This is a genomic window from Cytobacillus sp. Hz8 (genome assembly GCF_042263505.1).
Classification (GTDB): domain Bacteria; phylum Bacillota; class Bacilli; order Bacillales; family Cytobacillaceae; genus Bacillus_BE.
On the sequence record NZ_JBHKFI010000002.1, the window covers coordinates 1 to 115,343 of the forward strand.

123 protein-coding genes, 1 other RNA gene and 1 riboswitch (1 of these 125 running past the window's edge) are annotated in these 115,343 nt (G+C 36.7%); of the genes, 99 read left to right on the forward strand and 25 right to left on the reverse strand.

The window, feature by feature from the left end; genetic code table 11:
- The 25 genes from ACE38V_RS02965 to ACE38V_RS03085 form a co-directional block, all read left to right on the forward strand.
- The coding region (locus ACE38V_RS02965) for a transposase (protein WP_375839668.1) at positions 1 to 514 on the forward strand (514 nt) is incomplete at its 5' end.
- A gap of 813 nt (positions 515 to 1,327) precedes the next feature.
- Entirely contained in the window at positions 1,328 to 2,698 is a 1,371-nt protein-coding gene (locus ACE38V_RS02970; protein WP_375839669.1) for an NfeD family protein, read from the forward strand.
- Positions 2,695 to 3,681: a flotillin-like protein FloA gene (gene floA, locus ACE38V_RS02975; protein WP_375839670.1), complete on the forward strand. Its 987-nt coding sequence runs from the start codon at positions 2,695 to 2,697 to the stop codon at positions 3,679 to 3,681. Before ACE38V_RS02970 ends, floA begins: the two co-directional genes overlap by 4 nt.
- A gap of 45 nt (positions 3,682 to 3,726) precedes the next feature.
- A complete protein-coding gene (locus tag ACE38V_RS02980; protein ID WP_375839671.1) occupies positions 3,727 to 4,248 on the forward strand; it encodes a hypothetical protein in 522 nt (173 codons plus the stop codon).
- 86 nt (positions 4,249 to 4,334) lie between these two features.
- Positions 4,335 to 4,619 (forward strand): sporulation protein YqfC, encoded by a 285-nt coding sequence (yqfC, locus tag ACE38V_RS02985; RefSeq protein WP_375839672.1) that lies wholly within the window; start codon positions 4,335 to 4,337, stop codon positions 4,617 to 4,619.
- Positions 4,620 to 4,662: 43 nt separating this feature from the next.
- The gene (yqfD, locus tag ACE38V_RS02990; RefSeq protein ID WP_375839673.1) at positions 4,663 to 5,856 is read left to right on the forward strand and encodes a sporulation protein YqfD; all 1,194 of its coding nucleotides are present in this window, start codon (positions 4,663 to 4,665) and stop codon (positions 5,854 to 5,856) included.
- A complete protein-coding gene (locus ACE38V_RS02995) occupies positions 5,853 to 6,815 on the forward strand; it encodes a PhoH family protein (protein ID WP_375839674.1) in 963 nt (320 codons plus the stop codon). Before yqfD ends, ACE38V_RS02995 begins: the two co-directional genes overlap by 4 nt.
- A 240-nt stretch (positions 6,816 to 7,055) precedes the next feature.
- A complete protein-coding gene (locus ACE38V_RS03000) occupies positions 7,056 to 9,221 on the forward strand; it encodes an HD family phosphohydrolase (RefSeq protein WP_375839675.1) in 2,166 nt (721 codons plus the stop codon).
- On the forward strand, positions 9,218 to 9,688 hold the full coding sequence (gene ybeY, locus ACE38V_RS03005) for an rRNA maturation RNase YbeY (protein WP_375839676.1): 471 nt from the start codon (positions 9,218 to 9,220) through the stop codon (positions 9,686 to 9,688). The genes ACE38V_RS03000 and ybeY overlap by 4 nt, the downstream gene beginning before the upstream one ends.
- A complete protein-coding gene (locus tag ACE38V_RS03010) occupies positions 9,666 to 10,049 on the forward strand; it encodes a diacylglycerol kinase family protein (RefSeq protein WP_375839677.1) in 384 nt (127 codons plus the stop codon). The genes ybeY and ACE38V_RS03010 overlap by 23 nt, the downstream gene beginning before the upstream one ends.
- 286 nt (positions 10,050 to 10,335) lie before the next feature.
- Positions 10,336 to 10,734 (forward strand): cytidine deaminase, encoded by a 399-nt coding sequence (locus ACE38V_RS03015; protein ID WP_375839678.1) that lies wholly within the window; start codon positions 10,336 to 10,338, stop codon positions 10,732 to 10,734.
- Entirely contained in the window at positions 10,727 to 11,650 is a 924-nt protein-coding gene (era, locus tag ACE38V_RS03020) for a GTPase Era (RefSeq protein WP_375839679.1), read from the forward strand. Before ACE38V_RS03015 ends, era begins: the two co-directional genes overlap by 8 nt.
- A gap of 153 nt (positions 11,651 to 11,803) precedes the next feature.
- Positions 11,804 to 11,947: a YqzL family protein gene (locus tag ACE38V_RS03025; protein ID WP_375839680.1), complete on the forward strand. Its 144-nt coding sequence runs from the start codon at positions 11,804 to 11,806 to the stop codon at positions 11,945 to 11,947.
- Positions 11,948 to 11,978: 31 nt separating this feature from the next.
- Entirely contained in the window at positions 11,979 to 12,728 is a 750-nt protein-coding gene (gene recO, locus ACE38V_RS03030; protein WP_375839681.1) for a DNA repair protein RecO, read from the forward strand.
- A gap of 362 nt (positions 12,729 to 13,090) precedes the next feature.
- Complete coding sequence (gene glyQ / locus ACE38V_RS03035) at positions 13,091 to 13,981, forward strand: glycine--tRNA ligase subunit alpha (protein WP_375839682.1); 891 nt, start codon at positions 13,091 to 13,093, stop codon at positions 13,979 to 13,981.
- Entirely contained in the window at positions 13,974 to 16,046 is a 2,073-nt protein-coding gene (gene glyS, locus ACE38V_RS03040) for a glycine--tRNA ligase subunit beta (RefSeq protein WP_375839683.1), read from the forward strand. Before glyQ ends, glyS begins: the two co-directional genes overlap by 8 nt.
- A gap of 395 nt (positions 16,047 to 16,441) precedes the next feature.
- The gene (ccpN, locus tag ACE38V_RS03045; RefSeq protein ID WP_375839684.1) at positions 16,442 to 17,089 is read left to right on the forward strand and encodes a transcriptional regulator CcpN; all 648 of its coding nucleotides are present in this window, start codon (positions 16,442 to 16,444) and stop codon (positions 17,087 to 17,089) included.
- A 24-nt stretch (positions 17,090 to 17,113) separates the two neighbouring features.
- A complete protein-coding gene (locus ACE38V_RS03050) occupies positions 17,114 to 17,926 on the forward strand; it encodes a pyruvate, water dikinase regulatory protein (RefSeq protein WP_375839685.1) in 813 nt (270 codons plus the stop codon).
- Positions 17,927 to 18,250: 324 nt separating this feature from the next.
- Positions 18,251 to 18,730, forward strand: coding sequence for a YaiI/YqxD family protein (locus tag ACE38V_RS03055; RefSeq protein ID WP_375839686.1), 480 nt, complete (start codon positions 18,251 to 18,253; stop codon positions 18,728 to 18,730).
- A 40-nt stretch (positions 18,731 to 18,770) separates the two neighbouring features.
- Entirely contained in the window at positions 18,771 to 20,588 is a 1,818-nt protein-coding gene (gene dnaG, locus ACE38V_RS03060; RefSeq protein WP_375839687.1) for a DNA primase, read from the forward strand.
- A 42-nt stretch (positions 20,589 to 20,630) separates the two neighbouring features.
- A complete protein-coding gene (rpoD, locus tag ACE38V_RS03065; protein ID WP_375839688.1) occupies positions 20,631 to 21,758 on the forward strand; it encodes an RNA polymerase sigma factor RpoD in 1,128 nt (375 codons plus the stop codon).
- A gap of 162 nt (positions 21,759 to 21,920) precedes the next feature.
- Positions 21,921 to 22,448 carry a hypothetical protein gene (locus tag ACE38V_RS03070; RefSeq protein ID WP_375839689.1) on the forward strand — a complete coding sequence of 176 codons (528 nt, stop codon included), beginning with the start codon at positions 21,921 to 21,923 and terminating at the stop codon, positions 22,446 to 22,448.
- Between the two features lie 220 nt (positions 22,449 to 22,668).
- Positions 22,669 to 23,031, forward strand: coding sequence for a cytochrome c550 (gene cccA / locus ACE38V_RS03075; protein WP_375839690.1), 363 nt, complete (start codon positions 22,669 to 22,671; stop codon positions 23,029 to 23,031).
- Between the two features lie 152 nt (positions 23,032 to 23,183).
- Positions 23,184 to 23,915 carry a tRNA (adenine(22)-N(1))-methyltransferase gene (locus ACE38V_RS03080; protein WP_375839691.1) on the forward strand — a complete coding sequence of 244 codons (732 nt, stop codon included), beginning with the start codon at positions 23,184 to 23,186 and terminating at the stop codon, positions 23,913 to 23,915.
- The gene (locus ACE38V_RS03085) at positions 23,893 to 25,008 is read left to right on the forward strand and encodes a Nif3-like dinuclear metal center hexameric protein (protein ID WP_375839692.1); all 1,116 of its coding nucleotides are present in this window, start codon (positions 23,893 to 23,895) and stop codon (positions 25,006 to 25,008) included. Before ACE38V_RS03080 ends, ACE38V_RS03085 begins: the two co-directional genes overlap by 23 nt.
- 38 nt (positions 25,009 to 25,046) lie before the next feature.
- On the opposite strand, the gene ACE38V_RS03090 is transcribed toward ACE38V_RS03085, so the two are convergent.
- On the reverse strand, positions 25,047 to 25,991 hold the full coding sequence (locus ACE38V_RS03090; protein WP_375839693.1) for a 4-hydroxy-3-methylbut-2-enyl diphosphate reductase: 945 nt from the start codon (positions 25,989 to 25,991) through the stop codon (positions 25,047 to 25,049).
- Positions 25,992 to 26,168: 177 nt separating this feature from the next.
- Complete coding sequence (vrrA, locus tag ACE38V_RS03095) at positions 26,169 to 26,816, reverse strand: VrrA/YqfQ family protein (protein WP_375839694.1); 648 nt, start codon at positions 26,814 to 26,816, stop codon at positions 26,169 to 26,171.
- A gap of 204 nt (positions 26,817 to 27,020) precedes the next feature.
- Between vrrA and ACE38V_RS03100 the strand changes: the two genes are divergently transcribed.
- Both ACE38V_RS03100 and ACE38V_RS03105 read left to right on the forward strand, forming a co-directional pair.
- The gene (locus tag ACE38V_RS03100) at positions 27,021 to 28,322 is read left to right on the forward strand and encodes a DEAD/DEAH box helicase (RefSeq protein ID WP_375839695.1); all 1,302 of its coding nucleotides are present in this window, start codon (positions 27,021 to 27,023) and stop codon (positions 28,320 to 28,322) included.
- Positions 28,323 to 28,342: 20 nt separating this feature from the next.
- Positions 28,343 to 29,236, forward strand: a complete 894-nt coding sequence (locus tag ACE38V_RS03105; RefSeq protein WP_375839696.1) for a deoxyribonuclease IV — start codon at positions 28,343 to 28,345, stop codon at positions 29,234 to 29,236.
- Positions 29,237 to 29,611: 375 nt separating this feature from the next.
- On the opposite strand, the gene ACE38V_RS03110 is transcribed toward ACE38V_RS03105, so the two are convergent.
- Positions 29,612 to 29,872, reverse strand: coding sequence for a DUF2624 domain-containing protein (locus ACE38V_RS03110; protein WP_375839697.1), 261 nt, complete (start codon positions 29,870 to 29,872; stop codon positions 29,612 to 29,614).
- 220 nt (positions 29,873 to 30,092) lie between these two features.
- Between ACE38V_RS03110 and ACE38V_RS03115 the strand changes: the two genes are divergently transcribed.
- The 3 genes from ACE38V_RS03115 to zur are packed head-to-tail and all read left to right on the forward strand — an operon-like array spanning position 30,093 to position 32,194.
- Positions 30,093 to 30,887, forward strand: a complete 795-nt coding sequence (locus ACE38V_RS03115) for a metal ABC transporter ATP-binding protein (RefSeq protein ID WP_375839698.1) — start codon at positions 30,093 to 30,095, stop codon at positions 30,885 to 30,887.
- On the forward strand, positions 30,884 to 31,729 hold the full coding sequence (locus tag ACE38V_RS03120; protein WP_375839699.1) for a metal ABC transporter permease: 846 nt from the start codon (positions 30,884 to 30,886) through the stop codon (positions 31,727 to 31,729). The genes ACE38V_RS03115 and ACE38V_RS03120 overlap by 4 nt, the downstream gene beginning before the upstream one ends.
- Before the next feature lie 12 nt (positions 31,730 to 31,741).
- Positions 31,742 to 32,194, forward strand: a complete 453-nt coding sequence (gene zur / locus ACE38V_RS03125) for a zinc uptake transcriptional repressor Zur (RefSeq protein WP_375839700.1) — start codon at positions 31,742 to 31,744, stop codon at positions 32,192 to 32,194.
- A 20-nt stretch (positions 32,195 to 32,214) separates the two neighbouring features.
- Here the strand turns inward: zur and ACE38V_RS03130 are convergent, their stop codons facing one another.
- On the reverse strand, positions 32,215 to 32,784 hold the full coding sequence (locus ACE38V_RS03130; RefSeq protein ID WP_375839701.1) for a hypothetical protein: 570 nt from the start codon (positions 32,782 to 32,784) through the stop codon (positions 32,215 to 32,217).
- Positions 32,785 to 32,975: 191 nt separating this feature from the next.
- On the opposite strand from ACE38V_RS03130, the gene ACE38V_RS03135 reads away from it, so the two are divergent.
- Positions 32,976 to 33,425 (forward strand): DUF4190 domain-containing protein, encoded by a 450-nt coding sequence (locus ACE38V_RS03135; RefSeq protein ID WP_375839702.1) that lies wholly within the window; start codon positions 32,976 to 32,978, stop codon positions 33,423 to 33,425.
- A gap of 65 nt (positions 33,426 to 33,490) precedes the next feature.
- Here the strand turns inward: ACE38V_RS03135 and ispG are convergent, their stop codons facing one another.
- Both ispG and ACE38V_RS03145 read right to left on the reverse strand, forming a co-directional pair.
- Positions 33,491 to 34,588 carry a flavodoxin-dependent (E)-4-hydroxy-3-methylbut-2-enyl-diphosphate synthase gene (gene ispG / locus ACE38V_RS03140; RefSeq protein ID WP_375840121.1) on the reverse strand — a complete coding sequence of 366 codons (1,098 nt, stop codon included), beginning with the start codon at positions 34,586 to 34,588 and terminating at the stop codon, positions 33,491 to 33,493.
- A gap of 116 nt (positions 34,589 to 34,704) precedes the next feature.
- Positions 34,705 to 35,043, reverse strand: coding sequence for a hypothetical protein (locus ACE38V_RS03145; RefSeq protein WP_375839703.1), 339 nt, complete (start codon positions 35,041 to 35,043; stop codon positions 34,705 to 34,707).
- Between the two features lie 188 nt (positions 35,044 to 35,231).
- On the opposite strand from ACE38V_RS03145, the gene ACE38V_RS03150 reads away from it, so the two are divergent.
- Complete coding sequence (locus ACE38V_RS03150; RefSeq protein WP_375839704.1) at positions 35,232 to 36,950, forward strand: methyl-accepting chemotaxis protein; 1,719 nt, start codon at positions 35,232 to 35,234, stop codon at positions 36,948 to 36,950.
- A 51-nt stretch (positions 36,951 to 37,001) separates the two neighbouring features.
- Here the strand turns inward: ACE38V_RS03150 and ACE38V_RS03155 are convergent, their stop codons facing one another.
- Positions 37,002 to 37,775, reverse strand: a complete 774-nt coding sequence (locus ACE38V_RS03155) for a DUF1189 domain-containing protein (RefSeq protein ID WP_375839705.1) — start codon at positions 37,773 to 37,775, stop codon at positions 37,002 to 37,004.
- A 321-nt stretch (positions 37,776 to 38,096) separates the two neighbouring features.
- Between ACE38V_RS03155 and ACE38V_RS03160 the strand changes: the two genes are divergently transcribed.
- From ACE38V_RS03160 to phoU, 8 genes are all read left to right on the forward strand, one after another.
- The gene (locus tag ACE38V_RS03160) at positions 38,097 to 38,705 is read left to right on the forward strand and encodes a superoxide dismutase (protein ID WP_375839706.1); all 609 of its coding nucleotides are present in this window, start codon (positions 38,097 to 38,099) and stop codon (positions 38,703 to 38,705) included.
- Between the two features lie 121 nt (positions 38,706 to 38,826).
- Entirely contained in the window at positions 38,827 to 40,044 is a 1,218-nt protein-coding gene (locus ACE38V_RS03165) for an MFS transporter (protein WP_375839707.1), read from the forward strand.
- A 69-nt stretch (positions 40,045 to 40,113) separates the two neighbouring features.
- Positions 40,114 to 42,204 carry a penicillin-binding transpeptidase domain-containing protein gene (locus ACE38V_RS03170; RefSeq protein ID WP_375839708.1) on the forward strand — a complete coding sequence of 697 codons (2,091 nt, stop codon included), beginning with the start codon at positions 40,114 to 40,116 and terminating at the stop codon, positions 42,202 to 42,204.
- 204 nt (positions 42,205 to 42,408) lie between these two features.
- Positions 42,409 to 43,374, forward strand: a complete 966-nt coding sequence (locus ACE38V_RS03175) for a PstS family phosphate ABC transporter substrate-binding protein (RefSeq protein WP_375839709.1) — start codon at positions 42,409 to 42,411, stop codon at positions 43,372 to 43,374.
- 112 nt (positions 43,375 to 43,486) lie between these two features.
- Positions 43,487 to 44,392, forward strand: a complete 906-nt coding sequence (gene pstC / locus ACE38V_RS03180) for a phosphate ABC transporter permease subunit PstC (RefSeq protein WP_375840122.1) — start codon at positions 43,487 to 43,489, stop codon at positions 44,390 to 44,392.
- Entirely contained in the window at positions 44,392 to 45,270 is an 879-nt protein-coding gene (gene pstA, locus ACE38V_RS03185; RefSeq protein WP_375839710.1) for a phosphate ABC transporter permease PstA, read from the forward strand. The genes pstC and pstA overlap by 1 nt, the downstream gene beginning before the upstream one ends.
- 33 nt (positions 45,271 to 45,303) lie before the next feature.
- Complete coding sequence (pstB, locus tag ACE38V_RS03190) at positions 45,304 to 46,116, forward strand: phosphate ABC transporter ATP-binding protein PstB (RefSeq protein ID WP_375840123.1); 813 nt, start codon at positions 45,304 to 45,306, stop codon at positions 46,114 to 46,116.
- 52 nt (positions 46,117 to 46,168) lie between these two features.
- Positions 46,169 to 46,828, forward strand: coding sequence for a phosphate signaling complex protein PhoU (gene phoU / locus ACE38V_RS03195; protein WP_375839711.1), 660 nt, complete (start codon positions 46,169 to 46,171; stop codon positions 46,826 to 46,828).
- A gap of 26 nt (positions 46,829 to 46,854) precedes the next feature.
- Here the strand turns inward: phoU and ACE38V_RS03200 are convergent, their stop codons facing one another.
- Positions 46,855 to 47,328, reverse strand: coding sequence for an aminodeoxychorismate lyase (locus ACE38V_RS03200; RefSeq protein WP_375839712.1), 474 nt, complete (start codon positions 47,326 to 47,328; stop codon positions 46,855 to 46,857).
- A complete protein-coding gene (locus tag ACE38V_RS03205) occupies positions 47,321 to 47,710 on the reverse strand; it encodes a hypothetical protein (protein ID WP_375839713.1) in 390 nt (129 codons plus the stop codon). Before ACE38V_RS03205 ends, ACE38V_RS03200 begins: the two co-directional genes overlap by 8 nt.
- Positions 47,711 to 48,150: 440 nt before the next feature.
- Between ACE38V_RS03205 and ACE38V_RS03210 the strand changes: the two genes are divergently transcribed.
- The 12 genes from ACE38V_RS03210 to ACE38V_RS03265 all read left to right on the forward strand — a co-directional run bounded on the left by ACE38V_RS03210 (position 48,151) and on the right by ACE38V_RS03265 (position 59,115).
- Positions 48,151 to 48,759 (forward strand): hypothetical protein, encoded by a 609-nt coding sequence (locus tag ACE38V_RS03210; RefSeq protein ID WP_375839714.1) that lies wholly within the window; start codon positions 48,151 to 48,153, stop codon positions 48,757 to 48,759.
- 76 nt (positions 48,760 to 48,835) lie between these two features.
- Positions 48,836 to 48,985 (forward strand): 50S ribosomal protein L33, encoded by a 150-nt coding sequence (rpmG, locus tag ACE38V_RS03215; RefSeq protein ID WP_375839715.1) that lies wholly within the window; start codon positions 48,836 to 48,838, stop codon positions 48,983 to 48,985.
- A 69-nt stretch (positions 48,986 to 49,054) separates the two neighbouring features.
- A complete protein-coding gene (locus ACE38V_RS03220) occupies positions 49,055 to 49,618 on the forward strand; it encodes a 5-formyltetrahydrofolate cyclo-ligase (RefSeq protein WP_375839716.1) in 564 nt (187 codons plus the stop codon).
- On the forward strand, positions 49,615 to 50,400 hold the full coding sequence (locus ACE38V_RS03225; RefSeq protein ID WP_375839717.1) for a DUF92 domain-containing protein: 786 nt from the start codon (positions 49,615 to 49,617) through the stop codon (positions 50,398 to 50,400). The genes ACE38V_RS03220 and ACE38V_RS03225 overlap by 4 nt, the downstream gene beginning before the upstream one ends.
- Positions 50,401 to 50,481: 81 nt before the next feature.
- On the forward strand, positions 50,482 to 51,429 hold the full coding sequence (locus ACE38V_RS03230; protein ID WP_375839718.1) for an L-lactate dehydrogenase: 948 nt from the start codon (positions 50,482 to 50,484) through the stop codon (positions 51,427 to 51,429).
- A gap of 88 nt (positions 51,430 to 51,517) precedes the next feature.
- The gene (locus tag ACE38V_RS03235; RefSeq protein ID WP_375839719.1) at positions 51,518 to 51,706 is read left to right on the forward strand and encodes a hypothetical protein; all 189 of its coding nucleotides are present in this window, start codon (positions 51,518 to 51,520) and stop codon (positions 51,704 to 51,706) included.
- Between the two features lie 263 nt (positions 51,707 to 51,969).
- Positions 51,970 to 53,502 carry a rhomboid family intramembrane serine protease gene (locus tag ACE38V_RS03240; protein WP_375839720.1) on the forward strand — a complete coding sequence of 511 codons (1,533 nt, stop codon included), beginning with the start codon at positions 51,970 to 51,972 and terminating at the stop codon, positions 53,500 to 53,502.
- A 119-nt stretch (positions 53,503 to 53,621) separates the two neighbouring features.
- Positions 53,622 to 55,082, forward strand: coding sequence for a spore germination protein (locus tag ACE38V_RS03245; protein WP_375839721.1), 1,461 nt, complete (start codon positions 53,622 to 53,624; stop codon positions 55,080 to 55,082).
- A 157-nt stretch (positions 55,083 to 55,239) separates the two neighbouring features.
- Positions 55,240 to 55,449 carry a YqgQ family protein gene (locus ACE38V_RS03250; protein ID WP_375839722.1) on the forward strand — a complete coding sequence of 70 codons (210 nt, stop codon included), beginning with the start codon at positions 55,240 to 55,242 and terminating at the stop codon, positions 55,447 to 55,449.
- A 33-nt stretch (positions 55,450 to 55,482) separates the two neighbouring features.
- Positions 55,483 to 56,457, forward strand: a complete 975-nt coding sequence (locus ACE38V_RS03255; protein ID WP_375839723.1) for an ROK family glucokinase — start codon at positions 55,483 to 55,485, stop codon at positions 56,455 to 56,457.
- Positions 56,458 to 56,644: 187 nt separating this feature from the next.
- Positions 56,645 to 57,832 carry a M14 family metallopeptidase gene (locus ACE38V_RS03260; RefSeq protein ID WP_375839724.1) on the forward strand — a complete coding sequence of 396 codons (1,188 nt, stop codon included), beginning with the start codon at positions 56,645 to 56,647 and terminating at the stop codon, positions 57,830 to 57,832.
- 98 nt (positions 57,833 to 57,930) lie between these two features.
- Positions 57,931 to 59,115 (forward strand): YqgU-like beta propeller domain-containing protein, encoded by a 1,185-nt coding sequence (locus ACE38V_RS03265; RefSeq protein WP_375839725.1) that lies wholly within the window; start codon positions 57,931 to 57,933, stop codon positions 59,113 to 59,115.
- A gap of 59 nt (positions 59,116 to 59,174) precedes the next feature.
- Here the strand turns inward: ACE38V_RS03265 and ACE38V_RS03270 are convergent, their stop codons facing one another.
- Entirely contained in the window at positions 59,175 to 59,348 is a 174-nt protein-coding gene (locus ACE38V_RS03270; RefSeq protein WP_375839726.1) for a DUF2759 domain-containing protein, read from the reverse strand.
- A gap of 305 nt (positions 59,349 to 59,653) precedes the next feature.
- Between ACE38V_RS03270 and ACE38V_RS03275 the strand changes: the two genes are divergently transcribed.
- Complete coding sequence (locus ACE38V_RS03275) at positions 59,654 to 60,289, forward strand: MBL fold metallo-hydrolase (RefSeq protein WP_375839727.1); 636 nt, start codon at positions 59,654 to 59,656, stop codon at positions 60,287 to 60,289.
- Between the two features lie 151 nt (positions 60,290 to 60,440).
- Positions 60,441 to 61,511 (forward strand): class I SAM-dependent methyltransferase, encoded by a 1,071-nt coding sequence (locus ACE38V_RS03280; protein ID WP_375839728.1) that lies wholly within the window; start codon positions 60,441 to 60,443, stop codon positions 61,509 to 61,511.
- A 36-nt stretch (positions 61,512 to 61,547) separates the two neighbouring features.
- Here the strand turns inward: ACE38V_RS03280 and ACE38V_RS03285 are convergent, their stop codons facing one another.
- Together ACE38V_RS03285 and ACE38V_RS03290 are read right to left on the reverse strand one after the other, a co-directional pair.
- A complete protein-coding gene (locus ACE38V_RS03285; protein ID WP_375839729.1) occupies positions 61,548 to 61,793 on the reverse strand; it encodes a DUF2626 domain-containing protein in 246 nt (81 codons plus the stop codon).
- Between the two features lie 84 nt (positions 61,794 to 61,877).
- The gene (locus ACE38V_RS03290; protein WP_375839730.1) at positions 61,878 to 62,579 is read right to left on the reverse strand and encodes a helix-turn-helix transcriptional regulator; all 702 of its coding nucleotides are present in this window, start codon (positions 62,577 to 62,579) and stop codon (positions 61,878 to 61,880) included.
- A 278-nt stretch (positions 62,580 to 62,857) separates the two neighbouring features.
- Between ACE38V_RS03290 and comGA the strand changes: the two genes are divergently transcribed.
- The 8 genes from comGA to ACE38V_RS03330 all read left to right on the forward strand — a co-directional run bounded on the left by comGA (position 62,858) and on the right by ACE38V_RS03330 (position 67,613).
- Positions 62,858 to 63,928 carry a competence type IV pilus ATPase ComGA gene (gene comGA, locus ACE38V_RS03295; RefSeq protein ID WP_375840124.1) on the forward strand — a complete coding sequence of 357 codons (1,071 nt, stop codon included), beginning with the start codon at positions 62,858 to 62,860 and terminating at the stop codon, positions 63,926 to 63,928.
- Entirely contained in the window at positions 63,870 to 64,943 is a 1,074-nt protein-coding gene (gene comGB / locus ACE38V_RS03300; RefSeq protein ID WP_375839731.1) for a competence type IV pilus assembly protein ComGB, read from the forward strand. The genes comGA and comGB overlap by 59 nt, the downstream gene beginning before the upstream one ends.
- Before the next feature lie 64 nt (positions 64,944 to 65,007).
- Positions 65,008 to 65,322 carry a competence type IV pilus major pilin ComGC gene (gene comGC, locus ACE38V_RS03305; RefSeq protein WP_375839732.1) on the forward strand — a complete coding sequence of 105 codons (315 nt, stop codon included), beginning with the start codon at positions 65,008 to 65,010 and terminating at the stop codon, positions 65,320 to 65,322.
- A gap of 1 nt (position 65,323) precedes the next feature.
- On the forward strand, positions 65,324 to 65,764 hold the full coding sequence (gene comGD / locus ACE38V_RS03310; RefSeq protein WP_375839733.1) for a competence type IV pilus minor pilin ComGD: 441 nt from the start codon (positions 65,324 to 65,326) through the stop codon (positions 65,762 to 65,764).
- A 326-nt stretch (positions 65,765 to 66,090) separates the two neighbouring features.
- A complete protein-coding gene (comGF, locus tag ACE38V_RS03315; protein ID WP_375840125.1) occupies positions 66,091 to 66,501 on the forward strand; it encodes a competence type IV pilus minor pilin ComGF in 411 nt (136 codons plus the stop codon).
- Complete coding sequence (gene comGG / locus ACE38V_RS03320; protein ID WP_375839734.1) at positions 66,498 to 66,881, forward strand: competence type IV pilus minor pilin ComGG; 384 nt, start codon at positions 66,498 to 66,500, stop codon at positions 66,879 to 66,881. Before comGF ends, comGG begins: the two co-directional genes overlap by 4 nt.
- Positions 66,882 to 66,895: 14 nt before the next feature.
- Positions 66,896 to 67,393, forward strand: a complete 498-nt coding sequence (locus ACE38V_RS03325; RefSeq protein WP_375839735.1) for a shikimate kinase — start codon at positions 66,896 to 66,898, stop codon at positions 67,391 to 67,393.
- Positions 67,394 to 67,424: 31 nt separating this feature from the next.
- Positions 67,425 to 67,613, forward strand: a complete 189-nt coding sequence (locus ACE38V_RS03330; protein ID WP_375840126.1) for a YqzE family protein — start codon at positions 67,425 to 67,427, stop codon at positions 67,611 to 67,613.
- Between the two features lie 83 nt (positions 67,614 to 67,696).
- Here ACE38V_RS03330 and ACE38V_RS03335 read toward each other — a convergent pair whose 3' ends face one another.
- Together ACE38V_RS03335 and ACE38V_RS03340 are read right to left on the reverse strand one after the other, a co-directional pair.
- Positions 67,697 to 68,503, reverse strand: coding sequence for a YqhG family protein (locus tag ACE38V_RS03335; protein ID WP_375839736.1), 807 nt, complete (start codon positions 68,501 to 68,503; stop codon positions 67,697 to 67,699).
- Positions 68,472 to 70,169, reverse strand: a complete 1,698-nt coding sequence (locus ACE38V_RS03340; RefSeq protein WP_375839737.1) for a DEAD/DEAH box helicase — start codon at positions 70,167 to 70,169, stop codon at positions 68,472 to 68,474. Before ACE38V_RS03340 ends, ACE38V_RS03335 begins: the two co-directional genes overlap by 32 nt.
- Before the next feature lie 240 nt (positions 70,170 to 70,409).
- A riboswitch (glycine riboswitch) is annotated at positions 70,410 to 70,499 on the forward strand.
- A 153-nt stretch (positions 70,500 to 70,652) separates the two neighbouring features.
- On the opposite strand from ACE38V_RS03340, the gene gcvT reads away from it, so the two are divergent.
- From gcvT to gcvPB, 3 genes are read left to right on the forward strand one after another with little or no spacing between them, the layout of a single operon-like run.
- A complete protein-coding gene (gene gcvT, locus ACE38V_RS03345; RefSeq protein ID WP_375839738.1) occupies positions 70,653 to 71,753 on the forward strand; it encodes a glycine cleavage system aminomethyltransferase GcvT in 1,101 nt (366 codons plus the stop codon).
- 26 nt (positions 71,754 to 71,779) lie between these two features.
- Positions 71,780 to 73,126, forward strand: coding sequence for an aminomethyl-transferring glycine dehydrogenase subunit GcvPA (gene gcvPA / locus ACE38V_RS03350; RefSeq protein ID WP_375839739.1), 1,347 nt, complete (start codon positions 71,780 to 71,782; stop codon positions 73,124 to 73,126).
- A complete protein-coding gene (gene gcvPB / locus ACE38V_RS03355) occupies positions 73,119 to 74,576 on the forward strand; it encodes an aminomethyl-transferring glycine dehydrogenase subunit GcvPB (protein WP_375839740.1) in 1,458 nt (485 codons plus the stop codon). Before gcvPA ends, gcvPB begins: the two co-directional genes overlap by 8 nt.
- A 52-nt stretch (positions 74,577 to 74,628) precedes the next feature.
- Here the strand turns inward: gcvPB and ACE38V_RS03360 are convergent, their stop codons facing one another.
- Positions 74,629 to 75,012 (reverse strand): rhodanese-like domain-containing protein, encoded by a 384-nt coding sequence (locus ACE38V_RS03360; RefSeq protein WP_375839741.1) that lies wholly within the window; start codon positions 75,010 to 75,012, stop codon positions 74,629 to 74,631.
- Between the two features lie 180 nt (positions 75,013 to 75,192).
- Here ACE38V_RS03360 and ACE38V_RS03365 point away from each other — a divergent pair, with 180 nt between their 5' ends.
- Both ACE38V_RS03365 and ACE38V_RS03370 read left to right on the forward strand, forming a co-directional pair.
- Complete coding sequence (locus ACE38V_RS03365; RefSeq protein ID WP_375839742.1) at positions 75,193 to 76,029, forward strand: lipoate--protein ligase family protein; 837 nt, start codon at positions 75,193 to 75,195, stop codon at positions 76,027 to 76,029.
- 345 nt (positions 76,030 to 76,374) lie between these two features.
- Positions 76,375 to 78,933 carry a vitamin B12-dependent ribonucleotide reductase gene (locus tag ACE38V_RS03370; RefSeq protein ID WP_375839743.1) on the forward strand — a complete coding sequence of 853 codons (2,559 nt, stop codon included), beginning with the start codon at positions 76,375 to 76,377 and terminating at the stop codon, positions 78,931 to 78,933.
- Between the two features lie 249 nt (positions 78,934 to 79,182).
- Here the strand turns inward: ACE38V_RS03370 and ACE38V_RS03375 are convergent, their stop codons facing one another.
- From ACE38V_RS03375 to ACE38V_RS03390, 4 genes are all read right to left on the reverse strand, one after another.
- Entirely contained in the window at positions 79,183 to 79,542 is a 360-nt protein-coding gene (locus tag ACE38V_RS03375; protein ID WP_375839744.1) for an MmcQ/YjbR family DNA-binding protein, read from the reverse strand.
- A gap of 76 nt (positions 79,543 to 79,618) precedes the next feature.
- The gene (locus tag ACE38V_RS03380) at positions 79,619 to 79,819 is read right to left on the reverse strand and encodes a helix-hairpin-helix domain-containing protein (protein ID WP_375840127.1); all 201 of its coding nucleotides are present in this window, start codon (positions 79,817 to 79,819) and stop codon (positions 79,619 to 79,621) included.
- A gap of 66 nt (positions 79,820 to 79,885) precedes the next feature.
- Positions 79,886 to 80,269 carry a VOC family protein gene (locus ACE38V_RS03385; RefSeq protein ID WP_375839745.1) on the reverse strand — a complete coding sequence of 128 codons (384 nt, stop codon included), beginning with the start codon at positions 80,267 to 80,269 and terminating at the stop codon, positions 79,886 to 79,888.
- A 149-nt stretch (positions 80,270 to 80,418) separates the two neighbouring features.
- Positions 80,419 to 80,748, reverse strand: coding sequence for a hypothetical protein (locus tag ACE38V_RS03390; RefSeq protein WP_375839746.1), 330 nt, complete (start codon positions 80,746 to 80,748; stop codon positions 80,419 to 80,421).
- Between the two features lie 111 nt (positions 80,749 to 80,859).
- Between ACE38V_RS03390 and ACE38V_RS03395 the strand changes: the two genes are divergently transcribed.
- Together ACE38V_RS03395 and ACE38V_RS03400 are read left to right on the forward strand one after the other, a co-directional pair.
- Positions 80,860 to 81,174, forward strand: a complete 315-nt coding sequence (locus tag ACE38V_RS03395; RefSeq protein ID WP_375839747.1) for a hypothetical protein — start codon at positions 80,860 to 80,862, stop codon at positions 81,172 to 81,174.
- A gap of 349 nt (positions 81,175 to 81,523) precedes the next feature.
- Complete coding sequence (locus tag ACE38V_RS03400; RefSeq protein ID WP_375839748.1) at positions 81,524 to 82,408, forward strand: patatin-like phospholipase family protein; 885 nt, start codon at positions 81,524 to 81,526, stop codon at positions 82,406 to 82,408.
- Positions 82,409 to 82,460: 52 nt separating this feature from the next.
- Here ACE38V_RS03400 and ACE38V_RS03405 read toward each other — a convergent pair whose 3' ends face one another.
- Positions 82,461 to 82,853 carry an SA1362 family protein gene (locus ACE38V_RS03405; RefSeq protein WP_375839749.1) on the reverse strand — a complete coding sequence of 131 codons (393 nt, stop codon included), beginning with the start codon at positions 82,851 to 82,853 and terminating at the stop codon, positions 82,461 to 82,463.
- A gap of 56 nt (positions 82,854 to 82,909) precedes the next feature.
- Positions 82,910 to 83,857 (reverse strand): DUF1385 domain-containing protein, encoded by a 948-nt coding sequence (locus tag ACE38V_RS03410; RefSeq protein ID WP_375839750.1) that lies wholly within the window; start codon positions 83,855 to 83,857, stop codon positions 82,910 to 82,912.
- A gap of 291 nt (positions 83,858 to 84,148) precedes the next feature.
- Between ACE38V_RS03410 and ACE38V_RS03415 the strand changes: the two genes are divergently transcribed.
- The 3 genes from ACE38V_RS03415 to efp all read left to right on the forward strand — a co-directional run bounded on the left by ACE38V_RS03415 (position 84,149) and on the right by efp (position 86,415).
- Positions 84,149 to 84,658, forward strand: a complete 510-nt coding sequence (locus tag ACE38V_RS03415) for a YqhR family membrane protein (protein WP_375839751.1) — start codon at positions 84,149 to 84,151, stop codon at positions 84,656 to 84,658.
- Between the two features lie 116 nt (positions 84,659 to 84,774).
- Complete coding sequence (locus ACE38V_RS03420; RefSeq protein ID WP_375839752.1) at positions 84,775 to 85,836, forward strand: M24 family metallopeptidase; 1,062 nt, start codon at positions 84,775 to 84,777, stop codon at positions 85,834 to 85,836.
- 21 nt (positions 85,837 to 85,857) lie between these two features.
- Positions 85,858 to 86,415, forward strand: a complete 558-nt coding sequence (gene efp / locus ACE38V_RS03425; RefSeq protein WP_375839753.1) for an elongation factor P — start codon at positions 85,858 to 85,860, stop codon at positions 86,413 to 86,415.
- 94 nt (positions 86,416 to 86,509) lie between these two features.
- Here efp and ACE38V_RS03430 read toward each other — a convergent pair whose 3' ends face one another.
- Entirely contained in the window at positions 86,510 to 86,659 is a 150-nt protein-coding gene (locus ACE38V_RS03430; protein WP_375839754.1) for a hypothetical protein, read from the reverse strand.
- A 162-nt stretch (positions 86,660 to 86,821) separates the two neighbouring features.
- Here ACE38V_RS03430 and ssrS point away from each other — a divergent pair.
- Positions 86,822 to 87,006, forward strand: a non-coding RNA gene (gene ssrS, locus ACE38V_RS03435) — 6S RNA.
- A gap of 46 nt (positions 87,007 to 87,052) precedes the next feature.
- On the opposite strand, the gene ACE38V_RS03440 is transcribed toward ssrS, so the two are convergent.
- Together ACE38V_RS03440 and ACE38V_RS03445 are read right to left on the reverse strand one after the other, a co-directional pair.
- Positions 87,053 to 87,730, reverse strand: a complete 678-nt coding sequence (locus tag ACE38V_RS03440) for an SIMPL domain-containing protein (protein ID WP_375839755.1) — start codon at positions 87,728 to 87,730, stop codon at positions 87,053 to 87,055.
- 72 nt (positions 87,731 to 87,802) lie between these two features.
- Entirely contained in the window at positions 87,803 to 89,179 is a 1,377-nt protein-coding gene (locus tag ACE38V_RS03445; RefSeq protein ID WP_375839756.1) for an alkaline phosphatase, read from the reverse strand.
- Positions 89,180 to 89,374: 195 nt separating this feature from the next.
- Here ACE38V_RS03445 and spoIIIAA point away from each other — a divergent pair, with 195 nt between their 5' ends.
- The 23 genes from spoIIIAA to ACE38V_RS03560 all read left to right on the forward strand — a co-directional run bounded on the left by spoIIIAA (position 89,375) and on the right by ACE38V_RS03560 (position 110,898).
- The gene (spoIIIAA, locus tag ACE38V_RS03450) at positions 89,375 to 90,298 is read left to right on the forward strand and encodes a stage III sporulation protein AA (protein WP_375839757.1); all 924 of its coding nucleotides are present in this window, start codon (positions 89,375 to 89,377) and stop codon (positions 90,296 to 90,298) included.
- On the forward strand, positions 90,299 to 90,814 hold the full coding sequence (gene spoIIIAB, locus ACE38V_RS03455) for a stage III sporulation protein SpoIIIAB (protein ID WP_375839758.1): 516 nt from the start codon (positions 90,299 to 90,301) through the stop codon (positions 90,812 to 90,814).
- Between the two features lie 18 nt (positions 90,815 to 90,832).
- On the forward strand, positions 90,833 to 91,039 hold the full coding sequence (spoIIIAC, locus tag ACE38V_RS03460) for a stage III sporulation protein AC (RefSeq protein WP_375839759.1): 207 nt from the start codon (positions 90,833 to 90,835) through the stop codon (positions 91,037 to 91,039).
- Between the two features lie 15 nt (positions 91,040 to 91,054).
- Positions 91,055 to 91,444 (forward strand): stage III sporulation protein AD, encoded by a 390-nt coding sequence (gene spoIIIAD, locus ACE38V_RS03465; protein WP_375840128.1) that lies wholly within the window; start codon positions 91,055 to 91,057, stop codon positions 91,442 to 91,444.
- A gap of 29 nt (positions 91,445 to 91,473) precedes the next feature.
- A complete protein-coding gene (spoIIIAE, locus tag ACE38V_RS03470) occupies positions 91,474 to 92,676 on the forward strand; it encodes a stage III sporulation protein AE (RefSeq protein ID WP_375839760.1) in 1,203 nt (400 codons plus the stop codon).
- 14 nt (positions 92,677 to 92,690) lie between these two features.
- Complete coding sequence (gene spoIIIAF, locus ACE38V_RS03475; RefSeq protein ID WP_375839761.1) at positions 92,691 to 93,296, forward strand: stage III sporulation protein AF; 606 nt, start codon at positions 92,691 to 92,693, stop codon at positions 93,294 to 93,296.
- Positions 93,297 to 93,944 carry a stage III sporulation protein AG gene (spoIIIAG, locus tag ACE38V_RS03480; RefSeq protein WP_375839762.1) on the forward strand — a complete coding sequence of 216 codons (648 nt, stop codon included), beginning with the start codon at positions 93,297 to 93,299 and terminating at the stop codon, positions 93,942 to 93,944.
- 13 nt (positions 93,945 to 93,957) lie between these two features.
- Positions 93,958 to 94,530 carry a SpoIIIAH-like family protein gene (locus ACE38V_RS03485; protein ID WP_375839763.1) on the forward strand — a complete coding sequence of 191 codons (573 nt, stop codon included), beginning with the start codon at positions 93,958 to 93,960 and terminating at the stop codon, positions 94,528 to 94,530.
- Positions 94,531 to 94,799: 269 nt separating this feature from the next.
- The gene (accB, locus tag ACE38V_RS03490) at positions 94,800 to 95,297 is read left to right on the forward strand and encodes an acetyl-CoA carboxylase biotin carboxyl carrier protein (protein ID WP_375839764.1); all 498 of its coding nucleotides are present in this window, start codon (positions 94,800 to 94,802) and stop codon (positions 95,295 to 95,297) included.
- A gap of 15 nt (positions 95,298 to 95,312) precedes the next feature.
- The gene (gene accC / locus ACE38V_RS03495) at positions 95,313 to 96,665 is read left to right on the forward strand and encodes an acetyl-CoA carboxylase biotin carboxylase subunit (protein WP_375839765.1); all 1,353 of its coding nucleotides are present in this window, start codon (positions 95,313 to 95,315) and stop codon (positions 96,663 to 96,665) included.
- A 22-nt stretch (positions 96,666 to 96,687) separates the two neighbouring features.
- Entirely contained in the window at positions 96,688 to 97,095 is a 408-nt protein-coding gene (locus tag ACE38V_RS03500) for an Asp23/Gls24 family envelope stress response protein (protein WP_375839766.1), read from the forward strand.
- Between the two features lie 237 nt (positions 97,096 to 97,332).
- Complete coding sequence (gene nusB, locus ACE38V_RS03505; protein WP_375839767.1) at positions 97,333 to 97,716, forward strand: transcription antitermination factor NusB; 384 nt, start codon at positions 97,333 to 97,335, stop codon at positions 97,714 to 97,716.
- A 100-nt stretch (positions 97,717 to 97,816) separates the two neighbouring features.
- A complete protein-coding gene (gene xseA / locus ACE38V_RS03510) occupies positions 97,817 to 99,175 on the forward strand; it encodes an exodeoxyribonuclease VII large subunit (RefSeq protein WP_375839768.1) in 1,359 nt (452 codons plus the stop codon).
- Positions 99,165 to 99,398, forward strand: a complete 234-nt coding sequence (locus ACE38V_RS03515; protein ID WP_375839769.1) for an exodeoxyribonuclease VII small subunit — start codon at positions 99,165 to 99,167, stop codon at positions 99,396 to 99,398. Before xseA ends, ACE38V_RS03515 begins: the two co-directional genes overlap by 11 nt.
- 1 nt (position 99,399) lies before the next feature.
- Entirely contained in the window at positions 99,400 to 100,293 is an 894-nt protein-coding gene (locus tag ACE38V_RS03520; RefSeq protein WP_375839770.1) for a polyprenyl synthetase family protein, read from the forward strand.
- A gap of 208 nt (positions 100,294 to 100,501) precedes the next feature.
- On the forward strand, positions 100,502 to 102,394 hold the full coding sequence (gene dxs / locus ACE38V_RS03525) for a 1-deoxy-D-xylulose-5-phosphate synthase (protein WP_375839771.1): 1,893 nt from the start codon (positions 100,502 to 100,504) through the stop codon (positions 102,392 to 102,394).
- Positions 102,395 to 102,397: 3 nt separating this feature from the next.
- Entirely contained in the window at positions 102,398 to 103,249 is an 852-nt protein-coding gene (locus ACE38V_RS03530; RefSeq protein ID WP_375839772.1) for a TlyA family RNA methyltransferase, read from the forward strand.
- Positions 103,250 to 103,651: 402 nt separating this feature from the next.
- On the forward strand, positions 103,652 to 104,101 hold the full coding sequence (gene ahrC, locus ACE38V_RS03535; RefSeq protein ID WP_375839773.1) for a transcriptional regulator AhrC/ArgR: 450 nt from the start codon (positions 103,652 to 103,654) through the stop codon (positions 104,099 to 104,101).
- A gap of 17 nt (positions 104,102 to 104,118) precedes the next feature.
- Complete coding sequence (recN, locus tag ACE38V_RS03540) at positions 104,119 to 105,807, forward strand: DNA repair protein RecN (protein WP_375839774.1); 1,689 nt, start codon at positions 104,119 to 104,121, stop codon at positions 105,805 to 105,807.
- Between the two features lie 122 nt (positions 105,808 to 105,929).
- A complete protein-coding gene (spoIVB, locus tag ACE38V_RS03545; RefSeq protein WP_375839775.1) occupies positions 105,930 to 107,219 on the forward strand; it encodes a SpoIVB peptidase in 1,290 nt (429 codons plus the stop codon).
- 291 nt (positions 107,220 to 107,510) lie between these two features.
- Positions 107,511 to 108,305, forward strand: a complete 795-nt coding sequence (gene spo0A / locus ACE38V_RS03550; RefSeq protein WP_375839776.1) for a sporulation transcription factor Spo0A — start codon at positions 107,511 to 107,513, stop codon at positions 108,303 to 108,305.
- A 254-nt stretch (positions 108,306 to 108,559) separates the two neighbouring features.
- A complete protein-coding gene (locus ACE38V_RS03555; protein ID WP_375839777.1) occupies positions 108,560 to 110,134 on the forward strand; it encodes a flagellar assembly protein A in 1,575 nt (524 codons plus the stop codon).
- Between the two features lie 29 nt (positions 110,135 to 110,163).
- A complete protein-coding gene (locus ACE38V_RS03560) occupies positions 110,164 to 110,898 on the forward strand; it encodes a glycerophosphodiester phosphodiesterase (RefSeq protein ID WP_375839778.1) in 735 nt (244 codons plus the stop codon).
- A 298-nt stretch (positions 110,899 to 111,196) separates the two neighbouring features.
- Here ACE38V_RS03560 and ACE38V_RS03565 read toward each other — a convergent pair whose 3' ends face one another.
- Positions 111,197 to 111,472 carry a DUF2627 domain-containing protein gene (locus ACE38V_RS03565; RefSeq protein ID WP_375839779.1) on the reverse strand — a complete coding sequence of 92 codons (276 nt, stop codon included), beginning with the start codon at positions 111,470 to 111,472 and terminating at the stop codon, positions 111,197 to 111,199.
- Positions 111,473 to 111,622: 150 nt separating this feature from the next.
- On the opposite strand from ACE38V_RS03565, the gene ACE38V_RS03570 reads away from it, so the two are divergent.
- From ACE38V_RS03570 to bcd, 3 genes are all read left to right on the forward strand, one after another.
- The gene (locus ACE38V_RS03570; RefSeq protein WP_375839780.1) at positions 111,623 to 113,350 is read left to right on the forward strand and encodes a sigma 54-interacting transcriptional regulator; all 1,728 of its coding nucleotides are present in this window, start codon (positions 111,623 to 111,625) and stop codon (positions 113,348 to 113,350) included.
- Positions 113,351 to 113,484: 134 nt separating this feature from the next.
- Entirely contained in the window at positions 113,485 to 114,384 is a 900-nt protein-coding gene (yqiS, locus tag ACE38V_RS03575; protein ID WP_375839781.1) for a phosphate butyryltransferase, read from the forward strand.
- A gap of 37 nt (positions 114,385 to 114,421) precedes the next feature.
- Positions 114,422 to 115,343, forward strand: partial view of a branched-chain amino acid dehydrogenase gene (gene bcd / locus ACE38V_RS03580; RefSeq protein ID WP_375839782.1) — the 5' portion only. 173 nt of this gene lie beyond the right edge of the window; the window shows 922 of its 1,095 coding nt (coding positions 1-922); the start codon lies at positions 114,422 to 114,424; its stop codon lies off the right edge, out of view.

Below are 115,343 nucleotides of genomic sequence, written 5' to 3' on the forward strand. Positions count from 1 at the left end.
TTTATTAGCTCAATACTTTCTCCTGCAGGAAGAGATCGAGAATGTATGGAGCGAAATCAAAAAACTTCTTAATGGGATCCCTGGGGTCAAAGAAATGATAGCGATTAAAGGGGTCGGAGAAATAACGGTGGCAAGTTTTTTTGCGGAAATCGGGGATTTAAGCAAGTATACGCATCCTGAACAAATCATCAAATTAGCAGGGCTAAATTTAAGGCTGGCTACGTCAGGCAAATGGAAGGGACAAACAATCATCACCAAGAGGGGAAGGCCAAAGCTTAGAGCTTTACTGTTTAAAGTCGTCCTGCCCCTGATAGCTCAGAATCCGGCCTTCAAAGCCTTGCATCAGTATTTTATTACGAGGAATGAAAACCCTTTGAAAAAGAAACAGTCTATCATTGCCCTGTGTTGCAAGTTAATCCGTATTCTCTTTACAGTTGGAAAAAAACAAGTGGAGTTCAACCCGGTCAGGATGATGAATGATATCCCGCATTTTAGCCTGCCAAAAGCTGCATAGGCAAGGTACAGTCAGGAAATGAAGCAATATATGAGGGCCAGGCAGCTACCATGCCCCCATCCTAGGTAAGTTCTGAAAGTTGTATTTTAGGAGTAAATGTCAAACGGAAAGCCGCTTTAGTTAAAAATATAAAAGTGTTAAGTAAACGTTAGGATCAGGGATTCAATAATAAAGACTAAGACATCAGAAGCTAGGAGCAGTAGGCAAGCATTTATACTATTGGGCTATGACCCCGCAAGAAAGCATCGCCGACCCCGCTTCATGGATAGGCAGAACGAAGGAATGTATGCGCGTATCAGTGATATGACGCCGTGAGAAATGGGAGGGTGTGCCGCCATGAATATTGTGGGATCCAACAGCGACCATATTATTCAAATATTCCCTTTTTATGGAAAAGTTGAAGAAGAGGGCATATTTAAGCACGCCCTCCTCCACCAAAAGAATATTACTTTCTGACTATACACGATGAAAACAGTCATATAAAATTTAAAAAACTGAGAAAAACGGAGAAAACGCGAGAAAATCGTTACTTTTATGAGGGAGTATAAATTGGCAGCAATGATGAAAATTCGACGTAGAAGCCAATTTTAGGAATTAAGTATAAGTGCACAAAGGGAGGCTTCCGAGAGACGCTTCGCAGCCGAAAAAAGTGCTTTTCTTTTTTCGGTGAACTACGCCTCTGTCTTCGCCTGAAGGCTCGCCAATCGACGAGTTTTCTTTATCTGGATTTTTTTCTAATCATGTTTTATTCCTGATGCTTAATTGATATGATGGAAATGAAACTTTTATTAACTTTCATCCGTAACATGGAATATGAACGATGAAAGGAGGAATAAGGTGAGGATTAGAAATTTATTTATTTGCATAGCATTTTTTCTTCCCCTTTTCATTGGCCTCTTTCCTTTTGATAGCACGGCTTCTAATCGCGATATTGTCTATGTGGTTCCTGTGGAAGATACAGTGGAAAAGGGTCTCTATGCCTTTTTAAATCGCGCCGTTAAAACGGCAGAAGAAGAGCATGCCTCAAGTATTATTTTTGAATTAAATACACCTGGTGGTGCTGTAGATGCTGCAGGGCAAATTGGAAAGTTGCTGTCATCTACTAAGGTAAAGACCATTTCTTTTGTGAATAAACAAGCGCTATCAGCTGGTGCCTATATTGCCTTAAACACAGATGAAATATATATGGCAAGTGGTGCAACCATGGGTTCAGCTGCTATCATTGATCAGGAAGGGAATACCGCGGACAAAAAAGCTGAATCGTATTGGCTTGCTGCGATGCAAAGTGCTGCTAAACAAAATGGAAGAAATCCCATTTATGCCCTTGCAATGGCAGATGAGGATGTTGATTTACCAAAGTTAGGGGCCCCAAAGGGAAAATTATTGACCCTAACATCTGATCAAGCAGTGGAAGTACATTATTCTGAGGGAACATATCCCAATTTAGATTCCTTACTTCAACATCTTGGTTATGCCCATGCCGATATTCGTCATTTGGATGAAAGCTTTGCTGAGAAATTAGCGCGATTTATCACAAATCCTGTAGTCATTCCGATTCTTCTTACAATTGGAAGCCTAGGGCTCGTTTTAGAACTGTTCTCGCCAGGCTTTGGTATTCCTGGAATTATAGGAATATCTTCCCTTTTACTCTTTTTCTATGGTCATCTTATCGCCGGACTTGCAGGGTATGAAACCATTATTCTCTTTGTACTGGGGATTGGGCTGGTTATCTTAGAATTTTTTGTTCCAGGTGGTATTACAGGCTTATTAGGGTTAGCTGCTATTATTACAAGTTTCTTTCTGGCAGCAGATAATGCTGTCCATATGGCCATTTCGTTGCTGATTGCAATTGGAGTATCCATTTTTGTTTCAATACTAATGGTAAAGGTGTTTGGTAGAAAAATGAAGCTCTTTAAGAAGATTATCTTAACCGACTCGACCAATACTGAAAAAGGATATGTCTCAAATCGAAATCGAACAGATTTACTTGGATTAGAAGGCTATGCCCTTACTGTACTGAGACCAGCGGGAACAATTGTAATAGGTGATGAGAGAATTGATGTTGTCAGTGAAGGTGAGTTTATCCAAAAATCAGCTAAAGTAAAAGTGATAAAAGTGGAAGGTGCGCGTATCGTTGTAAGAGAAATATCTGCAAATCAAACAAATGAGGAGGACAATAGATGATAACAGCTGGTACTGCATTATTATTAATTGCGATTGTTGTTGGTATTATTTTATTAGCTATATTATTTACATTTGTTCCTGTTATGCTATGGGTTTCAGCTTTAGCGGCAGGTGTAAGAGTTTCAATCTTTACCTTAATTGGAATGAGGTTACGTCGGGTTATTCCAAGTCGAGTAATCAATCCCTTAATTAAAGCACATAAAGCAGGTCTTAATGTTACGACGAATCAATTAGAAAGTCATTACCTTGCTGGAGGTAATGTAGATCGAGTTGTGAATGCTTTAATAGCTGCTCATCGGGCAAACATTGAATTAACCTTTGAACGTTGTGCTGCGATTGATTTGGCGGGTCGTGATGTATTACAAGCTGTACAAATGAGTGTAAATCCCAAGGTTATTGAAACGCCATTTATTGCTGGTGTGGCCATGGATGGTATCGAAATGAAAGCGAAAGCAAGAATCACTGTTCGGGCTAATATAGATCGGTTAGTCGGAGGTGCGGGCGAGGAAACCGTCGTGGCTCGTGTCGGAGAAGGAATTGTATCGACAATTGGATCATCAGCAGATCATAAAAAGGTTTTAGAAAATCCAGATATGATTTCCCAAACCGTTTTATCCAAAGGATTGGATGCAGGTACTGCTTTTGAAATTCTGTCCATTGATATCGCCGATGTCGATATCGGTAAAAACATTGGTGCGATGTTGCAAACAGACCAAGCGGAAGCGGATAAGAAAATTGCTCAAGCTAAGGCAGAGGAACGTCGTGCTATGGCTGTTGCTAAAGAGCAAGAAATGAAAGCGCAAGTGGAAGAAATGAGAGCGAAGGTTGTGGAAGCGGAGGCAACAGTACCATTAGCCATGGCAGAGGCGCTTCGTTCAGGAAAAATTGGTGTGATGGATTATATGAATTTCCAAAATATTTCCGCAGATACCGATATGCGGGATTCCATTGGGAAAATGAATGATGATCATAATACGAAATAAAGACCGATCATTATCGAATTGCTCTTTGAAGGGAGTGCTTTTCTCGTGAAATATCTATTTGAGAATCCTTTTATCATTATCGTGATTATTGGGATTATATCCTCTTTGTTCAAAAAGGAAAAAGATCAGAAAAAAAAAGCTCCAATCAAAGGGCGTTCATCTAGGCAAACAAAAGCATTCCCAACGCAAAAATCATGGCAGACTCCTAGGTCAAATGGGAATCCATTTAATAAACCATTAATGCGGTCAGAAATGCCTGAGCAGCAACATAGGGAAATAAAGCCATTTGAGCAAAAGAGAACAATTGAATCTTCGATGAATGATCTTGCATCTCAATATGAAGAGGTAAAACAAGAAGCCATTTCACAAATTGAGGAATTAAACAAACAAAAAGCACAAATGGAACAACAGGTTGCAAAAATCAAAGCCATAAATGTTGAGAAAAAATCTAATTCAATCAATCAAGCGAAATTAGAAAATAAACTACGCGATGCCGTCATTTGGTCAGAAATTCTTGGACCCCCTCGTGCAAAGAAATCTCATCGGAGTTTTACGAGAAATCCGTAGATTTTTAATATGAGGGTTGATAAAAAAGAAGTGCTAGAACCCATTTTTATCTCATAAACATGAGATGAAAGGGGGTTCTTTTTTTTATGGCAAAAAAGTGGGGGCAACGAGTCCGCAACTGGATGACCAAGCAAATGGATCTACCTCAAGATGTCATGATGGATTTACCCCGCATTACGATGATTGGACAAATTCATATCTATATTGAGAACCACAGGGGGTTAATCGCGTTCTCTGACAAAGAATTACGTCTGCTCCTTAAACAGGGACAGCTTTTAATAAAGGGAAAAACATTTGTAATCAAAACGATATTACCTGATGAAATTCTATTAGAAGGGAAAATCGATCAGGTTTTATTTTTAAATGATTAGTTTGTGGAGTTATAAGATAAAAAGAATCATTCAGGAGGAAAAAATGAAGAATCAGTGGATTTTGTTTTTTTCTGGAATTGTTGCGGTTAAGGTATCGGGGAATGGGATAGAGCGTCTCATCAATAAGTGCATCAGGAGTGGAATATATATTTGGAATGTCAAACGGCATGGTACGCATGCGGTTACATTGAAAATCGGTCTTCAGGATGTGCATAAATTAAGACATGCGGCAAGGGACTCGGATTGTAAAATTGAGTTCCTGCGCCGAAGCGGAGTTCCTTTCCTATTGAAAAGATTAATGAAGAATGGCGGGTTTCTTGCCGGAGCTATTTTGTTTCTATTTATTATTTTTATTTTGTCGAATATGGTTTGGGGAATCGAAATTAAAGGGGCTAATCCGGCAACGGAATATAAAATCCGCAAAGAATTAGATAAAATGGGCGTGAAAGTTGGACAACTTCAATTTTTTATTAATAATGTGGAAGGAATACAAAGCGAACTCACCAATCAAATTGATGAAATTACTTGGGTTGGTGTTGAATTAAAGGGGACAACTTATTCCTTAAAAGTTGTGGAAAAAAATGAACCGAAAAAGCCAAAGCAGGTAGATAGACAAAATTTAGTTGCGAAAAAGAAAGCTGTCATTGTTGATATGTTTGTCGAGGAAGGACAACCAATGGTAGAAGTCAATCAGCATGTCAAGAAAGGACAGTTATTAGTTTCTGGTGTCATAGGGAAGGAAGGGGAAACAAAGGAAGTCCCGGCAAAGGGGAAGGTTTATGGAGAGACTTGGTATAAAACAGAGGTAGAGCTCCCTCTTGAAACCACCTTCCAGGTGTTTAATGGAAAGGAAAAAAGAAAGCATTATCTTAAATTAGGGAAATGGCAAGTTCCAATTTGGGGCTTTGGGAAATTGGAATTTAACCAATATGAAACAGAAGTGAATGAGAAGAAGGTTCGTTTCTTAAAATGGCAGATTCCGATTTCATACACGGAAAAAACCTTTCGTGAAAGGGAGAAAGTGGAAAGAAGCTATTCCAAAAAGGAAGCTGTAAACATTGCGAAAGAAATGGCACGCAAAGATATAAAAAGCCATTTGTCTGAAGATGCTATAATTAAAGGTGAAAATGTTTTGCAACAATCTTTTGAGAATGGTAAAGTTAAGTTATCAATCCATTTCCAAATTATTGAGAATATTGCAGTGGGACAACCGATAATTCAAGGAGACTCAGAATGACAGATGATTTAATCACAATTAACGTACAATTAGAAAATCATAATGAAGCCATTAATTTATTAGGAAATTCGGATACAAATGTGAAGATGATTGAACAAGAGTTAGGGGTTTCAATCGTCACTCGCGGTGAACAAATTCTTGTATCCGGTGATCAAGAAAAAGTGGAGATGGTTAGCCAAATCATCCACAAGTTGCTTCAAGTAATTCGTAAGGGCATTAATATAAGCGGTAGAGATGTCATTTATGCTATCCAATTAGCCAAAAAAGGGACATTAGATTATTTTATCGATATATATGAGGAAGAAATCGCAAAGAACGCTAAGGGCAAATCCATACGTGTAAAAACACTTGGTCAGCAACAATATTTAACAGCTATGAGGAAGAATGATCTTGTATTTGGAATTGGACCAGCAGGAACAGGAAAAACCTATTTAGCGGTCGTTATGGCTGTAAATGCCCTTAAAAACGGCCAGGTGAAGCGGATCATTTTAACCCGTCCAGCTGTGGAGGCAGGTGAAAGTCTCGGCTTTTTACCTGGAGATTTAAAGGAAAAAGTTGATCCGTATCTTCGACCTTTATATGATGCACTGCATGATATTTTAGGAACAGAACAGACTGGTCGATTAATTGAAAGAGGAACGATTGAAATAGCTCCCCTAGCCTATATGCGCGGAAGGACACTTGATGATGCCTTCGTTATTCTAGATGAAGCACAAAATACAACACATGCCCAGATGAAAATGTTCTTAACAAGACTTGGGTTTGGTTCTAAAATGATCATTACAGGAGATCAAACGCAAATAGATTTACCGAAAGGAATCCATTCTGGTTTGATAGAGGCTGAGAAGGTATTAGCGAATGTGAAAGGAATTTCGTTTGTTTTTTTAGAACAAAGCGATGTTGTTCGTCACCCTCTCGTTAGCAAAATTGTGCAGGCATACGATAAAAGTGGTCAATAAAGCCGTTCGGGACTTCCGGACGGTTTTTTTTACAATCTGGTTGAATAAATATCCTTATATAGCATTTTCTTACGAGAAAAGCGCACCTGAGTTGGTTAAATATCCCTATTCACATTGAAAATTTGTAACTTATTAAGGGAAAAAGGTGAAACTTGAATAAAAAACTGTTATCATTTTACATATTATAATAATTTTAATCGCTTATCTTGTTTAAGTTAAAACAGGATAGGAGGGAGAATAATGGAAAAATTTCAAAATCAATTATCGAAGCTTAGAAATTTACTCGATATCACTTTTTTCAGAATATTGTTGTTTTTGATTTTAGGAATGATTTTATATGCATCCATGTATAACAATGTGAAGCCAGAAAAAATGAACATCAAATTGTTTTCTGTTGCTAATCAGACCATTCGCTCCCCGATTACGATTGAGGATAAAGAAAGTACGGAAAGAAAGAAAAAAGAAGCAGAGGATCAAATTCAGGATGTATACGTCCTGAATAAAGAAATTGCCGAAAATCGTGTAGATTTAATTAAATCAATTTTTGACGCATCTACTGAAGTTAAGGAGGATATAAAGGATAGTCAGGAAAAGGCAGTAAAAGAAGACGCCTCCAATTTTAAAATGCCGACTTTAAAAGAGCAAGTCGATTTAATGAAAGCAAAGCTGACCGAAGGTGTCACAGAGGATGTATCGGATGAGGTTTTTGCTGCTCTTTTGCAAGCATCAGATCCAACTGTACAAAGTGCCAGCGATTTAACGGTTACTGCCATAAATAATGTTATGACTAGCCGTATTCCTGCGAACCAGGTGGAAAACGCCAAAAAGCGTGTCGAGGAAGAATTAAAGTTTACCAATTTAGATAGCAATGTCAAAAAGGCCGCTATTGAATTAGGGCGCTTTGCCATTTTGCAAAATGAATTTTATGATTCAGTGACCACGAAGGAGCGCCGCCAGCAGGCAGTTGAAGCTGTAGAACCGGTTAAAATTCTTCAAGGCCAAATCATCGTTGAAGAAAATCAGCTAATCAGCCGGGACATATACAGACAGCTGAAGCTTGTCGGATTTTTAGATAATCAGATTGCGATCCAGCCATTTGTCGGACTTGGATTGTTAATTTTGATCATCCTCTCTGTTCTCTATTATTACTTTTTTGAGACGAAGGAGGACCGGGAAGCTAAGCAAAATCATTTACTTCTCTTTAGTTTAATTTTTATAATCAATATTTTGTTTATGAAGGCAATAAGTCTTCTGCAACAATTTGATTATGCTGAGATTGGCTATATTTTCCCGGTTGCTCTAGGTGCTATGCTAATTAGAATTCTGATAGATGAAAGATTGGCTCTTCAATTTACCATTATATTGTCCCTTTGTGGCTGCGTGATGTTTAATGAAGGGATTACGGGTAATTTAAATGTTAATGTTGGAATTTATATTATTTGTGGTGGTATTGCTGGTATATTATTTTTAAGGAAGCAGAATCAGCGTTCCAAAATCTTACGCGCAGGTTTATTTGTATCTGTCATTAATCTCATCGTCATTTTTTCCTTAATCTTTTTGAAAAATGGCCATTTAGATATTAGTGATTTTATTTTTTACCTAGTTGCAGCTCTTATTTCCGGAGCTATTTCTGCGGTCTTAACGATTGGATTATTGCCGTTTTTTGAAGCGGGATTTGGGATTTTATCTACGATGCGGTTAATCGAGCTTTCGAATCCTAATCATCCCTTATTAAGAAAAATTTTGATGGAAGCCCCTGGAACCTATCATCATAGTGTGATGGTTGCGAATCTTGCGGAATCTGCTTGTGAAGCAATTGGCGCAAATGGATTATTGGCAAGAGTGGGATGCTATTATCACGATATTGGGAAAACTAAACGGCCACAGTTTTTCATTGAAAATCAAATGAATATTGAAAATCCACATGACCGCCTTCCTCCACAAACAAGCAAAGATATTATTTTAGCCCATGTGAAGGATGGAGTGGAAACCTTAAAAAGGTATAAAATGCCAAAGGAAATCATGGATATTGCCGAGCAACATCATGGAACGACCTTAATTAAATTTTTCTATTACAAAGCAAAAGAAAAGAATGCCGATGTGAAGGAAGATGAGTATCGCTATTCTGGACCTAAACCACAGACGAAGGAAAATGCGATTATTGGAATTGCTGATAGCGTGGAAGCAGCTGTTCGTTCCATGAGACAACCAACACCGGAGCAAATCGAAAATTTAGTGAAATCGATTATATCTGACCGTTTGTCTGATGGACAATTGAATGAATGCAATTTGACATTAAGTGAGCTTGAAACAGTTGCTAACACATTATGTGATACGCTTAAGGGGATTTTTCATTCACGAATCGAGTATCCTGAAATGAATAAACAGAAGGTGAAACAAGCATGAAATTAGAAATTGATTTTTTAGATGAAACAAATGAAGTAAGTGAGGACGTTATTTCAACCATTCAAAAAATATTAAACTTTGCTGCTGAAAAGGAAAATGTTGAATCTGGAAGTGAGGTATCTGTTACCTTCGTTACGAACGAACGCATCCAAGAAATTAATCGGGAATATCGGGATAAAAACCAGCCGACAGATGTTATTTCCTTTGCATTAGAGGAAATGGGTCAAGGAGAAACAGAGCTTCATGGACCAGATATGCCAAGGATTCTCGGGGATATCATAATTTCAGTTGAACGGGCCCATGAGCAAGCTGAAGAATATGGACATTCCTCTTTACGGGAACTTGGATTTTTGGCAGTGCATGGTTTTTTACACCTATTAGGATATGATCATATGACAGAAGAAGATGAAACGATTATGTTCGGAAAACAAAGGGAAATATTAGATGAATTCGGACTTAAACGATAAATATAGACCTAAAAGTCGGACCGTAATCTCCACTTTTCAGCATGCGACCTGCGGAATTCTCTTGGCTATTAAAAAAGAGAGAAATATGAAAATACATGTATTTTTTGCTCTAGCCGTTATTTGTCTAGGTTGGTGGACTTCCTTAACGAAAATAGAATGGCTATTTGTAATTTTTGCCATTGGCGGAATGATTTCATTAGAATTATTGAATACGGCAATTGAAAGAGTGGTTGATTTAGTTACTGAGGAATTTCATCCGCTAGCGAAACAAGCAAAAGATATCGCAGCAGGAGCTGTGTTCGCATATGCTATTCTTTCAGTAATCGTGGGGCTACTAATTTTTTGGCCAAAGCTCTTTTAATCTGTTTGAATTAGCGGAAGGATCAACTTTTTAATTAAAGTTGATCTTTTTTTAGGGACTTAAAAACAAATGAAAATGCGTTTAGCAATAAGCTTCTACTATAAGCGAATTGAAAACGGTCATGAATAAGGGTAAAATGACTAAGCACCCTTAAAAGAGAAAAAGTATATTTTTTGAAAATTCAATTTTTTATTACGTTTTTGCTACAAACGATGAAATTTACAAAGAAATCATGTAAAATGGATTACAGGGGCACCAGTCTCGAAGTTGGAAGGGAAAGATTGTTGTGGACGAAAATATGCTTATTAACGAAGCAAAATTAGCAAGAGAAAAGGCATATGTTCCTTACTCGAAATTTAAGGTTGGAGCAGCATTATTAACCGATGATGGGAAAGTTTATCATGGGTGTAATATTGAAAATGCAGCCTTTAGTATGTCAAATTGTGCGGAAAGAACCGCCCTCTTCAAAGCAGTCTCTGAGGGAGACCGTAAGTTTAAATTGCTTACAGTAATTGCAGATACAGACGGGCCTGTTGCACCTTGTGGAGCATGCAGACAGGTCATTTCAGAACTATGCCCAAAAGATATGAAAGTGATTTTAGCCAATCTGAAGGGCGAAACGAAACAATTAACAGTCGCAGAATTGCTGCCAGGCGCATTTTCACCGGAGGACTTATATGAATAAAGAAACAATGAAAACAAAAACATTTAAATCAGGATTTGTCTCCATTATTGGAAGGCCAAATGTAGGAAAATCCACTTTCCTAAACCGAGTCATTGGTCAAAAAATAGCAATCATGAGTGATAAGCCGCAAACAACAAGAAACAAGGTACAGGGTGTGCTGACTACTGATGATTCACAAATGATTTTTATCGATACACCAGGAATTCATAAGCCAAAGCATAAGCTTGGTGATTTCATGATGAAGGTAGCACAAAATACACTAAAAGAAGTGGATGCTGTCTTGTTTATGGTCAATGCTGAGGAAGGATATGGACGTGGAGAAGAATTTATTATCGAAAAGTTCAAGTCGCTTAAAACTCCTGTCTTCCTTGTCATTAACAAGATCGATAAAGTCCATCCAGATGACCTGCTTTCCATCATTGAATCTTATAAAGAAAAATATGATTTTTCAGAAGTAGTCCCCATTTCTGCATTAGAGGGAAATAATGTGGATCGTCTTCTTGAACAAATTAAGCAATACATGCCTGAGGGTCCACAATATTATCCAGCTGACCAAGTAACGGATCATCCTGAACGCTTTATTATTTCAGAGTTGATACGTGAAAAGGCATTACATTTAACAAGAGAGGAAATTCCTCATTCATTGGCTGTAGTGATCGACAAAATTGAACGCTTAGAAGAGAAAGACGTCATTCATATAATGGCAACTGTTATTGTCGAAAGGGATTCACAAAAAGGTATTATTATTGGTAAACAAGGGAGCATGCTGAAAGAAATTGGGAAAAGAGCAAGAGTGGATATAGAGAATCTTCTAGGTTCTAAAGTGTTCTTAGAGTTATGGGTGAAAGTGCAAAAAGATTGGCGCAATAAATTATCACAACTAAGAGATTTTGGCTTCCGTGAGGATGAGTATTAGTCATGCCCTTTTTACAATATTATCAAGCAGAATCATTTATGCATGTTTTTTGTTAACAATATTTACGTCTCATGAATTTTGGAAGAAAGGCAATGATAAATATAGGTTTTGGGATATAAATCGCTAGTTAAAAATTGAAAGGTGGGGTTTTCAATGTTGGAATTTACCTGGAAGGTATTCTCACAAACAGGTAATATTGACACATATCTTCTCTTTAAGGAATTAGAGAAGGAGAATCAAGAAATACCCGGAAATCAGAATGAAGAGCTAGCAGATGCAGATTTTCCCATCTCTTAGGTTTGTCACTTCTTGGGGATGGTGACACGAATTGTTACAGAAATGTGAAGGTATTGTCATTAGGACGACTGATTATGGTGAAACGAATAAAGTCGTTACTTTTTATACACGTGAGTGGGGGAAAATTGGTGTAATGGCTCGTGGTGCAAAAAAGCCAAATAGCAGGCTTTCAGCCATTACCCAACCCTTTACATATGGTCAGTTTTTAGTTCAGAAAGGAAGCGGCTTAGGGGGATTACAGCAAGGAGAATTAATTTCTTCCTATCGCCATATCAGAGAGGATATTTTTCTTACGGCCTACACAAGCTATATAGTTGAATTACTTGATAAAAGTACGGATGAAAAGAAACCTAATCCATTTTTGTTTGAATTAATTCAACAAACATTGAATTATATCAACGAAGGCTATGATCCGGAAATTCTTACTCATATTTTTGAAATGAAGATTTTAAATGTCCTTGGACTTTATCCCATTTTGGATAAATGTGCGATTTGTGGAAGAACAGATGGCAGATTCGCCTTTTCTTTTAGAGAAGGTGGCTTTATTTGTGATCACTGTTTTGATAAGGATCCTTATCATTTGAAAATTACTCCGGCTACAGTAAAGCTATTAAGAGTATTTTATTATTTTGATTTATCACGACTTGGAAATATCTCTGTTAAACCGGAAACGAAAGCTGAATTGAAAAAAGTTATTTCAACTTACTATGATGAATATTCGGGATTAAGTCTAAAGTCAAAAAGGTTTCTAAAGCAGATGGAACAGTTAAACAATCAATAGTGAACTATTGACAATCATACGGATGTTCGATAAAATTCAAAAAAATACTTCTTGCAATGAGAGAAAAGAGTACTTAATTATATCTATAAAAGCGAACCTAGGATGGTGCGAGCTAGGGTATGGAGGGTTAAGGAAGGAATTCTTGAGCATATTGGCCTTTGGGCCTATTAAAGAGGCTGCATTTTGACTAGATCTAGTCAGCAGCAAATAGGGTGGAACCGCGGGTAAACTCTCGTCCCTATGCGATTTAAGCATAGGGAGGGGAGTTTTTTTGTTGAATCAGCAATCTAGATGAAAATAGCCTTGCTGAAATCTTGCGTGTGTGATTAATCTGATTTAGTAAAATTTTACGGAGGTGTCAAATGAATATTCAAAACATGATTTTAACTTTACAAAAGCATTGGTCTGAACAAGGCTGTATTTTAATGCAAGCATATGATGTGGAAAAAGGAGCAGGGACTATGAGCCCATATACATTCCTTCGTGCGATTGGTCCAGAACCATGGAATGTGGCCTATGTTGAGCCTTCCAGAAGACCAGCGGATGGGCGCTATGGAGAAAATCCAAATCGTCTATATCAACATCATCAATTTCAGGTAATTATGAAACCATCACCAGATAATATTCAGGATTTATATCTTGATTCTTTACGTGCTTTAGGAATCAATCCTCTAGAGCATGACATTCGCTTTGTTGAAGATAACTGGGAAAACCCATCTCTTGGCTGTGCAGGCCTTGGTTGGGAAGTTTGGTTAAATGGAATGGAGATTACGCAGTTTACTTATTTTCAGCAAGTAGGTGGATTAGAATGTAAGCCGGTTTCTGTGGAAATTACATATGGAATCGAGCGACTGGCTTCTTATATTCAAGATAAGGATAATGTATTTGATCTAGAATGGGCGACTGGATTTACCGTTCGGGACATTTTCGGACAACCAGAGTATGAGCATTCTAAGTATACTTTTGAAACTTCTGATCTAGAGATGCTTTTCAATCTATTTAACATTTATGAAAAAGAAGCACATAGACAAATGGAGGAAGGACTTGTTCATCCGGCCTATGATTATGTGTTGAAATGCTCTCATGTATTTAATCTTCTTGATGCAAGAGGAGCGATTTCTGTTACAGAAAGAACAGGTTATATTGGCCGATGCCGGACGCTTGCAAGAAAGGTAGCCAAAACATTTTATGAAGAACGTGAGAAATTAGGTTTTCCCATTTTGAAAGCTAAGGAGGAGCAAAGCCATGAGTAAGCATGAGTTATTATTAGAAATTGGCCTTGAGGAAATGCCTGCACGGTTTGTTACCAATTCTATAAATCAGTTAACCGAAAAATTGGAAACATGGCTGCGTGAAAATAAGATAGGATTTGGTGAGATTCAATCCTTTTCAACTCCACGTCGACTTGCTGTTTTTATTCAGGACATTGCTGAATCACAAGAAGATATTCATGAAGAAGCAAAGGGCCCTGCCAAAAAAATCGCTCTTGATGAAAAGGGTGAATGGACCAAGGCAGCACAAGGATTTTGCCGTGGCCAAGGAATGAGTGTAGAGGATATTTATTTCAAAGAAATTAACGGCGTCGAATATGCTCATGTACAGAAATTTATCCAAGGACAAGCAACAAAATTATTGCTTTCTGATTTGCAAACCATTATAACGAGCTTGACCTTCCCGAAAAATATGAGATGGGCGGACAAAGATTTAAGATATATACGTCCAATTAAATGGATCGTTGCTATGTTTGACCAAGAAGTGATTCCATTTACAATTGCCGGTGTGGAAACGAGTAACTGGACATTAGGACATCGTTTCTTAGGTAAGAAAATAGTCATTGACCGACCTGCTGATTATGAGAAATTGCTCTTAGGTCAATACGTCATGGCGAATGCGGAGGAAAGAAAAAAAGCCATTTTGTCTCAATTAGATAAGCTTCAGGAAGAGAACAATTGGCTCATACCAATCGATGAAGAATTACTAGAGGAAGTCAATAATCTTGTTGAATATCCAACTGTACTTTTTGGCCATTTTGAAGAAGAATTTCTTGATATCCCGGAATCAGTGCTAATTACCTCAATGAAAGAGCATCAACGCTATTTCCCGGTAAAATCCAAGGATGGAGACTTACTACCATACTTTGTAACGGTTAGAAATGGTGATCATCATCATTTAGATACAGTTGCACGCGGGAATGAAAAAGTATTAAGAGCAAGACTAGCAGATGCAGCCTTCTTCTATAAAGAGGACCAAAAAATTGAAATTAATACTGCTTTAGCTAGACTTGAAAATATTGTGTACCATGATGAAATTGGTACTCTTTCTTCAAAAGTTCAACGCGTTCGGGAATTAACAAATCGAATCACAAATATGTTAAATTTTAGTGTGGAGAATAAAGCAGCAGCAAATCGTGCAGCTGAGATCTGCAAATTTGATTTAGTTACGAACATGGTATACGAATTTCCAGAACTGCAAGGTTTTATGGGAGAAAGATATGCCTTGCAAAAAGGGGAAACAAACATAGTGGCTAAGGCAATCAATGAGCATTATATGCCAAGAAATGCTGATGATGATACGCCAGCAAGCGATGTCGGGGCAGCCCTTTCAATTGCTGATAAATTGGACACCATTGCTTCCTTCTTTGCGATTGGAATGATTCCAAGCGGCTCACAAGATCCATATGCATTAAGACGGCAGGCAACAGGAATCGTTCAAACGCTACTCCATAAAGAATGGAATGTGAAAATAGAAGATTTAGTTGAAGAATCCTTGCGGCTAATTGTGTCAGCTGGATTTGCGAAAAAGGAAAAAGCGGAATTAACAGATGAAATCCTTTCATTCTTAAAGCTAAGAGTTAAATATGTTCTTCAAGAATGCTCTATCCGCTATGACATTATAGAGGCTGTTTTAACAAATGAAGTGGGGATCATCTCTTCTTTAGTAAGAAAGGCAGAAGTTTTAGATAAGAATAAGGATCAAAATGGCTTTAAAGAAAGTATTGAGGCATTAAGCAGGGTTCTAAGTATTTCTTCAAAGGCTGAAAATGAGGGAGAAGTCAATCCAAAATTATTTGAAAGTAACGATGAGTTTGAGCTATACAATAAATATTTAGCTGTTAAGGTTTTATTGTCTCAAGCGATTACGGAAGAAGATTACTTTGATTTGCTCATTTCGATGAAAGATGAAATAAATCAATACTTTGATCATACGATGGTTATGGCTGAGGATGAAAAGCTCCGCGAAAATCGCCTGAATTTAATGGTGAAGATTTCACAGATGATTAAGCAATTTGCTAATGTAAAAGAAATTATCGTAAAATAAATTTCTGATAAGAAGAAATGATGGACGGTGAGAGCAAGAGGATGGAGTAAGAATGCTTGTCCTCCATCATTTTCTTTTTCATAGTAAATGAAATGCTGAATTCGCAAAGATTGTTGTTTCTTCGGAAAGATTTGATTTTAATCTCTCATCGTGGGGTTTTGGTTCGGACTCGATTTCTAGGAATTCGATCAAGCTGTCCGAAATCAGTTACTAGCTAATAATTTATTCCTGAAAACAAAGTTTACGAAAAGAGCCAAATGAATAATGGTGCTACATTGAACTTTTCAGAATGTATAAATAAGAAAAAAAGAGTGGAACATAATATCTTGCCTTTTTCAATTTGAATAAAAAGTATATAATATTTTTATAAAAGTATAGCATTATTTGGCTTTTAAATGGTATTACAGGTGGTGAGACCAATAGAACTTAATAAAAGGCAAGAACAAATATTGCAAATTGTCAAAGAAAATGGGCCAATAACTGGAGAACATATTGCTGAAAGGCTTCATTTAACAAGAGCCACTTTACGACCAGATCTTGCGATATTAACAATGGCAGGTTATTTAGACGCAAGACCACGTGTGGGATATTTTTATACAGGAAAGTCTGGTGTACAATTAATCACAGAAAAATTACAAAAGCTTTCTGTTGGTAATTATCAATCAATTCCAGTAGTGATCAATGAAAGTATCTCTGTATACGATGCTATTTGTACCATGTTTTTAGAAGATGTTGGTACTTTATTTGTGGTGGATAAGCAAACGAAATTAGTAGGAGTATTGTCTCGAAAGGATTTATTGCGAGCAAGCATAGGAAATCAGGAACTTACCACTCTTCCTGTTAATATAATTATGACTAGGATGCCTAATATTACGATGTGTAAAAAGGAAGATTCATTAATCGAAATCGCCAAACTATTAATTGAAAAACAAATTGATGCATTGCCAGTTGTGAAAGAAACAAATAACGGCTTCGAAGTTGTGGGAAGAATAACAAAAACAAATTTGACAAAAGCCTTTCTTGAGCTTGGTAGTAATCAATAAGAATAAGAGAGGAGATGGTAAAAATTGGGGAAAATTCCAATAATATATGTAGTGTCCGATTCTGTTGGAGAGACAGCAGAATTAGTAACAAAAGCAGCGATAAGTCAATTTCCTTTAAATGATGTAACCATTAAAAGGTTTCCATATGTTGAAGATCAATCGAATATAAATGAAGTGATTTCACTTGTGAAAATGGATCACGGTATGATTGCCTATACATTGGTAAAACCAGATATTCGTTCATACATGCGTGAAAAAGCTGAAAAAGAAAATATCCATGCCATTGATATCATCGGGCCTCTAATGGACCAAATTCAGTCAATATGTAAGCAAACACCACTATTTGAACCTGGGTTAGTCAGGAAGCTGGATGATGAATATTTTAAAAAGGTCGAAGCAATAGAATTTGCTGTTAAATATGATGATGGCAGAGACCCACGTGGGATTTTAAAAGCTGATATTGTTCTTGTTGGAGTATCACGCACTTCAAAAACACCATTGTCACAATATTTAGCTCTTAAGCGGTTGAAGGTTGCAAACGTCCCTTTAGTACCAGAGGTTGACCCTCCAGAAGAACTCTTCCAAGTACCTGCAGAAAAATGCTTTGGTCTTAAGATAAGTCCTGATAAATTAAATCAAATACGTCGGGAAAGATTGATTTCTTTAGGATTAAACGATCAAGCAAGTTATGCCAATTTAGAAAGAATTAAAACAGAGATGACCTATTTTGAAAAAATCACTTCAAAAATAGGCTGTAAAGTCGTTGATGTGACGAATAAAGCAGTTGAAGAGACAGCTAATATTATTTTAGGCTACTATTATCAGAAAAGAATATAAAGAAACGGGTCTGATTTCATTCTTCCGTACATATACAGCTATAAGTAGCTGTATATTCGAGTTAGAAATAGTCAGATCCGTTTTTTAGTGAACTCTGATACTTATACTTATAATATTTTTTTGGGATTTTTAAGATGTAGTATTGGAAAAAGTCGCTTTTATGTACTATAATAAAAAATTGTGATAAAAATATTACTTTTTAGGTTTAGACTTCCTACTGAACGAATAAACTATTAATTGTCAGAAGTCAAGAATACTTCCCAAAAAAAATTCGACATGAATAGTTTTGCAAAAGTTGAAGAATTAAAGAAGGAATATGCAAAAGTGTGTAGAATTACTAGTACATTAGGAAAACCAAGGATTATCGTTGATGCCGATTCTTGTCCGGTTAAAGAGGAAATTGTCGAAATTTCCGAGAGATTTTCCTTAGAAGTTATTTTTGTTGCCTCGTATAACCATGTTATGAATGATTTAACGCATGGTACTTGGAAATTTGTTGATCCAAGTAAAGAAGCCGCTGATTTATTCATTATGAATAAAGCTAATGCTTTTGATATTGTGGTCACTCAAGATATTGGTTTAGCTTCCATCCTTTTACCGATGAAGGTTAAAGTATTATCTCCAAGGGGAGAATGGTACTTAGAAACACAGATTGAAACAGCTTTAGACCTCAGGTACCTTTCTGCGAAAGCTAGACAACAGGGCAAATATGGGAAAGGTCCAAAGCCTTTTACAAAGGATCATAGGGCAAAATTTAAACAAGAATTATCAAAAATTTTGTCGGAATATGAAGGAAATTTGTAATTTATCTAGAATACCTCATAAGTAAAATGGAGTTGTTCTCATGACAGAGCGCATCGCCGAAGAGAAATTAAACCAAATCCGGCAAGCTGCTGATATAGTTGATGTTATCTCTGACTACGTTCAACTTAAAAAGCAGGGCCGAAATTATTTTGGACTTTGTCCGTTTCATGGAGAAAACACACCATCATTTTCCGTTTCACCCGATAAGCAAATTTACCATTGTTTTGGGTGTGGAGCAGGAGGAAATGTGTTTTCCTTTTTAATGGAGCTCGAAGGTGTTTCTTTTCAAGAGGCAGCGTTAAAGCTTGCCAAGAAAGCAAATATTGATTTAGAAATTCATACTCCGATAGGCAACAAAGGAAAATCCATCCCAAAAGATACTCAAATGATGCTTGATGCACATGATTTATTACGTAAATTCTACCACCATTTATTAGTAAACACAAAAGATGGTCAACACGCTTTAGAGTATCTGCTAAGTAGAGGTTTTACATTAGACTCAATTGATAAATTCCAAATAGGATATTCATTAAAATCATGGGATTTTATCTATAAGATGTTAATGAAAAGAGGATATGATCCAGAAATTCTTGAAAAAGCAGGATTAATTATCAAGCGTGAAAGGGATGGTAGTTATTTTGATCGCTTTCGTGATCGAATTATGTTTCCAATTTTTGACCATAACGGAGATACGATTGCATTTTCAGGAAGATCCTTAGGGGCGGATGAGCCCAAATATTTAAATAGTCCTGAAACACCAATCTTTAATAAAAGCAAAATTTTATATAATTTTCATCAAGCAAGACCAAGTATTCGTAAATTACAAGAGATTATTCTCTTTGAAGGATTTGCTGATGTAATTGCTGCAAATCGAGCTGGGGTTGAAAATGGAGTTGCCTCAATGGGGACATCATTGACGTCAGATCACGTAGCTATTATTCGTAGAAATGTTCAATCAGTCACAATATGCTATGATTCCGACAATGCTGGGATTGAAGCAGCCTATCGCGCTGGAAATTTACTTTCTGAAACAGGTTGTCGAATTAAAGTGGCCATTATGCCTGATGGAATGGATCCTGATGAATATATAAATAGGTTTGGTGGGGATAAATATAAAGCCGAAGTCATTGACGGAAGCATGACATGGATGTCCTTTAAGCTGTATTATTTTCGCAGAGGGAAAAACTTAAACAATGAAGGAGATCGCCTATTATATATCGAAGAAGTACTTACTGAAATAAGCCATCTTGAAAAGGCTGTGGAGAGAGACCTTTATTTACGGCAATTAGCTACTGAATTTTCTCTTTCGTTGGATGCTTTAAAGGCTCAGCAAAAACAAATTTATTACAATGAAAAACGTAGGAATCAGGGAAAGACCAATTCAGTCCCTAAACAGAGCTTAATTTTTGAAAGAAAAAACAATGCTTTAAAACCTGCTTATCATAATGCTGAACGCTATTTATTAGCACATATGCTCAATAATGCGGATTTGGCTTTTCGTGTTCAGGATATGCTCCAAGGAAATACCTTTAATATTGACGAACATCAGGCGATTTTCACTTATTTGCTTGGTTACTATGCAAAAGGTCTAGTGCCAAATGTAGGTGACTTTTTAAATTATGTTGAAGATCAAAAGCTAAAAAGAATCATCGCTGAAATTGAAATGCTAACGATTAATGAGGATCTGCAGGATCAAGAATTAACCGATTATATAAGACAGGTGTTGAATTATCCAAAGTTGTTAAAGATAAAGGAAAAAGAGGCAGAAGGAAAAGAAGCTGAACGCAGAAAAGATTATAGCCATGCAGCAAAGATTGCTATGGAGATTATTGAATTAAGAAAAGCGATTCATTCTTAATGTATATTTGATGTTTTGTGATTTTTGGAAGGAGGGGTACACATGGCTGAAAAATCGGCCCGTTCAAAAGAGGTTGATTCAGAACTGACCCTAGAACAAGTGAAAGAACAATTAATTGCAGTAGGAAAGAAGACAGGTGTCCTTTCTTATGATGATATTGCTGAAAAATTAGCAAGCTTCGAATTAGATTCTCATCAAATGGATGATTTCTATGAATTTCTCCAAGATCAAGGTGTAGAATTAGTTGGGGATAGTGATGATGATGAAGATCCCAATGCGCATGATTTAGAGAAAAATGAAGAAGCTTTTGATTTAAATGATTTAAGTGTGCCCCCAGGTGTGAAAATTAATGATCCTGTCCGCATGTATCTAAAAGAAATTGGTCGAGTAGATTTATTATCTGCTGAAGAAGAGATCGAGCTTGCAACAAGAATTGAACAAGGTGATGAAGAAGCAAAAAGGCGTTTGGCAGAAGCCAATCTTCGTCTTGTTGTCAGTATTGCCAAACGATATGTTGGCCGTGGAATGTTATTCCTCGATTTAATTCAAGAGGGGAATATGGGATTAATCAAGGCTGTAGAAAAATTTGACTACAGCAAAGGATTTAAATTTAGTACGTATGCTACTTGGTGGATTCGTCAAGCGATTACTCGTGCAATTGCTGACCAAGCAAGAACTATTCGTATACCTGTGCATATGGTTGAAACCATTAACAAGCTCATCCGAGTTCAGCGTCAGTTACTGCAAGACCTTGGACGTGAACCAACTCCTGAAGAAATTGCAGAAGATATGGATTTAACACCAGATAAGGTTAGAGAAATCTTGAAAATTGCTCAAGAGCCGGTTTCTCTTGAAACTCCGATTGGTGAAGAAGATGACTCTCATTTAGGTGATTTTATTGAAGATCAAGATGCAACCTCACCTTCAGAACACGCTGCTTACGAGCTCTTAAAAGAGCAGCTAGAGGATGTACTTGATACATTGACTGATCGTGAAGAAAACGTATTGCGACTTCGTTTTGGCCTAGATGACGGACGTACACGTACACTTGAAGAGGTGGGCAAAGTCTTTGGAGTAACAAGAGAACGTATAAGACAGATTGAAGCAAAAGCCCTGCGTAAGCTTCGTCACCCAAGTAGAAGCAAACGACTAAAAGATTTCTTAGAATAAAAAGATTGCCTTCGAATAGTTTACTTCTTACAATGGAAGTAAACTATTTTTATTTCAAAACCTTTTAGGTGTCGGCGTTTCATCGAGTTTGTCAGAAACCTTAACTGTAAAGTTATGATGACGCTTTCCTTTTTATGGCCATTATAAGGAAGTGACTAAGATATGGACGAAAATCGAAAACAGGTAATAGTAAAAGAAATTTTATACTGGAAAGAATCTAGACTTCTTCCTGAACAATACTGTGATTATTTATTGACACTCTATACAGAAGGAAATCGACCGTTGGATACGGAAAAACGAAAGCCCGAAAGAAAAAGACATAGATTGAGTCTTCTCTTTTTATTGTTGATTCCTTTTGCTGTATTTTTAATATATTTTACTGAATTATCATTTATTTGGCAAATCAGCCTTGAATCCATTTTGGTATTTATAGGATTATTTTCCACTTTTTACTTTTCTAGAAAAGGTTTTTTAAGTCAAATACCACTGGTTGTTTCGGCGTTGATTTTGCTGCTAACATCAGTGGAATTGATTTCACGCGTATTCCCTAATCAAAATACAATTCTTTATTTTATTTTGATTTTAAACTGCTTGTTATGGTTATTTACCGGTAAAATTTTGAAATTAATCTATTTTACTATCTCAGGAGTTCTAGGTATAATCTTAATCATTATTAGTATATTTGTATAATGAAAAATTTTTTGAAATATTTTAATGTTTAGATAATGTTTTTTAAGATAATCATTTTTGTTGATTTGTAGGCCCAATGAACGTATGCTGTTTTTTGTCAATTTTGCGAACATAATGTGACAAAGTTAGCTTTAGGGCTTTTCCTTCTTCTATTTTTAAAGTAAAATAAAAATTGTTTGTAATGATTTTACGGTTGTTCATACATAAGGGAGGTTAAAACATGAATCGAAATCCAATTATTCCGTTTGTTTTAATTATGGTTTTCGGTATAGGGGCAATGTTCCTGCTTTCTTTTAAAGGCTTAGATGATCATCAAGCTCTTTCGAAAGAAAAGAAAGATGGGGGAGAAAAAACTGAACAAGTCGCAACAAAACCAGAGGATATCTACCAAAAAACTTGTCTTGGCTGCCATGGCGATCAATATCAAGGCGGCGTAGGTCCAGCATTAAAAGGTGTTGGCGATCGCTTGTCAAAAGCTGAAATTAAAAAAATGATTACAAAAGGAGGAGTTACCATGCCTCCTAACTTAGTGGCTGAAGATAAGGCGGATGCAATGGTAGATTGGTTAGCAGGTCTGAAATAATTAAAAAACAAATGTAGGCTGGCTCATGAGGGCTTTACACTGTATCTTTACAAAGGATCCAGATGTCAAGCTCTTGTATTGAGCCAGCCTCTTTTTTATACTGATAAGGAAGCCTTGCAGGGTATTTCAATAAAAATAAATGTGGTGAAGCTATGAATACAAGAGAATTATCTTATCGTTTAGAGACGGTTGCTAAATATATTTTAAAGGGTCAAAAATTAGCGGACATTGGTTCCGATCATGCCTATTTGCCTTGCTATGCTGTCTTAACGGGATTGGTTCCTTTTGCCGTGGCTGGGGAGGTCGTAGAGGGTCCTTATTTGTCTGCAAAGTCACATGTGCAGGAGGAGGGGCTATCCAAGCAAATTTCTGTTAGAATGGGTGACGGGCTGGAGGTAATTGAACTAGACGAAGTGGATTGTATGACCATTGCAGGGATGGGCGGAGCCCTTATTGCAAACATTTTGGAAAGTGGAAAGGATAAGATTGTCAATCTCAATAGACTAATTCTTCAGCCTAATATAAGTGCCATTTCCATTCGTCAATGGCTGATTGCTAATGGGTGGCAGTTAATTAACGAAGAAATTATTGAAGAGGATGGGAAAATTTACGAAATATTAGTTGCTGAGCAAGGAGATCCTATGCTTCCTTATAATCAGGAAGAAACAAATAAATCTCTCTTACTTGGACCATTTTTGATGAAGGAGAGAAATTTAGCCTTTCAAAAAAAATGGAGGAGAGAATTGAATAATTGGGAGCGGATTCTAGAAAATCTTAAGAATGCTCAAGCTTCACCTGAAAATAGCCAAAGAAAATTGGAGCTTCAAACCAAGATTCGTTATGTAAAGGAGGTTTTAGCAAATGAAACAAATGAACGGACATGAATTGATTCGGATTTTTGAAGAGTTTTCCCCTAAGAATTTGGCAATGGAAGGGGATAAAATTGGTCTGCAAATTGGCCGATTAAATAAGCCAATCACAAATGTTCTTGTTGCTTTAGATGTACTAGAGGAAGTGGTAGATGAGGCGATACATAAGAATGTGCAATTAATTATTGCCCACCATCCCCTCATTTATCGTCCGCTGCAAAAGCTTTCTACAGATACGACTTACGGAAGAATAATTGAAAAGCTTATTAAACATGATATTGCCGTTTATGCGGCACACACAAATTTGGATGTCGCAAATGGTGGAGTTAATGATCTTCTTGCAGAAGCTTTAGGGCTGAATAATATTGAAGTACTCATTCCTACATATGAAACGAAGCTTAAAAAGTTGGCCGTGTTTGTTCCTGTAAGCCATGCTGAGGCTGTGAAACAAGCAATTGGCAATAGTGGAGCGGGGGCTATCGGAAATTATAGTCATTGCACTTTTTCTGTTCATGGAAAGGGTGAATTTTTACCAGGCGAACAAACAAATCCATATATGGGGAAGCGGGGCATGCTAGAACAAGTTGATGAAGTTAGAATTGAATCGATTTTTCCTGAAAGCCTGCAAAAAAGTATCATTGCGGCCATGCTTAAAGCTCACCCTTATGAAGAGGTTGCCTATGATGTTTATCCTTTAGATAATGATGGAGAAGTTATGGGATTAGGTCGCATTGGTACCATCAATGAAATGACTCTAGAACAATTCGCCCAGCATGTCAAAACCTCCTTGGATGTTAAAGGAGTCAGAGTTGTTGGAAAGCTTTCTGATAAAATCAAAAAGGTCGCGGTATTAGGTGGAGATGGTAATAAATATTACTCTACTGCAAAATTTAAGGGTGCTGATGTTTATGTGACAGGAGATTTATATTATCATGTTGCACATGACGCGATGATGGCGGGTCTTAATATCGTGGATCCCGGCCATAATATAGAAAAGGTGATGAAAATGGGAGTAGCAAATTACTTGCAAAAGCAGTGTATGCAAAAAGGGTATGCTGTAACTATTCTCCCATCTGAAATACACACAGACCCTTTTCAATTTATTTGAGTGAATGGATAGAAAAAACCACCATTTGGTGGTTTTTTCTATTTTGCATTTTTGATTTTAGGTAAGATTTTTTGAAGAGGAACTTTTTTCTCTCTTGTCCATGTAGCCGGATCATTTGCATCAAATTGTTCAAGAAAAGCGATAACCTCTTTTGTTATAGGTGTCGGGGTTGAAGCACCAGAGGTTACGGCAACTGTCTTAGCACTCTTAATCCAGTCAAGCTCTAATTCAGAAATATCGGCAATGCGGTAGGCTGTAGTCTCGGCAATTTCTTTAGAGACTTGAGCTAATCGATTTGAATTATTGCTTTTTGGATCTCCAACGACGATGAGGACATCGGCTTTTCCTGCCTGCTCGGCAACGGCCTCCTGTCTTACCTGCGTGGCTAAACAAATTTCATTATAGAATTCTGCATGAGGGAACTTTTCCTTAAGCAGCTTTACATTATCAGATACATCCCATTGACTCATCGTGGTTTGGTTGGTAATGATAATTTTATCGGCTGTGAGCTGCAAACTTTCTACATCTTCCTTTGTCTCGACAAGATGGACAATATCGGGAGCAACCCCAACAGCACCTTCTGGCTCAGGATGGCCTTTCTTTCCAATATAGATGACCTGATAGCCCTCTTCTTTTTTTTGTAAAATTAAATCATGCGTTTTTGTAACATCTGGACAAGTCGCATCAATCGTTACAAGTCCTTTCTCTTTTGCCAGTTTTTTTACTTCAGGTGAAATACCATGAGCGGTAAAAATAACGGTTCCTGAATCGACTTTTTCCAAAATTTCCTTTCGATTCTTTCCATCTAAGGTGATGATTCCTTCTTCAGCAAAGGCATCCGTAACATGTTTATTATGAACAATCATTCCTAATATATAGATTGGTCTTGGCAAAGATTTATCTAAAGCGGCATTTCGAGCAATCACCATGGCATCAACGACACCATAGCAGTAGCCGCGAGGTGATATCTTTAGAACTTTCATTCCATAATCCTCCTAATAACACGCCTAAGTTTTTTAGGCAAAAATATGAATAAAAGCATCTTGCTCTTAAACTATATTTTTATTATATAAAACTTGTTAGTAGAATACAAAGCGATTAAAGAATGGAAAACGATGAGAAAAGATACAAGAATGCCCGCAACAGCATTCTTGTATCGTTTAAATATATAGTTTGGGTTTAGAGGCTCCTTTTTTATATCTTCCCTGATTCGTAGTGGGCCTTCTGCTTTTATGAGTAGATTTAGTTTTTTTGCCAGATGTCTTTTTGTCTTTACTTTCTTTTTCAGCGATGGGTACTTCATTGGTCTCACTTGAACTTTCTAAGGAATCCTCAATTTCGGAACTTTCTACCTCATTCGTTGACTCATCATTACTGGCAGGTGCATTTTTCAATCCTCGATATAAGCGCCACATGGCAGGAAGATTTTTAATAAGCGGTCCGTATTGTTGTACCATAGGCCCGATTTGTTGAGCTGTACCTAATATTTTCTGTGTATTTTGCAGAAACCCGGAAATAGAAGAAGGATTTGTTAAGGATTTTAATAATGATCCCCCTGAATTACCTGCCGCGGCACGACCTAATCCACCTACACCCCCAAATCCTTGTGCACGATTTCCTCCTCCGAGAATTTTAGATAAAATCCCTCCTCCCTGCCTAGCTCTAGTTGCCTGAGGTATGCCTCCCATCCTTGGAGAATAATAATTCCCCATCCTTGGGCGCATGGGAGCTCTTCCGTACATGTTAGGTCCATAGAATCCGTTCCCTCTCCCTCCTTGAAAAGGAATTCGTTGTCTTGGCGGCATCATCTGCAATGCCTCCTTTCAAAGTCTCATCTCGTAATAGGGTATGCGGCATAAAGGTATTTGGTTTTAGGCAATATTTATTTGTTATTCTTTAGCTGATTTGTTAAAAATAAATAATAAGATAGTATTGGTAGATGTTTCGGAGAATTTTTATTATAATAACAGGATGGACAAATAGGTCTTTTTAATATAGACAAGGAGAACAATATGGAAACTAAATTTGAACGTTATGATTTTCAACCATTTATAATAAATACTTTGAATACATTTGGTTTTTATCAGCCAACAGAGATTCAGGAACGATTAATTCCTGTAATCGTAAAGGGAGATAGCGCGATTGGACAGTCGCAAACGGGGACAGGGAAAACATTATCCTATCTATTACCCATCCTTGAAAAAATAGATCCCGAAAAAAAAGAAGTACAAGCTGTTATAACGGCTCCGACGAGAGAACTTGCTAATCAAATTTATCATGAAATCTTAAAATTTACTGAAAATGCACCTAATGATATTTTAACCCGATGCTTCATCGGTGGTACAGATAAACAACGTTCGATTGGAAAGCTAAAAAACCAGCCGCACATCGTAGTTGGTACACCAGGAAGAATTAATGATTTAGTAAAGGATTTAGCCCTTTTTGTACATAGAGCTACGATGCTCGTGGTGGATGAAGCGGATTTAATGCTGGATATGGGTTTTATTGAGGATGTTGATCAAATTGCCGCCAAGATGCCGGAAAATCTGCAAATGCTTGTCTTTTCTGCCACTATTCCAGAGAAGCTTAAACCATTTTTAAAAAAATATATGGAAAATCCTAAATACGTCCATGTAGAACCAAAGCAACTCACTGCAGAAAGAATCGAACATTTACTGATTCCATCTAGACATCGAAATAAAATAGATATCGTAGTTGACGCGTTATCGACTTTTAATCCTTATTTAGCAATTGTTTTCACAAATACAAAGAAAATGGCAGAGACGGTTGCATCTGGTTTAACCGCAAAGGGTTTAAAAGTGGGGAGAATTCATGGAGATCTATCTCCGCGTGAGCGCAAGAAAATGATGAAGCAAATTCTTGATCTTGAATACCAATATATTGTTGCAACGGATTTAGCATCTCGAGGAATTGATATCGAGGGCATCAGCCATGTCATTAATTATGAATTGCCTGCGGATTTGGATTTTTATGTTCATCGTGTGGGGAGAACGGCACGTGCAGGTAATTCAGGAATTGCCTTAACTATTTATGATCTTTCTGATGAAGATGCTTTAAATCGTCTGGAGAAAATGGGTGTGGAATTTAAGCATGTGGATCTGAAAAACGGAGAATGGGTTGATCTTGGGGATCGTAATAAACGGAAAAATCGGTTAAAACAAACCGACGAAATCGATCAAAAGGCAAAATCCATGGTTAGAAAGCCGAAAAAAGTAAAACCTGGCTATAAAAAGAAAATGCAATATGAAATGGATAAAATTAAAAAAAGACAAAGGAAAATAAAGAAAAAATAAAATCTAAGGGAGAGATGGTCATGCTGAAAATTGGTTCACATGTTTCGATGAGCGGGAAAAAAATGCTTCTTGCTGCCAGTGAAGAAGCGATATCATATGGAGCCAATACTTTCATGATTTACACTGGGGCTCCTCAAAATACGAGAAGAAAAAAAATAGAGGATTTGAATATCGAAGCAGGAAGAAAATATATGGAAGAGAATGGAATTGAGGAAATAGTGGTCCATGCTCCATATATTATCAATATTGGCAATACAACGAATCCAGCAACCTTTGAATTAGGGGTCAATTTTTTAAGGTCCGAAATAGAAAGGACTGAGGCAATTGGCGCCAAACAAATTGTCCTTCACCCTGGTGCTCATGTTGGCGCAGGAAGCGAAGAAGGAATTAAGAAAATCGTGGAAGGATTGAATGAAGTCCTTACTGGTGAGGAAAAGGTACAGATTGCCTTAGAGACAATGGCTGGGAAAGGCTCCGAATGTGGAAGGTCCTTTGAAGAACTAGCCATGATTATCGATGGTGTTCACTTCAATGATAAACTTTCTGTTTGCTTTGATACCTGCCATACGCATGATGCGGGCTATCATGTTGTCGATGATTTTGACGGCGTATTAAATCAATTTGATAAAATCATTGGGTTAGATCGCTTGAAGGTTCTTCATATTAACGATAGCAAAAATGTAGTAGGAGCAAGAAAAGACCGACATGAAAATATCGGTTTTGGTCATATTGGTTTTGAAGCATTAAATTATATTGTTCATCATCCTCAACTTGAAGATATCCCGAAAATTTTAGAAACTCCGTTTATTGGTGAAGATAAGAATAATAAAAAAGCGCCATATAAACATGAAATCGAGATGCTTCGAAATAAGAAATTTAACGAAAATCTACTTACTGATGTTTTGCAAGGTTGATTTGATAGTATCCGCAAAAAGGTCTGACCTTTTGAAATCAGACCTTTTTGCGTTTATCCCACTCTTAACGGATATTTTGACTCCCACTTCAAGATTCTGAGAATACGAAGAAGATAAGTGGGAGATCAACGGTCCGTAAAGATCCGACGAGGGATTAAGGTCCTAGTCAGGCGAAGCCACAGGATGTGGCGTTATGAGCGTGATAAGTGAAATAAGATTTTTCTTTGGGCTTCAGCCCTTAGAAAAATCAATCAGGCTCTGCGTGACTAACCATCAGTGGGGGATGAATGGCAGACTAAAAGCGCGACGTCAACACATAAGTCTGCACACTTCACGTCCTATGCGTCGAAAACCCCCACTGATGGAAGTTTCACTTTATGATGATTTTGTGAATTGAATAAATAGGCGATTTACATCTTTTGCTGTTTCGGGTCCTACCTTTTTCGCAATTTCCTTAATGAATTTTGTCCGTTCCGCATCGTTAAAAATATTGACTTTATTATCTCTTAAGTATTGTGCTAATTGCTCTGCTGCTTTGCGATTGATAGTGATATTAAATTGCTTCGCATATTTTAATAGCTCTTCAGTTGTAATGGTGCTTACTTTGTAGTTAATGATATTTTCAAAAATATTCATTGCATCACTCCCCCTCTGTAATTTATGATAAGAAGGTTTGTCGTGTGACGATGATCAATAATAATTGATTTTTTCTTTCCGATAATAAAGTATATTTTCAATAAACTCATAATATGTTGGTATTGGTGATTCTAGACAGCCTATTTCTTTACATTATGGCAGGAATCAAGTATACTCAGATTGATAAATCGGAATGATTCTTAATTAGTAAGGTGATTTTATGGACTTAAGCAACACTATTATAGATATTCAAGATATAACCTATCGCTATGAAAAGGAAAATGCACTTGAAAATATCAATTTGCAGGTACCAAAAGGAGCGTTTCTTGGCATTGTTGGTCCGAATGGATCAGGGAAATCGACGTTATTAAAGCTCATTTTGGGGCTTTTAAAGGTACAAAAGGGAAATATTCGCTTATTTGGCCAGGATATAAGCCGATTTAAGGATTGGGACAAAATTGGTTTTGTGTCTCAAAAGGCAAATTCCTTTAATACAGGGTTTCCGGCAACCGTTCAGGAAGTTGTTGCAAGTGGATTAACCAAAAAAATAGGTTTATTTAAAAGAAAAACAAAGGAGCACCACCATAAAATAAATCAAGCTATTGATTCAGTCGGAATGACTGCTTTTGCAAAGCAAAATATCGGGGAGCTATCAGGTGGACAGCAGCAACGTGTTTTTATTGCAAGAGCACTCGTAAGTGAGCCCAGTCTTCTAATATTAGATGAACCAACAGTTGGGGTGGATGCAAAAAATGTACAATCCTTTTATCAAATGCTTGATGATTTAAATAAAAAAAGGGGAATTACCTTGCTTTTAGTCACGCATGATATTGGGACCATTACGGATAAAGTGACGCATGTCGCCTGCTTGAATAAGCATCTACATTTTCATGGGAATACTCATGAATTTGAAGAGTTAAGGGGAAAAGAAGTGACTGATTTTTATGGCTATGATGTACATGTATTAAACCACAATCATGATCATGAGCATGAATATGGAGGCTCAGTGTTATGATTGAAGGGCTTTTACATTATGAATTTCTCCAAAATGCTTTTCTTACAGGACTTATTATAGGTGTGATTGCACCTCTACTTGGTGTTTTTATTGTGGTACGTAGATTGTCGCTGATTGCAGATGCCTTGAGTCACGTTACTCTTGCCGGGATAGCAGCAAGCTTACTCCTTGAAAAAAAATTCATGTTCATGAATGGCGTAAGTCCAATCTATATGGGAATGGGCTTTTCCGTTATCGGTTCGTTATTTATTGAAAAGCTCCGTACAGTTTATAAACATTATCAGGAACTGGCCATTCCTATTATTTTATCAGGCGGAATTGGTCTAAGTGTCATTTTTATCTCATTAGCAGATGGCTTTAATACAGATCTTTTTAGTTATCTCTTTGGAAGTGTTAGTGCTGTTAGTAGGATGGATCTTTGGATTATAATAATTATTAGTATTGCCGTTCTTGTTTTAATCTATCTTTTGTATAAGGAACTTTTTTTACTTTCATTTGATGAAGAGTACGCAAAGGCATCAGGCATATCGGCTAGTAGCATTCATTTTATTTTTATTATTATGGTTGCGTTAGTCATTGCTGCCTCCATGCGGATTGTTGGGATTCTTCTTGTCTCATCATTAATGACCCTGCCTGTTGCCGCAAGTATTCGGATTGCCAAAGGTTTTAAACAAACTCTTTTATATTCTGTGATATTTGGTGAAATATCCGTGATTGGTGGTCTTATCCTTTCTTTTTATTTGGATTTGGCACCAGGAGGAACAATCGTTATGATTGCGGTATTAATTTTAATTGGGACCATTTTAATCAAAAAAATAACCATGTTAAGAGCTGTTTCATAGGAGGTGTCTATGATGGATGTTAATACTGCTCTCGAGTTATTAAAGGAAAAAGGCTTTAAGCACACGGGGAAACGTGAAGAAATGCTGCAGCTATTTTCAAATAGCAATAAATATTTAACTGCAAAAGATGTTTTGGATCAAATGAAGAATGATTATCCTGGATTAAGCTTTGATACCATCTATCGTAATTTATCTTTATTTTATGAATTAGGTATTTTTGAAATGACAGAGCTATCAGGAGAAAAGCACTTTCGTTTTACTTGCTCCCATGAGCATCATCATCACCATTTTATTTGTCTAGATTGCGGGAAGACAAAAGAAATTGAAACCTGTCCAATGAGAGAGATTGAAGATAACTTAAAGGACTATAACATTTCTGGACATAAATTTGAAATATATGGGAGATGTCCTGAATGTAAAGTGAAAATGGAAATGACTGAAAAGGAACATATGAAAGAGGTCTGATCTAGTTTAAGATCAGACCTTTAATTTTTATTAAGCCAATGATTGACCCAAAGGTTTGCTTCTTGCCAATTGTTAACGCGAATAACTCCGTCCGGGACTGGTTCTTGGTTATAAGGGGTATTGAATAATAGAACAGGTATCCTACATTCCTCATATATGTTTACGGCATTATCATGCTTATCTTCAAAAAATATTTCGACATCATATTTTTTGGCGGCTTCTATTTTATTATGAGAACCAAGCAAATCAATGGTATGGAAGGGCATATTTTGTTTGTAAAACCATTCTTTAGTCACTTCTAAAAGGTTGGAATCTCGCGCACTGATAAAATGGAGTTCAAACAGTTTCTCCCATTTTTTTAACACAGGAAGGGCTCCGACTGCTAAAGGGGATTCAGCGTATATTTTTGGCTCGATGGCTTTAAACCATTGAGCGAATTCTTCTTCAGAAACATCCACTAAAGGCATGAAGTCATATTCCTTGATATCATCTAATGTAATGTTTAAATGGAATGCCTGATTTAAATATGGAACAAAAGCTGAAGGACATGTAACGGTCCCATCAATATCAATTCCAAAACGTTTCTTCATTTCAAAGGTTCTCCTTAAGAATAGTATGTCCTCATTATTGTATCGAAATTATCGAAAAAGGTCGATGAAAAAAATCAAAGAATCCTGCCTTCTTTTTTCTCAAAAAAACTGAGACAAAAATTAACAGAGGTAATTCTTGATTGTACCGGAAACAATAATAAATGCTCCTATCATGAAAGCGAGGGATCCTTATGGCAGATCAAGAGCGCAACAACGAAGAGATTATTCTTCGGAGTAATAATAGTGAGCAAAATGATGGAACCAGCATGAATAATACGACAGATTATACTCAAGCGTCCTCCAATATGGCCGCACCTGTCAATGCGGAAGTTCCAACGGCAACAGCGGAAACGACAAATTATAGGGAAGAAACGGCAGCGGAAATGGCTGCACCGGTTTCCTTTGATAGAGATGCTCGTGAAAACCGTTTAGAAGAGGAATCAAGTGGAAGAGGGATGGGATATGCTGCCCTTGCTTTATCCATTTTGTCTCTTTTTGTCTGGCCTGTCCTCTTTGGAGCAGTGGGAATCGTTCTAGGGTTCTTAGCTGTTCGCAGAGGAGCTACTGGTCTTGGTAGCTGGGCAATTGGTATCGGAGCTGTCTCGATTATTATTGGTATATTCGTTATGCCGTTCTTTTAAATCTTTTCAAGGCTTGGAGCACTTGAAAAGAAAGGGCTTGGCAATAATTGCCAAGCCCGCTTTCTTTAACTATTCAATTTTTCTAATTTTTGTTTCGCAAAATATTCTTCAGCGATTTGATCGATTTCTTTTTTCAATTCTTCTACCATGGTTTCTTCTGGTACTTTTCTAACAATTTTCCCTTTGCGGAAAAGAAGTCCTTCCCCTCTAGCACCAGCAATTCCAATATCTGCTTCACGAGCTTCTCCTGGACCGTTAACAGCGCAACCAAGCACTGCTACTTTAATAGGAGCTTTGATTTTTTGGATATATTCTTCAATTTCATTCGCAATACTGATGAGGTCGATTTCAATTCGTCCACAAGTTGGGCATGATATTAAAGTGGCAGCATTGGAAGAAAGTCCAAATGCTTTCAAAAGTTCTCTCGCTACTTTTACTTCTTCGACTGGGTCAGCACTTAGAGAAATACGAAGAGTGTTTCCAATTCCCTTACTTAAGATAGCTCCTAAACCTGCTGCACTTTTAACCGTACCGGCAAAGAGGGTTCCTGATTCGGTAATCCCGAGATGCAATGGATAATCAAAGGACCTTGCTGCCTTTTCATATGCCTCAATTGCTAAATTAACATCGGAAGCCTTCATGGAAACAATGATATCATGGAAATCAAGATCTTCTAGAATTTTAATATGATGGAGAGCACTTTCTACCATCCCATCAGCCGTTGGATATCCATATTTATCAAGAATTTTCTTTTCCAGTGATCCGGCATTTACGCCAATCCGAATCGGAATCCCTTTCTCTTTTGCTGCCTTTACAACGGCCTCCACTTTTTCACGTTTGCCGATATTACCAGGGTTGATTCTGATTTTATCAGCTCCCCCTTCGATCGCTTTAAGTGCAAGCTTGTAGTCAAAATGAATATCAACTACTAAAGGGATATTAATTCTTTTTTTGATATCACTAATCGCATTAGCTGCTCTTTCGTCTGGACAGGCGACACGCACGATTTGACAGCCAGCTTCCTCTAAACGTTTAATTTGTGCCACAGTTGCTTCTACGTCATGGGTTTTCGTCGTTGTCATGCTTTGGATAAATAGTTCATTACTTCCGCCAATCGTTAAAGGTCCTACTTTAACAGATCGGGTTTTTGTACGATGTATTATCTCACTCAATGGTGATTCGCTCCTTTAATAAAGATCAACCAGTAATATTATCTTTCCACTTCTAAATAATTGTATCAATGAAGGGCCAATATTGACAAGAAACTAGTATTTAAAAATTAGTTGACTCTCTTTCCTTTTTCTTTATAATTGGGAAATTTATAGGATTTTCCAATGCGAATTTCTTCCGGCTCGATATTGTTCAGTTTTTTAAAATCTATAATGACCTGATTAATTGGAACTGGAATACTTGCATCTAGTTGCTCTTCAACGATGGATAAAACTGTTTCGCCTGCCTTTACGGTATAGGTAAAATAATTTTGTGTATTTTTATCTTCCACTCGTTCTTTAGCAATGGTTTTTTGCTCAGTAACGGATGGTAGAGTCCCTGTTGTTAAGTCAAAATAAATGATATAGCCAATTAGGATTGTGACAAGAAATAGGATGAAGCGCTTCATGTGGACCAATACCTCCTTACTTGATGTAAACGAATTTATATAACTATATGCTTGGTAATAGAATGATAGAACTAGTAAAGTAAGAGAATCTATGGATTTTAAATTTATAAAAACCTTACAATTTCTTTACGTTTCCTTAATATTTCCTATTCATAATGAAGGTGAAAAAGATTGAGGGGTGTCAAAAATTGCAAAAATGGAAAGAACTTTGGAATAGAGGAAAAAAAAATCTATCGAATATCTTCACGAAAATAACCTTACAAACTAGACTGTTATGTTTAATCATTATTCTCTTAATTATATCGAGTTCAGCTGTTGCTCTTATTTCTTACAATCAATCTAAATCTTCGGTCATTCGTTTAATGGAGCAGCGTATGCATCAAGAGGTGGAGATGACCTATAGTGTTGCTCAGAATTTAATGCTCATGTACGTTGGGAAGGAAGATGTTTTTACAAAGGAAATCAATCAGTTTATAAAAAAACAAGATTCCAATTTAGCGAAGGATCAAATTTATGCCAATTACTTTCTCATTTCTAAAGATGAAATGAAACCATTTGCGATAAGCCAAAATTCATCCTTGAAATTTAATCAAACTCTTATTCATGAAATAGGGAAAAAAGAAACGGGGATTATTCAAAGGAGAATTGAGAATGATATTTATACTCTATCCTTTACAAAAATTCCGGAAATGAACGGGATATTTGTGATTGTGGTTCCTCAAAAACAATACTTAAGTAGTATTCAAGATATGGCTGTACATATTATCATTGCTGTAATCATAAGTGTTTCCTTATCCGCTCTTGCGATTATCATTCTAGTAAGAAATTTGACAAGACCTCTGACTCGGCTAAGAGAAGTGATGAAGGAAGCAAGGTCGGGACATTTAAATGCAGACATTAAAACGAAAACGACAACTCCTGAAATAACCTCATTGATAAAAAGCTATCATGCTCTTATTCATAGTTTGAAGGATGTCTTATTTAATATAAAATCCAATACTCGCAACTTAACGCAAACAGGTGATCAATTACAAATAATCTCAGAAAAAGTGAAAAATGAAAATGAACAGTTGCTAGAATCGGTGGAAATTGTTCGCGTGGGTGCAGAACAAACTGCGGGTAGTTCCGAAGACAATATTCGCGTGGTGCAAAATATGAAAAAATCCATTATGGATCTCTTCTTGAAAATGGGGGATATTGAGGATCGTGCAAAGAGTATGAATATGACTGCATTAGAGGGAGAAAAAAGTTCGAATAATATTGAAAAAACCCTTGTGGATTTAGACGTTGAATTTAAAAAAGTTACCTCTACCATTCATCAGGTGAAAAACCATGCTGCATCCATAGATACGGTTGTCACCATTATTCAACAAATTGCGGAACAGACCAAATTACTGGCTCTTAATGCAACAATTGAGGCTGCAAGAGCAGGAGAGGCAGGAAAAGGTTTTGCTGTTGTGGCTAAAGAAGTCAGAAAATTGGCGGATCAATCAAATCATGCAACGGATAAGATTAAAGAAACAATTAAGGATATGGAGAGTATTTCACTTAGAGCTTCTACTGAATTTGAAAAAATGCTTTTGAATTTTGAAAATAATTTGGAAGTAGCCTTAACCAATAAAAAGGTATTTGATTCTCTTATGAAAGAGGTAGAAATGGTTAGTGGTAATATTGGTGAGGTTCAATCGGAATTAAAATTTTTGAATGAAAATCTGCCAACAGTGGAAGCTTCTGCAGAGAATAATGTATCGATCTCCCAGCAAACATTAGCGAGTGTTGAGCAAATGTTCGATGTGACAAAAATACAGATAGAAAAAGTGAAGGAAAGTCATGAAGTGGGCAAGAAAATATTGGAGCTCTCTTATGCACTGGAGCAGTTAACGGTGGGCTATGAATATCAGACATGAAAAAATAGGCACTAGTAAAAGCAAATAGGCTTTTATTAGTGCCCGAAAGGTCTAGTCGGGATCGACTTGACTTGGAATTTCTCTTATCGCTAATAGAAGCATTATGAGAGCGACAAAGAAATCAATCAGATAACCACTTGGAACGTTAGTTTTAATCGCGCTCATGATTAAGAAAAATACTGTTGGGAGTGTGACAGCATAAGCTGACATTCGCCATAGATGCCGATATTGAATATTTTTCTTCAACGTGTTCTTTAGTATTAATCCAAAGATAGCGAGGATCGAAATTTTAATAAATTGTGTGGCGCTTGTAAATAGGTAACTGACAACTGAAACAGTGGCAACGATAAAGCCGATTGATGATTCAATTTTATTAAGGAAATGAAGAAAGTCATTTTTAGAAATGACTAAGTCTGTCAGCATGGAATATGGATAAGATTCCACTTGACCTCCAGCAATGAAAACAAATTCATTTTTTAATAATCCAATCGTATTTCCCTGATTTTTTAGGTTTGCTTTACTTAAAGCTCCGGTACTGTCAAAAACAACTGTAAAGTCACCTTGTTCATGAAAAATGGGTTCTTTTTGCTCCGCATGTAATTCCCCATCTTTAATGGAGAAGGAAGGAAACTCTTCTTCAATAGTATCTTGGGCAGAGCTAATTCCGTTTGTTATAGCAGAATTAAAATAAATCATCGTAGGGATGATGGAGAGAAGGGAAAGTAGAAAAACATAGAGAATGGTTTTCCCTATTCCTTGATTACGGAAAGAAGCGATATCTCTAGGAGAATAAATGCTTCTAATAAATTGCTTAAAAATATTCATTGCTGTACACCTCGTTTTAGAATCTACTCCTATTTTAGCTTGATTAAGATTGTTGTACAAGAAAGTCTCACATAATAAAAGTTATTTTCAAATGAATTCATGAAAAATATGGTAATATGAAGATGATAATAGTTTATGGATGGATATTGGTCTTATTCATCATAAAAAGTAAAAATTTTCGAGAGCTTTTTTGGACAGTGAGCATTTCATTTGAAAGGTGTAATGAACTTTGGTAATCTTAGGGTAAAGTACTTTAGAAACATTACAATATTAGAAATGTATCTAAGGTAAAAATAAATTCTACATAGGAGGAATGGAAAAATGTCTTTTGAATTACCACAATTACCTTATGCTTATGAAGCTTTAGAACCACATATTGACAAAGAAACGATGAACATTCATCACACAAAACATCACAACACTTATGTAACAAACTTAAATAATGCTTTAGCAGGAAATGAAGAACTTCTTTCTAAAACAGTAGAAGAAGTAATCTCAAACTTAGACGCAGTTCCTGAAGCTGCACGTACTGCAGTTCGCAATAATGGTGGAGGACACGCTAACCATTCATTATTCTGGCAAACTCTATCACCAAATGGTGGCGGGGAACCGACTGGAGAGCTTCTTGAAGCAATTAATAAGAAATTTGGAAGCTTTGATGGATTTAAAGATGAGTTCACTAAAGCAGCAACGACTCGTTTTGGCTCAGGCTGGGCATGGCTTGCTGTCAATAACGGAGAATTAGAAGTAACAAGCACTCCAAACCAAGACTCTCCATTAATGGAAGGCAAAACTCCAATTCTTGGATTGGATGTTTGGGAACATGCTTATTATTTACACTACCAAAACCGTCGTCCAGATTACATTAATGCTTTCTATAATGTTGTGAACTGGGAAGAGGTAGCTAAACGTTACTCTGCAGCAAAATAAAGAAAAAATAGAGGGAACAGCAGACTTATTGGGTCTGCTGTTTTTTTATGCCTAAGAAGTAATTGAATAATCATCTTGCCTTTGAAGGAAACTACCTTTAGATAAAAAGGGGAGTTTCTTTATGAGTAGAATGAAAAAATTGATTGGTGAAGTGGAGCTATCGAAGGATTTAACTTTGTTGCTCCTAATTGGGGGGCTTTATTCATTAAGCGTTGCCCTGTCCAATACGTTTGTCAACATATATTTATGGAAGCAGTCAGGTCAGTACATAGATTTAGGCTTATATAATTTATCTATTGTTGTTCTTCAGCCATTTACATTTATCTTTGCAGGAAGATGGGCAAAAAAGGTCGATAGAGTGATTGTCTTTCGAATTGGGGTCATTTTTTTAACCGCTTTCTATTTGACTGTTTTATTGTTTGGACAACAGGCATCTGATTTTATTCTTCTATTAGGAAGTTTATTAGGGATGGGCTATGGCTTTTATTGGCTAGCCTTTAACTTATTGACCTTTGAGATTACGGAGCCTGAAACGAGAGACTTTTTTAATGGATTTTTAGGGATATTAAGCTCGGTAGGCGGCATGATTGGACCAATCGCTGCTGGCTTTATTATTTCCAGAATGGAAAAATTCACAGGGTATACCATTGTTTTTGGTCTTTCATTTGCTCTATTTGCTTTAGCTGTATTTTTAAGTTTCTTTATTAAGCGCCGACCTGCCCATGGACAATATTGGTTTGTTCGTATCATTCAGGAAAGAAAATATAATCAAAATTGGAAAATGATAACGAATGCTCATTTTTTTCAGGGACTGCGAGAGGGAACCTTCTCCTTTGTTATTTCTGTATTTGTTTTTCTTTCAACAGGAAGTGAACTGTCTCTTGGTACTTATGGATTGGTGAATTCTGGGATTTCCTTTGTGGCCTATTATTTTGCATCGAGATTAATTAAACCGCATTTTCGAAATAAGGCTATCTTAATGGGGGGAATTATCCTTTATCTAGCCATTTTCCTCATTGTCTTTCATCTTACATATGCCAAATTACTAATATACGCGGGTATTATTGCGATTGCGTATCCATTGCTCTTAGTTCCTTATATCTCCATGACCTTTGATGTGATTGGACGAGGCTGGAATGCCGCTGAAATGAGAGTAGAATATATTGTCGTGCGTGAGATCTTTTTAAATACGGGAAGAATTGTTTCCGTCTCCATGTTTTTGCTAACTATTCTAGTTTTTAATCCAGAAAAAGGGATTCCAATCCTTTTATTAGTCCTTGGACTTGGTCATTCACTTATTTATTTTTGTATAAGAAAAATGGCATTGAAAACATTGTAAATTCAAGTAGTCGGTTTAATATTGTTGTTTTCTCTACATTTTTTTATAACTAATAAAGGATGAGTTGAAATGCTGAAGAAGAAAAACAAAAAGGATAGGAAAAAAACACATCTTCCGTTTCGTCTAAATGTACTGTTCTTTACGGTTTTCTTATTATTTTCCATTCTCATTTTACGCTTAGGTATGGTTCAAATTGTCTATGGAGATGATTACAAAAGAGAAATTGAACGAACGGATGACAAGATTATTAATGTTAATGTGCCAAGAGGAAAAATGTTTGACCGTCATGGAAAAACAATTGTGGATAACCGTGCCAGAAATGCGATAACTTATACAAACCGTGGTGCGAGTCAAGAAGAAATGATTCAATGTGCGGAAAGATTGGCAAAACTGATTGATGTCAAGTCTGATAAGGTTCGGGAAAGAGACGAAAAGGATTATTGGATTATTCGGAACCCCAATCGCGCAAGGGCGAAAATAACAGAGTCTGAATGGGAACAATTTAAACAGAAAAAGTTGGATGATGAAAAAATCTATCAACTTCAATTAGAGCGAATTACTAAGAACGAATTAAAAGAACTAACAAAACAGGACATTGAGGTTCTTGCTATTTTTCGGATATTTAATAGTGGGTATTCTCTCACCCCACAAATAGTTAAAAATGAAAATGTCACAAAAAAGGAATTTGCTGAAGTGAGTGAAAATCTAGAATACCTTCCTGGTGTGGACACGACTACAGATTGGAATCGAACCTATAAAAATGGGGCAACATTAAAAACCGTTTTGGGTAAAGTCACAAATTCAGATGAGGGATTACCAGAGGAAAGAGTGAATTATTATCTATCTAGGGGCTACAACCGTAATGACAGGGTAGGAAAGAGCTATTTAGAATTACAATATGAGGATGTTTTGCATGGACAAAGAGCAAAGGTCATGAATAAAACAGACAAAATGGGAAATGTTATTGAAACAAAGCAGGTTTCAAAGGGGAAGAGGGGAAAAGATCTCGTCTTAACGATTGATATGAATTTACAGCAAGAGGTAGATAAGATCATTGAAAAAGAGTTATGGAAATTAAAGAGGAAGCCAGCAACGGATTTATTGGATCGAGCTTTTGTCGTCTTAATGGATCCAGACACAGGAGAAATATTAGCGATGTCGGGGAAACAAATCACAAAAGATGATAAAACGGGAAAAATGGAAATGGCCGATTTTGCACTTGGAAATATTACAACAGCCTATAATGCTGGTTCTGCTGTGAAGGGAGCTACCGTATTAACCGGTTACGACACGGGTGCGATTCAACCAGGTACAATTCTTTATGATACACCTCTATTAATTAAAGGAACACCACCAAAGAAATCTTGGAAAAACATGGGAAATGTTAATGATCTCACTGCAATAAAAATGTCTTCGAATGTATATATGTTTCGAACAGCTATTGCCATTGGAAAAGGCATTTATACTCCTCATGAGCCTTTAAATCTTGACGTTAAGGCATTCGAGACAATTCGTGATCATTTTAGTCAATTTGGTCTAGGTGTCCGAACAGGCATTGATTTACCTAATGAACAAATCGGCTTTAAGGGTTCCGATACGAAGCCAGGCTTCCTGCTAGATTTGGTAATCGGACAATTTGATATGTATACCCCGATGCAAATGGCCCAATATGTATCAACGATTGCCAATGGCGGATATCGAATTCAGCCTCATCTAGTTAAAGAAATTCGTGATCCTCTTGAGGATAGCGACAAACTAGGACCTATTTCTGAGGAAATGGATCCCAAGATTTTAAATCGCATTGATATGAAAACATCATGGGTAAAACGAGTGCAGGAGGGTTTTCGTCAAGTCATGCAATCTCAAGGGGGAACAGCTACCTCCTATTTTGGTTCCAAGTCTTATAAACCAGCAGGAAAAACAGGGACTGCTCAAGCATTTTATGATGGACCAGAAAGATATAAAATGCTTGAGCCTAAAGAAGTGATGAATGTAAGTTTGGTATCCTATGCCCCGTTCAATGATCCAGAGGTGGCTATGGCAGTTATCGTGCCATGGGCGTATACCGGGAACACTGGACCTTCTCCTAACTTAGATATAGGCGAAAAAGTTTTCGACAAATATTTTGAGCTTCAAAAAAAACAACAAAGTATAGATTGATAATAGACCCACTTGCGGTCTCTTTTATATATCCGTATTGGATTCATCGCGGTTCCTTCTTCTTCTTTATGTATATGCATTTACAGAATATTAATTTTCCGTTTACAAAAGCTTTACAACGGATTAAAACCTTATTAACAATCACCGATTATTCTATTCTTGTAGGACAAAAACAAACAAATTTCTCTAGGGGGTAAAAATGGAATGAAGAGCTTTAAATTCTTGGCATTATCTGCAGTAATTGGAGCATCGTTAGTATTAACAACCGCTTGTGGCTCAGATGGAAATTCTACAGATAAAAAGTCAGCACAAGCAGGTGAAGAGAACAAGCAACTTCAAGGTGAAATCAATATAGACGGTTCATCTACTGTATATCCAATAATGGAAGCTGTTGTGGAAGAATACGGGACGCAGCAACCAGGAGTAAAAGTTTCAGCAGCAGGTAATGGAACAGGGAATGGCTTTAAGGCACTTATTGATGAAAAAACAATCATTTCAGATGCATCAAGAGAAATTGAACCTGAAGAGCAGGCAGAACTAGATAAGAAGGGAATTAAAGTAACACCTTTTAAACTAGCTTTTGACGGTATTTCCGTTGTTGTCAATAAGGAAAATGATTTTGTTGACAAGCTAACAATCGACGAACTTAAAAAACTTTGGATTGAAGATGGAAAGGTGAAAAAATGGTCTGATATTCGTAAAGGATGGCCAGATAAAGAAATTAAATTCTATTCACCAGGAACAGAATCCGGTACTTTTGATTACTTCGATGAGGTTATATTAGAAGGAAAGCCGATCGTAGAAAAAGCAACACTTTCAGAAGATGATAATATCCTCGTACAAGGTGTCAAAGGTGATGCCAATGGCATTGGTTATTTTGGATATGCCTATTACTTGGAAAACAAAGATCAATTAAAGATCGTTCCGATTGATAACGGTGAGGGAGCAGTAGAACCAACAAATGAAACGATTGAATCTGGAAAATACGCTCCATTATCTCGTCCGCTTTATTCATATGTAAGAAACGACGCTATTAAGAAAGATGAAGTATATGACTTCTTAAAGTTCATGTTAGAAAATGCAGCAGACTTTTCTGAAGAAGTAGGCTATGTGAAACTTCCAGAAGATGAATATACAAAAGACTTAGATACTCTAGAAAGCTTGAAATAAATGGATGAAATGGGAGAAGAATTGAGAGGCTCTTGATAGCTTCTCAATTCTTCTTGTGGATGAATTGGGGGCCTTCAATTTGGAAAAAGCAAAAAACTTTTCTGTGCAGGAAATGATTCAAGAGAAAAAAAGGAAAAATGGAAAAATGAATTTGGAAAAAGGCATTCCATTTTTGCTTTTAGTAATCTCCATTGTATCGATATTAACGACAATTGGAATTGTTTTCACATTAATATTTGAAACTTTTACCTTTTTTGATCAAGTATCTATTAAGGAATTTTTAACTGCGAAAAAGTGGTATCCATTTTCAGAAACAGAAGGTACATTTGGAATTTTACCTCTAGTTTCTGGGACGGTAAAGGTTACAGTCATTGCGACGATTGTTGCGGTACCGATTGGACTTTTATCGGCCATATATTTGAGTGAATATGCATCTGAGCGCACACGAAGAATAATTAAACCGATATTAGAGGTTTTAGCAGGAATCCCAACCATAGTATATGGGTTCTTTGCCTTGACCTTTGTAACACCCTTATTACAGAAAATGATACCAAGCTTAGAAATATTCAACGCGTTAAGCCCTGGTATTGTTATGGGAATCATGATTATCCCAATGATTGCATCTCTTTCAGAGGATGCATTGTCATCTGTTCCTAGCTCTCTACGTGAAGGTGCGCTTGCCATGGGTTCGACTAAGTTTGAGGTTTCATGGAAAGTGGTAATGCCTGCAGCGATTTCCGGTATTATCGCATCCATAGTTTTGGGAATCTCTCGTGCGATTGGAGAAACGATGATTGTCGCAGTTGCAGGGGGATCGACTCCAAATTTAGGTTTAGATATAACCAGTTCAATTCAAACCATGACAGCCTATATTGTACAAGTGAGCGCGGGAGATGCTGGGTATGGAACAACCATTTATTATAGCATTTATGCTGTTGGCTTTACCCTTTTCCTCTTTACGCTTGTTATGAACCTACTTGCACAGTTTATTTCACGTAAGTTTAGGGAGGAATATTAATGAAGTTGATCGATCATTCCCAAGTCATCAAAAGGACGAATAGAAGATTGGTTTCAAATCGATTTTTTAAAACCTTTACCTTCGTCTCAACCCTTTTTGGGTTGATGATCTTAGCATTATTATTATATCGGTTATTCACTCAAGGATTTGGTTATTTAGATTTACAATTTTTGCAGAGTTTGCCTTCTAGAAAACCAGAGTTAGCCGGTGTTAAAACGGCATTAATCGGTACGGTTTGGCTCATGGCAGTTGTTGCCCCAACATCTTTAATATTAGGCGTCGGTACAGCTATATATCTTGAAGAATATGCAAAGAAGAATCGTTTTACCGATATTATTATCGTGAATATCACCAATTTAGCTGGTGTCCCTTCCATTGTTTTTGGATTATTAGGGTTAACGATTTTTGTAAAATTATTTGCCTTCGGAAGTAGCGTACTTTCAGCCGGTTTAACGATGAGTTTATTAATTTTGCCTGTTATTATCGTGTCTTCTCAGGAAGCGATTCGTGCGGTCCCGAAAGAAATGAGGGAAGCTTCCTATGGAATGGGGGCAACAAAATGGCAGACTATTGTCCGAGTCGTTTTACCGGCAGCAATTCCAGGGATACTTACGGGGGGAATCCTTGCTCTTTCTCGTGCAATCGGAGAAACAGCACCGTTAGTGGTTTTAGGTTTACCTCTATTCCTGGCATTCTTACCGCGGTCTGTTTTTGATACCTTTACGGTGCTTCCAATGCAAATTTATAACTGGACAGGTCGTCCACAAGTTGAATTTCAAGACTTAGCTGCGGCAGGAATCATTGTATTAATAGTAATGTTAGTTGTAATGAATTCAATTGCAGTGGTTATTCGAAATAAATTTCAAAAACGATTCTAAAGTCTAACAGGAGGAAAAAGGATGAATGCGATGATGGAGAAAATGATTACTACCAAGGTCAAGCAAACGGCGATGAGTCATCAAGTGGAAAAAGAAAGTGTATATCAAACGAAACAACTGAATCTATGGTACGGGGATAATCACGCGTTAAAAAATATCGATTTAGATATTATTGAAAATGAGGTTACTGCGATTATTGGTCCATCCGGATGTGGAAAATCAACTTATATTAAAACTTTGAATCGAATGATTGAATTGGTTCCAAATGTGAAAACAACAGGTGAAATCCAATATCGCGGAAGAAATATTTTTGACAAAACGTACGGTGTTGAAGAGCTCCGAACAAAGGTAGGGATGGTCTTTCAAAAGCCAAACCCATTTCCAAAATCCATTTATGAGAATGTTGCGTACGGACCCAAAATTCACGGAATCAAAGATCGAAAAATACTTGATCAAATCGTGGAAAAAAGTCTTAGAGGTGCTGCTATTTGGGATGAAGTAAAGGATCGATTAAATGAGAATGCGCTTGGTCTATCTGGTGGTCAGCAGCAAAGGCTTTGTATGGCTCGTTGCTTAGCTATCGAGCCGGATGTCATTCTCATGGATGAACCAACAAGTGCGTTAGATCCCATTTCAACCTTGAAAATTGAAGAGCTTGTACAAGAATTAAAGAAAGATTTTACGATTATTATCGTTACACATAACATGCAGCAAGCAGCAAGGATATCAGATAAAACTGCCTTCTTCCTTAATGGAGAAGTAATTGAGTTTTCCCAAACAGATAAGATCTTTTCTAATCCAATGGATAAGCGGACAGAAGACTATATCACAGGACGTTTTGGGTAAAAATAGTGAAAGTTATTTCATATCTGGAAAAGGAAGAAATGAGGGAGAATCCATGCCAGTTAGAGAAAAATTTCAGTTTGATTTAAGTGAATTACGAAAAAAAGTCACAGAGTTAGGGATATTTGCAAATGAAGCATTAAGGTATTCTATTGAAGCATTGGAAACTCAGGATATTAATAATGCATTAGAAATTATTGATAATGATACTAAAGCAGATGTTCTATATGAAGAAATTAATGATTTTAGTATTTTATTAATCGCGAAACAACAGCCTGTTGCGATTGATTTAAGAAGAATAATTGTTGCTATCAAAATTGCTTCTGATTTAGAAAGAATCGCGGATTTTGCGGTCAATATTGCGAAATCGACAATCAGAATCGGGAAGACAGAACTTATAGATTCCATTGTTCCAATTAGGGAAATGTTTGAGAAGACATCGGAAATGATTCAAATTGCGATAGAAGCATTTAATGAAGAAGATGTAACAAAGGCTAATTTAGTGGTTGATATGGATGATGCGGTGGATGATTATTATGGGCAGATCATTAAACAGCTTTTGCATTCGAGTCAAGATAAGCTGGATACACTACCACAAATAACACAACTCTCTTTTGTTTGCCGTTATTTAGAACGCGCAGCAGACCATACAACAAATATTGCAGAAAGCGTCTTTTATCTCATAAAAGGGAAGCATTACGAAATAAATAGTTGAAAGCAAAAAGCTAAAGTAGAAATACTTTAGCTTTTTGAAATGATTTTTGCGATTTGTTCCAAGCTCATCTGATCGGTTAATGGGAACTTTCCTAGTTGGATTTTTGTGCTATAGTCATGTTCACTCATGTAATTTGTCAGTTTAGCCTTATCCTCAATAATCCCTTGATTTTCTAAAATCGTTGCAATTTCTTCTGAAGACATGCCACTAGTGATTACTAATTGATAGGTAATCTCCTTTTTTTTATTCGTGGCTGTTTTTTGCTTCGTGCTATTTTTTTGGGCATTTTCAGATTTTGGCTTTGTGCTTGACTGATTTTTAACCAAATCGTCGTATTTTTCTTTTGTTAATATGACATAATTCTTTTCTTTTAAAAAGGAAATGGCATCAGAAGCTGATAAGGTCTTATTTTCATGATGAAAAAGATAATAATAAGATGCGATGATACATACAGTAAAGAAAATTCCAAAAGAAAAGGCTCTTAATGATTGCTTATTCATAGGAGTTTCCCCTTAACATATAATTTTGAATAATGGATTGGACATCCTCTTGTGAAAGGGAGGACTGCTTTGAAATTTGCTCAATAGACAAACCTTGTCCGGCTAAAGAGATGACTTGGTTTTTGATAATTTCATGAATTTGTTTTTTTCCTTGTGAATAGGTGGAAGCTGTATTAGGAAATGCTGTCATGTCATTTTCAGATACTAAAAGCTCTTCTTCTAAAACTCGTAATTTTTTTTTGATTTGATATAGCTCTTGCAGTTGTTGCATAGAAAGCTGGTCGACATCTTCTTTTAAAGATTTAACGGGATCCTTTGCGAAAATGGATAGGATACATAGGATTACAGATAATGCAAGTAATCCAAGGAATAAAGATTGCATATATTTTTCACCCTCGTGTTTTTCAAGATCAAATTATTTGCCGGAAAAAATTGGACAAACTCATTTTAACATGTTAATCGACAAATTTCGATATCGATGTTGATCTCATAGAAAATACAGTAATATTGTCGCATTTTAATTGGAAAAGGCTGCTATATGTGTCGATTTTTCATAAGTTCAGCCATATTTTTTATTTTTATTATTTTTTTGTGCATTCGTTCTTATGTATAGCAAAGGGGTTACAGGTTACGACAAAATGCGTTTATTGTGACTTAAGCGCAACAATGCTAACATTAACTTATAAAAAGTTATAATATTTTGTTTATTGTGAACATATGCCGGTGATTCATGAATGAGTACAGACAACTAGTTCTTTGCGTTATAAAAGTTTGTCATTTTGGAGGAATCTGAAAATACGTGATAAAGTAGGTGAAAGAAAGATGGGTATGGATATGTATGTGAAAAATATCGTAGACTTTCCTCTTGTGAAACAAGAATTAATCACTCAAATCGGAATATGGGTAGATGGGAAAGCATTTTGGTTAAAATCTGTAAACGAGAAAATATTGATAGAACAGGGCATTTCGCTTCAAATTAAAAAAGACCATTTTCATTCTAAAATATATTATTATGGCATATATCTAACCAATCATATGTCAAAAGATCGTGACGTACAAATTTTATTTATGCATCAGCATAAAGAGGCAACAAAGGACCATTTTTCCTTTATTTCACCTTCTGAAAATGTCATCTATCACTTAGCCAATAACAAGGTTTATTTAGTAAATGGAGAAATTGGCGGTCGTGTGGAGGGACAGAGAACGGTTCAGCCTTATTGGAATTTTTATAATGATTTATGTTGGAGAAATCTTGATAAGGGGATTCTCCAATATCGTCCTATGGTTAAAGGGGCTGCTGTGAGTTTAATGTCAATTGGTGCAAAGATTCCGCCTAAGAAAACCATAAAAGGAAGCTCATGGGTCATTATGGATGAGCGAAAATTGGAATTGGAACGATTAAATAAATTATTCATTAAAAAAACGGACTAGCATTTCCATTTGAAAAATGATATTATAGAAAAGTCGTATGAACGAACTAGTGCTTAATAGTTTGGAGGGAAATTACATGCGTGTAAATATTACGTTAGCTTGCACTGAGTGTGGAGATCGTAACTATATTTCTAAAAAAAATAAACGAAATAATCCAGATCGTCTTGAGCTAAAAAAATACTGCCCAAGAGAAAAACGTTCTACTCTACATCGTGAAACAAAATAAGCAGTGGGATTCTTCCTACTGTTTTTTTTATACAAAAAAATAGTTTTTTGGTAATAAGAGGTGAAGAAGATGTTGGATAAAAAACTCTTAAGGAAAGAAATTCAAAGGAAGCTTTCATCCATCCCTAAGTCTCAATATGAACAATTATCATCTATGGTAGCAAGTCATTTATTTAAAGATGAGGATTATCAAAAGGCTGAAACCGTGGGCATTACCATTTCCAGAGCACCTGAGGTTGATACATACAAAATAATTTCTAGAGCTTGGAAAGATGGGAAAAAAATCGTAGTTCCTAAATGTAATCCAAGGGAACGCACTATGATCTTTCGTGAAATTCAATCTTTTGATCAGCTTGAAATGGTTTACTACGGATTGCTTGAACCTATCGTAGAAAAAACGAGAGCGGTTGAAAAGAAGGAGATTGAATTACTCATTGTTCCCGGACTTGGTTTTACTCCTGATGGTGGAAGATTAGGTTTTGGCGGCGGATTTTATGACCGTTTTCTGCAGGATTTTCGTAATCCTTTATTAGCACTTGCATTTGAGGAACAGATTGTATCCCAAATTCCAATGGAATCTCACGATATTAGAATTCCCAAAATTATTACTGAAAAAGGATATGTGAAAAGATGACTGATGTCCTTTTTTCAGCTCTATTTATAATCATAACTGCAGTTAGCGGGTATTTATTGCGTTTCTTGACTATTTCAGGGATGTGGGCAGCAATATTTGTCGGCCTCATTGTTTTTTTTAGTCTTGGGATAGATGGCCTTTTGCTCATGGGTCTCTTTTTCGTCAGCTCTAGCATCTGGTCCAAATATAAAAGAAGACAAAAAAATAAAATTGAAGAGATGCATGCAAAAGGCTCTCAAAGGGATGTGCAGCAGGTTTTTGCAAATGGAGGTATGGCAGCAATAGCTTGCCTAATTTATATAGCAACGAAAGATTCGTTATGGATCCTTGTTTATTGCAGTGCAATTGCTTGCTCTAATTCAGATACATGGGCTTCAGAAATCGGTTCATTAAGTAAAGATGAGCCCGTTTATGTTAGAAATTTCAAAAAGGTTTCACCAGGGACATCAGGCGCAATTAGTTTTATAGGTACGTTGGCCGCTATTATTGGATCCTTTTTCATCGCAGTTGTCGCGTATTTCTTATTTCACCTTTCTTTTTCCAATATGCTTAGCATCCTTTTGTTTGGTTTTCTAGGAAATGTAATAGATACTTTATTTGGGGCTTTTTTTCAAGTACAATATATTTGCTCCCAGTGTGGATTAGTGACGGAAAAATCATTACATTGTGGAGAACCAACAAAGGTGAAAACGGGATATGTCTTGTTCAATAATGATATGGTAAATTTTCTCTCAAGCTGTTCTTCCGCTTTATTTACGTTCATCTTTTATCAAATCTCTTAACTTTATGTTTAATACTTCTCATGTTTAGTTTAAAAAGAGTACATAATAATAATGAGGTTAATTGTGAGGGAGGATTTTTGAATGAAGGATTTTGTGAACAGAGTAGTTTTAGTAGGGACAGGTGCAGTTGGCTCTAGCTATGCTTTTGCTCTACTTAATCAAGGTGTAACTGAAGAGCTTGTTTTGATAGATTTAAATGTCGATAAATCTGAAGGGGATGCAATGGATCTAAACCATGGGCTACCATTTGCGCCTTCCCGGACGAAAATATGGTTTGGAGATTATTCTGATTGTAAATCGGCTGATATTGTGGTGTTAACCGCAGGGGCTAATCAAAGACCTGGGGAGACACGCTTAGATTTAGTTGAAAAAAATACGAAAATCATGAAATCAATTGTTGAAGAGATTATGGCAAATGGATTTGAAGGAATTTTTGTTGTTGCTTCAAATCCGGTTGATATTTTAACATATGCAGTTTGGAAATATTCAGGAATGCCAAAAGAAAGAGTCATTGGATCAGGAACGATTCTTGATACCGCCCGCTTACGATTTTTATTAGGAAAATATTTCGATGTCGATACTCGAAATATTCATGCCTATATTATTGGTGAACATGGAGATACTGAGCTTCCAGTATGGAGTCATGCGGATATAGCTTGTGTTTCTATCTATAATTGGATTAATCAATCTGAAAAGTTTAAAAGAGACGATTTAGATGAAATCTTTATGAATGTTCGTGATGCGGCTTACCATATTATTCAAAGAAAAGGGGCCACCTATTACGGAATTGCCATGGGGCTTGTTCGTTTAACTAAGGCAATACTCCAAAATGAACACTCGGTTTTAACGGTTTCTACCTATTTAAATGGAGAATATGGGCATAAAGATATTTTCATTGGAGTTCCAGCCGTTGTGACGAGAAAGGGTGTTCGAGAAATTGTGGAAATTAAGTTAGATAAGGAAGAAAAGGAGAAGTTTAATTACTCGGTCGAGGTGTTGAAAAAAACGATGGGTCCTGTTTTAAAATAGGATTTCTCTTAAGACAATTTTCCAATAATTACAGATAAATATTCAGGCATCTTCTAACCAATACTATCCATAGAAGGGAGGAATGAAGATGTCTCGATGGATTTCTATATTGCTAATTGGAATTGGCGGATTTTTTTTATTTCAGAGACGTTATAAATTAATGAATTCCGTTCTTGCTAAACCGTTGATTCGAAAATTTTTCGTTTCTTCATTCATGAATTTACCGGGTGTAAGAAATAAGATGATCAATACGTTTTTTTCAAGACAACCGATATAATCTTAATCAAAAGGGCTTGACTTCAGGTGAAATTTAGCAGATAATTCCACTCTGCTATTGTATTCGTTCTGAAGTCTAAAGTCCTTTTATTTTGGAGTGCTTCTAATACTTTTACAATTTATATATAAAAAGGTTATGATGAAAATAAAATAATAAAGACTAGGAAGAGGATGGTCTTCTTAGCATTTGAAACAACCAAAACAGACTTCTTTAGTTTGTAAGGTTAAAGTCAAGGCAAGGTCCAAGTGAAAGTAGGGGAAATTTTGAATACACAAGAGTCTTATTTATTCTGGAGATTGGCACATTATTTTATTGCTGTTCAGCAATATAGAATCATTCAACTATCGAAAGATCAAAATGAGCTATGGCTAGAAAAGATGGAGAATAAACGAGCAAGGGTCATTCGTTTACTTTGCCATAATTTAGATTGGAGCAATTGGCTTCAAAGGGATATTGAATTAACCTCTGCAAATGGAGAGAGTATCCGGAGACAATTAAGAAAAGGAGAATTAAATGTATTAAATTTATATTTTTCTGAATATCCCCCTGTTGATGATTATCAATTTCGAATGGAGAAACCTTTTATTAATCCTCAAAGTAATAAAACACAGGTCGAATCGATCCTTTTTACAAGAGAAAATCAGATATCATCATTGGAGAAGTTAAGTCAACTATTTCAGGATCGATTATCGTTTTCGATTCCAGAGGATATTTCTGAAGATGAAATCGAAAAGGTTAAATCTGCGGCTTTAACTATAGCAGTAAACAAAATAAAAACTGAAAAATCAATGTTTGAATTTGGCAAACCTTTATTTACATATGTCTTTTTGGCGATTCAAATTATTATTTATCTTTTGATGGAAATAAGCGGTGGAAGTACAAATACTAATACCTTAATTAAATTTGGGGCAAAATTCAATCCACTTATTCTTGATGGTGAATGGTGGCGCTTTTTCACACCTATCTTTATACATATTGGCCTACTGCATTTATTTATGAATAGTTTAGCCTTGTATTATTTAGGCATTACCGTTGAAAAAATCTTTGGTCGGATTCGTTTTATTTTCATCTATTTGTTCGCTGGCTTTTGCGGTTCTTTGGCAAGCTTTCTTTTTAGTCCGAACCTATCGGCTGGAGCAAGTGGAGCTATCTTTGGCTGTTTCGGAGCACTGTTATTTTTCGGGCTCATGTACCCAAAGTTATTTATGAGGACGATGGGTCTTAATATCTTTATCGTCATTGCGATTAACTTAGCTTTTGGTTTCTCCATGGAAGGTATCGATAATGCTGGTCATGTAGGGGGATTAATCGGCGGTTTCTTAGCAACGGGTATCCTACAATTTCCAAAAAAGAAGAAGTGGCTGCAACAGGGGGCTTTTTTCATCCTCTCTGCTGTTCTATCTATTAGCATGTTATATTATGGTTTTCATCATCGAACAAAATTACTCGATGAGCAGTCCACTTTGTATTTGGCACATGATTATATTCAATCCAATGAATGGAAAAAAGCGAAAGGATTGCTAGATGAGTATATTGGAGAACATACAGATTCGGCTGATAGTTATTTCTTGCTTTCTTATACAGAAATCAAAATGAATCAAGTGAATTTGGCAAAAGAGCATCTGCTTCAAACCATTGAATTAGAACCGAATATGGATGAAGCCCATTATAATTTGGCCTTAATATATGCTAATTTACATGAACTTGATCAAGCAAAGAAATATGCTAATAAGGCAGCTGAAATTGACCCGGATAAAAAGGAATATCAAGATCTCGTTCAAAAACTTAATCAATAAATAAAATTTTCACCTAGGGTACGACCATGAACTACGAGGAAATTAGTATGATTTCCTTGATTCTTGTCAAAGATGTTTTATGTTACAAGAAAAAAGTGGAAGTATTCTTGAGGTGGATTATGGAGGAGAAAACACAGACCAATGTATCGGGCAATTACTATAAGAATGTAAATTATCTAAAGGATGAACTAGGGGTCGGAAAAAACTTTGATATCATCCATTTAGATCTCGAATATGCGGAAACGAAAATGTCGTTATTTCTTGTTGATGGACTTGTAAAAGATAATCTCCTTCATTTATTGTTAAAGTTTTTAGCGACGGTTAAGAAGGAGCAATTAGATGCAAATCTATTAACAAAGTTAATGAAGACCTATATTCCTCATATTGAAATTGAAGCAGTAGATGATTTAGATAAAGTGGTCGATCTTGTATTAGCAGGACCAACTGCAATGGTGGTTGAAGGCATTGATCAAGTCATTGTCATAGATGCAAGAACATATCCTGCACGTAGTCCAGAGGAACCAGACATTGAAAGAGTCGTTCGCGGTTCTCGCGATGGATTTGTAGAAACATTAGTATTTAATACGGCACTTACTCGCAGAAGAGTGAGAGATCGGACTTTACGAATGGAATACCTTCAGGTTGGCAGAAGATCAAAAACAGATATCGTGGTTTGTTATTTAGCCGATATTGCTAATCCGGAGATTGTGAAACAAGTGAAAGATTCCATTTCTAAAATTGATACCGATGGTTTGCCGATGGCAGAAAAAACGGTAGAGGAATTTATTTCTGGCAGGCACTGGAACCCGTTTCCAATGATTCGCTATACAGAAAGACCGGATACGGCAGCAACTCATCTTTTCGAAGGTCATGTATGCATTATTGTTGATGGGTCTCCTAGTGTTATGATTGCACCAACAACTTTTTGGCACCACCTACAGCATGCTGAGGATTATCGAAATAAGCCATTAGTAGGTGCTTATCTTCGAATGGTTCGATTTATTGCTGTGTGGGCTTCGATTTTTTTGCTTCCTTTATGGTATCTTTTTGCAATTGATTCTAGCTTGCTCCCAGCTACATTAGACTTTATTGGTCCTAATAAAGAAGGAGAACTCCCGCTTATTTTACAATTTTTAATGATTGAAATTGGGATCGATATGCTAAGAATGGCTGCTATCCATACCCCATCCTCCTTGGCCACAGCGCTCGGGCTAGTGGCTGCATTAATGATCGGTCAAGTGGCTGTTGAAGTTGGATTATTTATTAATGAAGTAGTTCTCTATTTAGCGATTGTTGCGATTGGTACCTTTTCTACTCCAAGTTATGAACTAAGTCTTGCAAATAGAATTGTTAGAATGATCCTGCTTATCCTGACTGCAGTGTTTCAAACATATGGCTTTGTTTTGGGTGTAGCAGGGCTTTTCATCCTTTTAATTAGTATGAAATCATTTGGAGTCCCCTATTTTTGGCCGTTCATCCCATTTAATATTCGAGCGATAAGAGATGTGTTTTTACGATCGCCTATCCCTTTAAAAAATAGGAGACCTAATATATTACATCCAAAGGATCCTGATCGCTAAAGATGCATTATTTATGATTGAAAGACAATAATTTCCCAGACTGTTCTAATGAGCAGTCTGTTTTTTCATATTAGCAGCTTGAGGAGAACACTAAATTAGATTATACTTTTAAATGAAAAATGACTGATTACAAGTATGGATAAAATCGAGGGTTAACATGAAAAGTATATATGATATACAACAATTATTAAAAAGGTTTGGGACAATTATTTATGTTGGGGATCGAATCGGAGATTTAGATTTGATGGAGTCTGAAATTAAAGAACTTTATCAGGCAAATTTTATCGAACCTATTGAATATCAAACCGCGATATTATTGATTAGACATGAAAGGCAATTTTTGTTAGAGAAAGAAAAGAAAAAATAAAGGCCTAAAGTACTTCAAGGGAGTGTGTTATGGATGAGTGAGCAATGGCTATTAGGTGTAGATTTGGGTGGAACAACTACCAAATTGGCTTTTTTAAGTCAGAATGGTGAAATTCTATACAAATGGGGAATTCCTACTGATAATTCTAATGATGGTCAAAATATTACCATTAATATTGCTGAATCGATGGAACAAAAGCTAAGTGAATTAAAGCTAACAAAGAGCCATCTCCTTGGAATTGGAATGGGGGCACCTGGTCCAGTTAATTATGAAAAGGGTATCATCTATAACACAGTAAATTTAGGCTGGCCAGATCATTATCCATTGATGGAGATGTTGCAAAAAGCAACATCATTACCTGTTGCCATTGAAAATGATGCGAACTGTGCAGCGGCAGGTGAAATGTGGAAGGGTGCCGGAAATGGGTCAGCTAACGTTCTTTGTGTCACACTTGGTACAGGAGTTGGTGGTGGAATTGTCGCGAATGGCCAAATTCTTCAAGGCTATCGCGGTGCAGGTGGTGAAATTGGTCATATCACTTCCGTAACAGAAGGTGGTGCACGTTGTGGCTGCGGCAAAACAGGTTGTTTAGAAACTGTTGCTTCAGCGACAGGAATTGTCAGGATTGCAACAGAAGAAATACAATCAAAGAAGAATACGTCAGGGAGTTTATTTGACCTCTATCAATTAAACGGAAGAATATCAGCGAAGGATGTTTTTGATTGTGCAAGCAAAGGTGATGCGAAGGCGCTTTTTGTTGTTGAACATGTGGCCCATTACTTAGGCTTAGCGCTTGCTAATATCGCGTCAACTGTGAATCCGGAAAAAATAGTACTTGGTGGAGGAGTTTCACTGGCTGGAGATGTATTGCTGAAGCCTGTCCAAACATATTTTAACAAATATGTTTTTCCACCAATCAAGGATTATACATCAATTACCCTTGCTACTTTAGGAAATGATGCCGGGGTGATTGGTGCAGCGTGGCTGATTAAAAATCACTTGAAGTAAGGTCTATATTGAGAATTTTGATAAAGGTCTAATAATCTTCTTCATGATATTAAGAAAAATGGTTCCTTCATGAGAAGATTTTGTTAGACCTTTTTCCATTCACCCATTAAAAATTGGATTCCAAGTGCAAAACTCCATTTTCCTCTAATATGTATGATATGAATAGCAAAAAAGGGAGGAAGGCTTTATGGAGGTATTTTTTCGAGATGGAGATAGCTTGGATTATTATGCTCAGCTTTTTGGAATTTCGTTAAATTTATTAAGAGATTCGAATAGCAATATTGATTTTTCACAAATGAAAAGTGGTCAACCCATTCAAATACCTGGTTTTGCTTTAGAGCATCACATGCTTGGGATAAATGATCAGCTTTATTTTTTGGCAGCAGAAAGAAATTTATCTCTTGATGCTATTAAGCTTGTCAATCAAGATTGTCATTTTGCAGAGCTTATGATTGGCTCCAACATCTATTTGCCAAAAAGAGTTAATCGAGCTGTTGTAAATCGGAGGAGGGCATATGATTATTCTGCTCTTACAGAAGATATCGAAGCTTTAAATGCTCTGTACCCATTTATTCGGATAAATGAGATTGGAAAGAGTGTTTTAGGGAAATCCATTTATGAATTGCGCTTAGGAAGGGGACAAAAGAAGGTGCATATGAATGCTTCTTTCCACGCAAATGAATGGATTACCTCTTCTGTTCTTATGGAATTATTAAATGCCTTTCTACTTACTATGATGAATTTTCAAAAGATGAGACATATTAATACGGCAGAATTATATGAACTCGTTGATCTGTCCATTGTTCCGATGGTCAATCCAGATGGGGTTAACCTTGTGATTAATGGTTTACCGGAACAAAACAGTCGAGAACTGATTCGAATGAACGATGATAATCAAGATTTTTCAGGATGGAAGGCTAATATCAGAGGAGTAGATTTAAATAATCAATTTCCTGCTAATTGGGAGATTGAGAAGGAAAGAAAAATACCACAATCTCCTGCCTTTAGAGATTATCCTGGAGAAAAGGCACTGTCAGAGCCCGAAGCAATAGCAATGGAAAAATTAGCCGAAGATCATCCGTTTTCGCGTGTCATTGCCTTTCATACACAAGGAGAAGAGTTTTACTGGGGTTATGAAGGGAAAGAGCCAGTAGAATCATTCATGCTTGCATCTGAGTTTGAACGGTGGAGTGGCTATAAATCCATTCAAAACGTCGACAGTCATGCAGGTTTCAAGGACTGGTTTATTCAAACCTTCAGAAAACCAGGCTTTACGATTGAATTGGGGAGGGGAATTAATCCGTTACCACTATCGCAATTTCCGGAAATCTATCGTAAAGTGGAAGGAATTTTTCTAGCAGCGCTCTATTTGTAAGCTTTTAAATAAAAATTGTAAAAAAATACAAATTCATGAAACATTTATATGATTTATACGTAGAACAAAAGAAGGATAATTTGTAAGTGGGTGTGGAAATGAAATCGAAAATAAGTAACGATAAAGCGAACTTTCTTTTTTTGTTTATGATAATCATAGTTTCCGCACTTTTAATCGCTAGTGGTTGTGAACGCAATAAGGAATTTGTGTCTCATAAAGCAAATAAAGAGAAAAAAACACATGAAATAAATAATCAAGTCGTTATGAAAGACCCTATTGTCCTAGAGGACAGAGATTTTTATTCTATTTATGGCTGGTTGGATGATCATACGATTTTTTTTACGACAGAAGAAAATCAGGGTGGAAGTGTTTATGAGTATGACTTGATAAATGGACGAAAAAAATTACTCTATAAAAGTGAATACCCAATTGTGACAGCAGCAGCCAGTTATTCGAAAAAAAGGATACTCTTGCAGTCTTCGAAGTCTTCCTATATGGGGATACTTACGGTATTGGACAGAGGAGGAAAGGTATATTTTTCTAAAGAAATCCCATCAACAGAATTATCATTTGAGTGGAATCAATATGATGAGGATAAGCTTCTAGTATCAGCTTTTAAAGAAGATTGGTCATTTCAATCTTTTCTTGTGAATGTGGTTGATAATGCTTGGACTCCTTTAAAAATAAAACAGCCATTTGCTGATTGGTTAGATAAAAATGAATTGTTGTATTTAGATTGGGATAATGACAAGCTTTCTTTGTTTGCCCCTTTGATTAAAATGAATTTGGATGATGGGAATACGAGCAAGATAGAAGATCATGTTTTTCAGGTTCATACGCTTCATGATCATCTTCTGACTATAACCGTTAATGAAAATGATAGGGAGCATGCCATCTATTCTTTTTATACAGATTCGTTAAAAAAAGTGAGATCGATCAAACTTTTTCAATTGACGCGGTATTCTGATTGGCTAGTGCCATTTTTTGATTATGATGTAATAAATTCCCGGTTTATTACGTTTCAACCCTTAAATAGTGGTGATGTTGATTTCTACAATAAAGGATTTCAGCTTGTTTCCTATTCCTTAAAAGATGATAGTCAGGAAATGATATTAGATGATATGAAAAACGAACCTTTAAGTTGTTCTCCGAGTGGCAATTACTGTTTGTATGGCAATTATTTAGAGAATTTAATCGATATGAAAACAAAGAAAATCATGAAATTAGTAAAAGAAACCTCAACTGAATCAGGAGAGGTGAAATCAATAGAGAGAGCTTCGTAAACAAAGCGAGAGTAGAAAAATAAAAGACTGCCAAGGGGCAGTCTTTTAAGCTTTTCATATCACTGAGCTGCTGGAAATCCGGAATGAACAATCGTCATAATCGCAAACCAACCGAATACAGCAACCGCTCCAACACCAAATATAATTCCAGGTACATTTTTGTTTTTAATTGCACTAAACGCACCGTATAAAGCGAGAAGAGCAACTAGCATAAAAATGATAACAAGTCCCATTAAGAATGCCCCCTTTTTGTTTTAATCAGCAGTAAACTAGCCTATGTGAAAATAATTTCAGGCATCGTACCTTTGTGTTATAGCTATTATGTACACTCGAATCTATTTTATAATTTTTTTATTTGTTTGTCGAGGTGAAAAAGTGACACTTCTTTGTCAAATGGGCACACTATTTTGAAAATTGTATTAGGATCAAGAGAGTTTCCTTCTAAGAAGTTAATCGAAGGGTGAAGAAGTGTTTTTTGTATTCATTTCCGAAATGAATAGTGTAAAATAATACTTAATCTAAATTATGGAGGTGCCTGATGGAGTATATTCAAATCCCTCTTGGACCAATACAAACGAATTGTTATATTGTAAAAAACGAGAATCAATCCTGCCTAATTTTTGATCCAGGTGCTGAAGGGAATAAACTGATACAGTTTCTAAAAAATGAAGGATTGAACCCGGTGGCGATTTTATTAACGCATGCCCACTTTGATCATATTGGGGCCGTTGATGATATTCGAGATTACTTCCAAATTCCAGTTTATTTGCATGAAAATGAAGCGGATTGGTTAGGAAATCCTGATTTGAATGGATCTAATTTTTTGACCCACGATTTGTTGATCAAAATAAAACCTGCTGATTATCTTCTAAAAGGGGAGAAGGAACTAAAGATTGGCGATTTCTCATTCTTTAGTTATGAAACCCCTGGCCATTCACCAGGGAGTCTTTCCTATTATTTTCAAGATAGCCGTTACGTTATTTCAGGGGATGCTTTATTTCAAGGAAGCATTGGCAGGACAGATTTAGTTGGCGGCAACCATGACCAATTAATTGAAAGTATTCACGCAAAGCTTTTAACCTTAGCTGAGGACACCATTGTTCTTCCGGGTCATGGACCTTCGACGACGATTGGCATGGAAATGGATTCTAACCCTTTTCTTAATGGATTTTAAACCATAGAAAAGCCCTTCTTTAATGAAGAAGGGCTTTTCTGGGGGATGTTCTATTCATAATAATGGGAGGGAATCTAGTTAAGCTACTAACTTAACAATATAACATAGATAACACTATGTCAATAGTGTAAAACAAAAAGAAGGGAAAAATATGCAAAATTACCTGAAAAGTAAAATTTTACAATCTCCTTCACAACAAATTACATATGCAGATTTTATCCATGAAGCACTATATCATCCAATGATGGGCTATTATATGAGAGAAAGTGAAAAGGTTGGGCGAGCAGGAGATTTTATCACCACCAGTAACATATCTGATATTTATGGAAAAGTGATTGCCCGTTGGTTTGCCAAGCTAGTGGAAGAAAAGGGGATATTTCCTGCTGTTTTGGAGATTGGTGCTGGAAATGGAAGGTTTGCCAAGTCTTTTATTGAAGAATGGAAACAAATAGAGGAAAAACCTCTCCAATATTTGATTTTGGAAGCGAGCCCCGATCATCAGAAACGGCAGCAGGAAATCATTCATTTTGATGAAAATATTAAACAAGCTGCTTCATTAGCTGACTTTAAGTCATTTAAAGGTATGGTTTTTTCTAATGAACTATTTGATGCTCTTCCTGTTCATGTCATAGAGAAGCATCATAATCAGATTATGGAAGTCATGATAGCCGTTGAAGAAAACGAACTTGTTGAAAAGCTTGTTCCGCTCAAAAATGAAGCTATTCTAAACTTTATTGAAAGAAATGCTCTCAAGCTTCAGGATGGACAAAGGATCGAAATTCCTCTTGCCATGCTGGATTTAGTTAAAAATATTGCGAAGACCCTCGATCAGGGAATCATCGTGACGGTTGACTATGGCTATACAAATAAGGAATGGATGGAGCCTATGCATAAAGAGGGGAGTTTGCGTGGCTATCACAAACATAGACAATGGAATGATGTGCTAAAGCTTCCTGGTGAAATGGATATCACTAGTCATGTCCATTTTGATTCCTTGATCCGGGCTGGTGAAGAAGAAGGTTTATGCTTTTATAAAAAAATGAGGCAGGATGAATTTTTTCTTTCAATAGGTCTTTTAGAAGAACTACAAACACATGCGGATCCTAATCCGTTTTCAGAGGTAAGCAGAAGAAATCGCGCCATTCGCAGCTTAATTATGCCTGATGGAATAAGCTCGTTTTTTCATGTCATTATTCAATTGAAGGGAATTGACGAGATATAAAAAAAGCGATGGGAAACCCATCGCTTTTCTTGTAGATTATTCGGCTACAGCACCTGGAATCATCATGAAAGTTGTCCAGTATGTAAAGCCAATAAAGAAAACAGTTAAGTAAGCTCCAAAGACATAAATATACATGCGTTCGGAAAGCTTTAAGTAGCTTAAAAGCAAGAAAAATCCAGTTTGACCAAAGAAAATTAAGGACGTTGTGTACATTCCTCCTAAAAAGAACATAACAGCAAAAATCCCCGTCCAGAATCCTAGTACTCTGTACATACGATCCATATGTATCTATCCCTCCTTTTCCCCTACAAATCCATCATACAATATTATAAATGAAAACTCTGAAAAGTAAACAACCGTTTGTAACTACTTTGTGACGAATGCATTATAGGCACAGGAATCACAGCCACCCATAATCATGTTTTGCTTTTCTTCTAATTCAAATGAATCAAATAGAACAGAAAACATTCCTTTTAAGAACTCAATATGCATGTTGCAAATGGTTGATGTATGCTCTTCAGCAATTTCCTTAAATGGACAGTTGAAAATTTGAAAATAGATTTTGGACTCTTCTTCGTTTATTTCAAATTCTGGATAGAATCCAGCAATGGTGGAAGCATGTTTTAAAATATTTATTTTTTGTTCAAAGGACAAATTCGAATTTTGATGAAGACGATTTATTTCCTGCTCGATTACTTCCATACCGAATTTTTTACCTGTATTATATAGAGCTTTTTTTCCAACCTCTCCAAGTGAAACCATTGTTTCAATCGCAATTTTGGAAAGTAGTTGATAATCTCTAAATGGGAAATTTAATTGGATTACATCATCAGAGAGACGATATAATCTGCTTGGGCGTCCACCTTTTCCTGTTTTCTTTGTTTCAGATTTAAGCATATTGACATCTTCTAGTTTTGATAAATGTAAACGTGCAACATTTGGATGAATATTAAAACTGTCTGCGATTTCTTGAACAGTAACGTCTTGATGTCTTTTTGTAATGTATTGATAGATATAGTATCTTGTTGGGTCTGAAAGGACATTTGTGATTCTTAATGTTTGTTCCAATTGATTCACCTCAAGGCTCAGGATTAATTAAATTCATTATAATACAGCAAAAAATGGTTAACACTGTAAACACTATAAGTTTAGAAAATGTTCACAAATAAATGGAGAAATCTTGAACTTACATTTTTGGAAACTATATTACAATAATAGTGCTAGAATAGGGAAATTTCCTTATCTTTTTGCGAGAAAAAATGAAAAAATTATGAAATTAAGAAGGAAAATGGAGAAACTTGTCGAAATATTATAAAATTCCCAAAAAAAGGAGGTGCTTGATGAAATTGGCTTCAATTGAAATTTTGGCAGATCGAATTATGAAAGATGCAGTGCGAAACAGTGCTTCAGATGTCCACATTATTCCACGACAGAAGGATACTTTGGTTCAACTGAGAATTGCTAATAAATTACTGCCACGATTATATTTGCCCCTTGAGGAATGTGATCGCTTGATTTCTCACCTAAAGTTTAAGGCACAAATGGATATTGGAGAAAAACGGCGTCCGCAAAGCGGTGCATTCTCCCAAAGAATTGATGGCCACAATATAGGATTACGCCTATCCACCCTTCCTTCTAATAACCACGAGAGTCTAGTTATTCGAATTCTCCCGCAGCAAGAACAACTTCCTTCTTTTCAACTATCTCTTTTTCCAACCATGACAAGAAAATTATTAGCCCTATTAAAGCATGCACATGGTCTGGTCATTTTTACTGGTCCAACAGGCAGTGGAAAAACGACAACCTTATATTCACTGCTCAATGACTCGTCACATATGTATCATCGTAATGTGATTACCCTAGAGGATCCGATTGAAAGATACTATGATTCCGTGTTACAGGTACAGGTAAATGAAAAAGCGGGTGTGACGTACTCAACAGGGTTAAAAGCGATTTTGCGCCATGATCCAGACATCATTATGGTTGGGGAAATTCGTGATAGTGAAACGGCAAGAATTGCTGTTCGGGCAGCCTTGACAGGACATTTAGTATTGAGCACGATGCATACGAGAGATGCAAAGGGGGCTATTTATCGGCTTTTGGAATTTGGGGTTAATCGGTTGGAAATTGAACAAACCCTTATTGCGATTACAGCGCAAAGATTAGTTGAATTAACTTGTTCCTATTGTAAGGGTGCCTGCTCTCCACTTTGTTTTACTTATGGAGACTCAAAAAGAGCAAGTGTCTTTGAATTATTAACGGGAAAAGCCTTATCGTGTGCCTTAAAGGAAGCAAATGGAGAAAAATGTGATTTTCACTACTCAACATTAAAGGAAATGATTAGAAAGGGGGTCGCACTTGGTTTTATTAAAGAATCTGAATACGATCGCTGGGTATTTGAAGAAGAGAAGGAATAAATGGTCTGTTGAAGAACAGGCACAATTTCTAAAGCGAACAGGTGAGCTTCTTTCAAGGGGCTATCCACTTGCTGAGGCAATTGAATCGATTACCTTTCAAATGCCCATGATGAAAAAGAAAGATATTACTCAATGTTTAAGCGAATTAAAAGAAGGCTATCCCTTCTACAAAATTTTGTTTGATTTAGACTTTCATTCCACATTAATTGGCTTTGTCAATTTTGCCGAAAAGCACGGTGATTTAGCGACTGCTTTTCAGGATGGGAGTGAGATGATGTTAAAAAGAGTTAGGGATATGCAAAAATTAAAAAACATCTTTATTTATCCCATCTTTTTAATCTTTATTACCGCTTTCCTTTTTGTTTTTGTTGAAAAAATATTGCTTCCAAGATTTTCTATCCTCTTTCAATCCATGAAAATAAAAGAAAATTTTTTTACCACGATCATATATGCATTTGGCCAATCATTTCCACTGTTTGTATTCCTTCTCATTGCATGTCTCTTTGCCATCCTCTCCTATTATTTCCTTAAATTTCAGCACTACTCAAAAATGTATCAGAAAAAAATAATCACTTCTATTCCGATTATTGGATCATTCTTTAAATTATTATATACTCACTATTTTTCAGTTCAGCTTAGCTATTTATTAGCAGGAGGATTATCTATAAATGAAGCTTTAACGATTTTTGAAGAGGAAGAGCAAAGATTTGAGCATGAAATGGGACTTGAAATTAAACAGTTATTAACAGCAGGGCAAAAATTAGAGGATATCTTATTACAGTTTACATTTTTTGAAAGAGAATTATCCGGCATTGTTAAACATGGGCTTCAGAATGGAAAACTTGATCAGGAATTGCATTTTTTCGGAAAATACTGTTTACAGCAATTTGAGGAAAAAACGAATAAACTTCTCAAGAAGATACAACCATTTTTATTTTCCATTATTGGCCTGTTAATTGTATCGATGTACTTAGCTATATTATTACCAATGTTCCACTTACTTGATGGTATTTAGAAAGGAGTTAGTGTGAAAAATTACTATTTGTGCCGACAGCGGTAGCGGCGGAATGGAGGTTTCTATGATAAAAAATGAAAAAGGCTTTACTCTGATAGAAATGATGATCGTTTTGCTTGTGATTTCGATTCTATTAATTATTACAATCCCCAATATTACGAAGCATAACTCAACCATTAATGATAAAGGGTGTAAAGCATTCGTGAAAATGGTTCAGGGGCAAGTTCAAGCCTATGAAATGGATAAAGGAACACTACCGAAGGATACAACGGAGCTTGAAACAAATGGATACTTAAAAAAAGGAGAGACATCTTGTCCAAATGGCTCATCTGTAACAATCAGTGCGGAAGGTGATGTAACCGCCAACACCGGTAGTTAGTATGGAAAAAGGCTGGAATAAAGGCTTTACCTTAATTGAATCTCTGTTTGTCTTAAGTATATTTATGCTCATGGCTATGATTACTATTATTATGATGAAACCACAAACTAATTTGTTGAATCGCAGTACGTTTTTTTCCCAATTGAAAGCAGATATATTTTATGCCCAGCAATATGCAATCAGCAATCAAAAACAACTTTCCCTTAATATTCTTCCGAACCAATATAAGTATTATATTAAAAATCAAGACGGCTCATATTTACTAGAGCGGGAATATGCAAGGAATATTGATATTTCAGAGGGAACCTTAGGGCTATATTTGAAATTTAATCCAAATGGAAATGTCAATAAATTTGGTTCAATCATGATTTACATTGGCAAGGAGACTTATCGAATGATCTTTCAAATCGGAGGGGGACGTTTCTATGTTGTGAAGGAATAATGGTTATTTTCTCTTCGAACTGCTACTCTCCTTATCAACCATCTTTTTAATGGTATTTAGCCTATTTCCTATCTATTTCCAATTAACGAGGCAATCTATCAGTATAGAAAGAGAGCAAAACGCAACACATATTTTATATGAAATGGTTTTAAATCAAGAAAATCAAATTCCGCATAATGAGATTATTTATCGAAATGAGGAAGCTTTTAATGTGATCTGGAATGAAAATCCCCCCAACAATCATCAGGAGGTGTGCGTGCATTATCAAAATGGTTTTCACAAAAGTGTGCAAAAATGTAAGATCATTGAATAACTTTGGTTTTACGATGTTAGAGATGGTATTTGCCTTTTCTATTTTTTGTATCATCGTGTCTTTTCTCCCTATATGCTTTCGAATGATGTTAAATACCCATTCGAATGAACAAAGAATTCAAAGACTGGAGTGGGAGGTTTTTATTAGTCAAATGAAAATCGAAGTTCAAAGTGCTGACCAAATTAGTGGTGATGATCAGAATCTTTTGCTTTTAAAGGATGGGGCTAGAATTACGCTTGAAAAATATGGGGCAAATTTAAGAAGGAGAGTGAATGAGGAGGGGCATGAAATTATGCTTCAGAATGTACAATCCGTGAAATATCATTATCTTAAAAATGGAGTAACCATTATCGTGACGGATACGTTTCAAGCCACCCATACGGCTACGATTTATACGATCATTGACTTGGAGCAGGCCTCATGATTTGTAATGAGAAAGGATTTACCTATCCTTTAACCTTTATCTTATTTCTTTTGTTTACTATTTTTCTTTCAATTCAAACTGAATTATATGTATCAGAGAAGAAAGTTCTGAAAGAGGCTGAGCAGAATCTAGAAAAAGAATATTATTTTAAACAAGCAGTTAATGATATCCAAAAAGCTCTTCAAGAAAATGGACAGGACATGAAATCGGGGACATTAGCGTATATGGATGGAGAAGTTGATTATTTGATTAAGGATTTAACTGCCGAAGTCTCACAAATCACGTTTCAGATTCATTTTCCGGAAAATGAGAAGGTAACCGGTATGGCTTTCTATGACAAAAAATTAAAAATAATGATAAAATGGTATGAAAAAAACTAATAGGGGATTTAAGGATGCAACCTATCTATATCATCGGTTTTATGGGAACAGGAAAGTCAACAGTCGGAAAGGCACTTGGAGAGCTTTTTGAACTTTCGGTATACGATACAGATGAGGAAATTATGAAACAGCAAAAGATGAGCATCAATGAGATTTTTGCACAAATGGGAGAGACGGGCTTTCGCATGATAGAGACGGAAACTCTTAACAGGATGCCTAAAAACGGGATTATTACGACAGGCGGAGGTATCATTTTAAAGGAAGAGAACGTTAAATATATGAAAGAGACGGGAGTCGTTTTTTTGCTCCATGCCACCATAGAGGAAATCTTACGAAGACTTGAAAATGACGAATCACGCCCACTTCTGAAAGGAAGTAAGAAGGAAAATGCAGTCAAGCTCTATAGCCAAAGAGAACCTTTATACCTAAAAGCTGCAGATTTCATCATTGATACTACCTCTAAATCCATTTTTGAAATCATCAAAGAAATCAAAAATCGATTGAAATGCTGAGAAATGGACATACTTGCTAATGAAAAGGCAGGTGTGTCATTTGAAAACAAATGATTATTTAAAATATATTATTCAACTATTTGTTCAGTATATGGATCAGCCAAAGGAGGAACGGATTAAGAGGCGTTTAGAGCGGAGAGATGCGAAAGAAACCTTTTTATTTAAATGGTTTGGAATCATCCCTTTTGCAATTTTTGCAGGCTTGAAAAAAAGGAAGTGAGTCGCCTGTTGTAAAGTGCTGCTCACTTTCTTTTTTCCATCTGTTTAATTTAGTTTTTCATCTTTATTTAGTGATTTTATGAATTAACTCCATGTATTCGTTGAGTCTTCACGCAGATAAAACAAGCCACCATTGATAATCGAAATCATGATCTTTGGTTCATATTGCTCTTTTAAAGCTTGCTTTTCGATTTCATAACTTTCTCCTTTTTCTTCGATATCTTCATAGAAGTGTTCAAGCAAATGTAAATCCTTTCTCCAACGCTCTTTTGCTTCATCTGCCCAGTGGTGATCTTCCTGTTGAAGGGAATTTGTCAGATATCTTTCGATGCGAGCTAGTCCACTTTTCGGCATAATGAGTGGAGATAATGTAAAGGAATAGTCCGGGATTTTTGGTGCTAATTTAAGCCCCATTAATTTGTCATGAAAATCTTCAACAAGTTGTCCGTTGATTAATTGCAAACCAATGGATTGAAAGATATCCCGTTTTCGATCACATTGATAAGAGATTTTAACATTCATCCCTAACCATGGTTTTAGTGGAATATGCTGACTAGGTCCTGTTTGCAGATTTTCATAAAGCCGGATATAGCCTGCTAAATTTTTGGTTGATTGAAAAATTTGATGAAGTCGCGGTGAACCAAAATGGATCAGTTCTCCTTTCAAATTTTCAGGTGCCTTTTTTTGATCCATAATTAGATTGAGCTTCATCGGATTTGGAATCCCACCGGTTTTTTCAAGGTAATGCCAATAAAATGGACGATTCATTAATTCTTTATCTAATTCAATGGTAAGCTGTACACTCATATATCCAGATTCATTTTCACAGATATCACAGCCATTTGCCTGAAAATAGCGTTCAAGAAATTGATGAATTTCCTGCTGTTGCATTTATATTCCCTTCTTTCATTTCTTCAGCAAACGAGATAATAGAAGATAGATTTTCCATCTTAATTCTCATTTCCCCTTCTGAAGTAGAATTGCCAAATATATCAGCAAGATGATCTTCGACGCTGCCGAAATCTAATTTGGATAAGATATCATCCAATTCGCCAATCACCTTTTCAAATAAATGAATTTTCTCATATAAAAGCTTGAGGATATGTTCCTCAACGGTGCCTTTTGTGGCAAAATTATAAATAAAAACATCCTTTTCCTGCCCAAGGCGATGGATTCGTCCGATCCTCTGTTCAAGTCTCATCGGGTTCCAAGGCAAATCAAAGTTTATAATATGATGACAAAATTGGAGATTGATTCCTTCTCCTCCTGCTTCTGTAGCAATTAAAACTTGTGCATGATTTTTAAACAGCTCCCGCATCCAATCCTTTTTTCCTCGCTTGAAGCCGCCTCGAAAGGGAACAGAGCTGATTCCATGCTGCTTAAGAAACCATTGAAGGTATAATTGGGTTGCGCGGTATTCAGTAAAAATGATTACTTTATCTTGGATATTTTGAATTAATTCCAGTGCCTTTTCTGCCTTTGAATTTATTTTTACAGCCTCCACCTTTGTTATTAAATGCTGGATTTGCTCTTCAAATCGTTTGTTTGGGGATTCTTGTCGGTTTAGCATATTTTTTAAGGTATAAAAGACTGCTTCTCTGCTACTACAGGCTTCTCTTTGCAGCGTCATGACAGAAAATTGGCTGGAGGTTACCCATTGATCTTCTCCTTTAAGTTCTAAAATGGATTCATATAAATCTCTTTCTTCCTGAGAAAATTCAATTGGGATGGTTTTAACCTCCCGTTTTGTCCATTCAATTCCGGTGTCATTTCTTCGATTCCGTATCATGACCTTATTAACGAGTTCTTTTAAATGTTCATCATCATTGATTGAGCGTGAATCCTTTTTATATTTTTCATAAAAGGCGGACTCATTCCCTAAATGTCCTGGTTTTAGAAGGGATACTAAATTAAAAATCTCTTCTATGCGATTTTGAATGGGGGTAGCAGTTAATAATAGGCAGAACTTCTTCTTTAGGTTTTGGACAAATTCATAGTTTTTGGTTTTGTTATTTTTAAGTTTGTGAGCTTCATCAATAATAATTAAGTCATAATTCTGCTGGTGAATGATGTCGCGATGGGGGCTTCGCTTGGCTGTGTCGATGGAAGATACGACAACATCACATTGCTCCCAAACATAACTTTTTCTTTGCGCTATTGCAGGAATATAGAATTTGGAGTTTAACTCATATGCCCACTGTGTGACGAGGGAAGCAGGTACTAAGATTAATACCTTTTTAACAAGACCGCGAATCATATACTCCTTTAAAATGAGTCCTGCTTCAATCGTTTTACCTAACCCAACCTCATCTGCCAAGATAGCTTTTCCATTCATATTTTCGATAACTTGTTTTGCCACTTCAAGCTGATGGGGAAGGGGAGTTAAATGGGATAGATGCTTTGGAGCAGTGAGCCCTTCAAAATCTTCAATAATTGTATGTTTTTCCACTTCAACTGCTAATTTATATAATTCCCAGTTTCCCCATGGTCCATCATCATCAATCCTTTTTAATAAACCATCCTGCCAAGAGGAATCAAATATCATTTCCACTGTCATTATAGAATGCAGCTCCTTTTGTTCATAAGAAGTATGGAGTTTATTAGTTTAAATCGCCTCACTAGGTTTTCTACTGAATAAATAGTTAATTAAAAATAAATCTAGATAGGAATTGTTTTAATTTTTATTGCTCATTTAGGGTCTAGATGGTAGGATGAAGTTAGAAATTTGTCAGATTTGTTAATTTTTTTGCGGTATGCTGTATTAGTATGACCCATTTGGAAAATATTATTGATGCGGATGAGAATAAGGGGAGAGACTACATTTGTAGCGCCGAAGGAGCAAACAAGGTTTTGTGAATCTCTCAGGCAAAAGAACACTTATTTGACGCGACTCTGGAGAGCGTTTCAATTAGTTGAAACCACCAAAGGGGAAAGCCATTAGGTAAACTTTCAGGTGACAGGACAGAGATCTTCTCAAAGAAATTGAGGGGGTTTTCTGTCCTTTTTTGTGCCGTCAAGTGAATTTATAAGGGGGATGTTTATGTCAGAGCTAAGAAGAACACCATTGTATGACGTTTATAAAACGTATGGTGGGAAAACAATTGATTTTGGAGGATGGGAGCTTCCTGTCCAATTTTCAAGTATTAAAGAAGAACATCATGCTGTCAGGAATGCAGCTGGATTGTTTGATGTATCTCATATGGGAGAAATCACGGTAAAAGGCCCTGATAGTCTAAACTTCTTGCAAAAAATGATGACGAATGATCTATCAAAGCTTCAAAATGGCGGGGCTCAATATACGGCAATGTGCTATGAGACGGGTGGAACAGTTGATGATCTCCTCGTTTATCAAATGGAAGAAGCGCATTATCTCTTAGTCGTCAATGCCGCCAATATTGAAAAGGATTTTACATGGTTAGCCTCACATGTTGAGGGGGAGGTAGAACTAATAAATATATCTGAAAAAATTGCTCAACTTGCCTTACAAGGACCATTGGCAGAAAGTATTTTACAACCACTTGTTCATGGGATGGATTTAAAAGAAATTAGCGGATTTACATTTTGTCATGAGGTAAATATGATTGGAAAAAAGGTGCTTATTTCTAGAACTGGTTATACGGGTGAAGACGGTTTTGAAATTTACTGTGAGGCAACGGAAGCCATTTCAATATGGAAGAAAATTTTAGAGGATGGGAAGGATTTAGGTGTGTTGCCTTGTGGACTAGGAGCAAGGGACACGCTGCGATTTGAAGCAACTTTGGCACTATACGGACAAGAATTGAGTCAGACAATTACTCCGCTAGAGGCCGGAATTGGATTTGCTGTCAAATTGAATAAGGATGCTGATTTTATCGGGAAAGAAGCATTAAAGAAGCAAAAAGAAAAGGGGTTGGAGCGGAAGATTGTTGGAATTGAAATGATTGATCGCGGCATTCCAAGACACGGATATCCCGTTTATTTTGGTAATGAATTAATTGGTGAGGTCACTACAGGAACGCAATCACCTACTTTAAAGAAAAATATCGGCTTGGCTCTGATAAAAACCCTTTATGCCGATTTAGGAAATGAAGTAGATGTCGAAGTTCGCGGCAAGCACTTAAAAGCAAAGGTAGTTTCAACACCATTTTATAAAAGAAAATGATTAAGAATCGAGGGGAGATTAGTCCTATGATACATCGTTATTTACCAGTAACGGAGACAAACAAAAAAGAAATGCTCCAAGCAATTGGAGTATCGTCCATTGATGAATTGTTTAATGATATTCCTGACAGTGTGAAATTCAAAGGAAAATATAAAATAAAAAGTGCGTTATCTGAATCTGCTTTATTAAAAGAATTAACAGCCATTGCACAGAAAAATGCCGATTTAAAAGCAAACGTCTCGTTCTTGGGAGCAGGCGTATATGATCATTATATTCCGGTTATTGTTGATCATGTCCTATCTCGTTCAGAGTTTTATACTGCCTATACTCCTTATCAACCTGAGATATCACAAGGGGAGTTGCAGGCGATTTTCGAATTTCAAACGATGATTTGTGAATTGACTGGTATGGATGTAGCGAATTCTTCCATGTATGATGGCGGAACTGCTTTAGCAGAAGCGGGAATGCTTAGTGCAGGTCAGACCAAACGCAAAAAAGTGCTTATTTCCAGTCTTGTTCATCCAGAATCACGAGAAGTAGTCAAAACCTACGCCAAAGGACAAAAAATCGAAATTGTTGAAATTCCTCAAATTGATGGAATCACGAATCTTTCTGCCCTTAAAGAACTAATGGATGATGATGTGGCGGCTGTTATGGTGCAATATCCGAATTTTCTCGGAAGAATTGAACCGCTGAAGGAACTAGAGGAAATTATTCATGCTCACAAATCCATGTTTGTCGTTTCAAGTAATCCGTTATCTCTGGGATTATTAACACCTCCTGGAAAATGGGGGGCTGATATTGTAGTTGGGGATGCACAGCCATTTGGAATCCCAACTGCCTTTGGCGGCCCTCATTGTGGTTATTTTGCCGTGACACAGAAGCTTATGCGGAAGGTTCCTGGCAGATTAGTCGGACAGACAACAGATGATGAAGGTCAGAGAGGCTTTGTTTTGACCCTTCAAGCTCGTGAACAGCATATACGTCGAGATAAGGCAACATCTAATATTTGTTCTAATCAGGCTTTGAATGCCCTTGCTGCTTCAGTTGCGATGACAGCACTTGGAAAACAAGGGGTTAAAGAGGTTGCGTATAGCAATTTTCAAAAAGCAAATTATGCGAAAACCGCTTTAAAAAATGCAGGCTTTGATATGGCTTTTGAGGGGCCTTGTTTCAATGAATTTGTAGTGAAGCTGAACAAACCGATACAAGAGATCAATCAAAAATTATTAGCTAAGGGCATTATAGGAGGTTATGATCTCGGACGGGATTATCAAGAGCTTATAAACCATATGCTCATTGCCGTTACGGAATTAAGAACAAAAGGTGAAATCGATACTTTTGTAAAAGAATTGAGGGATATACATGCATAAGCAAGATCAACCATTGATTTTTGAACTAAGTAAAGAAGGACGTATTGGCTATAGTTTACCTGAAATGGATGTTCCTGAAGTGAACATGGAGGAGTTCATCCCTAGTGAATATTTACGTCAGGAGGATGCTGAATTGCCGGAAGTGTCAGAGCTTGATATCATGCGCCATTATACGGCATTGTCGAAACGTAATCATGGAGTGGATTCGGGTTTTTATCCACTTGGCTCATGTACGATGAAGTATAATCCGAAATTGAATGAAAATGTTGCACGGCTTAATGGCTTTGCCCATCTACATCCATTACAGGAAGAATCTTCCGTTCAAGGGGCTCTTGAACTGATGTATGATCTCTCACAACACTTAGTGGAAATTACCGGTATGGATGAAGTCACACTTCAACCGGCTGCAGGGGCTCATGGCGAGTGGACAGGATTAATGCTTATCCGTGCCTTTCATGAGGCAAATGGTGACGGGAAAAGGACGAAGGTAATCATTCCAGATTCTGCACATGGAACGAATCCTGCATCAGCTTCGGTTGCTGGTTTTGAAACGATTACGGTGAAATCAAATGATAAAGGTTTAGTAGATTTAAATGACCTACGTCAAGTTGTAGGTGAGGATACTGCCGCTTTAATGTTGACAAATCCCAATACTTTAGGATTATTTGAAGAAAATATTCTTGAAGTGGCTGAGATTGTTCACTCAGCAGGTGGAAAATTATATTATGATGGAGCCAATCTAAATGCTGTTTTGTCAAAAGCAAGACCAGGAGATATGGGCTTTGATGTTGTTCATTTAAATCTTCATAAAACATTCACTGGACCGCATGGCGGTGGCGGTCCAGGATCAGGTCCGGTGGGGGTAAAGAAGGAGATGACTCCTTTCCTACCGAAGCCTGTTGTGAAGAAAGTAGGAGAAAAGTACGTACTGGATTATAATCGCCCTCAATCAATTGGTAGGGTAAAGCCTTATTTTGGTAACTTTGGAATTAATGTTAGAGCGTACACTTATATTCGTTCTATGGGTCCAGATGGGTTAAAAGCGGTAACAGAGCATGCGGTACTGAATGCCAATTATATGATGAGACGTTTAGCCGAATATTATGACCTTCCGTATGATACCCATTGTAAGCATGAATTTGTCTTAAGCGGGAAGAAACAAAAGAAATTAGGAGTTCGTGCTCTTGATATTGCGAAACGGCTCTTAGATTTTGGCTACCATCCGCCAACCATTTATTTCCCGCTTAATGTGGAAGAGTGCATGATGATTGAACCTACTGAAACAGAATCTAAGGAAACCCTAGACGCTTTTATTGATGCGATGATTCAAATTGCCAAGGAAGCAATCGATAATCCGGAAATTGTTCAGGAAGCACCGCATCAAACGATAATTGGAAGATTAGATGAAACAACAGCTGCCAGAAAACCAAAATTACGTTATCAAAAATAAATAAAAAAGACCTTGTACGAATGAAACGTACAAGGTCTTTGATTTTAAAAGCTTATTTTTTCGTTTTGACCTTACCTGTCCAATTTTTAAATCCGCCTTTGAGATGAGAAAGGTCTTTGTATCCACGGCGATAGAGAAATTGTGCAGCACGTCCGCTGCGGACTCCGCTTTGACAATATAGATAGACTGGTTTATCTGGACGAATTTCCTTTAAACGCATTTTCATTTGGGATAGTGGAATATTTCTTGCTCCTAATATATGCCCAGCATCAAACTCATTTGGTTCACGAACGTCAATTAATTGTGCTTTTCGATAGCCTGCTTTAAATTGTTCTTCAGTAAGAGTTTTGACAATCTTTCTTTGAAATAACCATCTAGATAAAGAATAAGCTAGAATCGCTACTAGTACGATAAGAGCAAATTTAAGTTGACTCATGATTGATCTCCTTTCAAACTAACTAAGCCATTACTATTATATAAGTCTTCTCTCATATGAGTAAAGGAAATAAACAAAAAAATATTAGCAAAGTTCTTCCTGCTTTGCTTTTAACATGAGTTTTGATAGACTAAATATCGCAACTTGATTCATTTTTTTAATATAAATGAGGTATGTATAGTGGAAAAAGAAAAATGGCTTTTTATTGATTCTGGTCATTGCTCACCTTTCTATAATATGGCGCTTGATGAAGCATTGCTCGATTGGCATAGCCATGGCGATATTCCACCTGTCATTCGTTTTTATGGTTGGAATCCTGCCACTCTATCTATCGGCTATTTTCAAAAGGCGGAAAAAGAAATAAATTTCGATGCTGTAAAGGAGCATCAATTGGGTTTTGTCCGTCGCCCTACAGGTGGTAGAGGGGTATTGCATGAACATGAACTCACCTATAGTGTGATTGTTACAGAAGATCATCCCGATATGCCTAAAACCGTAACAGAGGCCTATAAGGTTATTTCAGAGGGGATTTTAAGAGGCTTTCAAAATCTTGGCCTTGCTGCTTATTTTTCTATTCCGAGAACGGATCAAGAGAAAGAGGCATTAAAGAGTCCAAGGTCAGCGGTTTGCTTCGATGCTCCTAGCTGGTATGAGCTTGTTGTCGAAGGTCGAAAGGTAGCAGGAAGCGCACAAACAAGGCAAAAAGGAGTGATCCTGCAGCATGGATCTATATTATTGGATTTAGATGAGGATAAATTATTTAGTCTTTTTAAATATCCGAATGAGCGGGTAAGAGAGAGAATGCAGAAAGGCTTTAAGGATAAAGCAGTTGCCATCAATGAAATCAGTAAACGGCAAATTAGCTTGGACGAGGCAAAAATTGCTTTTAAAAAAGGTTTTGCGGAAGGGCTAGACATAGAGCTTGTACCATATCAATTAACCGCGGAACAACATCAATACGTATTGAATCTTGCATATGAAAAGTACGAAAGCGATGAATGGAATTATAAAAGATAAAGCGGCTTATGCCGCTTTTTTCAATGTAGGATATTGTCGAAAATCATACTTTTTTCCTATGTTTTTAAAAGTGCAAGCTTTGAAATTTGTTAAAATTTCTTGTTTTTTGGTGTAAAACATCAAAAATCTCTTTTATTCTATCTTTTTTAGGAAAAATGAAGTTTGACAAAATAAAATTTTATTGAATCAAACACAATATATAGTGGTTGAATAAATATTTAAAATACCATATATTGATTTTGAAGATTTGTTATGGTAACTTTAGGTTACTACCATTTTGACAACTAGATGATTATTAGTTTTTCACAAATGATATTAGTTTGGAATTTAAAGGAGTGTACTTGAATGTCTGTTGCGTTAGGACGAAAAATGAATATTGATGTAGAACGTTTGAATGAGGATATAAGTTTATTTCCCCAAGTCCATCCTATTACATCTGATATGACATTAACTCATAAAGGGGTTTCAAGATTAGTCATGCTTGACCGCTATACTTTTAAGGATACGAAGAAAATTACTTTAACGGAGGGGGACTTTGTTGTTCTGACCATTAAAGAGGATCCAAAATTTCCGGCACGAGGTCTAGGCTATATTCTCAACATTGATTGGGAGAAAAAAATAGCAAATGTGCTTGTGGAAGAAGAATATAGAGGTGCTTTAGAATATCCAGAAGAAGTAAAATCCGGGATTATCAAACGTTCTCTTGATGTAATTGAAAAACCATTGGAGATTTACTATGAACAAATTGCTAAAAGAAACGCGACAGGATTAGCATCGGTTGAGAAAACAGAAGAAAAGAGACAAGAATGGTTTGAAAAGTTTTATGAAGAATTAGTCAATTTGAATTTCATTCCTGCAGGCCGTGTGCTATATGGTGCAGGTGCCAATACAGATGTAACGTATTTTAATTGTTATGTTATGCCGTTTGTACAGGATTCCCGTGAAGGCATTTCCGAACATCGTAAGCAAGTGATGGAAATCATGAGCCGTGGAGGCGGAGTTGGAACGAATGGATCTACATTACGGCCACGTAATACCTTAGCAAAAGGGGTAAATGGAAAATCATCCGGTTCCGTTTCTTGGTTAGATGATATTGCAAAATTGACTCATTTAGTAGAACAGGGCGGCTCAAGACGTGGTGCCCAAATGATTATGCTTGCTGATTGGCATCCGGATATCATTGAATTTATCATCTCAAAAATGCAAAACCCAAGAATTCTCCGTTTCTTGTTAGACAATACACAAGATTACACAATTAGAAAATACGCAAAGGAAAAACTGAAGTTCACTCCCTTTACAGAACAAGAAAAGACAATGCATAAAGGCATAACTAATTTTAAACATATACCGGGCTACGGCGGTTTCACAGAGGCCATCATTGCTGAAGCGGAAGAAAAATTAGCTGAAGGCGGAAACTATTCCGTTCATAATCCTGAATTTTTGACAGGGGCGAATATTTCCATTTGCTTAACAAAGGAATTTATGAATGCTGTAGAAAATGATACAGAATATGAACTTCGTTTCCCTGATGTAGAAGGCTATGATACAGAGGAAATGAAAATTTATAATGAGGAATGGCATAAGGTAGGAGACGTGCGTGAGTGGGAAAAAATGGGTCATAAGGTTCGCGTCTATCGAACAGTACGTGCCAAAGAGCTTTGGAATTTAATTAATATTTGCGCTACTTATTCTGCAGAACCGGGTATTTTCTTTATTGACAATGCCAATGACATGACGAATGCAAAGGCTTATGGACAAAGAGTTGTTGCAACAAATCCATGCGGGGAGCAGCCGCTTGCACCATATTCCGTATGTAACTTAGCTGCTGTTAACTTAGCAGAGATGGCAAATAAAGAAACAAAGACTGTCGATTATGCGAAGTTAAAGCGTACGGTTGAAGTCGGCGTAAGAATGCAGGATAACGTCATTGAAGCGACTCCTTACTTTTTGGAAGAAAATAAGAGACAAGCACTAGGTGAGCGACGTGTTGGACTAGGTGTTATGGGTCTACATGATCTACTTATCTATTGTGAAACAGAATACGGTTCCGAAGAAGGAAATAAACTAGTAGATAAGGTATTTGAAACGATTGCTACAACAGCTTATCGTGAATCCATTAAATTAGCTCAAGAAAAAGGAAGCTTCCCATTTTTAACTGGGCAAACAGAAGATGATACGAATCGACTTCGTCAAGCATTCATTTCAACTGGATATATGAAAAAAATGCCGGAAGATATTAGACAATCTATTCTTAAAAACGGAGTTAGAAACTCCCATTTACTAACTGTTGCCCCAACTGGAAGCACGGGGACTATGGTAGGGGTAAGTACAGGTCTTGAACCATATTTCTCCTTCTCTTATTACAGAAGTGGCCGGCTTGGTAAATTTATTGAAGTAAAAGCAGATATCGTTCAGGAATACTTAGATCAAAATCCGGATGCGGATGAGAATCATTTACCACATTGGTTTGTAACGGCAATGGAATTAGAACCAGAAGCACATGCAGATGTGCAATGCGTGATTCAGCGCTGGATTGACAGCTCAATCAGCAAAACAGTGAATGCACCAAAAGGTTATAGTGTTGAACAAGTTGAAAAAGTATATGAAAGACTATATCGCGGCGGAGCTAAGGGAGGAACCGTCTATGTTGATGGTTCACGTGATAGTCAAGTTCTTACCCTAAAGGCAGAAGAAAATAAATTAGACGATCATCACCATCACTTAGAGAAACCAAAACAACATGTCGTTTTAGTAGATACAATTAGTGATCTTCGCTCAACAGATGTGACAATTGGCTCTGAGGTAGGAAACACATGTCCTATTTGCCGTAAAGGAAAAGTTAAAGAAATTGGCGGATGTAATACCTGTGATAACTGTAATGCTCAATTAAAATGTGGATTATAATTTTAGAGAAGGACGGGAGATGTGGCTTTGAAATAAAGTCGTACCGTTTATAAAAAAGATGTACCGTTGTTTTATTATCAAGACCTAAATGATAAAAAGTCATAAAAAATAAGGGATAATACATATTATACATGACCAATATGTATTATCCCTTTTACTTTTTATTTCACAATCGCGCTCTTTAACGGAATAAAGGTTATGAAAATAGACTGCTGAAACAACACATAGCAATTCAATTTGGCATTATAACTACTTTGCAATAATTTGTTTTTGAGCTTTTTTAGTTAATTTTTCAAAAACTAAATTATAAGAATGCTGAATTAGATTCTCTAAGAAATCAAAGGGAATATTTGAATCAATATAAACAGAGTTCCAATGTGTTTTATTCATATAATAGCCAGGGGTAATATTTTTACAAGTTTTTCTTAACTCTTCGGCACGATTAGGTTCGCATTTTAAGGTAATAATAGACTTCCCGTCAGAATCTCCGCCAAACATTGCAAACATCTTCCCACCAACATGATAACGATCTGCTTGCCAATCTTCTTGGTAATCATGTGTTGTGCCAGTTAATGTCATACAAAATGATTGTAGTTTTTCTTTTTTCATTAAAAGTGCTCCTTTTTACGGGTAATTAAAAGATTCCGAAGAAAATTCCCCTTTATTTCAGAGTAATTTAGTCCTTCTAGTTCCACCATTTTAATAGTTCGGGCTCATGTTTTTCATTTGAGGCATAGATGACCGCACAACGAAAAACGTAAAGGACGCACCGATCAACAACTGTCCCTTTTTGGATACAATGCTCTTTGTACATTTCTTCTGGATTAAGGTCTTTCAGTTGATAAAGAGAGCGAATTCCTAAATCATATAAGTTTGAGCAATCGATTTCCCTACTCCGGGAATTTCCGAAACTCCTTTAGGATGGAATTTTCTTCTGTCATAACAGTCTACCTTAATCTAAAGCACTACATATTTCTATGAAATGACCATCCGGATCTGCAACATAAGCAACGATTTGCCCCCATGGTTTGGTCACAGGCTCACTTATTATGAGGACTTCATGGCCACGAAGTTTTTCAACGATTGTATTTACATCTTCAACAACAAAACCTAGTTCAAATGTTTGAGAATGATTAATTGATTCGGGGATATTTAATCCGGTAATTTCAGCGACATTTTCTCGGGTGTTTATTGCAAGGACAGTGCTACCAGTTTCAAATTCTACGTATGTACCATGTTCAGCTCGAACGGGTAAACCAAGTAAGTCTCGATAAAATGTGATTGAACGTTCTAAATTTTCAACGTACAAAATCATATACCTTAAAGCCAATTGCATAGAATATCACCTAACTTCTCAAATATTTTAAGACAATACTTCACTAATAATAGTTCGGTAAATATCATAAATTTTCCTTCAATGAATCCTGCCTTTTTTACAACTCTTAATCCAGTCACACAATGATCTGAATACCCTTTTTTATAAAATCACTTCCCTGCTTTCTTTGCAGCAGAGGTACTATCTAATCGTACTACATTTTTAAGCTTGTAATTTTTAAGCCATGTACTTAGAGACCAAATTGCAGGATGCTTTTTCGGGCCAGCGATTTCAACCACATGTAAGTTGTCTGTAACAATAGCAGCATGTCCAGTATAAAAGCTTGTTGTTTTCTTGCTGGTGATGAGAATATCACCTGCTTTTGCATAAATTTTTTTACCGGGATATTTAGTTGATGCCGAAGTCTTAGATGAGTTAAATGCTAGAGTTCCAGAGACTAAGAGAAACACAGAAATAAATACTTCGAAAACCTTTTTCAACTTTTTACCTTCCTTGGTATGTGAAGCAACGGTTTTACAGCTATATACATATATGTAAAAATAAGGAAAAAGAGCATTTTGATGAATAAATAATTTTGGGGTATAGGCATATTGGTGGTTGTCATCTTAGTTGGAGTTTTTATTTATTACAGAACTACTCCTTTGAAGGCGGACGAAGCCTACGCACAACAGCTTAAACTCGACGTTAAGGACTATTTGGTTAATGAGAAACATTATAGTTCAGATGAAATAGGTAAATTGTCCATTGAACGAAGCACAAAGAATGTCGGTAAAAAAGCGTATGATATTGCAGTTGTTTTTAAGGATGATAAAGATAGTACCTACTACTATAATTACGATGAAAACCATCATGTTCAGCAATCTTCAGTAACAGGTAAAAAACATGCTGAACCTCAAAATAAATAACAGTTAAGGTTTGACGTTTTTACGGGTAAAGGTTTTATTAAACTTGTAATTTACCTCACAAGTTTCAAACCTTCACAACTCCCGTGAATAAAAACTTGATAGAGCCTATCATAATATTTCAGTACCTATCATTATTTTCCTCTCTTACTGAGAAATGCAGTCATCCCCGGCTGACCTGGGGACTCAATGCCTCTTCTCGTTCCAGAAGTTGAGGAAATGATACCGCAATTTTTCCGTCCTTTATGTGTGATGATTTTTTTTGTCTATAAAAATATTGGCTTGTACACTGTACTATTTTTCTATCCGAGCGCTTAAGTATGTATCAATATCTCTTTTAAGGAGTGCTCGAATGAATATAGACGGAGTTTTTTCTGGAGGTGGCATAAAGGGGTTTGCCTTAATTGGTGCATACGAAGAGATAGAAAAAAGAGGATATTGCTTTAAAAGAGTTGCAGGAACAAGTGCCGGTGCCATTATTGCAGCGCTTATCGCAGCTAAATATACCAGTAGGGAAATATTTCAATTGTTGAATGAGATTGACTTAAGACGATTTCTAGATAAAAGATATCCATTTCTTCATTTTCCAGTATTAAAATGGGTTCATCTTTATTGGAGATTAGGGTTATACAAGGGGAATGAATTGGAAAAATGGATTCAAGACAAACTTGCTGCAAGAGGTTTATACACCTTTTCAGATCTTGAGAAAGATACATTGAGAGTTATTGCCTCTGATTTGACAAATAATCGTTTAGTGGTTCTACCTGATGATTTAATACAGTTCGGTATGGATCCAGGAACCTTTCCTATTGCTAAAGCTATCCGGATGAGCTGCAGTCTTCCATATTTTTTTGAACCGGTAAAGCTGCATTCTGCAACTGGAACCAGTCTGATTGTTGATGGTGGAGTTTTGAGTAATTTTCCCATGTGGTTATTTGATCAAGAAAATGTAAAAAAGGAAAGACCTGTCCTTGGTATTAAGCTAAGCCCGCTTATTGGAGGTGAAAATAATCATAAAATCACGAATGCAATTCAGTTATTTGAAGCTTTGTTTATTACGATGAAGGATGCACATGATGCTCGTTACATCTCAAGGAAGCTAGAAAAAAATATTATCTTTATTCCAACAAAAGGGGTTATGGCCACAGAATTTAGCCTAACGGATGAAATGAAAAAAGACCTAATGGAATTGGGAAAGGTAAGTGCAGAGAAGTTTTTTCACCATTGGAGTTTTTAAAAAAATGGAAACGTTATTTGATGGAATATTCAATAAAATAGGAAGAACCGGACTAAAAGGATGCCCGGTTCTTTTTTTTGCCTTTTTTTCCCTCAATGACTGTTAAGTGTGAAGAGGATTTCTTTAAATTATTTTTATGTTTTTTTATTGTTGTTAAAGAGCTGCTGGATGTACTTTTTCTGTTAGGTTGTTTTTGAGTGTATCTTTTTTGTGATTTTTTTGCTGCTTTACGAAATGCTTGTTGCTCTCGATTTTTAGGGCCAGCTTTAGCAATATACAGTCGTCGAACAATGATAAAAACAACGAAGCCAAGGATTAAAAAAGCTGCAATACTTTTTAGGACATGAATGGGATCTTCAATGAGGTTACCGATAATTCCAATTACTGCAAGAGTAAAAAGAGTAATGACAATTATGTTTGAAGCTCGATATTTCAAGAAAGCCACCTCCCTAAGAGCATAATAAGCATAAAACTAGTTTTTTAAACTTCCAAACTTCTTCTTTATAATATTTCCTTGATTATTTCCCTTTGATTTGTTTCATTTTCCATTCTCATTAATTCCTTGAAGGATAGAATCGCCACTTCGACTTGGTCATCAGCTGGTTCTTTTGTGGTAAGAAGTTGTAACCATAAACCAGGATATCCTAGGTATTTTAATACAGGTATGTTTCGTAATTTATTTGTAAGCTGCAGGACTTCAAAGGAAACCCCTAAAACGACGGGAATTAAGGCAAGGCGATTGAGAATACGCACCCAAAGTGGATCAGCTGGAACAAACATGTAAATAAAGATTCCCACAATGACTGTAAAAAGAATAAAGCTGCTACCGCAACGATAATGTAAACGGGAGTGTGCCTGGACATTTTCGACGGTCAATTCTTTTCCGGCTTCAAAAGTATTAATGACTTTATGTTCTGCACCATGATATTGAAAAACCCTTTTAATGATTGGAGTCATCGATACAAAATAGATATAGCAAAATAATAATACAAGCTTAAAAAAGCTTTCTACTAATACTTGACTTAAATGACTTGAAAAGATAGGTTTTGTCAATACTGCAAGAAAAACGGGAACTAAGGTGAAAATAAACTTACCAAAGAGAAAGGAAAGTACTCCGATTGTTGCTACTCCAAGAATCATCGATAATTTAGATGTTTCCTGTTCCTTGATTTTTTCGTCATCTTCAGGGTTTAATTCGTAGCGTTCTGTTGAAAAATTTAGATGCTTTGCACCATTAGCGCTGGACTGGATAATGGCGACAATTCCTCTGATAAAAGGAATTTTTTTTAATGTTGCTGCAAGGCCATTTTTCACTTCTCTAGGAAGACGATAATAATTAATAGTCGAATCCTTTCTACGAATCGCTGTAACCGTGTGGTGTTTTCCACCAAACATTACCCCTTCAACAACAGCTTGACCTCCATAAACGGGTTTTGAATTTTTTTCCATGTATGAAAACACCAACCTATATTCATTTATTCTCGATGTAACTGCAAATGCGTTTTTTCAAAGCTCAAAATTTGAATTTACTCTAAGCTCGGCAACTCCGAAGGGAAATAGATGAGACTTGTTTTCTCGGATTGTATACAATTGAATTCTACATCTAATTATATTTTACTAAATATTCTTAAAAACCTCTAGAGGAGAGTATCATGAATCATTAAATTCTGTAAAAAAGATATTGATTTTCCGATGGTAATCTTTTTTGACGCTGGACATACTAATATTGGAGGTGCATGAATGATGAGTAAAGATGAAACATTAGAACAAAACCAACGTGAAGAACCAATGTCATTTATCATGATGGTGATTGTAACAGGACTTTTTGGGGGGATCTTCTGGAGTGGCTTAGCTTATTTTGCATATTTATTTCATTTTACTGAAATTCGCCCAAATATTGTCCTCGAGCCATGGACAGTGGGAAATTGGAAATATGGTTGGTTAGGAACTGTGATTTCCATTATTTTTATAGGGGTATTTTCTATTGTTGCTGCTTTAATCTATTACGTTGCATTAAGGCGATTTAAAAGCATGTGGGTAGGGGCTTTATATGGAATTATCCTATTCTTGCTTGTTTTTTTCGTGCTCAATCCTCTGTTTCCAGGTATGGACCCCTTTTCGAAGCTTGGAAAAACAACGATTATCACTTCACTCTGTTTTTATATTTTATATGGCACATTTATTGGGTATTCGATTTCCTTTGAAGAAAATGAAATTCGTAATCGAAAAAAACAACCTTCGTCTACTTAGCAAAAAGTGGTCGACTTAAAAAATAATATGATAGAATATTCATATTGATAATGAAATAATGCGAATTCTGTTTTTTCATTATTTTTATCAGCATGGATAAAAAAGGAGAGAGGACATTGGATAAATTACAGAGATTACGTGAGGGTTTTACCAGTTTCGGGATTGATGGGCTTCTTATTTCAAGTGCATATAACCGCAGATACATATCAAACTTCACAGGTACATCAGGAGTTGTTCTAATTAGTTCCGAAAAAGCTCTTTTTATCACAGATTTCCGTTATGTTGAGCAGGCCTCTAAACAATGCGAAGGCTTTGAAATTGTGAAACAAAGAGGCACGATTCTTGATGAAGTTGCCACTCAGGTGAAAAATCTCGGAATAAAAAGACTCGGCTTTGAACAAGATCATGTTACTTTTTCAGAATATAAAACCTATGAAGAGGAAGTAAAAGCCGAATTAGTGCCAGTTTCAGATTTGGTAGAAAAGTTACGCTTGATTAAGACAGACGCAGAGATTAAGATATTAAAGGAAGCAGCGAACATAGCTGATGCTGCATTTACACATATTTTAGATTTCATTCGTCCAGGAGTGACAGAACTTGAGGTATCGAATGAATTAGAGTTCTTTATGAGAAAAGCTGGAGCAACGTCATCTTCCTTTGATACAATCGTTGCATCAGGATATCGCTCTGCATTACCTCATGGTGTCGCAAGTGAAAAAGTAATTGAAAAAGGTGATTTTGTCACTCTAGATTATGGAGCTTATTATAAAGGATATGCTTCAGATATTACAAGAACCATTGCGGTTTCTGAACCTGATGAAAAATTAAAGGAAATTTATCAAATTGTATTCGACGCTCAAGCTAAGGGGATCGAAGGAATTAAACCAGGAATTAGTGGTAAAGCTGCTGATGCACTGACAAGGGATTATATTTCTGCAAAAGGATATGGGGAGTATTTTGGCCATTCAACCGGCCATGGAATCGGTCTTGAAATCCATGAAGGCCCAGCTCTTTCTATGAAATCAGATATCATCCTCGAGCCTGGAATGATTGTAACGATTGAACCTGGTATTTATATTCCAGGATTAGGTGGAGTTCGTATTGAAGATGATACGATAATTACAAATGATCACAATGAATTGCTAACGCACTCAGCAAAAGAACTTATTATTCTTTAAAATATTAGGAGGATTTATTGAATGATTTCTGTTAACGATTTTCGTACTGGTTTGACAATTGAAGTGGACGGTGGTTTGTGGCGTGTAATGGATTTCCAACATGTTAAACCAGGGAAAGGTGCAGCGTTTGTACGCTCAAAACTTCGTAATCTTCGAACAGGGGCAGTTCAAGAAAAAACTTTCCGTGCAGGTGAAAAAGTGGCGAAAGCACAAATCGATAACCGTAGAATGCAATATCTATATGCTAACGGGGATCAACATGTATTCATGGACAATGAATCTTATGAACAAATTGAGTTACCTGCATCTTCCATTGAATATGAATTGAAATTCTTGAAAGAAAACATGGAAGTCTCAATTATGATGTTCCAAGGGGAAACGCTTGGTGTTGAACTTCCAAATACGGTTGAATTAGAAGTTACGGAAACAGAACCAGGTATTAAAGGTGATACTGCTTCTGGTGGAACGAAGCCTGCAACATTAGAAACTGGACTTGTTGTTCAAGTACCATTCTTTGTGAATCAAGGCGATAAATTAATCATTAATACTGCTGAGGGCAGTTATGTTTCTCGTGCCTAATCTTTTATCAGAGGAGAGACTTTAAAATCTCCCCCAAAAAATCCCGATTAGTCAAGATGACTACATCGGGATTTTTTGGGATTGTAAACCTGTTTTACTCTCGTCCGGTAGCTCCTACAGACATATCAGTATTATTTTTATTATTATATTCTGGATCAGATGTTTGATTTTTATTTTTCGTGTTATCTAAATAGGTGGACTTGTGCTGATGTTTCAAGAAGTCTTTTGTGTTTACATTCACCATATCCATGCTCCTTTCCCTTGTTATTATGAACAGAATAAGGGAAATTATGATTTGATTTGGGGAGTGAGTTAACAAAAGCCCGGTACCTTTTGATAATGGAGTTTAATTGGTTGTGAATTCCTGTTGTTGTTTTAAAAAAAATATAGTATTATAATGAGTACATTGAAGCTGCGTTGTTCGTTTGTATATGAAATTTCAACCTTTACTTAAGTTTAGGGAATTCAATATTTAACCTTTGACAGCATGCCTTGCACACCTAGAGGACGTCTGAAGGAGATTGTGCGAATACCCACCTGTTGGAGCAGGTATGAAACTCCATATGAATCGGCGGCAATCGCGGCTACTCTCGTTTAATGAAAAAGCGATAACCATTTGGTTATCGCTTTTTGATGCTTATTTTTGATAGTAACAAAAGATGGCCTGAATCATGGAACGGACTTGTAATTTTCCTGGTGCAATCGGTGTTGTTGTCGCGGCCTTGACATTCTGAAAGGTTGCAAATGGAATCGGGATAGGTTTCGTTTCCATTATTTCCGATATAGATAGTGGAGTTTTAATTAATTGAATGTTTAAAGAACCTGCAAGGGTCTCGGCTTTATCAAGGGCGTTGTTCATGGCAAGTGTGAGGGCGCGTTTGTAAAAAGCATCTGGATTGGATAAGGAAAACTCGATATTTCTAATTGTATTTGCTCCGTTAGTTACTGCTGTATCTACAACCGCACCAACATTTTGAATGTCTGAAACCGTGATGTTTAACAAATGATCTACCTTATATCCACGGAATATTTGCTTGTTGTCTACATAATCGTACTGTGGATAAATGGAATATTCGGTAGTTCTGATATCATCTGCTGTAATCCCTATTTTTTGAAGAGCTGTTTGCACCTTTTGAATAATCTCAGCATTATCTGATTGGGCTTTCTTTAATTCGCGATGTTCTGTTGACACCCCAAGAATAATATTCGCTTCATCTGGCTGCGCATTAACTATTCCCTCGCCAATGACCTTCATTGTGAAGGATTCACTTCTTGTTGTCTTTTGATAATAAGGATACCCGCGAAAATGTTGCAAAATTCCTCCCCCTTGCCATCAATAGTTTTTTTATATTAAATGTACTTGGAAAGAAAAAAAAAATGCGCAAATTCAAAGTGGATAGCCCATTATTTTACCAATAATTCTTGGGACATCTACATTATTTAAGACACCTTCAAATTCTTCACTGCCATCTCCAAAGGCAAATAAAGGGACTGGATTGCCTGTATGCCCACCTGTACTACTAAGTAAGCGATTTTCATTGCTACTAACTCCTGCATGATTGTGTGCAGCAATCAGACTGCCAATTTCCCAAGCAATATGGGATTCCTGATAAACCATTTCATTTTCATGATTACATGTATTAATAAAATCCGTGATTGCTTGATTGTTTAATTGGAGATGGGCATAACGTTGCAAAACTTCCTTCATCTTTCTTATATCCTCTATTTTTTTGTCCTTTGTTTTTACTAAGTCTGCCATGTACGATGAAGACACTGAAATATTTTTAAGTGCCTTTATGTTTATAGGCTCCGGCTCAGAAATGCCCATCGTTTCGTGATCTGCTGTTACAACAACAAGGGTATCTTGCTTTTTTTTGGCCCATTCTACGGCATATTGGACTGCTTGATCAAATTCAATCGTTTCTTTCCAGATGCTTGTGATATCTGCTGAATGGGAGGCATGGTCGATACGTGCTCCCTCTACCATTAAGAAAAACCCATTTGGGTTTTGAGCTAGAATCTCGAGTCCCTTCTCTGTCATTTCTGTTAAGGATGGCTCCTTGCTTTTTTTCTCATCACGGTCAATTTTAAAGTTCATATGGCTTTGGTTAAATAAACCAAGCAGTTTTTCTCCTTTTGCGGTTGCAAGTTCTTCCTTATTGGTGACAAAGGTATACCCATTTTTTTGAAATTCAGTAATTAGATCCTTCTCGTCTGGTGCTGTTTTTTTGAATTTATTGGCACCACCCCCCAAGAGAACATCTACTTGGTTTTTTAATTGTTGAGAGGCAATGTCCCGTTGATTAGCCCAGCGGTCGGATACGCTCGCAGTGAAGGCAGCTGGAGTCGCGTCGGTAACGGAGCTGGTTGTGATGATACCTGTTTTTTTGCCATCGTTTTTAAATTTATCAAGAATGCTATCGATTTCCTGTTTATTTGGCTTCATCCCGATCATTTCATTATTGGTTTTAAATCCTGTTGCTAATGCAGTTCCCCCCGCAGCTGAATCTGTAACAAATTGGTTAGCTGAATCTGTATGTACATAGGCAACGTTTGGCAAAGTTTCCATAAATAGTTTTCCACTTTTTCCATGCTCAAATAAACGAGCAATTTCCATTTGTCCAAAGCCCATTCCATCGCCAATCATATAGATAACATTTTTGGGTTTAGAAATTTCTTTTGTTTGTGCAAAGACGCTGCTAGTAAATGAATATTCACCAATGAGCAATCCACAAAGGAGAAAGCAAATAGTATTTTTTTTCATAAAAAACTCCTTTTCCATTTTTTAATCCTCATAAAAAATAAGAGGGGGATGTCTTAGAATGAGATTCTCTCTTGAAAAAAGTCATAATGTGGTCAAGCAGGCATACATTTAATTAAGAGAACGCAGGTGGGACGCATTATCCATAGTATGTATCCAAACAAAGATATGAATGTAAAAAATATGGAGGGGTACTAGGTGGATACAGTATTCGAAATATTACCCAAAAATCTATCTGAACAATTGAAAGAAATTCCTGCTTTTTTATTAGAGGAAATGGAGGAAATCCGCATTCGCATTAATAAGCCGATGGAAGTGACAATTAAGGGAGTCCCACGTTTTTCTTCTTACATTGTTCAACCAGAGGATGCGATTCAACTTTTGAATAAAATTAGTCATTTTTCGATTTATACAATGGAAGAAGAGTTAAAGCGCGGCTATGTGACGATTGCTGGAGGACACCGCATTGGGCTTGCTGGTAAAGTGATCCTAGAGCATGGTGCCGTTAAAGCGATCAGAGATGTCTCCTCCTTTAATATTCGGATTGCCAGAGAGAAAATTGGGATTGCGGAAAAACTAATTCCTTTTTTATATAACGAAGGCTGGCTCCATACAATGATTATTGGGCCGCCTCAAACCGGTAAAACAACTTTGCTTCGTGATATAGCAAGAATTGTTTCCAGCGGTGAGCCCAAGCAAAGGATTGATGCGAGAAAAGTTGGGATTGTAGATGAAAGATCAGAAATTGCTGGGTGTATACATGGGATTCCTCAGCTAACTTTTGGACCGAGAATGGATGTTTTAGATAGCTGTCCAAAAGCAGAAGGAATGATGATGATGATTCGCTCAATGAGTCCAGATGTGTTAGTAGTGGACGAAATCGGCAGAAAGGAAGATGGTGAGGCGATCTTAGAGGCCGTTCACTCAGGGATTAAGCTGATGATGACAGCACATGGAATGAACCTCAATGAATTGAAAAATCGTCCTACGATGAGACCAATCCTTGAATTAGGTATTTTCCAAAGGTATGTAGAATTAAGCAGAAGCAGTGGTCCTGGAACATTGATGTCGATTAAAAATCACGATGGTGAAGAAATTTACACAAAAGTGAGAGTGACATAAATGATCAAACTAATCGGTGCTTTTTTTATCATTGCTGCGACGACATGGGCGGGATTTGAAGCATCAAGGCGTTTTTCCGAGCGCCCAAAGCAGCTAAGACAGTTAAAATCAGCACTTCAATCTTTAGAGGCAGAAATTATGTATGGCCATACCCCGTTGCATGAAGCATCAAGGCGAATTTCCTCGCAAATCTCTAAACCGTTATCCTTATTTTTTGAATCCTTTGCCTTGAAATTAACCAATTCAGATACAACAGTAAAAATTGCATGGGAACAAAGTCTTAAGGAAGTATGGGCATCTACGGCTTTGCAGCAAGGAGAATTTGAAGTCATGAAACAGTTTGGCGAGACGCTTGGTAGACATGATAAAGTCTCCCAACAAAAGCAAATCAGATTGGCCCTTTCTCATTTAGAAAGAGAAGAAGGAGACGCTTATGATAAGCAAGGAAAGTATGAAAAAATGTTTAAAAGCTTAGGATTCTTATCAGGATTATTGTTGAGTATTTTATTGATGTAAGTTTTAGGAGGAATATTCATGGGGTTAGATGTCGATATCATCTTCAAAATTGCTGGTGTAGGAATTGTGGTTGCATTTCTTCATACGATTTTGGACCAAGTGGGGAAAAAAGAATATGCCCAATGGGTTACCTTGTTTGGCTTTATCTATATTTTATTTATGGTCGCTACCATCGTGGATGATTTATTTCAAAAAATCAAATCTGTCTTTTTATTTCAAGGGTAAAAGGGGGAATCAGCCATTGAGATCTTTCAAATAGTTGGGGTTGCCCTCGTTTCTACTTTTTTGGCTCTCATCGTAAAAGAACAAAAACCTAATTTCGCTTTTTTGCTTATCGTCTTTGTTGGTTGTGCCATTTTCCTATTTCTTGTCGATCAAATTTACGCGATTATTCATATGCTTGAGAATATTGCCGTTCATGCAAAGGTTAATATGGTTTATTTAGAAACAATCTTGAAGATTATTGGAATTGCTTATATTGCGGAGTTCGCCTCGCAAATTACAAAGGACGCGGGTCAAAGTGCAATCGCATCCAAGATCGAGCTTGGTGGCAAAATTCTTATTTTAGCGATGGCGATCCCTATTTTAACGGTTATGATTGAAACCATTATCAAATTAATTCCGAATTAAATGCAGCACTTTTTGAGTAGGTGAAAATAATGAAGCAGTGGATATTCATGATTACCTTTTTTGTGTTTGTACTGTCTTTCTTGTTTACTCCAAATGTACAAGCAGTCACAACCGATGAGAGCAATAAAGAAGAAATTAATAGCCCCAAAGATCTTGTTGACCAACAAATCGATACGCTTGATTTAGATGAACTGAAGGGATTTTGGGAGGAAGTTACTACAAAGTATGGCGGTTATTTACCAGAAAGCCAAAAAGGAAGTTTGTATGATTTTATCAAAGGGGACAAGCATTTTTCATTTGAAAATTGGGGAAAGGGGATTCTAAAGTTTATTTTCCATGAATTCATCGTCAATGGAAAGCTATTAGGATCGCTTATTATTTTGACCGTATTTAGCATGTTTTTACAATCACTGCAAAATGCCTTTGAGCAAGGGACTATTAGTAAGGTTGCTTATGCAATTGTGTTTATGGTCCTGATCATTTTGGCACTCAATAGCTTTCGTGTTGCCATTGATTATACAAATGAGGCCATCAGTACGATGACATCATTTATTTTAGCCTTGACCCCATTGCTTTTAGCCTTAATTGCTTCCTCAGGGGGATTAGTATCTGCAGCTTTCTTTCATCCCGTTATTCTTTTCCTGATGAATACAAGCGGAACGTTCATCCAATACATCATTCTACCCTTATTGTTTCTTTCTGCACTCCTCAGCATTGTCAGTATTTTAAGTGAGCATTACAAGGTAACGCAACTGGCAAATCTAATTAGAAATTGGAGCATTGGTCTTTTAGGGCTATTTTTAACCGTCTTTCTTGGGGTTATTTCAGTTCAAGGGGCATCAAGTGCGGTAACGGATGGGATTACGATCCGCACGGCAAAATTTATAACAGGAAATTTTATTCCAGTAATTGGAAGAATGTTTACTGATGCAACAGACACGGTCATCAGTGCCTCACTTTTATTGAAAAATACAGTTGGCATTGCCGGAGTAGCCATTCTTCTTATGATTGCCGCTTTTCCTGCCCTAAAAATCCTCATGATTTCCTTTATTTATAAATTTGCAGCTGCTATATTACAGCCGCTTGGTGGTGGACCGGTCATTCAATGCCTTGATGTGATAAGCAAGAGTATCATGTATGTGTTTGCTGCGTTGGCAATTGTTTCCCTTATGTTCTTTTTAAGTATTACCGTTATTATTGCAGCCGGAAATTTAACGATGATGGTTCGCTAGGAGGACGTTAAGAAGTGGATTTCATAAAGGAATGGATTACCAACATTATTCTATTTGTTTTACTTGCCACGGTCATTGATATGCTCCTTCCTAACTCTTCTTTGCAGAAATATACAAAAATGGTAACTGGTCTTCTGCTGATGGCTATTATTCTCTCACCTATTTTAAAGCTGGTTTCACAGGATTTTAAAATCCCAAGCTTAGAGATGATTCAAGAAAAAAATGCAGAAAATTTAATAGAAATTAAGAAAAAAGAAATACAAGCCTCACAAAGTGCATATATTTTAGAACAAACGGCTGTCCAAATGAAAAAGGAAGCCCAAGAGGAGTTGATGGCAAGATACGGATTAATGATTTCAGATATCGATTTTTCAGTTATGGACGAAGCTCAAGGAAAATTCCCAGAAAATGTGCAAAAGATTTCAGTGAAGCTGAAATCAGTGAGTAAAGAGAACAGGGCTGTCGAAGCGATTAACAAAGTGGAAATTAATACTGTCGATTCCCCTCCAACGAATGAGCATTCCGATACATTAGAAAGTATCGCATCACTACTTTCTGAGACATGGGGTGTCGGGAAAGAAACGATTGATGTCATGGTAGAAGGGGGGAGCATCTCGTAAATGGATCAGGACAAAGGACCGATTTCGACATTAAAAAAATTCTTTTCCAATGGTGACAGTGGAAATAAGAAAAATAAATATCAATATTTGCTCCTTGTTCTTATATTTGGAGCCTTTATCATGCTTTTAAGCAATTTTCTATTTGGCGGGGAGTCGAAAAGTGATTTACCTGTTTTCAATAATCAAACCAATAACGGTGGAAGTACTGAGGCCATTGGACAATCAAAATCTAATAATAATGATGTAATTAAAGACTATGAAAATCAATATGAGAATCAGTTAAAGGAAGCACTAGAAAGGATAAATGGGGTTGGTGATGTCACAGTTGTTGTCAATGTGGATGCTACAGAAAAACAAGTATTAGAGAAAAATAGAGTAACGAAATCACAAACCACAGAAGAGACTGATCCAGAGGGTGGAAAAAGAAGAATAGAGGATCAATCGGAAGATGAACAACTTGTAACAACGAATGAAGGGGAGAATGAAGGCCCCATTGTCGTAGAAACAAAGAAGCCTGAAATTCGTGGCGTTCTTGTTGTGGCTAAAGGCGCTGAAAATGTCCAGGTAAAAAGTTGGATATATGAGGCGGTTACGAGAGTCCTAGATGTACCAATGCACCGAGTGTCTGTCTTACCGAAAAAGAATTAAGGGGGAGTCATAAATGTTATTAAAAAAGCAAACGGTTTGGTTATTAACGATGTTGAGTTTAGTCGTTGTGTTATCGGTGTATTACATTACTTCACCAGAGCCAAAAGGAAACCAATTAACTGCTGTTGAGGAAAAATCAAAAGATGAAATGAAGGATACAACTAAGAGTGCCAAAGAGAATACAGCACCAAAAGAAGATGCGGATGGTTCTACTGTTATTTCAGATAGTGCATCAGATGAACAATTTGAACAATTACGTCTGGATATGGAAGCAAAAAGAAGTGAAGAAAAAGAGAGATTAACAGATATTATGGCTTCAACCGATCTACCTTCAGAGCAAAGAAATGAAGCCATAGAAAAAATGAATCAATTAGATGAAATTGCGCAAAAGGAGCAATTACTTGAAACCTTAATTATCGCAATGGGTTATGATGATGCGTTAGTCCGTGCGGGTGGTGATGAAGTGCGGATTACGGTTAAATCTGATAAACATTCTAAAGCGGCAGCTAACAAAATCCTGCAAAAAGTGAAAAATGAACTAGGTCAATTGCAAGCCGTTGCCGTTGAATTTCAGCCAACTAAATAATGGAAGAAAGAAGGGGGCTTTCCCCTTCTTTTTTTGTCAAAAAATTGATTATTGGATATAATACGGAGGATCCAAAAATTATGCTGATGATTAAAAGTTTGTTTTGGAAGAGTTCACAAATTTTTCGAAATATTAAAAATGGTTTTAAAATATGGGTTTGAAAGTGGTATTATTAAAATGAAAATAATCTAATATTGAACTTTCACTAGGTGTTAGCGTATGATATTAGTATTTAGTCATAATAAAGATATTTTTAAGGGGTGGCAGACATGTTAAAAGTGCAAGAAATCCGGGAGTTGATCAAACTGGTTGATCAGTCCAATATTGATGAATTCGTTTATGAAAACGATGGTTCAAAAATTAAAATGAAGAAAAGGTCAGGTGAAACCGTTGCAATTGCTCAACCAGTGAAACAAGTAGCTGTTGAGGAAGTAGTAGCTCCTCAAGTTGTAAAGACAGAAGAAAAACCAGAAGTAAAAGTGGAAGCACCAGTAAAAGAAGCAGCTGAAGAAGTAGAAGATAGTGAACTACATAAAATCACTTCTCCAATGGTTGGAACTTTTTATCAATCATCATCACCTGATGCAGATCCATATGTAAAACAAGGTTCAAAAGTTTCAAAGGATTCTGTTGTATGTATCATCGAAGCTATGAAGCTATTTAACGAAATCGAAGCTGAAGTGAATGGTGAGATTGTAGAAATTCTAGTTAAAGATGGTCAGCTTGTTGAATATGGTCAACCATTATTTATCGTAAGGCCTGAATAAGGGAGAGTTTTTTTGATGATAAAAAAATTATTAATTGCAAATAGAGGCGAAATAGCAGTAAGGATCATTCGTGCATGTCGCGAAATGGGAATCGAATCTGTTGCCGTTTATTCAGAAGCAGATAAGGAAGCCTTGCATGTACAGCTTGCAGACGAAGCCTATTGTATCGGGCCAAGGGTCTCCAAAGATAGCTATTTAAATTTTACCAATATCATTAGTGCCGCAAGATTAACAGGATGTGATGCTATTCACCCAGGTTATGGATTTTTAGCTGAGAATGCTGATTTTGCTGAACTATGTAGGGAAGTCAATATCAAATTTGTTGGGCCTACTCCTGAAGCTATTAATAAAATGGGGACAAAGGATATTGCCCGTGAAACGATGAGAGAAGCAGGGGTTCCCATTGTTCCTGGCTCTCAAGGAGTTATTCGTAATATTGATGAAGCGATTGAAATTGCAAAAAAAATCGAATATCCGGTTATCATTAAAGCAACTGCCGGTGGTGGCGGTAAAGGGATTCGAATTGCAAAAAATGAGCAGGATTTAATTAAAGGCATTAATATTACGCAGCAAGAGGCATTAACAGCTTTTGGTAATCCTGGAGTTTACTTAGAAAAATACATTGAAGATTTCCGCCATGTTGAGATCCAAGTACTTGCAGATGAACATGGTAATGTGGTTCACTTAGGTGAAAGGGATTGCTCCATTCAAAGAAGACTTCAAAAATTGCTTGAGGAAACTCCTTCTCCTGCACTTGATGGAGAAACTCGTGAAGAAATGGGGTCAGCAGCCGTAAAAGCAGCAAAAGCAGTTGATTATACAGGTGCTGGCACGGTAGAATTTATATATGATTATCGCAATCGCAAGTTTTACTTCATGGAAATGAATACAAGGATACAGGTTGAGCATCCAGTAACAGAAATGGTCACAGGCGTTGATTTAGTGAAAGAACAGATTAAAGTCGCTTCAGGTGAAAAATTGAACTTTAGACAATCTGAGATTAATTTCCAAGGATGGGCGATTGAATGTAGAATCAATGCTGAAAATCCTGAAAAGAACTTCATGCCTTCACCTGGTAAAATTCAAATGTATCTTCCACCAGGTGGTCTAGGTGTTCGTGTTGATTCTGCAGCATATCCAGGGTATTCAATTCCGCCTTATTATGATTCCATGATTGCGAAAGTCATCACTTATGGAAAAACTCGTGAAGAAGCCATTTCAAGAATGAAACGGGCATTAAGCGAATTTGTCATCGAAGGTGTCCATACGACGATTCCGTTCCATTTGAAGCTTCTAAATCATGAGAAATTTGTTGAAGGTGCGTTCAATACCAAGTTTTTGGAACTGTATGATGTGATGAATTCATAAAGTTAACAGGGGGTGCGCTAAAGTGAGCGAAAATAACATCTTAGAAATGAATCCGGGCCACACAGGCCTTGGAAAAGTTGAAATTGCTCCTGAAGTCATTGAAGTTATTGCAGGCATCGCTGCATCGGAAGTTGAAGGAGTAGCGCAAATGCGAGGAAATTTCGCTGCAGGTGTAGTTGAAAGATTGGGAAAGAAAAATCATGGAAAAGGTGTAAAGGTCGAACTTTCCGAAGAAGGAATTAAAGTAGACGTTTATTGTTCTATGAAGTTTGGTGTTTCCATTCCAACTGTCGCTGGGCAAATTCAAGATAATATTCGCCAAGCACTGCTAAATATGACAGCTCTTGATGCAGAGGAAGTTAACATTCATATTGTTGGCATTCAATTTGAAAATCCAAAGCAGGAATCAGACAAAGATCAAGAAGAATAATCATATTGGAGCCAGGGACAATTCTATTGTCTTTGGCTCTTCTACATTAAAAGCCAATATCTTGAATCATACATACATATATCTTTGAAATGGATTTTAGCAAAACGCAGAAAGCCAGCATGTTTTCATATCCTTTTAGGGAAAATAACGAATGAATTATGCGAAACTGCAAGAGTTATGCTATGATTTTGTTATGATATTTAGGATAACCCATCCTTAAAGGAGTTTTAGAAAAAGATGAAAAGAAGAACAGCAAGAGAAAAAGCGTTACAGGCCTTATTTCAAATTGATATTAGTAACGTTGAACCAAGTGATGCGATCGAGCATGTCTTAGATGGCGCCCCGCAAAATGATTATTTAAATCGTTTAGTAAATGGGGTTGTCGAAAAAAAGCAGGAAATTGATCAATTAATCATCCAAAACCTTGAAAAATGGACCATTGACCGGTTAGCTAATGTTGATCGAAATCTTTTGAGATTAGCCATTTATGAACTACAATTTTGTAAAGACGAAGTACCAGAAAATGTTGTGTTTGACGAAGCTATTGAAATTGCCAAAGCATATGGTGATGATCAGTCAAGTCGTTTTATTAATGCTGTGTTATCTAAAGTGAAGCAATAACACAATAAGTGAAACTTCCACTGATGGAGGTTTCACTTATTGTGTTAGATGCTACTTTTCCCTCCCGTCTTTTTGTAGTAATGAACAAAGGAGTTCAGGTTTGATGGAAAACCGTTATTTATCTGTTACCGCGTTAACCAAATACATAAAAAGAAAATTCGATGTCGATCCCCATCTACAAAATGTGCTGATAAAGGGGGAAATCTCCAATTTTAAACAGCATTCCAGTGGGCATATGTATCTAACTTTGAAGGATGAGAAGGCTCGGATATTAGCCGTAATGTTTTCAAGCTATAATCGATTGATGAAGTTTACCCCTGAAAACGGCATGAAGGTGCTGGTTAAAGGGGATATTTCTCTTTTTGAAGCAAGTGGACAATACCAGGTCTATATAAAGGAAATGCAGCCGGATGGGATTGGAGACCTATATTTAGCATATGAACAATTAAAAGCGAAATTGGAAAAGGAACAGTTATTTGCCACAAGATTTAAAAAAAGGATTCCCAAATATCCGAAAACAATTGGCGTCATTACTTCTCCAACAGGAGCCGCTATCCGTGATATTATAACAACAATCAAACGAAGATACCCAATTGCAAATATTTTACTATTACCTGCATTAGTTCAAGGGAATCAAGCCGCTCCTTCCATTGTTCGAGCAATTGAAAGAGCAAACCAACAGCAGGACATTGATGTTTTAATTATTGGTCGTGGTGGTGGGTCAATTGAGGAATTATGGGCATTTAATGAGGAAATCGTGGTGCGGGCTATTTTTGCTTCAATGATTCCCATTATATCAGCGGTGGGACATGAGACGGATTTTACGATCGCAGATTATGTGGCAGATAAAAGGGCTCCAACACCAACAGGGGCAGCTGAGCTTGCTGTTCCACATTTAAATGAATTGCTAGATAAAGTATACACCAACCAAACGAGATTAATGAGAGCAATGAAAAAAAGGGTCTCTACACAAAGAGATCGCTTATCGCGCATCCAAAAATCATATGCATTTCGCTATCCACAAAAGCTGTATGAGCAAAAGTTAGAACATGTCGATAGATTAAGGGAACAACTCCATAAGGGGACAACAAAATTATTGGATCAAAAACGTGAGAAATTTATCCAATTGGAAAAAAGGCTAGCTCGAAAATCACCGAATGAGCAGCTACTACAATATAAAGAAAAGCATCAGACAATCTATAAACAATTGAATCGTTCAATGCAGTTGATTCTTGGGAAAAAGGAACAAAAATATGTACATGTTCTTTCAACTTTAGAGGCATTAAATCCTTTAAAAATAATGAGCCGTGGCTATAGTGTGGTATATGATCAGGAAGGATCGCTGATTAAAAGCATTCAGCAAGTAAAGAAAAACGACAAAGTGAATGTGCAGTTATCAGATGGGACCTTGTACTGTCAAGTAACGGAAATGCAGGAGGGCAGAAACAATGAGCAATGAAGAAAAAATGACATTTGAAATGGCGATGGAGAGATTAGAAGAAATTGTTGAGAAACTAGAAGAAGGGGATGTTCCTCTAGAGGAAGCGATTTCTTTCTATCAACAAGGGATGGAGTTATCTAAGCTTTGTCATGATAAGTTAAAACGTGTGGAAGATCAATTAACGCAAGTTTTAACAGAGGATGGTCAAAGGGAAAGATTTTCCATTGAGGAGGAAAATTAAGGTGGATAAGGGGAATTTTAATTCTTTTGCAAAAAGGCATAAGGATAAGCTCGATCAAACGCTGCAAGAATGGTGCGAAAAGCTTCAGGCACCCAGAATTTTAAAAGATTCCATGTTCTATTCGTTAAATGCAGGGGGGAAACGGATACGTCCGCTTTTATTATTTGCTACACTTGAAGCTTTTAATGAGGAGACTGAAAAGGGACTGCTTGCGGCGGCAGCGATTGAAATGATTCATACGTATTCATTAATTCATGATGATCTTCCTTGTATGGATGATGATGATCTAAGAAGAGGGAAACCTACAAACCATAAGGTGTTTGGTGATGCAGTTGCTACGCTTGCAGGTGATGCGTTGTTAACCTATGGCTTTCAACTGCTTGCTGAAATTCCTGTTCATCATGCAGATGCGAATCAAAAAATCGCTTTAATCCGTGAATTTGCAAAAGCGTCTGGTGCAGAAGGAATGGTCGGTGGTCAAGTTGCTGACATGGAAGCGGAAGAAAAAAGAATGAACCTCGAAGAATTAGAATATATTCATATTCATAAGACTGGAAAGATACTTGAGTTTAGCATTATGGCAGGTGCCATTCTTGCAAAAGCTAATGAAAGGCAGATGCATACATTATCTAAATTTGCTTATCATCTGGGGCTTGCTTTCCAAATTCAAGATGATATTTTAGATCTCGAAGGCGATGAGGAAATTATTGGGAAGCCAGTTGGTAGTGACGAACAGAATCATAAGATGACTTATCCAGCACTTTTATCATTGGCAGGAGCAAAAGAAGCACTATCAACTCATATTAATCAAAGCCTTGCGTTATTAAAGGAAACCGGGTTAAAAACGAAATTGCTTGAAGAAATCACTTTCCTAATAGCACATCGAGATCATTAACGGTATGACTCATTGAGGGTAGAATAAATGTATGATATAATGAATGATGTGCCGTTATCACGTTTGTGTTAGCGGCTATTTTTTCAGGCGAAAATATTTTCCTATTGCACAATAGTAGAAAGTTTGCGGAATATTGTGTTTTCCATGATAATAAAAGGTATAGAGTATTTAAAGCATATTTTAGATATGAAAGTGAGTGATCCTACTTATGGATCTATTATCAATAAAAGACCCCTCTTTTCTTAAAAAATTATCAATCAAGGACTTAGAATTATTAAGTAAAGATATTCGAAAGTTTTTAATAGAAAATCTTTCAATTACCGGAGGTCATATTGGTCCGAATTTAGGTGTAGTGGAATTAACAATTGCCCTACATAGGTGCTTTAATAGTCCAAAAGATAAAATTCTTTGGGATGTTGGTCATCAATCTTACGTCCACAAAATTCTTACAGGCAGAGCATCTCATTTTAGTACGTTAAGAAAATACAAGGGTCTGTGTGGATTTCCAAAAAGAGGGGAGAGTGAGCATGATGTCTGGGAAACTGGACATAGTTCAACAAGTCTTTCCGCTGCCATGGGGATGGCAATTGCGAGGGATTTAAAGAAAGAAAAGTCCTTCATTGTCCCCGTTATAGGGGATGGAGCCTTAACAGGTGGTATGGCGCTTGAAGCATTGAATCATATTGGACATGAGAAAAAGGATATGATTGTTGTTTTAAATGATAATGAAATGTCCATTGCCCCTAATGTTGGTGCCCTTCATAACGTGTTGGGAAGATTGAGAACAGCAGGGAAATATCAATGGGCGAAAGACGAACTTGAAATGTTATTAAAGCGAATTCCAGCAGTAGGTGGACGCGTTGCTGCCACGGCGGAAAGGATTAAGGATAGCCTAAAATATTTGCTTGTTTCAGGTATCTTCTTTGAGGAATTAGGGTTTACCTATTTAGGTCCTGTTGATGGTCATAATCTTGAAAATTTAATTGAGAATTTGAATTATGCCAAGAAAACGGAAGGACCTGTCTTACTTCATGTCATTACGAAAAAAGGGAAGGGCTATAAGCCTGCTGAAAGTGACAAGGTAGGAACATGGCATGGAACGGGTCCATACAAAATAGAGACCGGAGTGATTATTAAGCCTGAAAATACAGCACCAGCCTGGAGCAGCTTAGTAAGTGAGACGGTTAGAAGACTTGCTCGTGAGGATGAACGGATTGTAGCCATTACTCCAGCAATGCCTGTCGGATCCAAACTGGAAGGTTTTGCTTCTGAATTTCCAGATAGAATGTATGATGTTGGAATTGCTGAACAGCATGCGGCAACCGTTGCAGCAGGCTTAGCTACACAACATATGAAACCATTCTTAGCGATTTATTCAACCTTCTTGCAACGGGCTTATGATCAGGTTGTTCATGATATTTGTCGACAAAATTTGAATGTTTTTATAGGGATTGATCGTGCCGGTTTAGTAGGGGCAGATGGGGAAACACATCAGGGAGTGTTTGATATTGCCTTCCTAAGACATATTCCTAATATCGTTCTCATGATGCCTAAAGATGAAAATGAAGGACAACATATGGTATATACAGCTATCAAATATGATGATGGTCCGATTGCGATGAGATTCCCTAGAGGAAATGGTTATGGAGTGCCTATGGATAAGGAGTTAAAGGAAATTCCGATTGGGACTTGGGAAATCCTTCGAGAAGGTGAAGATGCCGCCATTTTAACCTTTGGTACAACCATACCAATGGCGATGGAGGCAGCAAGTGAATTAGAAGCATTGGGGTATTCAGTTCGAGTTATCAATGCTCGATTTATTAAGCCTTTGGATGAGGAAATGCTCACTCAATTATTTGAAGAAAAAATTCCAGTTCTAACGATTGAAGAAGCTGTTTTACATGGTGGATTCGGTAGTTCGATATTAGAATTTGCCCATAGTCATCAGTATTTTGAAACCGTGATCGACTGTTTGGGAATTCCAGATCAGTTTATTGAACATGGGGGAGTGAATGAGCTTCTTTGTGATATTGGCTTAACAAGTGAAAAAGTGGTTGAAAAAGTACTTACTCTTACAAGAGAAAAACAAAAAAGGGTCTAAATAATGAAAATGAAGAAAGAACGATTGGATGTTTTATTAGTTGAAAGAGGTTTAGCTGAAACAAGAGAAAAAGCTAAACGAGCCATTATGGCAGGAATTGTATACACAAATGAAATGCGTTTAGATAAGCCCGGTGAAAAGGTAGGAGTCGATATTCCCTTAACGGTTAAAGGTCATGCAATTCCATATGTGAGTCGAGGTGGCCTGAAATTAGAAAAGGCAATAAAAACCTTTGATGTTAACATTCAAGATAAAATCCTATTAGATATTGGGGCATCAACAGGTGGGTTTACTGATTGTGCCCTGCAAAATGGGGCGAAAATGTCTTATGCTCTTGATGTCGGCTATAATCAATTAGCATGGAAACTCAGGACTGATGAGCGTGTTGTCGTGATGGAACGGACGAATTTTCGCTATGTCACTCCGAGTGATTTAGTACGGGAAATGCCTAATTTTGCATCAATAGATGTTTCCTTTATTTCCTTAAAGTTAATTTTACCTGTATTAAAAACGTTACTTGTTCCAGGCAGTGATATCATTGCCTTAGTCAAACCTCAATTTGAAGCGGGGAGAGAGCAAGTAGGGAAAAAGGGAATTGTAAGAGATGCTAAAATTCATGAAAGTGTCGTCAACCAAATTATCGATTTATCTATTGGTTTAGGTTATGATGTAAAAAATCTTTCCTTTTCTCCGATTACAGGTGGTGAGGGAAATATTGAATTTTTATTACATCTATATTGGAATGGTGAAAAGGAAAAAGGAGAGAATGACATATTGATTCCTGTTCATCAGATTGTAGCCGATGCCCATGCAACACTTAAAGTAAAACCGGCAAATAAAAATGAGGCTGATTGATTCAGTCTCTTCTTTTTTGTACTTTAAGCGGAAAAATTGGCAGCAGTGATGAAGATTGACCTTGTGGAAAATTTTGAGAAATAAAAGATAAGGGCAAAAGGGAAGCTTCGAAGTAACGCCTCGCAACCGAAAAAAGAAAAACGCTTTTTTCGGTGAACTACGCCTATGCCTTCGCCTAAAGGCTTTCCAATCGGCAAGTTTTCTTTATCATATTAAAAATTTTGACGCAAAATTTCACTGAACCATGTCAAAATTTGTAGTATTTCGCAGGTTTTTTCATAAATTTAGCGAATTTCTTATTAGATTCAACTAATTTTAGCAAAAAAATGTATAATAGGAATGACTGCAATCCGCTGCTTTCTACATATTTTTAGACCAAATCTTCTGTTAGAGGGTGAAAGAGTGAATAAAGGACAACGTCATATTAAAATCCGCGAAATCATTACAAATAATGATATTGAAACGCAAGACGAGCTTGTGGATGAACTGAAAAATGCGGGTGTGAATGTTACACAAGCCACCGTTTCACGAGATATTAAAGAGCTCCACCTAGTAAAGGTTCCTTTATTAGATGGGCGTTATAAATACAGTTTACCTGCTGATCAACGGTTTAACCCATTGCAAAAACTAAAACGAAATTTAATGGACGCTTTTGTACGTATTGATACTGCTGGGCATCTATTGGTGATGAAAACTCTACCTGGAAATGCAATGGCGATTGGGGCTTTAGTTGATAATTTGGATTGGGAAGAAATATTAGGAACGATCTGCGGGGACGATACGATATTAATCATCTGCCGTTCACCTGATGATACGGAAATCATCTCGAATCGCTTTCTGGAAATGTTGTAAGATGAGGTGATGTATTCTTGTTAAGTGAATTATCGATTAAAAATTTTGCCATTATTGAATCGCTCACGATTTCATTTGAGAAAGGACTAACGGTCTTAACTGGAGAAACTGGTGCAGGGAAATCAATCATCATTGATGCTATTCACTTACTTTCTGGTGGCAGGGGATCGACAGAATTTATCCGTCATGGAGCTGATAAGGCTGAAATTGAAGGTTTATTTCAAATTGATGAACCAACTCATAGCTGTTATGACAAAGCAAAGGAATTAGGAATTGATATTGAGGATGGCATGGTAATCTTAAGAAGAGATATTTCTCGTTCTGGAAAGAATGTGTGTCGTATTAATGGGAAGCTTGTGACAATTTCAACCTTGCGAGAAATTGGAAGCACATTGGTTGATATTCATGGTCAGCATGAACATCAAGAATTGATGGATGATACCAAACATCTAGCTTTGCTTGATCAATTTGGCTTTGAGAAAATAGGCCCTGCCTTAATGCAATATCAACAAATTCACCGCGAATATGAATCCATTCAAAAAAAATTACAAAGTTTAAATGAAAATGAACAGCAAATCGCTCATCGTCTTGACCTTATTCAATTTCAATTTGATGAAATCGAAAGGGCTGACTTAAAGCTTGGTGAAGATGAGGAATTATCTGAAGAAAAAAATAAACTTATGAATTTTGAGAAATTGTATGATGCCATTAAGACTTGTTACTCTGCCCTTCAAGGAGATCAACGTGGCCTAGATTGGATTGGTCTTGTCATGGGACAAATTGAGATTGCGGCTGAATTAGATTCTTCCTATAAAGATATGGCTGAATCAGTTTCTAATAGCTTTTATATGCTGGAGGACTTATCACAGAATTTAAGAAATGAATTAGACAAACTTGAATTTGATCCCCGCCGATTAAATGAAATTGAAGAAAGATTATCAGAAATCAACCAATTAAAAAGAAAATATGGAAAAACAATTCCTGAAATATTAGAGTATGCAGCAAAAATTGAAGAAGAAATGGAAACCCTTCAAAATAAGGAAGGTCACATCGATCTATTAGAGAAGCAACTTCTTTCGGTTAAAAAGGATTTGCAAATAGAAGCGAAGGAACTGAATATATTAAGAAAAAAATATGCCATCAAGTTAACCTCCCTAATTCATAAAGAACTCAAGGATTTATATATGGAAAAAACCGTTTTTGAGGTTAAATTTGAAAGCAATTTTGAGCAATTTACAAAAACAGGCTCCGATAAAATAATATTTTACTTATCGACTAATCCTGGTGAACCGCTTAAGCCATTATCGAAAACCGCATCTGGTGGTGAACTTTCACGTATTATGCTTGCGTTAAAGAGAATTTTTTCAAAGCATCAAGGAATCACTTCGATTATTTTTGATGAAGTGGATACGGGCGTGAGTGGACGAGTAGCACAAGCCATTGCGGAGAAAATTTATAAGGTTTCGATTGACTCGCAGGTGCTCTGCATTTCTCATTTGCCGCAGGTTGCTGCTATGGCGGATACCCATTTATTTATTAGCAAAAAAATTATCAATGGAAGAACAAAGACATCCGTTCAGCCATTAACAGATACAGAGAAAATCAAAGAAATTGGCAGAATGATTTCTGGGGTAGAAATAACGGATTTAACGAAGGAACATGCTAAAGAATTACTTCAACTAGCCTTAAATGTCAAAAAAACTTGAAAAGCTATCCAAAAGGGGTAGCTTTTTTATGTTCCAGCTGGTTATAAATGAGTTTGATGAAGGCAAAATTATAATTGTAGCCATTAAATTGGATGGACTAGAAGCGAGGAGAGTGATGATTTTTGAAATTTGAACATCTTAGAAAAATAATTGGTGGAATTCTCCTTGTTTCATTAATTGCTATTGGATTTTCGAATCCATTTCGGGATTATCTTCATTTCCCGAAAGATATTACACTTTTTGAAGGACAAACGGTCAATTTATCTAAAGCTATTCCGGTATCAGCTTCTCTTTCTTCTGATGATTCAACAATCGATATAGATGATTCAAATAATTCTATTGCTCTTAAGGCAAATCAATATGGAAAAGATGAAATGCTTCTAGAGCTTGCAGGAATTCCAATAAAAAAGGTCGATGTAAAAGTATTAAAGGACTTTCGTGTCATCCCAGGTGGTCAATCGATTGGGGTAAAGCTTAATTCAGTCGGTGTTTTAGTTGTTGGGCACCATCAAGTTCATACAGATAAAGGAAAAGTTTCTCCAGGAGATCTTGCAGGAATCAAGGTTGGGGATATTATCACAGAAATTAATGGACAAAAAATTGAAAAAATGGCGGACGTAGCGCCATTTGTACAAAAAGCAGGTCAATCTGGGGAAGCCTTAAATATTGTGATTTCTCGTGAAAGTGGAAAGGTAAAAACAAAATTAAAGCCATTAAAAGAAAAAGATAGTGAAAATTATCGACTTGGGCTCTATATTCGGGATTCTGCAGCCGGAATCGGTACCTTAACATTTTACCATGCTGATTCGAAAAAATATGGTGCTCTTGGACATGTGATTTCGGATATGGATACGAAAAAACCGATTGTAGTAGAAGACGGTCAAATTGTTCGTTCCACTGTAACTTCGATTGAGAAAGGAAGCAACGGAGATCCAGGTGAAAAACTTGCTCGATTCTCATCAGATAAAAAAGTAATAGGAAATATTGAAAAGAATAGCCCATTTGGGATCTTTGGCAAATTAAATCATCATTTAACAAATGGGATTATGGATAAACCAATGCCAATCGCGCTATCGAATCAAGTCAAAGAAGGATCGGCAAAGATTTTAACCGTAGTAGATAATGATGATGTACAACAATTTGATATTGAGATTGTGAGCACCATTCCGCAAAAATTTCCAGCAACAAAAGGGATGGTCATTAAAGTGACAGATCCAAAATTATTGAAGAAAACCGGTGGAATTGTCCAAGGAATGAGTGGAAGTCCAATTATTCAAAACGGAAAGGTTGTTGGTGCTGTCACCCATGTATTCGTTAATGATCCAACGAGCGGATATGGAGTTCATATCGAATGGATGCTTCAACAAGCTGGAATTAATATTTATGAAACACCTAGAGAAAAAGCAAGTTAACCCCAGAAACGCAAATGATAAGGCTAATCCTGTAAAATAAGGGATTGGTCTTTTTTTATGTAATTTGCTAAAATGGGAAAAGATTATTCGACAAAAACGTTCCGTATTCGTTGTCAAATGACAAAGAAAGTCGAAAATGAAAGAAAACGAAAGGGAAATTAAGAAAATATACCTTTTTTTAGAAAAATTCAAAAAATAAAAGGAATTATTGTTGCATTGTCGAATTTGTAATTTAGAATATAAGATAGAAATGTACTTGAGACAAGAAATAGATCGAGGAGGATATCGTTTGTGAGGAAAATAAAAGTATGCGTTGTTGATGACAACAGAGAATTAGTGGGATTATTAGAAGATTACATATCTTCTCAAGAGGATATGGAAGTAGTTGGAATTGCCCATAATGGTCAAGAATGTTTGGATACTCTTCAACATGTAGATCCTGACGTTCTTGTTTTAGATATTATTATGCCTCATCTAGATGGCTTGGCTGTCTTAGAACGACTTCGAGATATGAAGAAAAATCCACAACCAAGTGTGATTATGCTAACGGCATTTGGCCAGGAAGATGTAACAAAAAAAGCCGTTGAATTAGGAGCATCCTATTTTATTCTGAAACCATTTGACCTTGAAAACTTAGCAAATCACATCCGCCAGGTCAGTGGAAGATCAAGTGCCATTATTAGAAAACCAGCATCACCTCCAGCCTATCGTACTCCAGCTGATTCTAAACCGAAAAACCTCGATGCTAGCATTACAAGTATAATCCATGAAATTGGAGTGCCTGCTCATATTAAGGGATATCTATACTTGCGTGAAGCAATTTCCATGGTCTACAATGATATTGAGTTGCTTGGTTCCATTACAAAGGTGTTATATCCGGATATCGCCAAAAAATATAATACAACAGCAAGTCGCGTTGAACGCGCGATTCGTCATGCGATTGAGGTTGCTTGGAGCCGAGGAAATATTGATTCCATTTCTTCTTTATTTGGCTATACTGTCAGCATGTCAAAAGCAAAGCCGACAAATAGTGAATTCATTGCAATGGTGGCTGATAAATTACGCTTGGAGCATAAAGCCTCTTGAAAGAAAAGTTAAAATGATTCCTTAAACGAAAAACAAAGTTCCTATTCCAAGTTTAAATGGGATAGGAACTTTATATTATAAAAGAAAAAATCACCTCATCCACTTCATCATTGGTTTTCTCCTAACTGAAAAATTACCATAATTCCCTAAATGTTTTAGAAAAATATTTATAACAATTTCAAAAATTCCCTAAATGGATTTCATTTTTTTTATTATAATAAAAATAGTACCTAAACAAAGGGGAATCATAATTTATGGAATTATTTCGGTTTGAAGGTATTACATTAGAAGAGGAGAATGGTTTTATTTATTTAACAGTTGAAATACCTCATTCTTCATTAAAAAAATTTGAGACCATGCTTCAGAATTACCCTCGGGTAGCGATTCTTCAGTTTAAAGCTTTAAAAGATGCCCTAGAAAAAGCAGAAAATGTCCGCGTTCAAATAGGTGAATTAAAGCCTTTCATCACATTATCAATCTCAAAAGATTTAATGTCAGCAAAAATGAAGGTGAATTGCACCAAACAGGAATTAACAGATAACAGAGAGACCATCACCACGCAAATTATGGAAACCCTCCATAAGAATGGCGTTAAAGAAGGAATTCAAATTAATTCACTCAATGAATTAAAACCACAAAAGGAATTTCTGATTGCTGAGGGAAATGAACCGAAAAATGGGAGTGATGCCATTCTCTCTTATTATAAGCCCGCAGAACGCCGTCCAAAGATTAAGGAAGATGGGAAGGCGAATTATTTTGAAATGAATTTCATTGATGAGGTGAAAAAAGAGGACTGGCTTGGTGAAAAAATTCCACCCACGAAAGGGATTTCTGGTATGACCGTAACAGGTGAATTAGTCCTGCCTAAGAATGGGAAAGACAAGAAATTGCTATACGATCGAAAAACGGTGGGCGAATTCAATGAAAACGGAATCATTGTACTAAGAGCATTGATTGACGGAGTTGTTACGTTCAATGGAGGAAGGATTTCGGTAGGAAATCATTTAACCATTGATGGGGATGTAGGTGTGGAGACTGGAAACATTAAATTTGATGGAAGTATCACGATAAATGGAATAGTTCAGGAAGGATATAGCGTACACGCGAGCAAGGATATTTCTATTCTTGGTGAAATGGGAATAAGCGGAGTAAAAGAGATTATTTCCTACGGGGGAGATATTTTTATCAAAGGTGGTGTCTTTGGAAAAGGAAAGACTTTAATTAAGGCGAATAAACATGTTTATTTAAAACATGCGAATGATTGTAAGGTTGAGGCCTTAGGAGATATTCATATCGGCTTTTATTCATTAGGAAGTATCTTAAAAGGGAGAAATATTATTGCTGATACAATGTCTGGAAAATTAATTGGTGGAACGATAGAAGCAAAGGGAAAAGTAGTTGCAGCGATTATTGGAAATAAAATGGAACGAAAAACATTTATCAATGTGGAAGGATTTAGCCGCTTTAAAGTTCAAGAGGAACTTGAAAATACCCTTATAGAATATAAAAAAGGAATAATTCGAATTGAAAGCCTACGGCGTCAATTAGAGATTTATGAAGGAAATATGCAAGAATTAAATGATTATCAGAAAAAACAACATCGTGAAATAGCGAAGAATTTAGATCAAGAGTTAATTAAGGTTCAAACCCTGGATAACCAGCGAAAGACATTAATGAGTTTACTCGAAACAAAGGGTGAAGGCCAAATATCTATAGAGGAGATTGCGTATCCTGATACCATGGTAAAAATCAAAAATATCCAGAAAAAATTGAATTCGAAGGTAAAAGGAACTTTTTATTCAGAGGATAATTCTATGCATTTTGAATAAAGTTTTAGAGTAAAATAGGAAGTGATGAAGTGACGCTTATCTTGGCACATAGAGGTTATTCTGCAAAATATCCTGAGAATACCATGAAAGCATTTATGGAAGCCCATAAAGCAGGTGCTGATGGCATTGAACTAGACGTTCAGCTTACGAAAGATGAAGAAATTGTTATTATCCACGACGAAAAGGTCGATCGAACGACGAATGGAAAAGGGTTTGTTAAAGATTTCAGCCTAAATGAGATTAAAAAAATTGATGCTGGCTATCACAAGTTAGGTGGCTTAAGAAAAGAACCTATTCCGACACTTCAGGAAGTTTTTGATTGGTTGAAAACGAATGATTTGATTTGTAATATTGAATTTAAAAATGGCAGATTTCCCTATAAAGGGATGGAGGAAAAGGTCATATCCCTTGTGAGGGATTATCAGCTCTCAAATCGTATCATATTTTCTTCTTTTAATCATTATAGTATTGTTTATTGCTATCGCTTAGCTCCTGAAATCGAAATAGCTCCACTATATCTGGAAGGCCTTTATATGCCATGGATTTATGCTCAGTCTATTCGTGCAAAGGGGATTCATCCCCGATTCGAGGCAGCACCTGATTTTCTTGTGAAAGCGTCTATGGAAGCAGGTATTCAGGTTCGCCCCTTTACAGTGAATAAAGAAGATGAAATCAAAAGATTGATCAAAGTAGACTGTTCGGCCATTATAACAGATGATCCGGTAAAGGCTTTGAGAATAAGAAGGGAAATGAAGAAAAGCTAGGTGGAGTGAGTTCCATCTAGCTTTTTTATCCCACTCTTACTGTCCGTAAAGGTCCGACGAGGGATTAAGGTCCTAGTCAGGCGAAGCCACAGGATGTGGCGTTATGAGCGTGATAAGTGAAATAAGATTTTTCTTTGGGCTTCAGCCCTTAGAAAAATCAATCAGGCTCTGCGTGACTAACCATCAGTGGGGGATGAATGGCAGACTAAAAGCGCGACGTCAATCGCAACGTCTGCACTCGCACGTCCTGTGCGTCGAAAACCCCCACTGATGGAAGTTTCACTTTATCAAGTGTAACCTATTTTCTTTCTTCAATAGGGGGATTTGCCTGATCCTTAGCTTCCGTTTGAAATCTGGATTGAACTTTATTTCGTTTACGATCTCGATGGAGAATAAAGCCAGCAATAAAACCAACACCAGACACAAAAAACAGGAATCCAACTAGAAATTGTAACCAAAGGATAGGAAAAGGAGTGATAAGAATCCCAAATACCATATCCCGCATTAATTTAACTCCAAGAGCAGCAATTAAACCAGGAATAACCATTATGATCAATGCAAATAGTCTAATCATGAAATATATCCTCTCAAAATAATCCCTTTATGAAAAATATTAAATCATAGAATCCATTTGTCAACCATCAATATTCGCTTGTAAAATAATAACCATGAAAGAATTTGCAAATATATATGCAAAAGATTTCAGTTGAGAAGGGGTGAGGTTATGCAATCAGTAATGATTGTGGGGGCAGGTATGGGTGGAACATCCATATTAAAAATTTTAAAAGAGACGGATGTCTTGAATGTTGTAGTGGTAATCGACCATAATCCGAATGCACCCGGGCTGCGTTTGGCTGAAGAAGAAGGAATTAGGACTTCAACTGATTGGCGTTCCCATTTATCAAGTGAAATAGACATCGTTATTGAAGTGACAGGTGATGAACATCTTTTTAAACAGTTAAGAGCTGAAAAGAATAAAAATACGATATTAATCCCCGGAAGTGTTGCCTTCTTAATCGCAAAACTATTTGAACAGAAAACCCATTTGATTTCAAGGTTAAGGAATGAATCCTACAAGCATGATTCGATGTTACAAGCGATTATTGAGTCGAGTGACGAAGCGATATCTGTTGTAGATGAGCATGGAAAAGGAATTTTAATTAATCCAGCTTACACGAGACTAACTGGATTAAACGAAGAACAAGTGATTGGAAAACCAGCAACGACGGATATATCAGAGGGAGAGAGTGTTCATCTAAAGGTATTGAAAACAAAAAAAGCGATACGTGGCGTTCCGATGAGAGTTGGTCCAAATAAAAAAGAAGTGGTTGTGAATGTAGCTCCTGTCCTTGTAAAAGGGAAGGTGAAGGGGAGTGTAGGAGTTATTCACGATATGTCAGAGATAAAAAATTTAAATCGAGAATTGACCCGGGCTCGACAAATTATTCGAAAGCTTGAGGCAAAGTACACTTTTGAGGATATCATTGGGGATTCAGAGGAAATGAAAATTGCCATTGGACAAGCAAGACTAGGGGCAAGCACACCAGCAACCATTTTGTTGCGCGGGGAATCTGGAACAGGGAAGGAATTATTTGCACACGCTATCCATAATGCAAGTGACCGCAGATACAATAAATTTGTTCGTGTAAACTGTGCCTCTCTTTCAGAATCCTTGCTTGAAAGTGAACTATTTGGTTATGAAGAAGGAGCCTTTAGTGGAGCTAAAAGAGGAGGAAAAAGAGGCCTATTTGAAGAGGCAAACAACGGGAGTATTTTTTTAGATGAGATCGGGGAACTAACGGCAAATACACAAGCAAAGCTGCTTCGAGTTCTTCAAGAAAATGAAATTATCAGGGTTGGAGGTACGAAGGCGATTTCGATTAATGTTCGCGTTATTGCGGCGACAAATGTCAATTTAGAGAAGGGAATTGTTGCAAAAACCTTTAGAGAGGATTTATATTACCGGTTAAACCGGATGCCTATTCATATCCCTCCGCTAAGAAATCGTATGGAGGATATTCCTTTATTGTGTGCACGGTTGATTCAAAAAATCAATCAAGATTATGGAAGAAATGTGGAAGGAATATCAGTTGAGGCAATGAAGCTTTTAATGCAATATCATTGGCCAGGAAATGTTCGGGAATTGGAAAATATTTTAGGGAGAGCGATCATTTTTATGGGGAATAATGAAACATTAATCAAGACACTCCATGTTCCCAATATTGTTATACAACCTCAAAATCCTTTTTTATCAGAAAATTCTTCTTTATCAACAACAGAAGAAATCCCTCTGTCAAAAATGATGGAGGATTATGAAAAAAATATTATTGAAAAGGTTTTAAGAAAAAATAATGGCAATAAAACCTTAACAGCCAAAATGCTTGGATTATCGATTCGAAATTTATACTATAAACTTGAAAAATATAATCTTGCAAATAATGGCGTGCAATAAATTTCATGGTATGCAAGAAATTGCAAGGAACCTATCTTTCAAAAGGCAATTGGATGACAAAATTGTTTTGGCACAATAATTGCATATAATAATATGAGTGTTGTAATGCAAGGAAATGAGGATGAGGACGAATAATGAAATTGCAATCTCTAATTAATCAAGCAGCTGAAGATAAAAATCATACGGTTGCAGTTGCCGAAGCGGAGGATTCCGAAGTAATCGAAGCCGTCACTCAAGCAGTTGCAAAGAACCTTGCAAATTTTATGCTTTTTGGTGATCGGGATAAGATACTTGGTCTATTAGAAGAAAAGGGGACACATTTTATTCATGATGAAAGGATTCAAATCTTCCCAACAAATTCAAAATTGATGGCAGCAGAGCATGCTGTTAATGCCGTAAATCTTAAAAAGGCAAACGTATTGATGAAGGGAAATATTCCAACTGCTACACTCCTAAAAGCGGTGTTAAATAAAGAGTTTGGTTTAAGAACAGGGAATGTACTTTCACATGTCGCGGCTTTTGAAGTTCCCCACTATTCTCGACTTATACTTATTACGGATGCTGCTATGAATATTACTCCGGATTTAATGCAAAAAGCACAAATTATTCATAACTCTGTTGAGATTGCAAGGAGTATTGGGATTAACACTCCGAAGGTAGCGCCAATTGCGGCCATTGAAGAAGTGAATCCCACGATGCAAGCTACCCTTGATGCAGCTTCCCTAACTTTAATGAATCAACGTGGCCAGATTCAAAATTGCATCGTTGATGGTCCACTTGCATTGGATAATGCTATATCAAAGTTAGCTGCAAAGCATAAGGGGATCCAAAGTAATGTTGCGGGGGAAGCCGATATTTTATTAGTTCCGACCTTGGAGGTTGGCAACACTCTTTATAAATCATTGATCTATTTTGCTGGTGCAAAAGTAGGTGCGGTTATTGCAGGAGCAAAGGCGCCAATTGTTTTGACTTCAAGAGCTGATACAGCTGAGAGCAAACTATATTCCTTAGCACTTGCCATCTGCTCTGCCTGAAAAATAATCATGTTTAAGATATTAGGAGGAAACAACAATGGAAATCTTCAATTATTTAGAAAAATATGATTATGAGCAATTAGTATTTTGTCAGGACAAACAATCAGGATTAAAAGCCATTATTGCCATTCATGATACAACGTTAGGACCAGCATTAGGCGGAACGCGAATGTGGACCTATGATTCAGAAGAGGCAGCTATTGAAGATGCACTACGCTTAGCTAAAGGGATGACCTATAAAAATGCGGCAGCAGGATTAAACTTAGGTGGAGGAAAAACCGTCATTATTGGAGATCCCCGCAAAGATAAGAATGAAGAATTATTTCGTGCCTTTGGCCGCTATATTCAAGGGCTAAATGGTCGTTATATTACCGCTGAGGATGTAGGTACGACGGTGAGTGACATGGATTTAATCCATGAAGAAACCGATTATGTAACAGGGATTTCCCCAGCTTTCGGTTCCTCAGGAAACCCTTCCCCAGTAACAGCTTATGGAGTATATCGTGGAATGAAGGCTGCAGCAAAAGCAGCATTTGGTACAGATTCCCTTGAAGGAAAGACGATCGCTGTTCAAGGAGTAGGCAATGTAGCTTATCATTTATGCCATCATCTTCATGAGGAAGGTGCAAAATTAATTGTCACGGATATTAATAGCGAGTCAGTCAATCGAGCAGTGGAAGAGTTTGACGCAAAAGCTGTTGACCCAAATGATATATATGGTGTTGAATGTGATATTTATGCACCGTGTGCACTCGGTGCTGTAATTAATGATAAAACAATTCCGCAAATTAGAGCCAAAGTTATTGCTGGTGCAGCCAATAATCAATTGAAAGAAGAGCGCCACGGCGATCAAATCCATGAAATGGGAATTGTTTATGCACCAGATTATGTCATAAATGCCGGTGGAGTAATTAATGTTGCGGATGAACTATATGGCTATAATTATGATCGTGCAATAA

What these genes read in the sequence shown, in the direction of transcription:
- comGG (WP_375839734.1), top strand. Translation starts at nt 66,498, where the DNA reads ATGATTTGTAATGAGAAAGGATTTACCTATCCTTTAACCTTTATCTTA.
- ACE38V_RS03230 (WP_375839718.1), top strand. Translation starts at nt 50,482, where the DNA reads ATGAAGGATTTTGTGAACAGAGTAGTTTTAGTAGGGACAGGTGCAGTT.
- ACE38V_RS03360 (WP_375839741.1), bottom strand. Translation starts at nt 75,012, where the DNA reads ATGAGTCAACTTAAATTTGCTCTTATCGTACTAGTAGCGATTCTAGCT.
- ACE38V_RS03085 (WP_375839692.1), top strand. Translation starts at nt 23,893, where the DNA reads ATGAAACAAATGAACGGACATGAATTGATTCGGATTTTTGAAGAGTTT.
- ACE38V_RS03370 (WP_375839743.1), top strand. Translation starts at nt 76,375, where the DNA reads ATGTCTGTTGCGTTAGGACGAAAAATGAATATTGATGTAGAACGTTTG.
- ACE38V_RS03280 (WP_375839728.1), top strand. Translation starts at nt 60,441, where the DNA reads ATGCAAAATTACCTGAAAAGTAAAATTTTACAATCTCCTTCACAACAA.
- ACE38V_RS03210 (WP_375839714.1), top strand. Translation starts at nt 48,151, where the DNA reads ATGGGTATGGATATGTATGTGAAAAATATCGTAGACTTTCCTCTTGTG.
- dxs (WP_375839771.1), top strand. Translation starts at nt 100,502, where the DNA reads ATGGATCTATTATCAATAAAAGACCCCTCTTTTCTTAAAAAATTATCA.
- spoIIIAE (WP_375839760.1), top strand. Translation starts at nt 91,474, where the DNA reads ATGAAGCAGTGGATATTCATGATTACCTTTTTTGTGTTTGTACTGTCT.
- ACE38V_RS03130 (WP_375839701.1), bottom strand. Translation starts at nt 32,784, where the DNA reads ATGAAGAAACGTTTTGGAATTGATATTGATGGGACCGTTACATGTCCT.
- ACE38V_RS03415 (WP_375839751.1), top strand. Translation starts at nt 84,149, where the DNA reads ATGATGAGTAAAGATGAAACATTAGAACAAAACCAACGTGAAGAACCA.
- ACE38V_RS03335 (WP_375839736.1), bottom strand. Translation starts at nt 68,503, where the DNA reads ATGCAACAGCAGGAAATTCATCAATTTCTTGAACGCTATTTTCAGGCA.
- floA (WP_375839670.1), top strand. Translation starts at nt 2,695, where the DNA reads ATGATAACAGCTGGTACTGCATTATTATTAATTGCGATTGTTGTTGGT.
- glyS (WP_375839683.1), top strand. Translation starts at nt 13,974, where the DNA reads ATGAGTAAGCATGAGTTATTATTAGAAATTGGCCTTGAGGAAATGCCT.
- ACE38V_RS03070 (WP_375839689.1), top strand. Translation starts at nt 21,921, where the DNA reads ATGGACGAAAATCGAAAACAGGTAATAGTAAAAGAAATTTTATACTGG.
- ACE38V_RS03265 (WP_375839725.1), top strand. Translation starts at nt 57,931, where the DNA reads ATGAAATCGAAAATAAGTAACGATAAAGCGAACTTTCTTTTTTTGTTT.
- ACE38V_RS03160 (WP_375839706.1), top strand. Translation starts at nt 38,097, where the DNA reads ATGTCTTTTGAATTACCACAATTACCTTATGCTTATGAAGCTTTAGAA.
- ACE38V_RS03565 (WP_375839779.1), bottom strand. Translation starts at nt 111,472, where the DNA reads ATGATTAGACTATTTGCATTGATCATAATGGTTATTCCTGGTTTAATT.
- yqfC (WP_375839672.1), top strand. Translation starts at nt 4,335, where the DNA reads ATGGCAAAAAAGTGGGGGCAACGAGTCCGCAACTGGATGACCAAGCAA.
- pstC (WP_375840122.1), top strand. Translation starts at nt 43,487, where the DNA reads ATGATTCAAGAGAAAAAAAGGAAAAATGGAAAAATGAATTTGGAAAAA.
- efp (WP_375839753.1), top strand. Translation starts at nt 85,858, where the DNA reads ATGATTTCTGTTAACGATTTTCGTACTGGTTTGACAATTGAAGTGGAC.
- ybeY (WP_375839676.1), top strand. Translation starts at nt 9,218, where the DNA reads ATGAAATTAGAAATTGATTTTTTAGATGAAACAAATGAAGTAAGTGAG.
- accB (WP_375839764.1), top strand. Translation starts at nt 94,800, where the DNA reads ATGTTAAAAGTGCAAGAAATCCGGGAGTTGATCAAACTGGTTGATCAG.
- ACE38V_RS03400 (WP_375839748.1), top strand. Translation starts at nt 81,524, where the DNA reads ATGAATATAGACGGAGTTTTTTCTGGAGGTGGCATAAAGGGGTTTGCC.
- vrrA (WP_375839694.1), bottom strand. Translation starts at nt 26,816, where the DNA reads ATGATGCCGCCAAGACAACGAATTCCTTTTCAAGGAGGGAGAGGGAAC.
- ACE38V_RS03100 (WP_375839695.1), top strand. Translation starts at nt 27,021, where the DNA reads ATGGAAACTAAATTTGAACGTTATGATTTTCAACCATTTATAATAAAT.
- ACE38V_RS02995 (WP_375839674.1), top strand. Translation starts at nt 5,853, where the DNA reads ATGACAGATGATTTAATCACAATTAACGTACAATTAGAAAATCATAAT.
- ACE38V_RS03445 (WP_375839756.1), bottom strand. Translation starts at nt 89,179, where the DNA reads ATGAAAAAAAATACTATTTGCTTTCTCCTTTGTGGATTGCTCATTGGT.
- rpmG (WP_375839715.1), top strand. Translation starts at nt 48,836, where the DNA reads ATGCGTGTAAATATTACGTTAGCTTGCACTGAGTGTGGAGATCGTAAC.
- ACE38V_RS03170 (WP_375839708.1), top strand. Translation starts at nt 40,114, where the DNA reads ATGCTGAAGAAGAAAAACAAAAAGGATAGGAAAAAAACACATCTTCCG.
- nusB (WP_375839767.1), top strand. Translation starts at nt 97,333, where the DNA reads ATGAAAAGAAGAACAGCAAGAGAAAAAGCGTTACAGGCCTTATTTCAA.
- ccpN (WP_375839684.1), top strand. Translation starts at nt 16,442, where the DNA reads ATGGTATTACAGGTGGTGAGACCAATAGAACTTAATAAAAGGCAAGAA.
- ACE38V_RS03340 (WP_375839737.1), bottom strand. Translation starts at nt 70,169, where the DNA reads ATGACAGTGGAAATGATATTTGATTCCTCTTGGCAGGATGGTTTATTA.
- comGF (WP_375840125.1), top strand. Translation starts at nt 66,091, where the DNA reads ATGTTAGAGATGGTATTTGCCTTTTCTATTTTTTGTATCATCGTGTCT.
- gcvPB (WP_375839740.1), top strand. Translation starts at nt 73,119, where the DNA reads ATGCATAAGCAAGATCAACCATTGATTTTTGAACTAAGTAAAGAAGGA.
- ACE38V_RS03410 (WP_375839750.1), bottom strand. Translation starts at nt 83,857, where the DNA reads ATGGAAAAAAATTCAAAACCCGTTTATGGAGGTCAAGCTGTTGTTGAA.
- spoIIIAG (WP_375839762.1), top strand. Translation starts at nt 93,297, where the DNA reads ATGGATCAGGACAAAGGACCGATTTCGACATTAAAAAAATTCTTTTCC.
- phoU (WP_375839711.1), top strand. Translation starts at nt 46,169, where the DNA reads ATGCCAGTTAGAGAAAAATTTCAGTTTGATTTAAGTGAATTACGAAAA.
- ACE38V_RS03245 (WP_375839721.1), top strand. Translation starts at nt 53,622, where the DNA reads ATGGAGGAGAAAACACAGACCAATGTATCGGGCAATTACTATAAGAAT.
- ACE38V_RS03555 (WP_375839777.1), top strand. Translation starts at nt 108,560, where the DNA reads ATGGAATTATTTCGGTTTGAAGGTATTACATTAGAAGAGGAGAATGGT.
- ACE38V_RS03275 (WP_375839727.1), top strand. Translation starts at nt 59,654, where the DNA reads ATGGAGTATATTCAAATCCCTCTTGGACCAATACAAACGAATTGTTAT.
- ACE38V_RS03175 (WP_375839709.1), top strand. Translation starts at nt 42,409, where the DNA reads ATGAAGAGCTTTAAATTCTTGGCATTATCTGCAGTAATTGGAGCATCG.
- ACE38V_RS03515 (WP_375839769.1), top strand. Translation starts at nt 99,165, where the DNA reads ATGAGCAATGAAGAAAAAATGACATTTGAAATGGCGATGGAGAGATTA.
- pstB (WP_375840123.1), top strand. Translation starts at nt 45,304, where the DNA reads ATGGAGAAAATGATTACTACCAAGGTCAAGCAAACGGCGATGAGTCAT.
- ACE38V_RS03120 (WP_375839699.1), top strand. Translation starts at nt 30,884, where the DNA reads ATGATTGAAGGGCTTTTACATTATGAATTTCTCCAAAATGCTTTTCTT.
- ACE38V_RS03375 (WP_375839744.1), bottom strand. Translation starts at nt 79,542, where the DNA reads ATGAAAAAAGAAAAACTACAATCATTTTGTATGACATTAACTGGCACA.
- ACE38V_RS03255 (WP_375839723.1), top strand. Translation starts at nt 55,483, where the DNA reads ATGAGTGAGCAATGGCTATTAGGTGTAGATTTGGGTGGAACAACTACC.
- comGC (WP_375839732.1), top strand. Translation starts at nt 65,008, where the DNA reads ATGATAAAAAATGAAAAAGGCTTTACTCTGATAGAAATGATGATCGTT.
- ACE38V_RS03570 (WP_375839780.1), top strand. Translation starts at nt 111,623, where the DNA reads ATGCAATCAGTAATGATTGTGGGGGCAGGTATGGGTGGAACATCCATA.
- ACE38V_RS03385 (WP_375839745.1), bottom strand. Translation starts at nt 80,269, where the DNA reads ATGCAATTGGCTTTAAGGTATATGATTTTGTACGTTGAAAATTTAGAA.
- ACE38V_RS03200 (WP_375839712.1), bottom strand. Translation starts at nt 47,328, where the DNA reads ATGAATAAGCAATCATTAAGAGCCTTTTCTTTTGGAATTTTCTTTACT.
- cccA (WP_375839690.1), top strand. Translation starts at nt 22,669, where the DNA reads ATGAATCGAAATCCAATTATTCCGTTTGTTTTAATTATGGTTTTCGGT.
- glyQ (WP_375839682.1), top strand. Translation starts at nt 13,091, where the DNA reads ATGAATATTCAAAACATGATTTTAACTTTACAAAAGCATTGGTCTGAA.
- comGD (WP_375839733.1), top strand. Translation starts at nt 65,324, where the DNA reads ATGGAAAAAGGCTGGAATAAAGGCTTTACCTTAATTGAATCTCTGTTT.
- ACE38V_RS03080 (WP_375839691.1), top strand. Translation starts at nt 23,184, where the DNA reads ATGAATACAAGAGAATTATCTTATCGTTTAGAGACGGTTGCTAAATAT.
- ACE38V_RS03430 (WP_375839754.1), bottom strand. Translation starts at nt 86,659, where the DNA reads ATGGTGAATGTAAACACAAAAGACTTCTTGAAACATCAGCACAAGTCC.
- ACE38V_RS03090 (WP_375839693.1), bottom strand. Translation starts at nt 25,991, where the DNA reads ATGAAAGTTCTAAAGATATCACCTCGCGGCTACTGCTATGGTGTCGTT.
- ACE38V_RS03135 (WP_375839702.1), top strand. Translation starts at nt 32,976, where the DNA reads ATGGCAGATCAAGAGCGCAACAACGAAGAGATTATTCTTCGGAGTAAT.
- ACE38V_RS03165 (WP_375839707.1), top strand. Translation starts at nt 38,827, where the DNA reads ATGAGTAGAATGAAAAAATTGATTGGTGAAGTGGAGCTATCGAAGGAT.
- yqiS (WP_375839781.1), top strand. Translation starts at nt 113,485, where the DNA reads ATGAAATTGCAATCTCTAATTAATCAAGCAGCTGAAGATAAAAATCAT.
- ACE38V_RS03325 (WP_375839735.1), top strand. Translation starts at nt 66,896, where the DNA reads ATGCAACCTATCTATATCATCGGTTTTATGGGAACAGGAAAGTCAACA.
- ACE38V_RS03220 (WP_375839716.1), top strand. Translation starts at nt 49,055, where the DNA reads ATGTTGGATAAAAAACTCTTAAGGAAAGAAATTCAAAGGAAGCTTTCA.
- ACE38V_RS03225 (WP_375839717.1), top strand. Translation starts at nt 49,615, where the DNA reads ATGACTGATGTCCTTTTTTCAGCTCTATTTATAATCATAACTGCAGTT.
- ACE38V_RS03110 (WP_375839697.1), bottom strand. Translation starts at nt 29,872, where the DNA reads ATGAATATTTTTGAAAATATCATTAACTACAAAGTAAGCACCATTACA.
- ACE38V_RS03025 (WP_375839680.1), top strand. Translation starts at nt 11,804, where the DNA reads ATGTTGGAATTTACCTGGAAGGTATTCTCACAAACAGGTAATATTGAC.
- era (WP_375839679.1), top strand. Translation starts at nt 10,727, where the DNA reads ATGAATAAAGAAACAATGAAAACAAAAACATTTAAATCAGGATTTGTC.
- ACE38V_RS03010 (WP_375839677.1), top strand. Translation starts at nt 9,666, where the DNA reads ATGAATTCGGACTTAAACGATAAATATAGACCTAAAAGTCGGACCGTA.
- ACE38V_RS03235 (WP_375839719.1), top strand. Translation starts at nt 51,518, where the DNA reads ATGTCTCGATGGATTTCTATATTGCTAATTGGAATTGGCGGATTTTTT.
- ACE38V_RS03155 (WP_375839705.1), bottom strand. Translation starts at nt 37,775, where the DNA reads ATGAATATTTTTAAGCAATTTATTAGAAGCATTTATTCTCCTAGAGAT.
- ACE38V_RS03530 (WP_375839772.1), top strand. Translation starts at nt 102,398, where the DNA reads ATGAAAATGAAGAAAGAACGATTGGATGTTTTATTAGTTGAAAGAGGT.
- ACE38V_RS03270 (WP_375839726.1), bottom strand. Translation starts at nt 59,348, where the DNA reads ATGGGACTTGTTATCATTTTTATGCTAGTTGCTCTTCTCGCTTTATAC.
- zur (WP_375839700.1), top strand. Translation starts at nt 31,742, where the DNA reads ATGGATGTTAATACTGCTCTCGAGTTATTAAAGGAAAAAGGCTTTAAG.
- ACE38V_RS03205 (WP_375839713.1), bottom strand. Translation starts at nt 47,710, where the DNA reads ATGCAATCTTTATTCCTTGGATTACTTGCATTATCTGTAATCCTATGT.
- ACE38V_RS02970 (WP_375839669.1), top strand. Translation starts at nt 1,328, where the DNA reads ATGAACGATGAAAGGAGGAATAAGGTGAGGATTAGAAATTTATTTATT.
- ACE38V_RS03285 (WP_375839729.1), bottom strand. Translation starts at nt 61,793, where the DNA reads ATGGATCGTATGTACAGAGTACTAGGATTCTGGACGGGGATTTTTGCT.
- ACE38V_RS03145 (WP_375839703.1), bottom strand. Translation starts at nt 35,043, where the DNA reads ATGAAGCGCTTCATCCTATTTCTTGTCACAATCCTAATTGGCTATATC.
- ACE38V_RS03105 (WP_375839696.1), top strand. Translation starts at nt 28,343, where the DNA reads ATGCTGAAAATTGGTTCACATGTTTCGATGAGCGGGAAAAAAATGCTT.
- ACE38V_RS03260 (WP_375839724.1), top strand. Translation starts at nt 56,645, where the DNA reads ATGGAGGTATTTTTTCGAGATGGAGATAGCTTGGATTATTATGCTCAG.
- pstA (WP_375839710.1), top strand. Translation starts at nt 44,392, where the DNA reads ATGAAGTTGATCGATCATTCCCAAGTCATCAAAAGGACGAATAGAAGA.
- ACE38V_RS03000 (WP_375839675.1), top strand. Translation starts at nt 7,056, where the DNA reads ATGGAAAAATTTCAAAATCAATTATCGAAGCTTAGAAATTTACTCGAT.
- rpoD (WP_375839688.1), top strand. Translation starts at nt 20,631, where the DNA reads ATGGCTGAAAAATCGGCCCGTTCAAAAGAGGTTGATTCAGAACTGACC.
- ACE38V_RS03250 (WP_375839722.1), top strand. Translation starts at nt 55,240, where the DNA reads ATGAAAAGTATATATGATATACAACAATTATTAAAAAGGTTTGGGACA.
- yqfD (WP_375839673.1), top strand. Translation starts at nt 4,663, where the DNA reads ATGAAGAATCAGTGGATTTTGTTTTTTTCTGGAATTGTTGCGGTTAAG.
- spoIIIAC (WP_375839759.1), top strand. Translation starts at nt 90,833, where the DNA reads ATGGGGTTAGATGTCGATATCATCTTCAAAATTGCTGGTGTAGGAATT.
- gcvPA (WP_375839739.1), top strand. Translation starts at nt 71,780, where the DNA reads ATGATACATCGTTATTTACCAGTAACGGAGACAAACAAAAAAGAAATG.
- dnaG (WP_375839687.1), top strand. Translation starts at nt 18,771, where the DNA reads ATGACAGAGCGCATCGCCGAAGAGAAATTAAACCAAATCCGGCAAGCT.
- spoIIIAB (WP_375839758.1), top strand. Translation starts at nt 90,299, where the DNA reads ATGATCAAACTAATCGGTGCTTTTTTTATCATTGCTGCGACGACATGG.
- accC (WP_375839765.1), top strand. Translation starts at nt 95,313, where the DNA reads ATGATAAAAAAATTATTAATTGCAAATAGAGGCGAAATAGCAGTAAGG.
- ACE38V_RS03115 (WP_375839698.1), top strand. Translation starts at nt 30,093, where the DNA reads ATGGACTTAAGCAACACTATTATAGATATTCAAGATATAACCTATCGC.
- gcvT (WP_375839738.1), top strand. Translation starts at nt 70,653, where the DNA reads ATGTCAGAGCTAAGAAGAACACCATTGTATGACGTTTATAAAACGTAT.
- ACE38V_RS03485 (WP_375839763.1), top strand. Translation starts at nt 93,958, where the DNA reads ATGTTATTAAAAAAGCAAACGGTTTGGTTATTAACGATGTTGAGTTTA.